Here is a 115343-nt window from a genome sequence, read left to right as displayed (position 1 = left end):
TTTAGTCATAGTCTGTACCTATCCATACTTTTTAGACAAAAGGAACCTATTCCTAAGTTTAATCATAACTAGGTATATATCAGTTCTTATTGGCTAAAATCTAAACGCAAAGCAATAACTAGCCATTCAAGCTAATGCTTGGCATACAATAAAATTTTAGAAAAATTAAAATTAGTTAAGTGTTAGATACAACTTGGTGGCTCTAAATGCTTGTCTGTAAGATATAATACTCTTAGAAGCACTTTAAGGGCGCAATGATGTTTAGAATTTGAGTGATAGCATGTAGAAAACTGCATATCGTTCACCGTTACCGTTTTTATCAATTTCGGCTCGTGAACTGAAAAAATAACTATTTAGACAGGTTCATTAACCGACAATGATGTGTTTGAATTTATCTCCCCACTGTTTGGGGTGACCCGATTGAGTGTCCATATTTCTCCTGTAAATTGAACTCTACCCTTTGGATTTCAACTTTTCTTCACCCTCATTTTTAAACCGCTTTAATAGTTAAAAAAGAAAGAAAAGCTCCAAGGCGGGCAAGTTATACGCTATTCACAAAAAGAAGTCAACCTGCTTTCAAAAAAATATGCCGAGTTCGCTTAAAAACAGCACGTAAAGCTGCTTGAAACTTAAATTTAGCATAAAACTAATACACGTTTTATCCGATATTAGATATAATTTTAATATGATTAATTATTACGGTTTATTGAAATGGAAATCTCAGAATTACTCCATGACAATTGGTTCAATTTGGTTATTATATTCACACTTTCTTGTGTTGCTTTTATATACAAAAGGCCAAAATCCAATAAATACTTCGACAATCTAATCAAATATGCCGATATTTTAGAAAAAACATCGCAACCAAAGTATCAACGTGACTACTTAAGTAATATAAAAAAGAAATTACTTTGGGATAAAATCTGTTTTTATAAATCAGGTGATATAGAAAAAGAGAATATTGCTATGTCACTTGTTAATGCCGACGTAAATAATATTATTGATTTGACACAACTAAATTTATTTACTCAATATTTTACTATCCAAAAAAATCGCCTAATACCACTAGCGTTTTATTCAATTAAAGAAGTTGTGCTTAGCGGCATCATATTAATTTTTGTACTTTTTTTATTACTATTTAATATTTATAGAATCTTTAGTTCACCTTGGATTGTAAATGCCATCATTTCGATTTTGACTATTTTTATTATTTTATTCATTACATGTCGTTTTGCACTCGATCCAATTAAACGATTGAAAACCTATTTGGTCATTCTAAAAAATCAGACTTTTTTACAAAGAGCGAATAATGAACTGGCTAAAATTATTGAAGAAAGACAAGCAAACAGCAATACGTTAGAATGATTGATAGAATAAACAATTGATCAACAAATCGATTGATAACCAAGCGATATAAATAAACAGGATGAACGCTATTTTTGTTAATGCAATTCATCCTATTAATTTAATATGAGGGTTAAGAACGAATATTCAATCGTGCATTTTTCATTTGATTAATTAAATTTGATAATGATGAATTAAGTTGATACATGAATTGTTGGTATGAAAACGATTTCTTACTAATTTCATCTAATTGTAATTCCCAATGCGCTGTCATATCTGGCATGGACATAATATCTGGTAGTGATAAAATCAGATCTTTCCCGATTTGTGTAGAACGAATTGATTTACCTTGTCGAATTAAAAATTGCCTTTTAAATAACAACTCAATAATACCTGCTCGCGTAGCTTCAGTACCTAAACCATCTGTTTCACGTAGGATCTTTTTAATTTCAGGATCTTTTACGAAGCGAGCTATCCCAGTCAATGCAGCTAATAACGTAGCGTCAGTAAATGGTCTTGGTGGCTGAGTTTCTTTACTAAGCAGTTCAGTATCGATGCATTGGACACATTCCCCTTTTTTAATGAGCTTAGTTAATAATCCATTGTTGTTATCATCTGCATCGCTATCGATTTGAATGTTTTTATTTCTGAATAAAATTTTCCAACCTTCATCAAGCATTTGATTGGTTTTTGATATAAATTTCCCTCCTTGAATCTCAACATCAATTTGTAATTCAGAATATTTATAGGCAGGATAAAATTGGGCTAAATATTGGGTTGCTACAACTTGATAGACAGCCTGCTCATTATTGGACAAATTGTCCATTTTGGCTTTACGTAAGGTAGGAATAATGGCATGATGTGCTTCAACTTTTTTATCATTCCAAGCTTTGGAACGTAATGAAAAATCAGCATTATCAATTGCTGTTTGCAGCGCTGGACAATTGTTTTCAATGGCTGATTTTATACCATTAATTTGTTTTAAATGCTCTTCAGGCAAAAAACGACAATCTGAACGAGGATAAGTAATTAACTTATGCTTTTCGTATAATGATTGGCAAATATCAAGTACTTCTTGCGCACTCAAACCATTTTTTTTCGCCATTTCAATTTGTAAAGAAGACAGGTTAAATGGCATTGGTGGAGCAAGCTCTTTCTTTTTATTGCTTACTTTATCAATTATACCGGGTTTATCTTTAATCCGTTGGCAAACATTTTCTGCTAATGCTTTAACAAGTACTCGACCCTCTTCATCTTGATAAGGTTCGCAAGCTTCACTCGGTTGCCATTTAGCTTTAAATGTTTCATTATTTTTGGTTTGCAAAATGGCAAACACTTCATAGAACGGTTTAGGTACAAATTGAGCTATCTCTAAATCGCGTCTTACCACTAATCCCAAAATAGGCGTTTGCACTCGACCAATTGACAGCACGCCTCGATAACCATTTTTTTGCCCTACCAACGTACAAACTCGACTCATATTCATCCCATAAAGCCAGTCAGCCCGAGCTCTAGCTAATGCAGAAGTTGATAAAGGAACATAATCTTGGTTACTTCGCAACTGTTCAAGAGATTTTTCAACTGCATTAGCATTTAAATCGCTAATTAAGCAACGTTGGATGGTTTTACGCTTTTCGGGTGCAAGCTGGCAATAATTTAACACTTCATCCACCAATAATTGCCCTTCTCTATCGGGGTCCCCCGCATGCACAATCTGATCGGCTGATTTAATCAAATCGACCAAGATATTAAATTGTTTTTCGGTACTTCCTTTAGGGACTAATATCCACTTTTCGGGAACAATAGGCAAATCATTTAAAGACCATTTTTTAAAACGTTCATCATAGACTTCAGGAGGCGCTTGTTCTAATAAATGCCCAATACACCAGCTAACCACATCACCATTATTAGCTCGGATAAAACCATTCCCTTTTTGGTGAGGTTTAGGCAATACATCAGCGATAGCCCTAGCTAAGCTGGGCTTTTCGGCAATAAATAAACGAAAAGATTGATTAGTTTGCATAATAATAAGTATTAATCATAAATCCAAACGACATAAGCATTATAGAGTTTATTTTAAGATATAGCCTAAATCAGTGACGATTTTTAAAGCTGCCTGATTATGTCCATCCCAATTTGGTGATATTTGACGATCCAAACAGGCTAAAAGTACATTTGCAGAACAAATCAGTGTAAGTTCCTTTTCTCTTTCTTTTACTATAATATTACTTCAATACTATCATTATATACTAAATAAGATAATGCTTTAGAAAAAAACAACATTATATTTTATAACAATGAATCATAAATCCGATTTTGCAAATTCAAAATATGAAATAAAATTTTTACATAAGTCTTTAGTCACTCAAGTTTGACAATTTGCTAATAAGTATTCTAATCAATAGTTTGTAATTGATAATCTTTGGGTAATTTTGAAACAATTAATTTCAGTTTGTTATGTCCAAATAATGGATTTGAATTGAAACTATAATGCGTTACTTTATCATAATTTTTTTGGTATAGATTTTTATTAAAATTTGCCATTCTTTATAAATGAGAACAGAATGGCACAATCATTACTATATTTTTGGAATATTGCAAAGGAAATTCTGATTAAGTTGGTCTACTAGAAAAATAAACAGATAATATTAATCATAACTGAACTTGATTACAATAGATTATCTGTATAAACAGATCCAATATATTTTTTCTAATAAACATGAATGAATGTTTGAGTCACACTTTCAAACAACGACTTAATGCAATTTTTATTAACAAATTTATAAAAATCCATTATGAACTTGATCGAACAAAAAAATAACTTCAGTTACCACCATTTTTTGAGCTTAAGCCATATTACTGAAATAATACTAATCGCAATAAGCAGTAAAATTAACCCCACAAATGACCATTTATTTTCATTAAAAGGAATACCGGTCAAATTAACACCCAGTAAGCTGGTTATAAAAGTAATTGGTGTAAATATAATGGTAAATAGTGACATTAAATAAATGCGTTTATTCGTCGATTCAGCCAAAATGCTATTAATTTGCTCCATAACTGAACCAATTCTAATTAAACAACTGTCAATTTCAGAAACATAGTGATTTTGCTGATTTGAAATATCATGCAATCGCTGGCGATCATTATCATCAATCCAAGATATTCGTTCTGTTGAAATTTTTACAAAAATGTCCCGTTGTGGTGAAAGTAAACGACGTAATACAAAAAGTTGTTTGCGGACTCTTCCTATTTCTTTATGCGAAAAAATTCGTTGATTTAACAGTAAGTCTTCTAATTTAATAATTTTATTATGAACTCCGTCGAATGATAAATTAACTTGATCACAAATTAATTCAGAAAGCTGAATCAACCAGTCGGCAACATCAACGGGACCAATTCCTTTTTCTAAATTTTCTTTTAATTTTATAATAGCATCTATTTTTTGATGCCTAGTTGAGATTATTAAATTATCGGTAATATAAAAACGAAAAGTGACGATAGGATCGGGCAGTTCATTTGGGGTAAAATTAACACCTTTCAGTACGACTAAAATCCCTGTATCACAACGAATTTCTTTTGGAAATTGATTAGGTTTTATCAATTCATTTTTGACAAGATCAGGAATCAAATTTGTTTGATTGATCCAATTTATGGTTTCGCTTTTAGCAAAATCAAGATGTATCCAGTAAGGTTGGGTCTTTGAAGCTTCTGTTTTGTCATTCAAAGAATTTGCTTTGCCCTTTCCATCCAATTGGCAACTAAAAACAGGTTGTGCTGCTAGTAGATCTGAAACCAGAATAGAACCATTACTATTTTCGTTAATCATCATCAGCCCCATTTATTAAGTTTGCTTAATTATATACTGATTTTGATTAAAAATGCAGTGGATGATTGGTTGTCGAGATTTAACCGTTAAGGGTTTAAATAAATTTGCGGTATTGATGAATAATTAGGATGATTAAAAATCCCTGATTCAACACCATACCATCGATGAATTTTTTCAACCGTTAGCACATCCGCTGGTGTGCCTTGCTCAACAATTCTACCTTGATGAATTAATATAATTTTATCAGCATATAAAGCAGCCAAATTAAGATCATGCAAAATACAACAAACTGCTAATTTTTCTTTGCTAACTAATTGTTTCAATAATCTTAACGTATGTTGTTGATGGTATAGATCAAGAGCGGAAGTCGGCTCATCTAAAAATAACAATTTTTCTGTAGGTTCAGGCTGCCATAATTGCGCTAATACTCGCGCTAATTGTACTCGTTGCTGTTCACCACCAGACAAACTGCGGTAATCGCGGTCTGCCAGTTCTAAACAATCAGTTTGTTGCATACTTTCTTGCACTGCTTGATCAAAATTGGTCTTACCATAAGGAGCGCGCCCCATTGCCACCACTTCTTTCACTTTGAATGGAAACGTTAATTGACTTTGTTGCAACATAACGGTTCTAATTTTAGATAATTGCATTTCAGACCATTGTGATAACGGTTTATTGAGTAAATAACATTCGCCTGAAGCTGGTTTTTGATAACCTGTTAATAAGCGTAAAAGTGTCGATTTACCTGCACCATTGGGACCAATGATAATTACAATTTCACTGGCTTTTATGTTCAAAGACACATCGTTAATTAAAGTGCGATTAGCATAACCAAAAGTTAAATGTTCAGCAGTTAACATCATTAAATACCATCTATTATTTATGTCTTAAAATCAGCCAAATAAAATAAGGACCACCAATCAAACTTGTGAAAAGTCCAACAGGAATTTCAGTAGGTGCAATTAAAGTACGTGCAAAGGTATCTGCTAGTAGCAATAAACAAGCACCACCTAGTGCTGAACCCGGCAATAACCAGCTATGATTAGCGCCGACTCGCAATCGAATCATATGGGGTACAACAAGACCGACAAAAGCAATCATCCCACTAACCGCCACTGATGTACCAATGAGTACAGCAGATAGTAATAATAAATACTGCTTAATTCGTCTCACTTTAATACCTAAATAATGAGCGTCTTCATCACCTAACTGAAGAATATTAAGTTGATGAGAAAGCTTAAATAAACAAATTAAAGCGGGAACAATAAGTGATAACGCAACCAGAACTAAATCCCAAGAGCCCTTACCTAAATGTCCCATGGACCATAAAGAAAGTTGTCGCAGTTGCGCTTCATCACTAATATAACTTAAACAACCCATAACTGCGCCAATAACAGCATTAATAGCAACACCCAGTAATACCATTTTAGCCAAATTACATTGCGAATTTATGCTATAAAGATAAATTAATAAACAGATAAAAAAGCTTCCTGCAAATGCTGCGACCATTTTGCCATACATGACCATAATAGGTGGAAAAATGGCAGGAAACAAAATAGATAACCCAACCATTAAAGCCGCACCACTACTAATGCCAAGTAAGCCCGGATCAGCTAAAGGATTACGAAATAACCCTTGCATCACCGCGCCAGAGGTGGCTAATGCCATTCCAACTATAATGGCTAACATTATTCGTGGCATACGTATATTTAACCAAATGTTCCACAAAGGATCATCCATCGACATATCCACTAGTTTATCAAGAGTTAGTTTTAATGCGCCTGAATTTGCAGAAAATAGAATTAGCACCAATAGAATGGCAAATAATCCCCATAACAAAGAACGATGACTATACTTGCGCACCCATTATCCTCTTATCTGTATTAATTTATTCATTCAACTTGAGCCAATTAATAAATTATTTTCAAGCTAGGATCGACAACACTGTAAGCATGATCATCAATCTGTTGATTGGCAATTTTATTAATAATTATTTTCGCCAAATCAGTACGATAAATAAAACCATGTACTTCTTGTTGATAATAACACTCAGCTTTTTGTGTCATTTCACCATCACGTAATCCACCTGGTCTTAAAATCAAGAAATTTAATTTGCTTGTTTGCAACCAAACCTCGGCTAATGACTTTTCACGAACAGCATGACCAAACGCTTGTTTAGCACGTTCTGATAACGTGGCCCATGAATCACCACAACCTAAAGAAGTGACCAGAATCATTTGTTTAATTCCGGTTTGTTCAGCACAGTCGATAATCACACGTTGAGCAGAATAATTACCTGTTTCGCCGCCTAAGGTTGATATAATAGTTGCTTCACAACCCGCTAATTCGCATAGTTTTTTAACTAATTCACAATCAGTTGCATCACCAACATGAGCTTCAATACCTTGATTAGCCAATTGTTTGGCAAAATTAGCATCACGAACTAATACAATACAACGCCATTGCGGGTGATATTGCTTGGTTAGATGTGCAATTTGATAACCTGTGCCTTGTTTAGGGCTTACACCAAAAATTAATAATGTCTGCATTTTGTTAATAACTTATAATGAATTAATTTTTTTTGCTAATGCACGAAATTTTTCTAATTGATCGGCTTTTAATTGATGCTTTTCGTCACGACCAACAAAGATTTTGAACATTGCTTGTCCTGTGTGATTTAGGAAAATTATTGAAGCCGTTGCCATTTTCATAAATTTACGTTCAATAAATGCAATATATTGACAATGTTCAGCTTTAATATGTCCACTTAACCCTTTTTGATGACGAAGATTAAAGTATCTTTGGCTGTGAGATCCTGTTGGTAATTCGCCAGAAATTTCAGCGATTACATCACCTGTATGAACTAAAAATAGCACATCTCCCCATGTTGTAACTTCTTCCCAGATCGCATCGAAATTACTACCATCAACAATTTTCGCATCAGGTAAAGCTTGAATAACTTGTGTTAATGTAACATGATGATCTTGAGCAATTTTTTCTAATAACTCTTCTGGATCTGTTTTCATATAAGCATTTAAATTATCTAAAAGTGTTGGTTTTTCTGTCATAATAGTATCCTTTAATTATGAAATTTGATGTGGATGTTTAGATTTTTCTGTATTTGATTTAGCCACTCTAGGATGACTATTCATAGATTGTCTCGCTTGAGCCATTTTTTTCTGTATTTCAATATATTCGGGATTATTAAGTTGTAACAATAACTGCTGGAGTGCTTGAACTATATTGCTTGACCAAAAACGCCCCGATAAAGTTAATCTCATACAATAATCTTCGTTTTCCAAAAGCCCTACTTGATGCCATTGTTTAATTAAAGGTGCAAAGAGATGATATTGCTCAGTCAGTTTAGTTAAATCAACACGCCCTTTTTCTATCCCTGCTTGTAATTGATAAAGCCATTCGCCTATCACTGGTTTACCAGTCAACATCATAATTGGTTTTTTACCTTCATCAAGCTGAGTATAATATTGATTTAAATCACGATGAATCATAAATGACTGACCACCTAATCGTCCACCAGCACAAGAACCAAATGCAAAAAAATGGGAACCTTGCTTGATCAGAAAATTATACAAATTTCGTTCACGACTATTTTTTGCCCAGTGCGCATTGGTCAAATGTACCCAACCTTGTTTAGCTAAAAATTCTGCGCCTTGATGATAAAAGTTGCTTTTATCTGTAATAGAGGGTATTTCAATACGCTTATTTTCAACCCCTTTAGCCAAAGGTGTGGTTGGTAAAAGATTAAGCGAATACAAATCTACGCCATCTAATGGCAATTCATTAACAATTTCTAAATCCCGTTGCCAAGTTTTTGTGGTTTGATTTGGTAAACCGAACATTAAATCACAAACTAACGCTACACTATCACGAGCGGCAATACGTTCAAAGCTACTGATAATTTGTTGCTCATTTGATTCACGACCTAATCGTTGACGAATTTCAGTATTAAATGTTTGGACACCGATTGAAAACCGATTCGCTCCCGCTTCAATATAACTATCAACGCGGTCATCATCAAAATCAGAAATACGCCCCTCAACAGTAATTTCGCAATCTGGCGCTAACGGAGCATGTTCTTTAAGATAGCGAATAACGCGTGCTATTTGCCCTGCTGCCAAAGCCGAAGGCGTCCCTCCTCCAAAATAAACGGCATGGATAGGTGCTGATTGCATTGCAGTATTATTAATTTCTAGCGATATCTCTTTTAATAAATAATTGATATAAGTTTCAGTATTAAATTTTCTTAATGGATTTTGATAAAAACCACAAAATTGGCAATGTATATCACAAAAAGGAATATGAATATAAATCAATCTTTTTTTCCCATTTAGAGAGGTTGATTGAATTATGTCCCATTGAGAAGTAACTTCATGAGGTGATAATGGAATACTTGCCTGCAAAGGCATAACAGCCCAACGATCTTTAAAAGGTAAAGTCGCGTTTTGAGCAAAAAAAGCGCTGACATCTAATGATTTCATAACAACCGATCTTAAATAAATAAACTGCAAAATTAAATAATAATTATTTTCATTTATCAATATCTTTTATTAACCATTTTTATAATATGTTGATATATATATTATTATTTTTTTACAAAAAAGTGTTTTTTAATTCATTTTCTTTATAATTCTTCAATTTTTCGAGCTATTTCTCAAATCTTTCCAGCTTGTTTTAACTGATTATTTATATTGAAATTGTTAAAAATCTAGTTAAGAAAAAATTTTTTGCCTGAAAAAATTGAGGAATAAAAAACAATTGTATTGATAATAGTTATCATTTTCACTATATTATCGCGGATACTAAAATTTATACATAGGAAGTAAATAATGAAAAATTTCATAACAAAATTAAATATATTTTTGTTAATTTTCACTTTTAACGCGTTCATAAATATCACTTCAGCTCAAGATAGAATTGTTATTGCAGGTGGTTCATTAACCGAAATTGTTTTTGCGTTGGGTGAAGGTGATAAAGTAGTTGGCGTTGATAAAACTAGCACTTATCCACAATCCGTTACCACTCTACCCCAAATTGGTTATTGGAAATTATTAAATATAGAAGGAATTTTATCTTTAAACCCAACGTTGTTTATTACTTTAAGCGATGCAGAGCCCGACAATATTATTAGTCAAGTTACTCAAGCTAAAGTTGATGTTTTATCATTAAAACGTGTTCCTGGAACTCTTGAATTACTTTATGAAAATATTGAAAAAATAGCTAATAAATTACAAAAACCAGATCAAGGACAACAGCTTATAAATCATATCAAGGACAATCTTTCACAAATCCAACAAAAAATCGATATGCAACCCAATAAAGCAAAAGTTCTATTTTTAATGAGCATGGGTGGAACCAATTCAGTAGCAGGGAAAAACACCACAGCGGATGCTTTAATTACTATCGCTGGCGGTGAAAATCTAGCAAAACATAACAGTTATAAAAGCTACACAGCCGAATCTATCATTGCAATGAATCCTGATGTTATTGTTTTAAATAGCCACTCAATTCAGCAACTTGGTGGGTCAGATAAAATCGACACTATACCAGGTATCACAGAAACAGCAGCGTTCAAAAATCACCGAATTATTACCATTGATGATGGATACCTATTTGGTATTGGGCCTCGCGTCGATGAAGTTGCAAAGATTCTTTATGATGGCTTTTATCTTCAATAACAATTAAGAAAAAAATTGAAGTAAAAAATTATTTAGCAGATTGATTAAATTAAAAAGATGATCAACTTAAATGTTAATTATCTTAATGATTTTATTTAGTTTATTATATTTGAAAGGATTAAAATGATTAATTTTACTAAATTAAAAAAAACCGGTACTTTAGCTTTAGGATTATCAGTTGTCATGCCAGCAATGGCTACCACCAAACTCGATGATGAAAATTATGACGTCATAACAGTGACCGCTCACGAAGCGACCAAGAAACCAGGTACAAATACTGAAATATCCGAACATGATATCCGCCGTGACGGTGGTACTAACTTTGGTACTCTCATGCGTTATCAACCACTGATTTCAGCTCCAGGTAATATTTCCGGTTCAGGTACCGGTAAAAGTAGTTGGGACCGAGGAGGTTTCAGTGGCTATAATATTCGTGGTTTAGATGCTAACCGCGTATCAATTGACGTTGACGGTATGCCATTACCTATAGCTCAAGGTCGAGTTAATTCGGTCGGTCGAGCAGGTTTCGGTTCTTATGGTATTGGGCGCGATTACATCGATACCTACATGTACAATAAAGTTGATATTCAATCAGGTGCTACATCTGTAAGTAATGCTAATAATGCCTTAGGCGGTTCGGTATCTTTCCAAACTAAAACGGCTAGTTACTATCTATATCCGGGTAAAACCAGTTATTTTGGATTCCAAAATAATTATGACAGCTCAGATAGAAGCTATCATCAAGGAATTACTATGGCTGGTGGTGATGATCACCTCAATGGTATTATTGTACTAAGTCGTCGAGATGGGCAACAAACAAGAAATCATGGTGATTCAATAAACAGTTATCCAGAAAATTGGCACTCTAACTCAATTTTAGCTGGCTTTGGTTGGCAAATGACAGAAGAACATTTACTCAATACGACTGTCGATTACAATAGTAAAACCAAAAATTCACATTATGATACTTGGGACAAAAACGGTAAATACATTGAATCATTCGACCATCAACGTAGTAAAAATAACCGCTTTAACTTAGCAATTAAAGATATATGGCAACCTACTAATATTAGCTGGATCGATACATTAACAACACAGTTAAATTATCAACGCACCAATGTCTTTGATGACACAAAATTGCAACATAAATCCAAAGGTAATTTTTATACTCAAACCAACTATAATACTAAAGCATATAATTTTATTACTACTTTAATAAAACAAATTGATAACCAAAAAATCAGTGCGGGTTTAAATGGTAAATGGAGTGAAGATGAATCGCCATTCTTTACATCAGCTAAATCACAACACGGCGTGATTTTCCCAGACGGAGATTATTCCAAACCACAAGCCGACAGTAAAAGTTATCAGTTAGGTGGATTTTTTGAAGATCGCATTAGCTTTAATACTAACAATAGTAATAACTTTTATTTAGTGCCTGGTGTCAGAGCAATCTATCAAAATACCAAGCCACGCAATCTTGAAAACATGTCAGTATCTAATGTGAATTCACACCAATTAGGTAGCCAATATAGTAGTAACAGTGATTTCAAAGTTTTACCATCAATGGCATTTATGTATGATATTAATCCTAATTTTACTGCTTATCTACAATATAAACGTAGTGCTCAAATGCCAAATCAAAACCAATTATATGGTTCTTATTTAGCACATAGCACTATGTATGTACTTGTTGGTAATTCTAATTTAAAAACTGAAACAGGCGATAATTTTGAACTTGGTGTAAAAGGTCAACCAATATCAGGAATTACGTTATCGTCATCTGCTTTTTATAACAAGTACAAAAACTTTATTGCTTTCACACGTTATAGAAAAAATTTTGTTGGTATAGGCAATCGTTTAGTTTACCAATCTGAAAACCGTGACAAAGCTTATACCTTTGGTGCAGAATTAAATAGTGAATTTAATATTGGTACTTGGGTAGAATCGCTCAATGGCTTAAGTGCACGTTTCGCAATTGGTTATAACAAAGGTAAATCAAAATCAAGTTATTTAGGTGATAAATATATTGAGATGGATACTATTGCACCATTAAAAAGTACTATTGGTTTATCATGGGATGACCCAAATAAATTCTATGGTGTTTCCCTAACAGCAACATTCCAAAAGGGTAAGAAAGCTGATGCAACCTCTCGCGAAACATATCTTAACGAAGGACAGCCGATTAAAGATTCATCTGAGGATTATTTTAGAATCGCCGGCCATGGTATTGTTGATTTAACAGGTTATATAAATATCACCAATAATATTAGATTGAGCGGAGGTATCTACAACCTTACTGATCAAAAGTACTGGGATTACCTAAGTAATAATAAATTATACAGCACTTCAGATCATAAATACCTAGAGATGTTTACCGCACCGGGTAGAACATTCCAGCTAGGTTTAAATATTGATTTCTAAAAAATATCTTAAAATACATTTATCATTTTCTAACCCGCTAATGCGGGTTATTTTTTTACCATAAAAAAATTACATGTAATATTTTTGTGGTAACATGTCTTACATAACTTTAACAAATTACCCAAAAGATATAATTACCGCATCAGTTAAAACATTTCAATTAATTTTATATATTGATTTATAAAGATATATTCATCATATTCTAACGCACAATTAAGGTTTATTTTTTATCAAAAAAAATATTACATGTGATATTTACATGTAATATTTTTATGGTAATATAATTTACATAAATTTAACAAATCACCAAACAGGCGTTATGAAAAAAACCAAAGAGACCAAAAATTCAGCTTTTTACCAGCAACAATACCGTCAACGATTGCGTGAACAAGGTTTGGTCAAAAAAGAAGTTTGGATTTTACCTGAAAATACAACTAAATTATTGGAAATTGAAAAACAATTTCGCCAGTCTTTAGTTAAAAACAAAAATATTAATCATAAACAGGAATTTAATGAAATGGAAAGAAACGAAATTTGGTCAATAGAAGCTCTTTATAATAAATTAGTGCAATCTGAATTAGTTAAACAAAGTCATGCAAGTATTGAAGTCATTGATGGCGTGGATGCCTGTTTACATATCATCATGCATGAATATGGTGATTTACCTTTATTTTTAAGTGTATCAAATCAACAAATTGTTGTTGAATGTTTACTTTGGCCTGTTGATATAGTTAAAAATAAAACTCAATTTAATGAAGAAATTTTATGCACTCGAAAACTTTTTCCATTATCAACAATAGCAATTGAAAAAGCTGGAGACGGCTCAGTCAACTACATTATGTATGGTGCGTTAAGTTCATCTTCACTCTTAAGTAATATTGTCTATGAATTAGAAACTTTATCTGACAATGTTATTAAAGCTACAGAAGCTTTTGAACATCACATCGCTCTTAACTAATTAAATCTAAATCAATAATAAGGAGATTAAACATGGCTATCTTCAAAAAACTTGTTACAGCTCTTCGAGGTGGTATTAATGAAGCCGGAGAAACAATCGTTGACACTCAAGCGCTAAGAATACTCGATCAAGAAATTCGCGATGCAGACAGTGAATTAAAACAAGCTAAAGAATCATTAGCAAATATACTTGCACAACAGAAATTAGCAGAAAAAATTGTTAAAGAAACTCAATCTAAAATTGATGAATATGAAAGTTATGCAATCAAAGCTCTTGAAAGTGGCAATGAAGAATTAGCACTTGAAGTAGCTGAAAAACTTGGCTTTCTTGAAAATGAACTTGAAAACAATAAGCAACAAGCCACTTACTTTGATGAAACTGTAAAAAGCTTACGTCAATCAATTTCACAAACGGAAATCAATATTCGAAATTTAAAACAACAAGTTGATATTGTGAAAGCAACTGAAAGCGTTCAAAAAGCACAATCAGCAGTTGCACAACGATATGGCGGTTCAACTGCAAAATTACAAACTGCTTTAGATTCTTTAGATCGAATAAAAAAACGTCAAGAGAAAAACAGTGCAGTTATCGAAGCTAAAAATGAATTAGCTAAGCTTGAAAATAAAAGTACACTTGATAGTAAGCTTGAAGCTGCAGGAATCAAATCAGGCAACCAAAATGCAGCTGCAATATTAGCAAAATTAAAAGAAAAGCAAATGATTCAATAAAAAAAACTTTTAGGTTAAAATAGTTAACGCAATTAATTATTTAACTAATTTAGACTAATTAATTATGAAAATTAATATAAGGAAAAATAATGGAGCTTTTCTGGGGAATATTTTTTTCTTTTCCAGTAATCATATTTAGTGGATTGTTAACACTTTGTGTATTATATTGGTTAGTAGCAGCGTTTGGTATTTTAAGCATTGATTGTTTAGATCTAGAACTGAATGTCGATATTAATGATATACCATTGGACATTTCGAATACTGCCTCAGGATTTACTGGTTTATTGATGAAGTTAGGTTTTAACAAAGTTCCGATGACACTTGTTATCACTTTGATTTCATTAATAGGTTGGTCAATCTGCTATTTCGCCTTTCGTTTCTTTATGTTACCTCTGTGTAATTTATTGCTAATTTATTACATAACTGGTTTTTTTATTTTCGTAATTGCCTTTATTGCTGCAGTATATTTTACTGCATTCATTATAAAACCTCTTCGACCACTGTTCAGTAAATTAGAAAGCCCCAATAATCATAAATCATTATTGGGACAAACTGTTGAAATTCGTTCAAGCTTTGTAAATGAAACGAAAGGAGAAGCTATTTATGAAGATGGTGGTGCTGGATTGATTCTACAAGTTAGATGTACTGACTCATACCAATTCAAACGTGGGGATAAAGCTGTCCTAATACGTTATGAAACAACAAATAACAGCTATGAAATTATTAGCGTTAAAGAATTTAATGGATAGTAAAGTTAATATTTTTTTGGAGAATAATAAATTATGTCAATCAATACTGATACCATCATGTTTTTTCTAGTAATTGTTGGAATAGCCTTTCTAGTAATCGTTGGTTTTTTCTTATTGTTTAAAGCGTTTTATATCAAAGTTCCGCAAGGTACAGCACTTATCGTTAATGACATGACGTCAAAACCTAAAGTGCATTTTACTGGTGCTTTGGTTTACCCTGTCATCTACAAAAAAGAGTTCATGAAAATATCTTTAATTACTTTTGATGTAGAACGTCGCGGTAAAGATGGTTTAATTTGTAAAGATAACTTACGCGCTGATATATGTGTTGCTTTTTATCTTCGTGTTAATGAGACAACTGAAGATGTTTTAAAAGTTGCTAAATCAATAGGTGTAGATAGAGCATCTGACCAAAAAGCGGTAAGCTCACTGTTTAGTGCGAAATTTTCAGAAGCTTTAAAAACAGTAGGAAAGCAATTTGAGCTAGCAAAACTATTTGAAGATCGTATGAATTTCCGTGAACGTATTATTGATGTAATAGGTAAAGATCTTAATGGTTATGCTCTCGAAGATGTTGCTATCGACTACTTAGAACAAACTCCAATAAAATCACTCGATCCTGATAATATTTTTGATGCCGAAGGTATTAACAAAATTACCTCTATCACTGCTGTTCATAAGGATGAAACTAATAAACGTGAAAGAGATCTTGAATTAGCGTTAAAGAAAAAAGATACCGAAACAATTGAAGCTAAATTAGAACTTGAACGTCAACAAGCGGATGCCGAAGCTCGTCAAAAACGCGAAATAGAAACCATTCGAGCTCGCGAACAAGCCGAAACATTAAAAGTACAAGAAGAAGAGCGTCTAAAATCAGAACAAGCAAGAATCCAAGCACAACAAGAAATTGAAGTGCGTGAAGAAAACCGCATGCGTGAGGTTGAAGTTGCTCAGCAAAATCGTCTTAGAGCAATTGCTATCGAAGAAGAACGCGTCGAACGAGCCCGTTCATTGGAAATTGTTGCTCGTGAGCGAGAAGTAGAATTACAACGCATTGAAAAAGACAAAGTTCTTGAAGAAGAAAAGAAACATATTGCCAATGTAATTCGTGAACGAGTTGCAGTTGAAAAAACGGTAGCTGTTGAAGAAGAAAATATCAAAGAAGTGCGAGAAGTTTCCAAAGCTGATCGTGAAAAACAAACAACCATCATTGAAGCAGAAGCTAGAGCTGAACAAGAGTTAGTTAAACAAGTTAAACAAGCTGAAGCTGATGAACAATCATCTAAACATCGTGCAATTGAAATTAGTACAATTGCACAAGCTGAACTTGAGGTTGCCGCTAAACAAGCTGAAGCGAAAAAACAACTAGCTCAAGGTATTGAAGCAGAAGAAGCAGCTATCGGTTTAGCTGAAGCCAAAGTTCGCAAAGCTCGTGCCGAAGCAGAAGAAAAAGAAGGTTTAGTAAAAGCTAATATTACTGCTGAGCTTTTACTTGCTGAAGCAAAAGGAAATCAAGAAAAAGGCTTATCAGAAGCAAAAGTTATTGAAGCGAAAGCATTAGCAACAGAAAAACAAGGTCTAACCGAAGCTAAAGTTCTTGAAGAAAAACTTTCAGCTCAAGCTCGCGGTGATGAACGCATTGGATTTGCTAAAGCTTCAGCAACTAAAGAACAAGGTTTAGCTGAGGCACTGGTTATTCGTGAACGCTTAACAGCCGAAGCTAATGGTCTTGTTGAGAAATTCCAAGCAATGGGTACGATGAATGAACAATCTAAAAATCATGAAGAGTTCCGCTTGGCGCTTGAAAAAGGCTTCGAACAAGCTATGGCTGCTATTGCTGCTAATAAAGAGATTGCCAGAGAACAAGCAGATGTTCTTGCTGCTGCATTTAGCAAAGCGAACATTGAAATTGTTGGAGGTAATGATAACTTCTTTAACAGCTTCTCTAAAGCTATCAGTGTCGGTAAAGCAATTGAAGGAACTGTAAACCAAAGCCCAGTACTACAATCTGCTTTACAATCAGTACTATCACGTTTGTCAGGTAATAAAAATATCGATTTAAACGAAACACTAAAAAACACTGATTTAAAAGCACTGGCTAAACAATTTTTACCATCAAATAGTGATGAAAAAAGCGAATAATGAAAGGAATGATGATTTATAGTATTAAACAATTCAATTATCGTTAAATCATTATTAAGTTTACATTATCACTATTATCTTCCTTCGGTAGAATATTCAGTTTTACCGAAGGTAATAGATTCTCTGTAAAAAGATCAAGAGTAAAAAATGGCAGAAATAGAACAAGAAAACGAGCAACAAAACACACTCGATAAAGCAGTCGCAGAAGGCGGAGCCTACGAAATTCTTCGTAAACGTTTAACATCATTGGGCCAAGAACTCAATCAAAAAACTGAAGCGTTAAATCAACAACGACTTTCTGAATTTGGTAAAAGTGATATGTCGATCATTGGTCGCATTCGCATAAGAACCGAAAACAATTGTATCGCTCGAGATATCGTTAGATTTGGTGATTGGTTATTATTTGGTTACAACGTCTTTTTAGGATTGAAAAAAGAAACCAAAATTGAAGATGTATTTTCACTTTATCAACTTGTTGAACGTGATGAAAATTACGAAGCGGATCCCGTTGATCTATCAAATACCTTTTTAAATATTGATCGTTTTGTTCAAGACTTCAATGAACTTTATACTTACTATAAAAATGCTCAACTATTGCAACTTGTTGAACGAGACGGCAAGCTCCTTGCCAGTTTCCAGATTGGTGAAAGAGTAAGTGACATTCGAGTGTTTCGCTGGTCAATATCCAGTGATAAAAAAACGATTAACTATATTGATAATCGGGGTGAACGTGATATTGCGTTACCTCCTGCTTATGATTTTGAATGGACTGAAACTACCCGTGAAAACATTGTTAACGGTCGATTCTCCCATGTAAATATTCTTGATACCGTTTTTGTTGAAACCATTGGTGGTGACCTTACCATAAAATGTGAAAACAATACTAACGATGGACTAGGTATTTATCGTGAAGAGGTATTAGATAAAAATCAATCGATAAACGATGCAAAAATTGAATATGCAAAAGTAGGTGCATTAATTCTTTTAAAAGTCCTACCCTACCGAGAAGATAATTGGCGATATCTAATCTATAATACACTTACCCAAAAAGTACAACGAATTGACTTTATTGGTCAAGCTTGTATTCAACTTCCAGAAGATCATGGGGTGATATTCCCAGGTGGTTACTACCTACAAAATGGGGAATATAAAACATTCGATCAATCTATGACAGGGATGCGTTTTAGACGAATTCGTCGTTCACCAAATGGGGAAGATGTTTTATACATTTTTTACGATCCAAATTCTGGCCGCTTAGCTTTATTCAATTACAACATGATAGAACGAAAATTGGATAACCCAATTCTAGGTCATGGTTATGCCGTATTTGAAGACGGTCGAATGGTGGTATTTGAAGGAGAAAACGATGAACCAACTCGCGTCCATCCTATGCAAATCTGGCAAACGCCGTTTTATAGTGACGAATTTGCAGCAACACAGCCAACAAACAATACCTTTTTAGGCAAAATCGGGAACGCAGAATTAGTACGTGGAATTTCTGATCTCTATTTTATTTCTCGCGAAATTGATAATCAATCCGCCTCTTCACAGCTCTATGGCAAACTAAGTGAAGATACTAAAAGATTATTCGATACTTATTTTTGGCTTGCTGATGAAAAAAATCTATCATTTTCACCAATACTTCGTAATATTACCCAAACCAGTGAATTAGTACTTGATGAATATGAAAAAGTAGAAAGCATACGCCGTCAATCCGAAAGTGCGATGCGTGAAGCCATTACCAATCAACAAGATTTATTAGCTAAACTATATCCTGATAGCTGGCAGGAAACCCAAGAATTTGTCGATGCGCTTAATGCAATAAAAATGCAATTAGGCCGCCTTGTAACATTGAGAACCTATCGTTATATCAATTTAGAACAAATTGATAAAATGGAAAATGAGCTAAAAGAACGCCAATCTTTAGTATCATTGGCAACAGCCGAATTTTTAGGTAGTGACAAAGCACTTGAACCATTTATTTTAAAAATAGATAAAATTGAAAAATATATGGAACAAGCTGACACTGTAGCAAAGCTTATTGAACCGATAAAAAATACTGATGAAATGTCCAATGACTTGGATATGCTCTCGCAACTAATGGCTTCATTAAAATTTGAAGACGTTACATTACAAACTAGAATTATTGAATCTATTGCCGAAGTATATGCCAAACTAAACCAAACCAAAGCAAGGATCAATCAAAAACGAAAAAATCTATCTAGTGTCGAAATGATTGCCCAATTTGGCGCCCAATTCAAACTATTTAGTCAAAGCATCGCAAGTGCTTTAAGTATCGCAACCACACCAGAAAAATGCGACGATGAACTATCAAGACTACTTGTTCAACTTGAAGAACTTGAAAATCAATTTAGTGAAAGTGAAGAGTTCCTTAATGACATACTGACGAAACGCGAAGAAATATTAGAATCTTTCGAAACCCACAAACAAGCATTACTTGAAGATCGGACAAGACGCACTGAAGCCCTTCTTACCGCAGCTGTTCGCATTTTAGATAGTATACCTAGACGTACAGCTAAATTTTCAGATCAAAATGAACTTAATGCTTTCTTTGTAGCAGATCCACTAGCATTAAAAATCCGAGAAATTGTAGAAAAATTAAGAGATCTGTTTGATAACGTCAAAGCGGATGATATTGAATCACGTTTTAAAAGTGCACGTGATCAGGCCATACGCGCATTACGAGATAAATCAGAAATATTCGAATCTGGTGGCAACGTTATAAAATTAGGTCCAAAACACAAATTCAGCGTAAACACACAAGAGCTTGACCTAACTATTGTTCCAAAAGAAACACATTTATATTTGCAATTAACGGGTACAGATTATCAAGAAAAAATAGAGAATAGTAAATTAGAGAGTTATAAACCGTTCTGGACTATATCACTTGAATCAGAGTCACCAACAGTCTATCGTGGTGAATATCTAGCCTATTCTATTATCAACGCCATATTAAAAAAAGATCTTGATATCAGTTATGAAGAATTAGTTACTCAATTAAGTCAACCTGAAAGTTTGGTTAAAACTGTTCGTGATTATGCAGCCATGCGATATCGAGAAGGTTATGAAAAAGGTATTCATGATCACGACGCGGTAAAAATCTTATCAAAACTTATTCCACTAGGTGAGGCAGCAGGCTTATTGCGTTACAATCCATTAGCTCGTAGTTTGGCTATGTTATTTTGGCAATATAATCAAAAAAGTGATGTTGCAAAATTATGGCCGGAAAGAGCCAAGACCTGCAAAGATATTCAAGCTCTATTTGGTCATGATGAAGGATTAATTAATCTACAAGCAGAAATGGCTACAGAGCTAAATCAATTCTTGCAAACGTATCCAATAAAACATGATAATTTTCATATCAAACAAGCGACTGAATATTTAAGCTATGCGCTGGCTGAAATACCGCAAGAGTTTAACTTAAGCAAATACAGCATTTACATGTATGAAGGACTAAAAGCCAAATTGGAAGAGCTTCATATGTGGGGCGACTTTAATCAATCGCAACTTAATTTAAAAACTCGCTTAGCTGATCGCTGGAATCTTATTGAAAGTTGGTATAAGGGGCTTTGTACTCTACCTCAATATCAGAAATTAGCTGACTACATACCTGAAGCAATCTTGCTATGCATGCTAGACAAAGAAAATAGTATAAGTATACAAATTAGTGAACTTGAACTAGATATCACGGTTAGCGACTTGTTAGGCGAACATCCGACAATCAAACAAGGGGTATTAAATATCAACCTTGATGATTTCTTCAGTCGTATGCGCAAACATGCACGAGTCATCATTCCTGAATTTCGACATTACCAGACATTGCGTCAAGAAGTTCTTGATGAACAGCGATACTTTTTGCACATTGATGAATTCAAAGCAAAACCGTTAAGTTCATTTGTTCGCAATAAACTTATCAATCAAGTTTATCTTCCTATTATTGGTGATAACCTAGCCAAACAAATGGGTACTGTTGGGGAAAGTCGACGAACCGATTTAATGGGATTATTATTACTTATCTCTCCGCCTGGTTATGGTAAAACAACATTAATGGAATATATCGCTAATCGTTTAGGCCTGATTTTTATGAAAATTAATGGACCGGCATTAGGACATAGTGTTTTATCTTTCGATCCTGAACAAGCACCAAATGCAACAGCACGTCAAGAACTTGAAAAGTTAAATTTAGCATTGGAAATGGGTAATAATGTTATGCTTTATGTGGATGATATCCAACATACTAATCCTGAATTTTTACAAAAATTTATATCACTATGTGATGGCTCACGTCGCATCGAAGGGGTTTGGAAAGGTAAAACAAAAACTTATGATTTAAGAGGTAAAAAATTCTGTGTGATAATGGCCGGTAACCCATATACCGAGTCAGGTGAGGTATTCAAAATACCCGATATGTTAGCTAACCGTGCTGACATATATAACCTAGGTGAAGTCCTTGGTGGAATGGATGAAGTTTTTGCTTCAAGTTATATTGAAAACTGTCTAACTTCTAATTCAATTCTCTCTCCTTTGGCGTTACGTGACCTTAATGATCTCTATCATCTTATTGATCATGCCCAAGGCAAACCACTTAATACCAATGAATTGAGCTATGATTATAGCCAAGCTGAAATTAGTGAAATTGTTGCAGTACTACGCCACTTATTAAAAATTCGTGAAGTAGTATTTAAAGTTAATCAACAATATATCATTAGTGCGGCACAATCAGATAAATACCGTACTGAACCTCCATTCAAGTTACAAGGTAGTTATCGAAATATGAATAAACTCACCGAAAAAATTTCATCAGTAATGAATGATGAAGAACTTAATCAAGTTATTGAAGATCATTACCTAGGTGAAGCACAATTGCTAACTAACGGCGCAGAAGAAAATCTACTCAAACTAGCTGAAATTCGAGGAGTACTTACAAAAGAACAAACGGAGCGTTGGCAACAAATTAAAAATGACTTTATTAGAAATAAAACACTGGGTGGCGATGAATCCAATACAGGTAATCAAATTGTCACTCAACTTGCTGATTTAGTACAAAGCGTACAAGCGTTAAAATTATAAGATATGCAGACTAAACTATCGCTAATCACGTTGTTTAGTCTGCTCATAAATCATATATCTATCAATAAAAATAAAAGCGGGACAACTCTCTTCCCGCTTTATAAAAAAACATTCTATAAAACAGCAAAATACAATTAATATTTAAGTATCTTAATGGTTCCTTTAACAATACGTCTTAATATATTTAAATTAACTTATATTAAATTTTGTAAAAAAGTATCAAACATTATGATTTTATTATAGAAAAATTGGCAGGCTTTGATATAAATCCTTATTAGTTTATTTGTATAATCTTAAAATATTGATATTAATATCCTATATCATAAAACTTTATCAAGTCTGATAGATAGTTCTTATGACAATTGATTACTGTTATCCATTCTATTACTAATTGAATTAACAAAAAAATTAAAGAAAAGGTTAAGAGAGGAGTACTCGAAATAGGCGCAGGCGAGCAAATTATTATTGATAAGCCTGAAAATATTTTAAGAATCGCGGGACTAATTAATGAAACATATGAATACACTAAAAATGATGAAAATTTTAAACGAAAATAATTAACATCCTTGCATTTCTTGCATTCAAAGCCGCTTATAGTAGCTTTTCAATGATAATTGTCATTAACATAACTTAATTTATTCACTTGTTTATTTATTTTTATATATTAACATGAAAAATAAGTTTAAATTTATTACATTAATAAAAGGAATTCAATCATGATAACAGGCAATTGTTTATGTGGAGAAGTTGTTTATCAGGTAAATAGTGATATTAAAACTATTGTGTTTTGTCATTGCTCAAGATGTCGTAAGCAAACTGGAACAGCATTTAATGCATCTGCAATAATAAAAAAAACAGATTTAACTTTTATTAAAGGTGAATCAAATATAAAAATTTATGCCAGTAATGGCGTTAATCGCCATTTTTGTTCAAATTGTGGATCGCATATTTTTTCAGTTCGAGAAAATGATAGTAATACTTACCGTTTACGTATCGGACTTATTAATGAACCAATTATGACAGAAGATCGTATACACGTTTATACCGATTCAAAAGCAAACTGGGATAATATTTGTGATGGATATACTCAATACCCTGACGCCATAAACTCGTCTGATTTTATCCCTAATAACAGTTAGGTATGGTTCAATTTTAACTTAGCATTTTGGTGAAATTAAAAAGTTAATTGGTTAAATTGATGATATTTTGACAATCCAATCGAAAAACAGTTAAAAATCATTGACGGATAGAAATAGATTTATATAATACATTGCGTTTATTCAAAAAAACGCATCAAAGTCTCCTTAGCTCAGCTGGATAGAGCAACGGCCTTCTAAGCCGTAGGTCACAGGTTCGAATCCTGTAGGGGACGCCATTTTACTATCTTCAAAGCACTTACCTAACAGTATCTATCCGGCTTAAACTTTTTACTATAAGAATTTAAAGCTTTTAACTGTCAACTTAATTCAATCCAATCAACGCCATCATAAAGTTAAAAAGTCATCGCATTTTGGTTCAGAAAAATCCTATATCTACTTTTTATCTTTCTTTTTTCAATGTTTTACAGAAATTATTGGGATTTTTCCTTAAATTAAATATAAAAAAACTAACTGCTTTAATCTAATCAAAATTTAAAATACTTTTAACTTCACTATTAACTCAAGGATTAAATCCATATATTAATACCAATGTGTCACCATCATGGTTAGAAATTTACTTTAATGAAAGATATGAATTATTCAAACCAATAAAGGTAAGATTCGGTTCTCTTATCGTGCGGCTAAGATGAAAACAGTGCGTATCGTGCCACTAAGTAATCAAGCAATAGCAATCTTAAAACATATTCATGCGATGAGAAATAAATACTAGATAGTATTTATAAAAGATTAAAACCTTTATAAATCTAAAAGTGAAAACACTTTAAACACAGCATTACGAATAATAAATATATGTTACAAATAACAAAATATATAGTTATAGGTTTAGAATAAGTAAACATGTGATACATTGGGATAGCCTAGATTACGGTATAAAGACGCTATAAAACACCAAATAAGCCACCAAGTACACAATGATGTAAGAGACAACCTATATCCACAAAGCCTTACATCTAGATGCTCGTACTCAAATGATTCAATGGTGGCTGACTATTTATGTTTATCCAAAAAGAGTTAGTAATAGCTTATCAGCTTAGGACTGATCAATAACCAAGAACCAATTTCGCTGGGTTCTTGGTTAATATCTATAATTTATAAAACAATTATATAGTTACTTTTTTCCATAAAGCATTTTATAATTAATATTACAATTTACTAAAATAAATACACATTATGAATACATATATTGAAGAATCTATTCGTAGAGGACGATTAGTTATACTATTAGGTGCAGGGGCTTGATGTTCTTCAAAGAATTTATCAGGAAAACAATTACCAACAAGTTCGGAATTAACCAAAATACTAGCTGAAAATGTAGGATTGACACTTGATGAAAATGATAGACTTTCAGATGTATATACTTCAGCTAATGAAATTGCAGGGAAAATTACTGTAATAAAGGTACTAGAAAAAGAATTCAAACATTGTATTCCATCTAAGGAATACTTAGAATTAGTAACTTATCCATTTCCTAGAATTTATACATTTAATATAGATGATGCATTAGAAAAAGCAGCTAACACACAAAATGTTTTTAAGTTTAATGTTAGACGACGTAACAGTTATATTGAGGACTTTGATCAACTTTATTCAACTATCGATTATATTAAACTCAATGGTGATATTTGTAATCCTGATGAAGGATTTATTTTTTCACCCACTGAATATGGTGAAGGTTCGGCAACAGAGCCTTTATGGTATCAAGAATTAGCGCGAGATTTTACTAGATTTGTTTTTTTGTTTATTGGAACTACTTTAAATGAACCATTATTTTATCATCAGATACAAAAATATAAAACTTTGACTAATCAACAAAACACTAAAAGTTATTTACTCGTTCCGAAACTATCAGTTTCACAAAAAACAAGTTTAAAAAGTTCAAATATTCAACATATTGAAGGAAATTTATCGGATTTTACTTCTTGGCTTAAGAAAACATTCCCTAATGGATTAAAATCAAATGATATATTGAAACTAACAAATTTACATCCTGCAATAGTAGAGTTTGATGAAACTAACAGTTCAGATAAATCTCTTTTAGAGGATGTATTGGTTATAAATAGAACAACTCTTGATTTAGCTACAAAAGAATCCGTTAAATCACAAATCCGAGATTTTTATAAGGGATTCAAGCCTACATGGCGAGATATTCTCGATTTTGTTCCTGCAGAATTACAAGCAACTAAAAAATTATATGCAAATATCGTTGATAGTAATAACAATAGATTATTTATTATTACAGGGCCCGCAGGCTCGGGTAAGACTACAGCTTTAAAACAAATAGCTTTAAAATTATCAGAATCAACAACTAATCAAGTGTATTATATAAATGAATTTAAGAATGATTTAGATAAATTAATTTCTTATTTAGACAGAAGAAATAATAGTAAATACTATCTTTGTATTGAGCGAATAGCCGAAAACGCAAACCTTATATCTCGAATTATTGAAAATAATTTATCAAAGTTTGTTATTTTTGTATGTGCAGAAAATGAAAGTATATGGAAAAGTAGGGGGATTGAGCATTTTCAAAATTGTTCTATTTTCACTCAAGATTACACACAAATTGATAATTCAGATGTTGATATTCTACTTGAAAAACTAAAACAATATGGTAATTGGACGAGATTAAGTAAAATGTCCCTAAAAAACCGACGTCTTGAGATATATAAAAGGGCAAAAAAACAATTGTTAATTGGATTAATTGAGGCTACTTCTGGAGAAGGCTATGATAAAATCATAGAAAAAGAGTACAATAATATAACAGAAACATCAGAAAAATATTTATTACTTTTAGTTTCATTAGCTGCTATCCAAAGAGTAGATGCGTCTGAAGCGACCCTAATTAGGGCTATGAAAGAACTCAATTGTTCAAAACATGTAAACGAAATATGCAAAAACATGTCTGGCATATTAAAAAATAGTAATGGTTTTATTTCTGCAAGGCATAGGGTTTTTGCTGAAAAAATACTATCAAATTGTGTTGGCTTGGATTTATTACAAAATATAATTATTGCTTATATAAAAGCTTTTTCTGATTATGAAAAACCAGTAATTAAACATATTTCATCTAAAGAAAGTGCTATATACAAAGGACTAGTTAATTTTAAAGTATTAAAAAAATATCTTAAAAATAATATAAAATTAATTCTTGACATATATTTGATGTTTGAAAAGAAATTTGAACTTGATGGATTATTTTTACTTCAATATGCATTAGCCTTAAGATCCTTTGATCAACAATTTGATGCTTTATCAAAACTACGTATAGCACGAGACGCATATCCAGAGTCACCTCACATAGAGCACGCTTTTGCACAACAATTATTAATTCTTGCTGAACAAATTGTCCATGAAAATTCAAACATGGCATTAGATTATCTAGAACAAGCAAAAAATATTTTAGAAGGTTTATCATTATTAGATAGAAGTAAAAGTGATAGATATCCACTATTAACATTATCTGTTGGTAATATCAGAATACTTCATAATCTAGGACGAAAAAAAGAAGCAAGAGACTTATCTAAAAAATATTATGATAAAATTGCCCGACAATTTAATTTTCAAAGACAATATAATAAGAAAATTGCAAGCACATTATCTTTTTTAATGAGTTATTCTGTAAGTGGAAATATCGGAAGTATTAGCTCTTTAGAATCTGAGTTTTATTAATTAATATTAAAGTGCTGACAAAAACGGCAATATATGATTGCCGTTTTTTTGCATATTAATAAATTCATTAATAAGTGATAATTTCTCATATAGGAGAGACCATTTCACTTTTATCAACACATTGATTAAACTGACTCACTTATACCTTAATATTTCTAAGTTTGATTTCGATTGACTCAAAATTACCCAATATGAAATTCACAACTAGCTTAGTTTGCTTAAATAAAGTCAAAAATCTACTTTAAAAAGAAATTTTTTTTACAAAGTAAAAACACGTATTATTCATTGAAACTATGTAAAGAAATTTATGATTTACTATTAACGATTGATCTTTGTATAAATCGTTGATGATATTTAAGAGTTTCACATGACAATATTGGTAACTTTTTAATTTTTTGTTCAATAATTCTACCAATATAATATTTAGCAATAACATAAGTTATTTGGCATTAGCTATTTGAGCCTTTAGCATGGCTAGCCGACTTTGGCCTTGTTGCATTTTCTTTTCTGGTGATAGTTGGTTTGGTACATCTTGCCAATCTAAATCATCTTGAGGTAATTCTAATAAGAATCGACTTGGCTCGACATATACCGTTTCACCAAACTGTTTACGTTGGCGGCTAAATGAGAATGTAAGCTCACGCTGGGCTCTTGTGATACCAACATATGCAAGACGACGCTCTTCTTCAATATTATCTTCATCAATACTGGTCTGATGAGGTAATAGCCCTTCTGACATGCCAATCAAATAAACATAAGGAAATTCTAGACCTTTTGAAGCATGTAATGTCATAAGCTGAACTTGATCTAAATCTTCTTCGCCTTCATTACGTTCAAGCATATCACGCAGAGTAAATCTTGCTACAGCCTGTTCTAAGGTCATACTTTCATCAATATCATCACCTTGTAACATCTCATTTAACCAACTAATTAGCTGTTCAACATTACGCATCCGCATTTGGCCTGCTGTTGGTGATGCTGATGTTTCATAGATCCAACTTTCGTAATGAATGCCATGTACTAGTTCATGAATGGCATCCATTGGCTCAGTGAGTGATTTTTCAATTAATGAATCAAACCAATGAATAAAGGTATGCAACGTTTCCATACGTTTACTTGAAAGTAACTCCGTCAACCCCATATCATGGCTCGCTTGATATAAGCTCACTCCACGATGATTTGCCCACTCACCCAGTTTTTGTATGGTTACTGGACCGATTTCCCGCTTTGGAGTATTAATAATACGGATAAAGGCATTATCGTCATCAGGATTGGTCAATAAACGCAAATATGCCATAAGATCTTTAATTTCAATACGGGCAAAAAATGAAGTACCGCCTGATATTCGATATGGGATGCGGTATTGCGTTAGCATTTTTTCAATTAAGCGTGATTGATGATTACCTCGATATAATATGGCATATTGACCATATTGGCTATTGTTAGCAAAACGATGCCCTATTAAGTCATTTACCACTTTTTCTGCTTCGGAATCTTCGTTATCTGCAGATATGATCCTTAATGTTTCTCCATAACCCAGTTCAGAAAAAAGTTTTTTTTCAAAAATGTGTGGATTATTTTCGATTAAAATATTAGCAACTTTTAATATTCGACCAGATGATCGGTAATTTTGTTCAAGTTTAATGACTTCTAAATTTGGGAAGTCTTTATTAAGTAATACTAAATTTTGTGGACGGGCACCACGCCAAGAGTAGATAGATTGATCATCATCTCCTACTACCGTAAATTTGGCTCTATCGCCAACCAGTAATTTAATAAATTCATATTGACTTGTGTTGGTGTCTTGGTATTCATCTACCAGCATATAGCGTATTCGATTTTGCCATTTTTCACGCACTTCTTCGTTATTTTTTAATAACAATGTAGGCAATAAAATAAGATCATCAAAATCCAATATGCTGCACGCTTTTAACTGTTTTTCGTATAATTGGTAGCAATGTGCAAAAAGCTTTTCTTTATTGGTTTGTGCGCGAGCCATAGCTATGGTTGAATCAACAATATCATTTTTCCAGTTTGATATCATAGCGCGAAGTTGATTGATTAGATCTTTATCCCCTTCAAGCCATTGCTGTGTTAATTCTTTCAGTAATGCTGTTTGATCATGGTCATCAAATAATGAAAAATTGGATTTAATACCCAAATGTTTATATTCTTTTCTAACAATATCAAGTCCTAAAGTATGGAACGTTGAAATTTTAAGTCCCCTAGCCTCTTGTTTAGTGATTGAATGAGCAATACGTTCTTTCATTTCACGTGCAGCTTTATTAGTAAAAGTAACAGCAACAATATGTCTTGGCAAATACTCTTTAACCCGAATTAAATAGGCAATTTTATTAATAATAACCCGAGTTTTGCCAGAGCCAGCACCTGCTAAAACAAGGCATGGACCTGAGACATATTCGACGGCTTGTTGTTGACTTGAATTTAAACGCACAGAGTATAAACCATTAAGAAAATTGGCGGCTAGTATATAACGATATACTAGCCACGTGCAATTGTAACAAATTAGAAGTAAATTTTATTGAATAAAGGCTAATGCTTGTTCTACAACCTCAATGCCAGCACCTTTTTTATGAGCATTTTCGCTAAGATATCGACGCCATTGCCTTGCACCCTTACAACCGTTAAAGATTCCCAGTGTATGGCGCATGATGTGGTTTAGCTGTGCACCTTGGGTTAATTGTTGTTCAAGATAAGGATAGAGTGCGCGAATAGCAGCTTTCGGTTCAATGATTGGCAAATCTGCTCCAAAAATCTGTGAATCAATATGGGTTAGTAATAATGGATTTTGATACGCTTCTCGGCCAACCATTACACCATCTACGTGACATAGGTGTTGTCTGATCTCGTCTATTGTTTTTATGCCACCATTAATGGCGATAGTTAAGTTTGGGTAATCGAGCTTAAGCTGATAAACACGCTCATAATTAAGTGGAGGTACTTCACGATTTTCTTTAGGACTTAAACCAGATAACCAAGCTTTGCGAGCATGCACAATGAAAGTATTAGTATAAGGCATTACTTTATCAATAAATCCACGCAAAAAATCATAACTATCGAAATCATCAATTCCAATTCGTGTTTTGACTGTGACAGGTATATCAACCTGATCTTGCATCTGCTCAATACAATCTGCTACTAAATCAGCTTTCCCCATTAAACAAGCACCAAACATACCATTTTGTACACGATCTGATGGACAACCTACATTAAGATTAATTTCGTCATATCCACGTTGTTGTACCAACTTTGCACATTGCGCAAGTGCTTTAGGGTCACTGCCACCTAATTGTAAACTAATTGGGTGTTCTTCTTGGTTGAAAGCTAAATAATCACCTTTGCCAAATAGTATTGCACCTGTTGTCACCATTTCGGTATACAAAAGCGTTTTTTTGGTTAAAATTCGATGAAAATAACGACAGTGTTTATCGGTTAGGTCCAGCATTGGCGCGATAGAGAATTGATTTAAGTTGATTTTTTTTTGCAAACTTACCTCGACATAATAAATAAGCGGTGTTCTATCCATCTTTTTTCAAGATAGAACATAATAATATAAGGAATTAACATGGATATCAATGAAACTAGCTTTATTTCAATTAACACTACAGAATTTTTAAGCATAACAGATGAACTTCATTGCAACTATACGACAAATTTCTGGCGTCATAGCTATTTTTGGAGGTTGCATTAGTTGATTATTTATCATTACTACTATTATGGGTATTTCATTAATTATCACGGATATAAAACTATTTAAATCAGAAAATTCATTTAGTTTAGCCACTAATCGATAAAGAGGAGAGGACATTGTTGAAGCCATTACCAATTTACATGATTATTGGAAATTTTATTTAATAACTTTCATATGTATAATTATATCTTATTTATATACATAAAGCTTATGGCTGTAATAGTAGTAGCTTTGTTTAATACTATTATTAAGTTTAGATTGTCTTTATAACAATCTATCATATATGTTTTACTGAATTAAATAAAAAAAGAAAAAACTCGCGACACATCTCCACGAGTTTTTTCTTGCTTGTACTTAAAAGATGATCAAAATGGCAATTAACGTGAAGTATTAGAACATTATTAATCACCAGAATCAGAGTCATCATCAGATTGTATGCCAATACGATCTGATATTTCTTGTTTATTCATTTCTTCCAAGGATTTTGAACCGTCCAAGGCTGAAACTTTAATATCCGTCACTATACCCATTTCATTAAAGTAAATAGCATACGTTCTTTGACTAATACTTTCATGTTGTGGTTGTTGACGGAAAACATAATACCAAACGTTATCACCAAAAATAGAAGTTAACATCGGTGCACCCAAAATAAAGACAACTTGATCTTTAGTTTGACCCACTTTCAATAAATCAATTGCTTCTGGTGTTACATAATTACCTTGATTGATGTCAGGTCGATACACCCAATGATCAACGGCTGAACAACCAGTTAATAAAATACTAGTTAAAATTGCAAGCGAGGTAAATTTACGAAACGGCATCTACACTTAACCTATTTTGAGAATATAATGGCGCATATTATCGCTGATATTTTAGCTGAGTGCTAGCCAAATTAATAAATTCTTTACCAATTGTGTAATAAAACAGTAATCACACGTTGACAATGTAAATTACTGCTTGACATTTATTTGCTTATCTACAAACTAATTAGCTTATTTATAAATTCGATCCATTAACCATTAAAGGTAAAAAATGAAATTAGAAACGATTGATCAAAAGGCAAGTTATGCTATAGGTTTACAAATTGGCCAACAATTAAAAGATTCTGGTCTAAGTAATCTAGATCTCAATGCATTAAAATTTGCAATGGAAGATGTATTATCAGGTAATCAACCTGCGCTCCCTCTGCAAGAATTACATGATGCCCTACGCCATGTACATGAACAAGCAACTAAAGAAAAGGCTAAACAAGCCGAAAAAATTGCTCAAGAAGGCAAAGATTTTCTTGCAGAAAATCTAAAAAAAGATGGCATTAAATCGACCGAATCTGGTTTACAGTATGAGATCATTACTGTTGGTGAAGGCGCGTTACCAAAAGCAACTGATCGTGTACAAGTTCATTATTCTGGCCAATTAATTGATGGCACTGTTTTTGACAGTTCTATTGAACGTGGTCAGCCTGCTGAATTTCCTGTTAATGGTGTGATACCTGGTTGGGTTGAAGCGTTACAACTTATGCCCGAAGGTTCTAAATGGCGTTTGTATATTCCGCAAGAACTCGCATATGGCGCACAAGGCGCAGGTGCTTCAATCCCTCCTTATAGTGCATTAATTTTTGATGTTGAATTATTGAAAGTTCTATAAAAATAATGGACGCTTTTGCGTCCATTTACTTTTTAGTTGTGATGAGTTTTTGGTAAGAAATAAGAGCTAAATGCAGCGATAAACAATAGTAAACTTGCTATACCAAAAGCAACAAGATGGGTATGTAAATTATCATAAGCCCAACCGCCTAACCATGAACCAATCATAGCCCCGATTTGGTGACCTAAATAAGTTAATCCAGAAAGTAATCCTACAATTTTTACACCATAAATATCTGCGGTAATCGCTCCTGAAGTGGACAAAGCACCAGCCCAAACTAATCCTCCTAACATTGCAATAGTAAATAGTTGCCATTCATTTGATGCTAAAACCAAAGCAATAAAACCGATGCCTCTAACTAAATAAACCATTACTAAAATATTTTTTCTTTGGACAATATCTGAAAGATACCCTAGCGCTAATGTACTAAATATAGCGACAAAACCAATCATACCAATTGCATTAGAACTCACCATTTCATTAAATCCATGGTCAATAAGCATTGGAACACCATGTGTTCCTAATAAATTCATACTAAAACCACAAGTAAAAAGACCAAAACTAAGCTGCCAAAATGGTATAGTTTTTAATACTTCGATAAGTTTTATACTGGATTGTGGCTCTTGTACATTAGCTTGATTAAAATCAATTATATCTGTATGTTGATCTTTCATTATAATTAGCGCAACTGGTACGGCTATAATCATAAAAAGAACAGAAAACCCAACTAAAGTGGTTTGCCAACCATATACAGGAATGAAAAAAGCAAACACAGGTAGCATCACAGCTATTCCAGCCATACTTCCTGATGATAGAATAAATAATGCTAATCCTCTATGTTTGTAAAACCATTTTGTCACAATAGGTGTAAAACTAACTGAACCAACAAACGATGTGCCAAATGATAATGCAATGCCAAATGAAAAAAGAAAATTCCAATAATCACGAGACACCGCCGACCAAATAGTTGAAAAAATGATTATCAGGGTACCAAGCAATAGAACAAAGCGAGTACCATATTTACCAACCAAATAACCAGCTATTGGCATAGCAATACCCGAAAAAAGCATACCAATAGCAATAACTCCAGAAAGGACACTGCGACTAAAACCAAGATCGTTAGCAATAGGTAGAAAAAAAACACCCATGCTCATTCTAAGTCCGCTGGAAAGCAATGTTAAAATTGATGCAGCAACAACAATATTCCAACCAAAATACCATGAAAAACGCATAATCATTCCTAACTATTTTTTATAGTTACCCCACCCACTTTAATCTCATTTTAGTTAAGCACTGTATATAAGTCATTTTATTTCCGTTATAATAAATAATAATTATAGACAATAGGCAAAAGTGTAAGGAAAGTTATATGTCTAAAAATATTATTCGTATCGCTATAGCTGGCGCTGGCGGTAAAATGGGACGACAACTTATTCAATCTGTTGCGCAAATTAATGGCGTGACATTAGGTGCAGCATTTGAACGTGAAGGCTCATCTCTCATTGGCTCTGACGCAGGCGAACTTGCTGGAATTGGCGTTTGTGGAATAAAAGTAACCGACAAACTGGAGCAAGCTAAAGATCAGTTTGACGTACTCATAGATTTTACCCGCCCCGAAGGTACATTGAAACACTTAGCTTTTTGTGTCGAAAATAAAAAAATGATGATCATTGGAACGACTGGCTTTGATGATGCAGGCAAACAAGCAATTATTGATGCTGCAAAGCAAATTAGTATTGTTTTTGCTGCTAATTTTAGCGTTGGTGTAAACTTAGTACTTAAGTTACTTGAAAAAGCGACTAAAATTATGGGCAGTTATAGTGATATCGAAATCATCGAAGCACATCATCGTCATAAAGTTGATGCACCGTCAGGCACCGCTTTAGCTATGGGCGAAGCAATTGCTGATGCCCTGAATTGTGATTTGAAAGATCGAGCTGTTTATTGTCGTGAAGGACATACTGGTGAACGTCCTGAAGGAGCCATTGGCTTTGCTACCATTCGTGCAGGTGATATTGTTGGCGAACACACCGCTATCTTTGCTGATATTGGTGAACGGGTTGAAATTAGTCATAAAGCATCTAGCCGTATGACCTTTGCTAATGGTGCAGTGCGCGCAGCATTGTGGCTTGCCAAACAACCTATTGGTTTATATGACATGCGCGATGTCCTTAATTTAAATAGCTTATAACATTTATAAAATGTTAGATGAAGTTTGGATGCGACATGCACTTATGTTAGCTAAAAAAGCTGAAGAAATTGGAGAAATTCCTGTTGGTGCAGTTATTGTTGACGAAAATAACAATATTATTGGTGAGGGATTTAATCAATCAATTCTGACGCACAACCCTACTGCTCATGCTGAAATGATAGCATTGGCCAGCGCAGGGGAGTATTTAAAAAACTATCGTTTAATTAATACCACCCTGTATGTCACATTGGAGCCCTGTATCATGTGTGCAGGTGCCATTATTCACAGTCGTGTTAAACGTGTTGTCTATGGTGCAAGTGATTATAAAACAGGTGCTGCGGGTTCGTTAATTGATGTTCTTGCACATCAGGGAATTAATCACTATGCTGAAGTAACTGGGGGCGTGTTAGCAAATGAATGTGGTAATATTTTAAGTGAATTTTTTAAAAAACGACGTTTACAAAAAAAAGCACTTAAAAAATGTTGCCAAGAAGTTTGAGGTTAACTATACGTTTCAGTAAAAAACAATTATTTTTATTAGGTTAATAAAAAATCACCTTCTTATTCTTTTTAGCCAGGAAAATTGCTAAAATCTAGTTCGATTTATTTAAAAAGTTATTTTGAGCACAATTAATGAAAAAACACACATTAGAAATGATGATATCTGAACAAGATATCAAAAAACGCGTAATTGATTTAGGTTTACAAATTAGTCAAGATTATAAAGATAGCCAAAACGAACTTGTTTTAGTTGGACTTTTGCGAGGTTCATTTATATTTATGGCCGATTTAAGTCGAGCAATCACCGTTGGTCATGAAGTCGATTTTATGACTGCATCAAGTTATGGTAATGCGGTTGTTAGTAATCGCGATGTCAAAATTTTAAAGGATTTGGATGAAGATATCCGCGATAAAGATGTATTAATTGTTGAAGATATTATTGATACGGGTAATACACTAAGTAAAGTGATGGCAATCTTAAAATTACGTCACCCACGTAGCATTGAAATTTGCACTTTACTTGACAAACCGTCACGTCGAGAAGTAAATGTACCAGTGAAATACATCGGCTTTTCTATTCCAGATGAGTTTGTAGTTGGCTATGGTATTGACTATGCTCAGCACTATCGTCACTTACCTTATATTGGTCATGTAACATTACTTGACTCTTAATTAAGGATTAGTTTTAAAATTTAAAAAAGCCAGTAAGGACGAATAAATGATCAAGTTAACAGATATTACAAATACAGTAAATTTACAATTTGGTATCGTCGGTTATGAGTTCCCTGACAGCAAAGATGATTGGTGTTTACTAAAAGTCATCGTCCAACAAAGCGGTAATCGGTTTGAAAAAACCGATCCTGCTTTAGAAATCGCTGATTTACACACACTATACAATTGGTTTAATGATTTATCAAAAAGCCGATTACCAAGTGATGCTATGTTAGATTTTACAGAGCCTTGCTTTTCGCTTGCATTCATTTCTTATAAAAATCAAATGGTAACAATTTCAATTACACTTAGTTGTGAGCTTAAACCAGATTTTTGCTTTGATGCTTCCTATGATTTACAAAATGATTGGACAATTGTTTTTGAATTATCTAAATATAACCTAGTAAGGATACTTGAAAACCTAAAACAATGGATCGAAAAATATCCTTCTCGAATATAATATTTGAAGAGAATTTACTTTATTTTACAAAGCGTATCATAGACGATGAAACAGCAAGTATGTTAAATTTATAGACAATAACAAACCCATAACAGATCCCAAAACAATTTCTAAAAAACATTGAGGTGTTTGTGCCACGATTTTCCCATTTATTATGTTTCGTTTTAATGATAGCTACAGCATATTCTTATGCTGATATGAAGTTATCAATTAAAGGTTTATCTGGGGAACTTGCTGATAATGTGGATGCCCGCATTTCATTAATTGAACCAAATAAAATCAATAATTCACCTAATTTTAAGCGTTATTTTGAAAGCGAAGCACAAAAGGCCCTTCGCGCGTTGGGATATTACTCCCCAAGTTTTGAATATTTTGAACAAGATCCTAAAGTATTAACTGTTAAAATTTCGCCTGGTGTACCAGTATTAGTTGAAGAACTTAACATAAATATTACTGGGGAAGGTGAACAAGACAAAGATTTTAATGAACTGTTAGAACATGACTTGCCTAAAAAAGGCGATATTTTAAATCATGGTAGTTACGAATCTTTCAAAAAAGCATTGCTTAATTTATCGTTAGAAAAAGGATATTTTGATGCTAATATGTCAAAACATCAGTTAGCTGTATCAAATTACGAACACCAAGCTTTTTGGAATATTGATTTCAATACTGGTCAACGTTACAAATTTGGTAAAGTTAGTTTTCCAAATGTGAAAATTCGTAAAGATTATTTGGCAAATTTAGTGCCATTTAAAGAAGGTGAAAAATATACGGCAGAACAGCTATCTATATTAAACAGACGTCTTAATTCAACTAACTGGTTTAATTCTGTTCTTGTTACACCAGACTTTCCTCATCTAAGTGACGATAAAACGCTCCCCATCGAAGTGACAACTTCACCACGTAAAAGAAATAGTATGGATTTAGGGTTAGGATATTCAACGGATAATGGCGTACATGGTAAGATTGGTTGGAGTAAACCTTGGATTAATAGTCGTGGGCAAAGTTTTCAAAGTGATTTATCCCTATCATCACCCGAACAAATGATAACCATGAGTTATAAAATACCATTAAAACAATCACCTTTAGAGCAATATTATACTATCCAAGGCGGTTATAAAAAAATTGACAATAATGACACATACTCGCGTTCTTATACTTTTGGTGCATTGCGCAATTGGGATCACTTTGAAGGATGGCAAACAGCCCTAGGAATAAATATGTTACGAGATGATTTTACCCAAGGTTATTCAAGTTATAAAACATTTCTATACTATCCTTCACTTAGTCTTTCACGTATTCGAAGTGACGGTAACTTATTAGCTATGTGGGGTGACTCCCAACGTTATTCAGTTGAAGCCGCTGCAGAATCGTTAGGGTCTGATATAAATTTAGTTCGTTTTCAAGCTCAACAAACTTGGATCCGTTCATTAAAAGAATCTCATCGATTTATTGTCAGAGGGAACTTTGGGATAATTAGAGCAAGTAATTTTGATAGAGTGCCACCTTCTTTCCGATTCTTTGCTGGTGGTGATCGAAGTATTCGTGGTTACAGTTACCAATCAATTTCGCCAGAGGATAAAAAAGGTAAGCTTAAAGGTGCTTCTAAACTCATTACCGGTTCGGCAGAATATCAATATAATTTATCTGGTTCATGGTGGGGAGCACTATTTGTTGATAGTGGTGAAGCCATAGATAAAGTTGATAAAGCAAAATTTTATACAGGTAGTGGATTTGGAATTAGATGGTCATCACCTGTAGGTCCTATAAAATTAGATCTGGCGACCCCATTAAACAGAAAAGATAAAGGCTCTATTCACCTATATATTGGTTTAGGAAGCGAATTATAAAATGTCTGAAAATGCTAATCATGACTCAGTTACTGAAAATTCAAAATCAAAAAGAAAAGGAAAATGGAGAAAACGCAGTATTATCATACTGTCTATTTTCATCTTTCTAATTACATTTATCACGCTGATAATTTACACCAGTTTAGGTGTAAAAATAACAATGTTCGCATTAAATAAATATCTGCCTGAACTCAAAATTCAACAAGTTGAGGGATCGTTTCATAATTTACATATACAAGGACTTTCTTTAGATTTAACTGGAGTCCATGTTGGCGTTGAGGATGCTTCTGTGAAGTTATCCGGTTTATGCTTAATACAGACCAAGATCTGTTTAAAAAAATTTGATGCAAAAGGGATTAATGTTCAGATTGATACTAAACAATTTGAATATTCAGAAAATGATGTTGCAGATACAATTGTTGATGAACAACGTTTTATTATCAAAACACCGTTACCGATTGAATTAAAAACTACACAGCTAAACAATGTCAAAGTGAATGTTGATGATATGCAATTCGGTATGTCAAGTTTTACAGGTAAAGCGATATGGGTTAATGAAAAAATTTACGTATATCCTTCGGTTGCTATGGATTTGAGTGCAGTTTTTTCTGATAACACATCACCTCAAGAACAAAAAGCAGAAAATAATTTACCAATTAATGAACAGATTAATCAATTATTTAATGAACCATTGATTCATTATTTACCTCAAGTAAGTATTCCATTAGACATTAATGTTAGTAGCTTAACTGGAGATAATTGGTTATTACATATCGGAGGGGAAGATTTTCGCTTTAATCAAGTTACCATTAAAACTGATATGGTAAACAACCATATTATGGTAAAACAAGTTGATACCAATATACAAACGCCTTATCTAAATGGACATGCATTGGTTAATGGTGAGATCACACTTGGTGATGATTGGCCTCTAGTTGCGTTTATTAAAGCTGATACAAAAGAAAACCATTTAGAGGGACAATTTACTGGTAACTTATTAGGTAAATTAACAACTCATACATCTGTTACAGGATTGAATGAACTTAATATCGATGGTCATATTAATTTCATCGAGAAATATTTACCAGTTATGACCAAATTAAGTGGTAAACATATTCAATGGCCTGTAGAGGGAACTGCTCAATATCAACTTAATAATTTTGACCTAGCGATTGATGGTAATGTGGAACAATATAATTTATCAGCTAAAGGCTCTGTAGCTGGTGAAAATTTACCTTCAACAACATTTGATATTGCAGGTAATGGTACTAACCAAGGAGCAACATTTAACCGAGGAATCATCAATTTACCACAAGGTCAGATTGCAGCATCAGGAAATGTGAATTGGCAAAATTCACTGCAATGGAATACTAATGTGAAACTTAATCAAGTTGATCTAACAAAAGAGTTACCTGAATATCCAATAAAATTAAATGGTAAACTTAATACAACGGGGAAATTAGCAGGTGAAACTTGGCAATTCAATGTTACCGACCTTGATCTAAAAGGTAAAATTAAACAAGCTGATTTTTCGGCTAACGGTAATTTACAAGTTGATTCTAAATATAATTTGTCAGCAAATAATCTGGTAGTAATTTGGGATAAAAATCAAATAAATGTAGAAGGATCAACGGAAAAGGCTAATTTAAATGCAAAACTTAATCTAACATCTTTAGCATTATTGGTTGATGAAATGCAAGGCTCAATTTTTGGTAACATTAAAATGGCTGGGACAAAATCAAATCCTGTCATTGATACAAATTTGACCATAGATGCATTAAAGATACCAAATATCTCAATATCTAAAGCAAATTTAGCCGGTAAAATACATTATCAAGACCAATTAAACTTACAGCTAAAACTCATTGGACACAATATTGAAGTTGCAAACCAAGTAATAAAAAAAGCAGATATTGATCTTGTGGGTAATGAAAGTAAACATACTTTAAATATTGATCTTGATGGTAATCCTGCATCATTTAAAACATCATTAACGGGAAAAATAGACAAAGACCATACAAAATGGAGCGGCAATATATCTAATGCACTATTAAATTTTGGTAATAATAACCATTGGTCATTAACTCAGCCTTTGATATTAACTTATGACTTAAATCAGCAAATACCTACTGTTAGTGCCCATTGTTGGCACAATAACTCATCAAACATTTGCTTAGATAAGCCATTAGCACCTGCACCTAATACTCAAACGACAATAACGTTGAAAAATATTGATTTGGCTAGGCTACCTATACCTAATGATGGAGAAACAAAACTTGCTGGTACAGTAAATGGTAAAGCAGAGATTAAATTCGGAAATAGCAATAAAACTCCTGCTATTAAAGCTTATATAACCAGTAATACAATTTTTGTTCAACAGATGGTAGCAAATCAAGCTTTACCTATTCCATTTGATTTATTCAATATTAATGCTGAATTTAATGAACAACAGGCCAAATTGGATTGGCATTTTAGTCTGAAACAATTAGGAAAAATTAATGGAGATCTGGTTATTACTGATCCGAATAATCAGAAAAAATTAAGCGGTCAATTGATTATTGATAATTTGGCCTTGGCAATACTTAACCCATTATTAGATAAAAATGAATATACTAAAGGTGCCATTAATGGAGCAGTCAAATTTTCTGGTTCGTTAATGGATCCTTATCTAACGGGTAATATCAATCTTAAACAAAGCGAAATAAAATCGAATCAATTACCTATCGACATTAAATCAGCAACGGTTGATATAAAATTGAATGGTAAATCATCAAGCTTACAAGGTGTTCTCAAGACTCAATCAGGTAATGTGGATATTAACGGTAATGCAAGCTGGCAAAATTTAGATAAATGGCAGGCTAATTTAACGGTTAATGGTGCAGCAATGCAGGTAACGGTTCCACCGATGATTGTTATGAGTATTGTTCCTGATATCAAAATTAACGCAACTCAAGATGAGTTAACCTTATTAGGTAAAGTAAATATACCAAAAGGTAAAATAACTGTTGATTCACTGCCTGCATCAAGTATAGATGTATCACCAGATGAAGTGATGCTAGATAGAAATGGTAATCAAATAGAACAACAAAAATTCGGTATGAAAATCAATAGTCATCTTGAAATTAACATCGGGGATGATGTTTCTGTTGATGCATTTGGTTTAAAAGCTAAACTAAAAGGACATTTAGTTGCTACTCAAACTAATAAAGGTTTAGACCTACATGGTGAAGTATTAATTCCTAGTGGACGGTTTCATGCTTATGGTCAAGATTTAATTATTCGTAAAGGTGTGATTACTTTTTCAGGACCTAGCGATCGCGCCCAACTTGATATTGAAGCAATTCGTAACCCAGATTCAATGGATAAAAATAATATTACAGCAGGAATTCGGGTAACTGGTTCATCGGAGGATCCAAGAATTGACATCTTCTCAGACCCGACAATGTCTCAGCAAGAAGCACTATCTTACTTAATCCGTGGACAAGGTCTTGATAACTCAGATCAGAGTGAAAACGACATGATGACAGCATTATTAGTCGGAATCGGTACATCCAAAACGGGCAAATACATTGGTGATATTGGTAATATATTTGGGATTAAAAATCTTACTTTAGATACTCAAGGCGCTGGTGATAGTTCTAAAGTGGTCGTAAGTGGCTATATTTTACCGCATCTGCAACTTAAATATGGAGTGGGTATTTTTGATTCTTTGGCAACTTTTACATTACGTTATAGACTTATGCCAAGTCTTTATTTAGAAGCAACATCGGGGTTGGCTCAAGCATTAGACGTAATTTATCAATTTGAATTTTAAATATATTAATCAAAGTTAAGGCAAACTATAAAATTTATGAATGTTGGCGGATTTGAAAATAATGCATCTAAATGTTAACAACATGATATAAAGATTAGATTAATTGGTTTTTATCTTTATTAAAATTGCTCTGAAAAGCTAATTTTAGCATTTATAATTAGTTAAACCCCATCTTAAAATGGGATTTAACTTTCTATTTATTCATAAATTTTTTATAAAAAATATATCCAATTTCATATCACTATGAGTATCTCTAGCTTGACTATAAGGATATTATTTAAGAATTGAACGTTCAAATTTAGATTTTTCACTTAATTTTATGTTTTGTGAAAGAAACAAGACTATATGATTTTATTACCGATTAACATTTCACGCTTTATACCAAATCCCTTACGTTTGGAAACATTAAATCCAGCATTAACTAAGTTACGACGTACAAATCCTGCAGCAGTAAAAGTCGCAAACGTACCATTAAGTGCTGTTAATAAATAACATTTTTTAAACAAAGATTCTGACCACATATCAGGGTTTTTAGCTGGCGAAAATCCGTCAAAAAACCAAGCATTAATCAATATATTCTGTTTTTTTAGGAAATCCGGAAAATAGCTAACATCATCATAAAAAATAGACAATGTAATGCTATCGAACTGGCAGATGTTTTTACCTTCACTTAAACTGGTTTGCAGTTGTAATGCTAACTTTTGTAGACATTTATCTGTCTTTAATACATTAAAATGTATTTGCAGTAATTCTTCTGGCAACAATGGAAATTTTTCAACACTAAAAAATTTAAGTTTTTTAAGAATATGATCTGGATATTGATTTCTAAAATTCAAAAATGATTGCCATAAAATCAAAAAACTAAGACCTGAACCGAAACCTGTTTCACCCACTATAAATGTATCTTGCTCATGGTGTAAAAAACGTTGATACAAATCATTACCTTCAATAAACACGTAACGGGTTTCGTCAATGGCTCCTTCCGTATTAAAATATACATCATCAAAATATGTTGAAATTGGAGTTTGATTTTCGTCCCAAATAATCGTTGATCTGTGCATAAACATCCCATAGACGGCGTTATTTTTACAAACTGTATATTAACATTGATTATGTATATAATACGCCAAGTTAACTTATGAGGTAAATTATGGTTTTTCTTTTTCGCTTAATTTTTGTCGTCATCACAGGAATTATTATTTGTGTTTTAGGGGTGATTTTTTGCTTATTCAATCCAAGAAATCCTAATAATGTAGCTAGATTTGCCCATTTATTCAGTTTTTTATTCCAACCTATATTTGGTGTAAAAGTTATTACACGCCCCTATTCAAAGATTAGTAATATGGGAAGCTGTGTTTATATTGCTAATCACCAAAATAATTATGATATGGTTGTTGCTGCTGAAATTGTACAACCGAAAACCGTTACTGTTGGCAAAAAAAGTTTAGCATTGATTCCATTTTTTGGACAACTCTATTACCTTACAGGTAATATACTCATTGACCGTAACAATAAATCAAAAGCACGCGATACCATTGAACAAGTGGTTAGAGAAATTCAAGATCGTGGTATTTCTATCTGGATGTTTCCTGAAGGAACGCGTAGCCGTGGTCGAGGATTGTTACCTTTTAAAACAGGTGCTTTTAAAGCAGCAATAGCTGCTGGGGTACCTATAGTGCCAATTTGTGTATCAGAGACAAATAATATTAAGTTAAATCGTATTAATAATGGGCATATGATTGTTGAAATGCTCGATCCAATTGAAACTAAAAATCTTCACAAAGAAGATGCCAAATCATTAATGGAACAGTGCTATGCGCAAATGTCTAATAAAATAGCGGAAATCAATGCTGAAGTACAACAACTTAATAGTCAAAAGTAATTTATGAGTAAACAAGATCGCAATTTTGATGATATAAGCAATAAATTCGCACAAAATATTTATGGCACAACCAAAGGGCGAATTCGTGAAGCGGTAGTTTGGCAAGAACTTGAAAATATCTTAGCAAACTATCCTTCACATAAACCGCTAAATATCCTTGATGCTGGCGGTGGACAAGGTCAAATTGCTTGTAGACTGGCTAAACTTGGCCATAATGTTACAATTTGTGATATTTCGCAACAAATGCTTGAACTAGCAAAACAAAAGGCTAGCGAAGAAAATATTGAAATCAATTGCCTTTGCTGCTCAATACAACAACTTCATACTTTATTTGAAGAACAGTTCGATATTGTTATTTGTCATGCCGTGTTAGAATGGGTTGCTGAACCAATTGAATTAATCCAATCATTAAAAAAACACTTAAAAGCAGATGGTTATTTATCATTAATGTTTTATAACTATCATGGACTGCTATTTAAAACAGTCACATTGGGTAATTTTGGCTATACACAAGCCGGTCTTGCAAAACGCAAAAAAAAGACTCTTTCTCCTGATTTTCCAAGAGAGCCTAAAGATGTCTATTATTGGCTTACCCAGTTAGATTTTATTATTTTACAAAAAATAGGAATTCGTATTTTCCACGATTATCTAGCGAATAAGTCTAAGGCTGAAACTCATTTTGAACAACTACTTGAACTTGAAAAACAATATTGCCGATCTGAACCTTATCTTAATTTAGCGAGATATATTTTAGTCACAGCGAAAAAAATTAATTGATAAACAAATTAACGATATCAAAATGGTTATAACTTATTTTATAGGTCATATCCTGATTATTTAAAATATTCGGTCGATTTAAAAATGTTAATTTAGGTAACATTCAAGACATGACCAAATCATTGTCGTAGCAAATAATATTTAACTAACTGAACTTATTCATATTTTATCAACCATCATACAAATGGTTGCGCAAATAGTTGTTATATTATGTTGAGAGTTTTCAACGCTTGCTAGCCTTGAAAATTAATCATCACTCGAAAAATTTGTCATAAATCGGTATTATAAGTAGATTCATTTTATTGGTTAAGGAATTAAATATGATCGTTGTAACTGGCGGTGCTGGATTTATTGGTAGTAATATTGTTAAAGGGTTAAATGAACAAGGACACAAAAATATTTTAGTGGTCGATGATTTAACCGATGGCACTAAATTTAGTAATTTAGTTGATTTAGATATCGCTGACTATATGGATAAAGACGAATTTATCTCATTAGTGATATCGGGAGAAGACATGGATATTGATGTTATTTTTCATCAAGGAGCTTGCTCATCTACCACAGAATGGGATGGCAAATTTATGATGGAAAACAACTATCAATATTCAAAAGATTTGTTAGATTGCTGTTTAGATCTTGATATTCCATTTTTATATGCATCTTCGGCTGCTACTTATGGTGGACGCAGTGATAATTTCATTGAAGATCGCGCTTATGAAAAACCATTGAATGTTTATGGTTATTCTAAATTTCTGTTTGACCAATATGTAAGACAAGTTCTACCTAAAGCTAAGTCACAAGTTTGTGGATTCCGTTATTTTAACGTCTATGGACCACGTGAATCACATAAAGGTAGCATGGCAAGCGTGGCATTCCATTTAAATGAACAAATTACCAAAGGTGAAAAACCGAAACTATTTGCAGGTAGTGATAACTTTAAACGCGATTTTATTTATGTAAGTGACGTTGTTGATGTAAATTTATGGTTCTGGGAAAATAAAGTTTCAGGTATTTTCAATTGTGGCACAGGTCGAGCTGAATCATTCCAAACCGTAGCTGATGCTGTAGTTAATTATCATAGAAAAGGGGAAATAGATTATATCCCGTTCCCAGATAACCTAAAAGGACGATACCAAAGCTTTACTCAAGCTGATCTCACTAAATTTAGAGAGACTGGATGCCCAATTGAATTTAAAACTGTCACTGAAGGTACAACTGAATATATGAAATGGCTTAACGAACAATAGAAAGGAATTGATAAGATGAAAACACTCATTATTGGTCCTTCATGGGTTGGTGATATGATGATGTCACAAAGCCTATATCGTACTTTAAAGCAGCTTGATCCTAATAATGAAATTGATGTTATGGCTCCAGCATGGAGCCGGGCTTTATTAAATAAAATGCCAGAAGTCAACCAAGCGCTTGAGATGCCAATAGGTCATGGTGAGTTTGCTTTCATTAAACGTCGTCAAATAGGTAGATCATTAATAGCTAATCATTACGATCATGCTATTGTTTTGCCAAACTCTTTTAAGTCTGCACTTATTCCTTTTTTTGCCAAAATTCCTAAACGAACGGGCTGGAAAGGTGAACTGCGTTATGGATTATTAAATGATATTCGCAAACTTGATAAATCCGCGTTTCCTTTGATGGTTGAGCGCTATGTTGCTCTTGCTTATCCAAGAGATCAAATTCATTCAGCAAAAAATCTACCACAACCACTATTGTGGCCAAAATTGAATGTTGAGCAAAAAGAAATCGATGAGGCATTAACCTCTTTTACGATACCACAAGATGAACCATTAATTGGTTTTTGTCCTGGTGCTGAATTTGGACCAGCTAAACGTTGGCCAGATTATCATTATGCTACACTTGCCGATATGTTGGTTAAACAAAATGCTAGAATTATAATTTTTGGTTCAGCCAAAGATCGAGAAGTTGGCGATCAGATTATTGCTCAAATGGTGCATAGTGATAAATGTATCAACTTAGCAGGTCAAACTAAGCTTGAACAAGCTGTTGGTATAATCGCGGCTTGTAAAGCCATAGTGACCAATGATTCAGGTTTAATGCATGTTGCAGCTGCACTAGATAGACCATTAGTCGCATTATATGGTCCAAGTAGTCCAGAGTTTACACCGCCATTATCAGATAAAGCTGAAGTTATTCGTTTAATTACAGGTTATCATCGTGTTCGTAAAGGCGATACAGAACAAGGTTATCATCAAAGTTTGATAGATATTAAACCTGATAGAGTATTTGAAACTTTGATGAATCTTATTATGCGTAGCAAAAAGAGTAATAGATAATGCGTGTATTAGTTGTTAAAACATCTTCAATGGGTGATGTACTGCATACCCTACCAGCATTAACTGATGCAGCGAATAACTTATCTGATATTACTTTTGATTGGGTAGTTGAGGAAAGTTTTGCTCAAATACCTAGTTGGCATTATGCCGTAAATAATGTAATACCTGTTGCTATTAGACGTTGGCGCAAAAGTTGGTTTGCAAAAAATACTCGCCAAGAACGCCAAGCGTTTATCCAAACCCTTAGGCAACAAGAATATGATTGTATTATTGACGCGCAAGGACTCATTAAAAGTGCATTTCTTATAACTCGTAAAGCACGAGGCATAAAGCATGGTTTGGATCGTCAAAGTATTAAAGAGCCCATTGCCAGTTGGTTTTATGATGTGAAGCATGCTATTCCCAAACAAATGCATGCCATTGAACGAGTTAGAATGTTGTTTGCCCAAAGCTTACAATATACATTACCAGATTCAATGGGCGATTATGCTATTGCCCGCCATTTTTTATCATCTTTACCTAGCGATAATCAGCAATATCTTGTTTTTTTACATGCTACAACTCGAGATGAAAAGCACTGGACGGAAGAAGCATGGAGAAAATTAATTAAGCTAACCGAATCAACGGGATTAAAAATAAAATTACCTTGGGGAGCCGAGCACGAACAGCAAAGAGCGATTCGCCTTGCACAAGGTTTTAAGCATGTCGAAGTATTACCTAAACTATCACTATCTGATGTTGCAACCGTTATTGCTGGAGCGAAAGCAGTAGTTTCTGTTGATACAGGTTTGAGTCACTTAACCGCTGCATTAGATCGCCCAAATATCACTCTATTTGGTCAAACCGATCCAAAATTAATCGGTGGTTATGGCAAAAATCAATTTAGTATAATTTCACCTGAAAAAAACATGCACACTATTCAAGCTGAGCAAGTACACCAACAGTTAGCTCAATTTTTATAATAGAAATAATGATTACGAAAAAATAGGAAACCTTTTAATGAATAAATATTGTGAACTCATTCGTGAAAAATATGCACAAATTGGAAGTAATGAACTAGGTTATATTGAAGATGCCTTAGGAGCAGTAATGTTGGTTCTAAATGAAGTAGTAGATTGCGAACAGGTTCCTCAAGAACTAAAAGATAAAGCCGCCTATGCAGCAGCTAATTTATTAATAAGTGATTATGAGGTTAAATAGCCGTCGGTAGATTGATAATAAAACGGGTTGATTTATCATCAGATTCAACAGAAATCGTCCCTTTATGGGTTTGGATAATTGATTTAACAATTGCCAACCCTATTCCTGCTCCCGAAGTATCATTACCATTACGATGACGAGATTCATCTACTCGATAAAAACGGTCAAAAAGATGGGGTAAATGCCGGCTAGCAATTTTTTTACCTGGATTAGCAATAACAATTTTTACTCTTTTTTCTGAAGTTTGACTTAAGGTAATTGTGATCACTTCATTTTGAGGGGTATAACGAATTGCATTGGATAAAATATTACTTATCGCTCTGCCTAACATCAGTTTATCACCTTGAATATGCGAACAATTACCTTCTAAATTTAACGTGATATTTTTCTCATCCGTAAGTGGTTCGAAATAATCACACATCATGGTAAGCATGTTAAACAAATCTATATCAATAAGGTTTGGCACTAATTGATGATTATCGGCTTGAGCTAAAAAAAGCATATCCGAGATCATTTGTGACATTTTTTCATACTCTTCTAAATTAGAGTATAAAATTTCTCGATACTCTTCAGTGGATCTAGCACTATTCAACACAATTTGTGTTTGAGTTGTTAGATTAGTAATTGGGGTTCTCATTTCATGAGCAATATCCGCCGTAAAGTTACGCTGTCGCTGAAAAACATCCTCCATACGAGTAAGCATTTTATTAAACGCTCTCACTAAGCTAATATATTTAGTTGGTACTGAAGAAGTCGGTATTCGATAATTTAAACTTTTAAGATTAATTCTTTCTATCTTCTTAATGAGTCGATTAATTGGTTTTTGAGTAAAATAAATTGAGATAAATGATCCAATCAATGCCAAAACACAAGAAATAGCGATAAGCAATCCTAAACCACTTCTTAATCGACTAATAAACTCAAGTTGTAAATCGCGACCAACTGCCACAATAGTGGTGTATTGTTTATTATTTTCGACTATCACTCTTGATGCTGCAATTCGATATGATGATTTATTCAAATTAGATATGGTTGTGCCGTGCTGAGCAATAATTTTTTCCAAATTTGCAGGTTTTAAAGCAACAGCAAGGTTAGGTCCACGTGTACGGTAAAGAATTTTACCTGATTCATCAATGATATAAACAAACAAGTGATGATGTCCGGTTAATATCAATAATATGTTTTGAAAAAGCTCATCACGATTATCATTAGGTGAGAAATAAATAAGTTCACGTTCAATTGATGAGATAACTGAATTCAATTCTGATACATTTTGCTGAATGGAAAATTTTTCAAAAGAACTTTCGATAAGATAACTAAAACAATAAAGTAGCCCACAAGTAAGTAGGCAAACAATTAGTGGCAAACGAAATGAAATAATTTTAGTCCGCTTCATCCAATACATCCAATTTATATCCCATTCCACGCACTGTATGAATTAATTTAGGTTCGAATCCGGCATCAATTTTATTGCGTAATCGCCTAATTGCTACATCAATAACATTAGTATCACTATCAAAATTCATGTCCCAAACTTGGGACGCAATTAGTGATCTTGGTAGAACTTCACCTGGATAACGTAAAAAATATTCTAATAACAGAAATTCTTTATTGGTTAAATCAATTCTTTTATCTGCTCGCGTTACAGTTCTTTTAGGTAAGTCCATTACCAAATCAGCAATACTTAATTGATAATTGTTGACTTGTGGGACATTGCGCCTGAGTAAAGATTTTACTCTTGCCAATAATTCAGCAAAAGAAAATGGCTTAACTAAATAATCATCCGCACCTAAGTTCAGCCCTTTAACTTTATCTTCTACACTGCCCATCGCTGTAAGTAACATAATTTGCGTGTCTTTTCCTGCTTCACGCAAAGATTGGACTATTTTCCAGCCAACAATATCTGGCAACATTACATCCAGAATAATTAAATCATAATCTTCTGTCATGGCTCTATGATAGCCATCTAAACCGTTATCAGTTAAATCAACAATAAAACCTGATTCAATTAAACCCTGACGAAGATACTCACCTGTTTTATGTTCATCTTCAACAACTAACAATTTCATTTTGAGTATTTCCTTTGTTATATTATGTGATTATCGAAAATGTATACTGCTGTAGTAGGATATATGAAAAAACCAAATGGTATCATGACATTTTAATGACTATATTGTAATTTTTTGGTCATTAATTCGTTTGTTTAACTTTGTTATAGTACTCACACAATGATTCATGAGGCTAGACATTATTGTTTCATTGTTTTATTTCCTTTCATCCATTCCTTGCAATTTAATGCAGCCCTAGTTTATCTAGGGTTTTTTTTTATCAAAATTAATATTGATGACGATAATTAAACAATAGAGTACTAATTATTTAGTATTAAGCCTAATTATTCTAACAAACTTAATCATTCTTGGGTATGACTATATCTATTTTTTATGCAACACAACACCACTTTCGACATGATCGGTATAAGGGAATTGGTCAAACATAGCAAAATGTTTGATATTATGAGTTTCAATCAATTGCTGTAAATTATCCCGTAAAGAAAGAGGATTGCAAGATATATAAATAATGGTATTGTAACTTTTAAGGATATTAATTGTATCACTATCTATTCCAGCACGAGGTGGATCAACCAACACAGTTTGGCACTGATAATCATCAAGATTGATACCCTGCAATCGATTAAATTCACGTTCTTTTTTAATAGCGCTGGTGAACTCAGCTGCCGATAAGCGAGCAATAATTAAATTATTAATCTCATTTACCGCAATATTATATTGTGCTGAATATACTGATGCCTTCGCTATTTCTGTCGCTAATACTTTACGAAAGTTCTGAGCCAAAGCGATAGAAAAATTACCATTACCACAATAAAATTCAAGTAGATCACCAGACAAACCTTTAGTAACTTCAATAGCCCACTCAAGCATTTTGATATTAACTGCGGCATTGGGTTGAGTAAAACTATTTTCAACTTGACGATAAATAAAAGTTTTATCAAATACTGGTAAGGCCTCATCAACATAATCGACATCAATGGCAATTTTTTGATTACTCGCCCGCCCAACAATATCGGCATTGATTCCTTGCTCGGCAAGTTGTTGCTTAAGTTTATTTGCCTCAGCAATCCAATCATCACCTAACTTTTTATGATATAAAAGCGTAATGAGTAATTGACCACTCAGTGTTGAAAAATAATCTATCTGAAATAGTAAATGACGTAATAATTGGTTGTTCTCAAGCAGTGGTAAAATGGCTTTCATTGCTTGATTAATCAATTTTGTTGCAATCGGAAAATCATCAATTCGTGTGCGCTTTTTCGTTTCTTTATCATACATAATATGATAGATATTTTCACCATCATGCCAAATTCTAAACTCAGCACGCATACGATAATGACTGATAGGAGAACTATAAACTTGTAATTCAGGAAGTGAGAACTCACTAAAAATTGTTTTTAAACGAGTTATTTTATTTTCAAGTTGAAGATTATATTTGTCGATCGAAAAAATTTCAGTCATATTCAGTAATGGGTGATTTTGTAAATTGTTAAAAGATATATTGTCTATTTATAAAGTAACAACACGATTATATTAAATTATTAAGTAAATAATGAGTTTTAATCCCTTATTTTTACCTAATCTTAATATCGTAAAATTCAATTTGATATTTTACCACAATGGCAAAGTGTAATATAAATAAGGATTATGTTACAAGCATTGATAAGATTTGATGCATCAATCAATTTCAAGTTTTATACTGAAACGTATGTTTAACCTCAAACTTTTTTACAAAGTATTTTATTATTTTGATTGATTTGTTGGAAAATAAACGAAAGTGAATATTAATGTTAATTAATCATTGCGTTTTATTGATTGTAGTTATAACGATTGCCGTTATAATGTGTCTCAAAATTTATGATAGAATGATCGATATGACTGCAAAAACTTTTTCAGATTTAGAATTAGATGAAATTTTAATTCAAAATCTACAAACACAAGACATCCACACGCCAACAGTAATCCAAGCTCAAACGATTCCAGTAGCATTAGACGGCAAAGATATTTTAGGTTCAGCGCCAACTGGTACAGGTAAGACACTTGCTTTCTTAATTCCTGCTGTGCAACATTTGTTGGATTTTCCTCGTCGTAAACCAGGACCGCCTCGTATTTTGATTTTAACACCTACGCGAGAACTAGCGATGCAAATAGCTGAGCAAGCTAAACTATTAACGCAATCCACTCATTTAAGCATAGCAACAATAACTGGAGGCGTTGCTTATATGAATCACGCAGAAGTATTCAGTAAAAATCAAGATATCGTGATTGCAACAACTGGACGGTTATTACAATACATTAAAGAAGAAAATTTTGACTGTCGAGCTGTAGAAATGCTAATTTTAGATGAGGCAGATCGTATGTTAGATATGGGATTTTCACAAGATGTTGAAACCATATCAGCAGAAACACGCTGGCGCAAACAGACTCTACTCTTTTCTGCTACTCTAGAAGGTGAAGGATTACATAGTTTTGCTAATCGCATCTTAAATGAACCGGTTGAAATTAATGCTGATCCTTCACGCAAAGAACGTAAAAAAATTTTACAATTCTATTATCGCGCCGACAATTTAGATCACAAAGTAGCCTTACTTATTCATTTATTAAGGCAAGAAGATTTGAAAAAAACGATAGTCTTTGTACGTAAACGTGAACGAGTACATGAATTAGTTACCTTATTACATCAAGCAGGTATCCATAGCTGCTATTTAGAAGGTGAAATGGTACAAGTTAAACGTAACGAAGCAATTAAAAGAATGAGCAACAATACCGTTAATGTGCTGGTTGCTACCGACGTCGCGGCTCGAGGCATTGATATTGATGATATTACACATGTTATTAATTTTGATGCACCAAAAACAGCCGATGTCTATTTACATCGTATCGGTCGTACTGCGCGTGCTGGAAAAAAAGGTACCGCTATTATGCTGGTAGAGGCTCACGATAACGAATTGTTACAAAAAATTGAGCGCTACATCAAAGAACCAATAAAATTACGAACTATTGATGAGTTACGACCAAAAACAAAAGCACCAAAACCGGCAACCAAGAAAAAGCCTTCACAAAAAGCGAAATTGAAAAGTGCCGCAAAAAAAGAAGATAACAAAAAGAAAAAAGTCAAACTGCGCCATCGCGATACCAAAAATAAAGGTAAACCGAAAAAATCAATAAATACTACCGAATGATAATTCATCAGTTAATAGTTTAAACTTATGGTATCAATTGTTTATAACATCTTGGATCGTAAGTTTAAATTGTTATAATGTCCCACATATTAAAGAGCATTAAATAGTTAGGAGACCCATAATGACGTTAGTCACTCGTAAAGCCCCAGATTTTACATCAGCAGCAGTGTTAGGCTCAGGTGAAATCGTTGAAGATTTTAATTTAGCTAAACACATTAATGGTAAATATGCTGTTGTATTCTTTTGGCCAATGGATTTTACTTTTGTATGTCCATCAGAAATCATTGCTTTCGATCATCGTTTAGAAGAATTTAAAAAACGTGGCGTTGAGGTTATTGGGGTTTCTATGGATTCACAATATGTGCATAATGCTTGGCGTAATACTCCACAAGATAAAGGCGGTATTGGTGAAGTTAAATTCCCAATCGTTGCAGATATAAAACATTCTATTATGCAAGCCTATGGTGTTGAACATCCTGAAGCTGGTGTTGCACTTCGTGCATCATTCTTCATTGATAAATCTGGTGTTGTACGTCATGAAACTATCAATGATTTACCAATTGGTCGTAATATTGACGAAATGATCCGTATTGTTGATGCTTTCCAATTCCATGAAGAACACGGTGAAGTTTGTCCTGCTCAATGGACTAAAGGTAAACAAGGTATGCAAGCTAATCCAAATGGTGTTGCTAGCTACTTAAAACAACACGGTAACGAAATTTAGTACATTGCTTTTTCCTTTTTATTCATACATCCTTTTTAGCTTATACTTTGCTTAACCGGAGTTTATCTCCGGTATTTTTATTTAAACAATTAAATAAGTTAACACAGTGACGCTTTTTTTACTATATCTTTCACTATATCGCAGCGTGTAATCCCACAATACCAATAATAATAAAAGTAAGCCCAAATAAACGAGGAAGGTTTCTCGGTTCATTAAAAATAAACATATTAGCCAATACTGCACCTGACGTACCAAGCCCAACCCATACAGGATAAACTATGCTCAAATCCAGATATTGAAGTGAAAAATAAAATAATGTAAACGAAACAAAAAAACCACCCCAATACAGTGTTAATCGAAACACGCTTTTTTGTTGCGAATAAAGCTTAAGTCCAATAGCGCCAATAACTTCAAAAATTGCAGCCGTTAAAATAAATAACCATCCCATATTGTAATCCAAATTTCAGTTGATCAACTATCTGCTCGTTTAAGTTGCACTACGCCAATAATTATTAATGCAACGAAAAGTATTTCAATAAGTTTGATTTCTTTACCAAACACAACCATATCAATTACTAATGAACCAATCGCTCCGACACCAGAAAATATTGCATACACAGTACCTGTAGGAATTGTCTTGCATGCATTTGTTAAAAACGTAAAATCAATAATAATTATGAGTATAACAATAACCCAATGCCACCACTGACTGGCAGTAGTAAAACCAAATACCCAACACAATTCAAAAAAGCAGGTTAGTATCACAAATGCCCACTCTTTATTCGCGCTAAACATAGTTACCCCGTTTTTGTTACTATCTATTTTGTTACAATTTAGTTTTTTTAATGCAATCTATATGTTAGATATGCTGATTCTGCTATTTTGCCAATGAACATCGACAAAACAAAAGATGGTTCGCAAACAAAGCATTTGCCACCAAAAGAACTTAAATATTATTTGCAAAGAAACAATTTGATTGAATGCTAATTAGATTTTCAAAATCAGTATAATATTAAAACATCTATCGTTTCTGAAAAAAACTTAAAAAATTTTATCCTTATTTATCAAATGTATAAGATATTCTATAATGAGGCATAAAAAAAAGCAAGAATAAAGTTGTTATTATTCAATGTTTCATATTTTTATAGCTCTCATTATAGTATAAAATAAAAACAAAAATTCAGATAATTCAGCGAAATAATCGCCAAACATTATAGGCCTAATAGTATGTTTGACGATTAGTAAACTGATAAAACTAGAATGAAAGTTTAGTGCTTACAAAAAATGTCCGCCCGGGTTCATTATAAGTTGCTGCTCCAGCTCCTTTAACGCTTACGATACCATTTACTGGATTTTTTAAGGTTGTGGAATTTCCTTCGCGGAACAAACGTTTATTAAATACATTATCTATTCCAGCCGTTAAAGTAAAGTTTTTATTAAATTGATATTGCCCACTAAAATTTAAAATAGCATAAGGACTAAGTTGGTGAGTTGAACTATCTGTAGCCTTATCGCCAAGATAATCATATTTTTTCGGTTTTTGTTTACCAAACCAAGTGACCGCAGTTAGCAACGACAATTTATCGGTTGTTTGCCAATCTATTGATGAATTCAAAGTATATTTTGGTATTATTGATAAATAATCGCCTGTTTTTTTATTTTTTGACTGCAACATCCAAGTTAGGTTATTTCGAAAATTGACTGTTGAAGTAACAGGAATTATTAAACTGCCTTCCAAGCCTTCTACAACAGATTTAGGCACATTGTACCATTGAAAGATATTTGAATTAGCAAATTTATTTTTTCCACCTTGCGCATGACCAACCACTTTTGTGCCAGAATCAATTTTATCATGATAATCATTACGGAAATAAGTCATGCCAGCAATTAATCCTTCATTATTATGAAACTCAAGACCAATTTCTTTATTTACACTTGTTTCCGCCTTTAAATTTTTGTTACCAATTAAATAACAACTGCCACCAGCACCATGACAACCTTGTCCACGACTATAAAGGAGATAATTAGGATTAGTTTGATATAAGTTAGGAGCTTTATAAGCTCTAGCAATACCAAGTTTTAAACTAAAATATCTTTTCAATAATAAACTACCACTGCCGAATTATTAATTCGACAGTTTTCGTCCATATTGCTTTATAACTATATTTTTAAACTGAAAAAGTGTTACGATAAGCAACGATATCTTCAATTGTGACAACGGGTAAATGATGCTGTTTTGCAAATTCGACAACTTGAGGTGCCCTTGCCATCGAACCATCATCATTAGTTAACTCACAAATTACAGCGGCTGGTTTAAAACCTGCTAATGAAACTAAATCAACCGATGCCTCAGTATGTCCGCGGCGGTTTAACACTCCACCCTCTTTAGAGACTAATGGAAATACATGACCAGGATGGTTTAAATCACTGGGCTTAGCATTATCCGCAACAGCTGCTTTTACCGTCGTCACTCTGTCCGCGGCTGATACACCAGTAGTAACGCCTTTTGCAGCTTCAATTGTAATAGTAAAAGCGGTATGATTTTTACTGGTGTTATTGGCGACCATCATAGGTAAATCTAATTTGTCACAATAAGATTGTGGCATACATAGACAAACGATGCCGCTTCCATATCGAATGGTTAGTGCCATTTGTTGAGTTGTAATTGTTTCTGCCGCCCAAATGATATCACCTTCATTTTCGCGGTCTTCATCATCTAAAACTAACACTCCAGATCCAGCTTTGATTGAAGCAATAGCATTTTTTACTCGATCGATTGGTGTTCCAAATTCATTTAAATTAAACTGATTCATGGTAGATACCTATCCTGTTTTATTAAGTTAATTATATTTATTCTTAATTAAAATAAATTTAATCCGCACTAATATTTCATGTAAACAATTGAAATATATTTACATCTAAAAATTAGCCAAATCAAAGTTAAGTTAGTTAAGTTATAAATATATTAAATACCAGAATCAGGGCAAGCGCTTGACCATAATGATTTTGCTATAAAGCAAATATAGAAAAGATAAGCCACTCTCTTTCATCCAGACTTTAACTGTCGGCTTTGGAATCTCACCAAATCTGCTTGTCCTTAATAAAATTGAATTTTATTAAGCGCTCGTGGGCTATAACCACCGGTGGGGAATTGCGCCCCGCCCTGAGAATATTGTCAGCGAACTGACCGCAGACACTATAATATAAAATAGAAGAAAAAACACGGATATTTTATTTAGCAAAAAAGATTGCCGCATTATGCGGCAATCATTGATATAGTTAATTGTATTACTTCATACGGATTTCACGTAAATGCCTTTTTTCAGCTTGTCGCATCCAAAGCCATGAAATGAAACCAATAATACCCACAATCAATAATATGATCGTTGCTAACGCATTAACTTGTGGATCGACACCTAAACGTACTTTAGAAAATATAAGTTTCGGTAATGTCATTGCACCTGGTCCAGTCACGAAATTGGCGATAACCACATCATCAAGTGATAAGGTAAAAGCCAACAACCAACCTGAAACAAGAGCTGGAGCAATCATAGGTAAAGTAATAATGAAAAATACCTTTAATGGATTTGCACCCAAATCTAATGCTGCTTCTTCAATTGATTTATCCAATTCTCGTAATCTGGCACTAATAACAACGGTCACATATGCAGTACAAAAAGTTGCATGGGCCATCCAAATGGTCATCGCTCCTCGCTCTTTAGGCCATCCAAGTACTTGCCCCATTCCAACAAATAGTAATAATAAAGCCAGACCTGTTATTACATCAGGCATAACAAGTGGTGCAGTTGTCATAAAAGAAAATAAATTAGAGCCACGGAATTGTTTAAATCGAATAATGGCAAAAGCAGCTAAAGTACCAAGTACAATTGCTAACGAAGCAGCTCCAGCAGCAATACTCAAGCTTAATCCTACAGCTTTAAGTAAAGCTTCATTATGAACTAATTCAAAATACCATTTGGTCGAAAATTCAGCCCAAACCGTAACAAGTCTTGAACTGTTGAACGAATAAACAATTAGAATAATCATAGGGATATATAAAAAGGATAAACACAATAAGATAATTAATCCTTTTAAACATCGTCCTAATAGCGATATTGTTACAAGACCGGTCAATATAAGGCTAAATACCAAACATCCCACATATAAGCTAATACTACCCAATAATGCAAATCCTGATGCTGAAATTAAAATCGATAGCACCAATGAACCTAATAATGAGGAGATAAAAACAATCAATGCAGATCGCATAATTAATGGTAAATTGTTCATTTATTTACCTCCCATTTGTCGATTCTGAAATTTATTAAAGTAGTAAATAGGGACGATTAATATCAATAACATCACTGTTGCAACAGCGGAAGCTGCTGGCCAATCATGGTTATTAAAGAATTCAGTCCATAGTTGAGTACCAATCATTAAACTATCAGAAGGACCTAATAGTTCTGGTATTACATATTCCCCTACCGCAGGAATAAAGACCAACATTCCACCAGCAATAACCCCATTTTTGGTTAATGGTACAATAATCTTAAAGAAGGTTTTAATTGGCTTACAGCCCAAATCTAAGGCAGCTTCAATAAGTGTTGTGTCAACTTTGCTTAACGATGTATATATTGGTAATACAACAAATGGTAAATAAGAATATACAATGCCAATATAAACCGCTAAATAGGTTTTCATAATTATCAATGGTTGATCAATAACACCTAACCACATTAAGAAACCATTTAAAAGACCATTAGGATTTAAGATACCTATCCAAGCATAAACACGAATTAAAAATGAAGTCCAAGAAGGCAAAATAATCAATAATAATAAAATATTTCGACTCGATGGTTTACATTGCGATATAGCCCAAGCTAACGGATAACCAATTAAAATGCATAACAATGTTGAGATAGCCGCAACTTTTAATGATTGTAAATAAGAATCTATGTAGATGGTGTCTTCAAATAAATTGAAATAATTACCAAAATTCAAAACAATATTAAGTAGACCATCTTCATAACTCAACAGTTCGGTATAAGGAGGCACCGCTATAGCCGCTTCCGAAAAACTGATGCGGAAAACAATCAAAAACGGCAATAAAAATAGTAATAGCATCCATAAATAAGGGATCGCTATAACTAATAGACGCCCATACAATGTCATCAAGTCTGAATCATCTCGTTGCTGACGCATTTTTTTAAATGCAAAATAAATGGCAACTAAACCCACCCCAGCAGGTATATATAAAATACTGCCAGCTATAATTAAACGGTAAGCAAATTTAGAGGGCTTATAATGCACCAAATATGCACCTAAACAAGATAATAGTAGACTTAATACCATAGAGGTAAATAAAGCATCTAAAAACAAATTATCAAATGCATTTGTCGTTACAAAACGTAAATAAACATTGAGTAACACCAATGCATTTAAAAACAAACCACAATAAATGGATCGCATTAATATATCCTCTTGTGTTTATTCAGTGAGTACAACGCAACTATCAATTTCCCAACTGAGATTGATGATATCCCCCCAAGTAGGCATACCTTTACGATAACGATGTTCGTTTTGTAGTTGAGCAATAATAATTTGTCCACTTTGCAATTTAACGTGATAAATAGAGAGATCACCTAAATAGGCTATTTCAACCACTTCACCCGTTGCAATGTTGTATCCTTCTTTTGTGATTTCATCACAGAGTTTAATTTTTTCTGGGCGTAAAGCAACCTGAATAGGAACACCTTCAACTGCCGGCGAATCGTAATCCACTTTTAAAGGATGCTTAATCATAGGGCAACTAATGATTAATCCGTCTTCTAAGGTCTCTTGCAAAATACCGTCAAACACATTGACAGAACCAATAAATTCAGCACTATAACGACTATTAGGATGTTCATAGATTTCTTCAGGCTCTCCAATTTGAACAAATTGTCCTTTATTCATAATTGCAATACGCCCTGCCATTGTCATGGCTTCTTCTTGATCATGAGTAACCATTACACAAGTAGCGCCAACCTGCTCTAAAATACTAACTACTTCAAGCTGCATTCGATCACGCAGTTGTTTATCTAATGCACCCATTGGTTCGTCTAACAGTAGTAATTTAGGTCTTTTTGCTAAACTTCTTGCCAAAGCAACACGTTGTCTTTGACCACCTGATAATTGGTGTGGTTTGCGCTTACCAAATTGTTCCATATGCACAAGTGCTAACATTTCTGCAACACGATGCTTAATTTCGCTCTTGTCTAGTTTGTCTTGTTTTAGACCAAAAGCGATATTTTGCTCAACCGTCATGTGAGGAAAAAGAGCATACGATTGAAACATCATATTAATAGGACGATTATAAGGAGGAACTTGTGATAAATCCTTACCATCGAGAATAATTTGTCCTGACGTTGGTTGTTCAAAACCAGCAAGCATCCGTAATAATGTTGATTTACCACTACCCGAAGCACCTAATAAAGCAAAAATTTCTCCGGTATAAATTGTTAAATTTACATCATCAACAGCATAATAATCATCATTGAAAACTTTGGTTAAATTTTTGATCTCCAATAGTGGAGTTATCATCTTTTTTTTAGGCTGTACCTGATTTGTTGTTTTATCGTTCACGCTTTTTTCCTCATAACAACAAGCCATAAAAAACGAGACGGAAAGATTATCAAATCTCCCCGTCTAGAATAAATAGTTCAATTATCTGACATTTTCAAACGGTTATTTACCCGTTTTGAGTTTTGTCCATGTGCGAGTAATCACACGTTCAAGTTTTGGTTCTTTCACTGTTAAAGTAAATAATTTTTCCATCACTTCTGGTTTTGGATAAACCGCTGGATCATTTCTCACTTCAGGTTTCACAAACTCATCATTAGCAACTTTATTTGGACTAGCAAAGTTAACATCATTAGTCACCTGAGCTGCAATTTCTGGTTTCAAAATAAAGTTTAAAAACTCGTGTGCTTCATCAGGATTAGCTGCATCTTTTGGAATAGCAAGGGTATCAAAGAAAACCAATGCACCTTCTTTCGGGATGTTGTAATTAATATGAACACCATTATTAGCTTCGTTAGCTCTGTCGCGAGCTTGTAAAATATCGCCTGCCCAACCTAAAATTACACAAATATCGCCATTTGCTAAGTCAGTAATATATTGAGATGAATGGAAATAACGAATATATGGTCTGACGTTTGCCAACACACCATAAGCAGCTTCTGTATAATCTTTAGCATCAGTGCTGTTTGGATCTTTACCTAAATATTGAAGAGCACTAGCAAAGATTTCAGTTGGAGCATCTAAGAATGCCACACCACAATCTTTAAGTTTTTCCATATTTTCAGGTTTGAAAACTAAATCCCAACTGTCAACAGGAGCATTATCTCCGAGACGTTCTTTAACTTTATCAATGTTATAACCGATACCTGTAGTCATCCATACATAAGGGATCGCATACTTGTTATCTGGATCATGGTTAGCCATTAGTTTCATTAAATTTGGATCAAGGTTTTTCCAATTTGGCAATTTACTTTTATCTAATGGTAGATAAATATCAGCTTTAATCTGTCTTGCTAAAAAGCTGTCTGATGGTGAAACAACATCGAAACCAGAATGGCCAGCCATTAGCTTACCTTCAAGTGCTTCGTTAGAGTCATACACATCATAAACAAGTTTAATTCCAGTCGATTTTTCGAAATCACTGATAGTACTATTACCAATTTGACCTGCCCAATTATAAAAATGCACAACGCGATCTTTAGCTATAGCAGATTGAGATAATGCTAGTGAAACACCAGCTATGATTGAAAGAATTGTTTTACGTTGAGTAAACATGCTCACCACTTCTCCTCTAGTTAGGGATATTACATGTTAAACACAAGCCCATTATGAAACACAACGGACCCCCAAATTTTGCCATTATTCATTATTAAATGATATGGCGAAACCGAGATAATCAGGCAATCACAAATCATTAATAAAGCTAATGAACATGTGGAACTAACCTTACATTACGAGGGATAAAATACATTTTTTTTTTGAGATGTCTACTTAAAAAATCAAATATCTTAAGTTTAAGGATTGAGTGATTACATTTTAATCAAACAATCCTTATTTCACCAAAAATTAACAGTTAATTTTCTTATTTATTCAGCACTCGCTTGGAGTATTTTTGAGCTTGGTTGCCATACACGATATTTAATAGTTAAATCATTTGGCACATAAAATACAATTGGCAAACGACTATTATAATCTAATAATCCTAAATTATGATTCATAGTAACAAATTGATTTTTACTAGTACCTTCAGGACAAGCCATAAGCGTTGAAATATTATTATCAGCTTTGTCAACAACGTAGTAGTTGTAACCCCATCCCTTCAATTCTTCTTGCTTAACAATTCCACCTAAACTTCGCGTATTACAATCGGCATTCATCTCTTTGCCAATTAAAACTTCAACTCGTGCTTTATTTTCATCAGATATAGAAGGAAGATGAATGGCATAGCGAGTGTAGCCAACCATTGCATCCGGATAAGGTGCGGTATCATTGGCATTTTGAACTGAATTGTTTAGTTTTGGTGTTGTTGAACAAGCTGGTAATACTACACTCATTAACACCAATAACAGTAGTTTTTTCATTTTTGTATCTCCATCAAAGATTTATCATTTACACTAACATATGATTTTTTAATGATAGTGCGTATAATAACACTATTTAGATTAATAAAAATGGTGAATAAATGCCAGCAGAAAAAAATACTTATGATTTATTGAAGTTGATTTTAAATTTATTAATAATTGGTTTATTAATCATTATTACCTATCGTGTTGTTGAAGCTTTCTTGTTTGGTTTTTTTTGGGCTGTTATGGTGGTGATTGCTACATGGCCATTGATGATAAAAATCCAGAAAAAGATGTTTAACAAACGATGGTTGTCATTAACAATAATGGCATTAATTTTAGCGATTGTCTGTATTATTCCATTTCTTCTAATAATCAGTAGTGTTGCCCAAAATGGCCACCATTTAATTGAATGGGCAAAATCTTTATCACATCATGAATTGCCTACATTTGATTGGTTGGAAAGTATCCCGACTTTTGGACCTGAGCTTCATCAAAGTTGGCTAAACATAATTAAAACCGATGGTTCTGAGCTGGTCTCCAGTATTCAACCTTACGTTGGAACACTTATAGGCTGGTTATTATCACAAGTAACCAACATCAGTATATTCATCTTTCATGCTGGTGTCATGATCATTTTCAGTTTATTACTTTACCTTAAAGGTGAAATTATTACCAAAAACGTTTATTTATTTGCTAATCGTTTATCTAAACAATATGGCGCAATTACAGTGACATTAACGGGACAATCAATTCGTGCGGTAGCTCTTGGCGTGGTAGTAACGGCAATAACTTTAGCATTAATTGGAGGATTCAGTTTTATTATAACTAAAATGCCATTAGCTGGAGTTTTAACACTGGTATTATTTATTTGCTGTGTTGCACAAATCGGTCCTGTGATAGTCATGCTTGGTTGTATAACTTGGCAATTTTGGAATGGTCATACTATCTCAGGTATTATTTTAATTGTTGTAGCAATCATTTTAACCACTCTAGATAGTGTAATGCGTGCATATTTAATAAAAAAAGGCGCTGATTTACCATTTTTATTGATTTTATTTGGGGTAATCGGCGGTCTACTCGGTTTTGGTTTGATGGGATTATTTATTGGCCCAGTAGTATTGGCATTAACGTATAAAATCGTTCAAACATGGATTGATGAACAATCTTAAAAAATAATGTTTATTAACTATGTTGAATAAGAAAAATTACATAAACAACATTGGCTCATGCCTATGAAATAAGGAGTGTTATTTTCTGGCTTAAGTGTGTTATTCTACAATTTGAACTAGTTAAATAATATATGAATTATGAAAATACCTTTTATTAAATATAATCATCAAAAGCATCTTAATGAACTTGCAAAAATCCAGCAAAATGCAGATCAATATAATATTTTGTACGATCCTAAAGCATATAGACAAGCTCTACTTGAAAAAATCAAAAATGCTAAATTTCGAATTTATATTGCAGCACTCTATTTAGAACAAGACGAAGCTGGACAAGAAATACTTAATGCTCTTTATCAAACAAAAACAATCAATCCTAACATAGATATTAAAATCTTTGTAGATTGGCATCGTGCACAGCGCGGTCGGATTGGAGAAGATAAAACGCATACCAATGCACGTTTTTATCATCAAATGAAATTAAAACATCCTGGTATTGATGTTCCGGTATATGGTGTTCCAATTAATCGCCGTGAAGTGCTTGGGGTTTTACATCTTAAAGGATTTATTATTGATGATACGGTCATATATAGTGGCGCCAGTCTGAATAATGTTTATCTACATAAACTCGATCATTATCGTTATGATAGATATCATTTTATTACCAATAAATTACTTGCCCAAAGCATGATTGATTACATTGATAATAACTTTTTGCCTTTTGATGCTTTGCAACGTTTGGATGTTGCAGAACACAAATCACGCAAGCAAATTAAAGGCGATGTTAAAGTTTTACGTCAACATCTTTCAGAAACCAATTATCGTTATGCCAATAATGCAGATAATAGTGAGTTATCGGTTTCACCGATTTCAGGTTTGGGTCGAAATAATTCATTGAATAAGATCATTCACCATTTAATTAATTCAACACAACAAAAAGTGATTTTATGTACGCCCTATTTTAATCTGCCGAATATTTTAGTTCGTGACATTATTCGTTTACTTAGAAAAGGCAAACAAGTTGAAATTATTATTGGTGATAAAGAAGCAAACGACTTCTATATTCCTGAAGATAAGCCGTTTAATATCTCCGGCGGATTACCTTATTTATATGAAATCAATTTAAGGAACTTTATTGAACGTTTGCAGTCTTATGTTGATAAAGAACAGCTAATTATTAGATTATGGAAAGATAATAATCAGACCTATCATTTAAAAGGGGTTTGGATTGATAATGAATGGATGTTGATTACTGGAAACAATCTTAATCCAAGAGCATGGCGTTTGGACCTTGAAAATGGGATTTTGGTTCATGACCCTAAACAAGAATTACAGGTACAAATCACACATGAGCTTGATACAATACGCAAAAAAACTACATTAATTACACATTTCCAGCAGATTCAAGCGAGCCAATTTTATCCGAAGCGTATACATAAATTAATAAAAAGGTTGAGCCGAATTCGTGTGGATAGAGTAATTAAGCGTTTATTATAAGTGTGTATTGAATAAACAAGTTAGATATAATTGATTTATACTAGTTAGACTTTAAATCATTATATTAGCATTAAAATAAAATGCTCTAGTACATTTATCCATGTATTAGAGCTGTATTTTATTCAACTCCCATAAAAAATAAATACGCCAATCTATTCTACTTAACTTAGACAGAAAATTTACAAAATTGTTATTTGCAACATGAATATTTATTAACTATTTTTCTTTGTTAATAATTTAAATAATGTTAATTGTCTTAATCATCAATTTGTCATTAAATGTTCAGGATATCTACGCTATTTTTATACTAAAACGTATAGTTAACCTCAAACTTTTTTACAACCTATTATTTAAGCTTATTTTGTTGTAAATTGAGCACCGTTCGAGCATTTGATGCACTTGTTGCAATGATGTCAATAACACCTGAACGAAGCGCGCCTAAAATCGCAGTTGCTTTTGTATTTTCTGAAGCAATAGCAATTACACATGGAATATTACGCAATTCGTCTATACTAAGACCAATTACACGATTATTCATGGCAGTATCAACGTGATCTCCATTAATATTAAAAAAACCATAACCTGCAATATCACCAACCACACCTTGTTTCAAAGTTGCATGAGTTATTTCTTGTGGAGTAAACCAACCCAGTTGCACCATGTAACTATTTTCGTTCATATCACCAATACCGACTAATGCAATATCTGCTTTGGCTGCTCGTTCTAATGTGTCTTTGATGACCCTATTTTGCATAAAAGCTTCTTTTAGTTCACGATTTTCTACATAGGCTGGTGCATATAGTGTTTCGCTGGTCGCATTAAATTTTCGAGCTAAACTTCGACTAATATGGTCAGCATCAATAATTTCACCAACCCTTTGAGTACCACCAATTCCGCAAATAAATTTACACTGTTTTTCAGGAAATACGCCTACATGACTAGCAATAGCGGCAACATTACGGCCCTGTCCAACAGCCACCGTTACACCTTTTTTTAAAACACTTGATAAATAGTTAGTCACAAGTGCGGCTACTTGTCTACGTTGTTCACCCTCATCTTGATGATCTAAAGCGATTAAAGCACGTTTTATACCAAAACTATTAATAAATTGCTGTTCTATTTTTGAACTAAATATTGGATGATATTTAACATTGATTTCTACAATTCCTTCCAATCTCGCTTTTTTGAGTAACCGACCGACTTTAATACGGGAAATACCAAATCGCTTAGCAATCTCTTCTTGAGTCTGTTCATACTCATAGTAAGCAACAGCAATTTCGGTAAGTAACTCTGTTTCTTGCTTATCTTCAAATATATCCATTATTTTAGCCTTTTGTCATAACATTAATTTTGCTGATTAATCACGAATAATATATTACAAAAACCCGTCGCTTGCTATTCACTACGCCAATAAATAAACCAACAATATCTGCTGAGCAATTAACGAAATTGAATTACGAAAATTTACACTGCCTCTATATAACAGTATCATTGGTTTGGCGATCTCTGTTGACCATAGAGTTTTACCAAGCTAATTGCAGTTATTGATAAATATATAGTTCTTATTCTGGCATCGCTACAATACCATTTTTACCTATAGTCCATATAGGTTCATAAGTTATAATCACTTGCGTTGCATGCAGTTATTTATATCAAATGAGCAAATTTTCATCTACCTAATAATGGTTTCGGCTAACACACCTAAAGACTTTTCTTCATAATAATCACCAATCTTTTATTTAATTATATAAAGTTAAAAATAGAGAGAATTTTTTAATAAATTTGTGACTAAGATCTAACTATTAAAATTATAAGAATTTATGGTTGGATAAAGACATGATTCGTAATTGTTAATTTTAAGATAAGATAAATAACTTAAATTTCTTAATAACAGGTACTAAGAGCTGAAAAATCAGTCATAAAATGGCATGATCATAATTTAAAGCTTAAAACGAAAGTAAAGAATTAAATCAAATTTTAATAATAATTTGTTACTCGCTACTAAAAGAAATAGCCATAATTAAATAACGTCATAAATATTGGCATAATTAAGGTTAATAAAAATCCTTGCACAATTGCAGAGGGAACTATCATTATCCCTGCGCCTTTTTGTAGCATTGGTAAGGTAAAATCCATAGAGGTGGCACCACACAAACCAAGTGCAGTAAGTTTATAACGTTTTATTAAACTCGGAATTAAAATGATGGCACATAATTCGCGCAAAATGTCGTTTAAAAAGGTGGCACTACCAATAATTGCACCATGCGCGTCTGTCATTAAGAGTCCAGAAAGTGAATACCAGCCAAACCCAGATGACATGGCTAATCCAACACGAATTGGTTGATTGAATATCAATGCAGCAATAATACCACCTAAAAAAGTACTTATTATTACAATTATTGTGGTAGCAATACCGACTTTACTAAGTAAGATTTGCTTTAATGAGATATTATTACTCCGTAACTGAATTCCTACCAATAAAAGTAAAAAAAACAAAACAATTTTAGTAATATCTTCATTGTAATGCCAGATAAAGAGAGGAATTAGGCCAGCAATAAAACCTAGAATCAAAGCGATACAAACCCGTAATGATTCTAAAATCATTTTAAAGCGTGAGCCAATATCATGTTTAGTATGAGTGGTTTGCCAAGGTAGGAAAATATCAAATAACATTAAAAAGATAAAATTACCACCAAAAGTACATATAAATAAGACGCCCGCATAAAATAGGATAGTCTGTAAATTATCTTGGAGATTATCAAGGTGCGCTAATTCGGATCCCATTAGAAACAGAATAAAATAAACCATCCAGCTAAGGGTTTTGTTAATTTTGGTTATCCATTGTTGGTTTTTAAAAGTAATTAAATATCCCAAACACAATGGCACAAATGCAATAAGAAGACCAAAATACATTTTTTATTCCCTGACTATTTAGTTTTAATTATTATCTTACTTATATGAAGCTCTCGATAAATCGACAATTGAGTTAAGTAGACAAGCATAGTTATGCAGAATAAGTCGATTTTATATGTCGCTTGTAGACAACCTATCCAAGCGACAATTTTGTCTATTTTAATATAGCGATATTGTGATTAACAATAAAGCTAGTTTATTATTTTAATAAAGCCAAATTCTCAGTAATACTATTTTCGAGTTGATCCAATAAAGCATAACGATTACGATATTCTGATCGTTTTTTACTAGCGATTTCATCCAGTGATTTTCGATAGATTTGATTAGGTAATATAAATAAACCATTGCTGTCTTGTTTGCCATCAATGGTTAACCAGAAATCATCATAATCCGATAAAATACGTTCTTGTCGGGTATTGTAACGCCAATTATTGTAAATATGCGTTTTATTACCCACCGCCACTATTTGTTCTAAATTAAAATAGCGCGCAATAACTAAGGCCGCCTCTAGCGCAACACGTTTAGGAAACAGTCCATAACACTGTTTTGTTGCTTGTTGCACTCGAATGCGAGCCTCACGATGACCTGTACCTTGTAGTCCAGCAATAAAAAGTGTTGTTTTTTGTTGATATTGCATTATTGTAAAAGTTACCGTAGCCAGATCAATGCCATCGTTATCATAAAAATATAGACTGATTTCGCCTTCACGAGCAAACTTATTGCGTGCTTGAATAGCGATTTTGATATTAGCATCATTTTTTACCTTAACATCAGCCAATACAAAAGCAATATTCGGATTATAAAAAGCTTTAGTCATACTGTCAGGATGTTTAGCTAAAAAGTCATAATGGTAGGCTAATGCCTCAAAACGTTCTTGTTGACTTAAACAAGAGGCTAAATAAGGTCGTTGTAATTTACATGGTAAATTGGTTTGGCATGATAAATAATAGCCCAGTAATGGATATAATCTCAATTTATCCAATAATTTAAATGTTATCGGACTTAAAAATAAGGTTCGAAAAAAAAATTTGAAACGATAAGTCGATTTTAGCCACAGTTCATTGAGCGGAAGTTTACCGGTACAAAGCCAGTTAAACAGTTGCCATTTACTTTTTGGCTGAGACATATTCGTAATATTATTCATAAGCAAAAAAATTAAATCAATAAGTTATTTTATTAAATAGTTATATGATGACTAAACTAATAAATAATAATGAAATATTAGTAAAAAGCCATAAAAATCGATCAATAAGGTTACAACACAATCTGAGTTGGCGCAACTGTTCCGAATAAAAGACTGAATTATGTGAAAATAAAAAACGGTGAACTGGTCACCGTTTTTCTATTAAAGTAAATAATCAGTTTAATAACAATAATTATTGTCCTTTTACTTCTTTCAAACCGTTGAAAGGTGCTTTAGAACCTAATGCTTCTTCAATACGAATTAATTGATTATATTTAGCAACACGGTCAGAACGGCTCATAGAACCAGTTTTGATTTGACCAGCAGCTAAACCAACAGCTAAATCAGCAATAGTTGAATCTTCAGTTTCACCAGAACGATGAGAAATAACAGCGGTATAACCAGCATCTTTCGCCATTTTAACTGCAGCGATAGATTCAGTTAATGTACCAATTTGGTTCACTTTAACTAATATAGAGTTTGCGATACCTTTTTCAATACCTTGTTTGAAGATTTTAGTATTAGTAACAAATAGATCATCACCAACTAATTGGATTTTGTTACCAAGAGCTTTAGTTTGGTATGCCCAACCTTCCCAATCACTTTCATCTAAACCGTCTTCGATAGATACGATTGGATACTCATTAGTTAAACCTTCTAAATAGTGAGTAAATTCTTCTGCAGTGAATTCTTTGTTACCTTCACCTTTTAGTACATATTTACCTGTTTCTTTGTTATAGAATTCAGAAGCGGCACAGTCCATCGCTAAAGTAATGTCTTTACCTAGTACATAACCTGCTTTTTCTACAGCTTCTTTAATGCATGCTAATGCTTCTGCATTTGAACCTAAGTTAGGCGCAAAACCACCTTCATCGCCAACAGCAGTATTCATACCTTTAGCATGTAAAACTTTTGCTAAGTTATGGAATACTTCAGAACCCATACGGATTGCTTCACGAACTGTTTTAGCACCAACTGGTTGAATCATGAATTCTTGTAAGTCGATGTTGTTATCAGCGTGTTCACCACCATTGATGATGTTCATCATTGGTAATGGCATAGAGTATTGACCTGGTGTGCCGTTAAGATCTGCGATATGTTGAAAAAGTGGAACACCTTTAGCAGCAGCAGCAGCTTTAGCAGTTGCTAAAGAAACAGCAAGGATTGAGTTAGCACCTAAGTTAGATTTGAAGTCAGTTCCATCTAAGTCAAGCATGATTTGGTCGATAGCTGCTTGATCTAGTGCATCCTTACCAACAACAGCTTTAGCGATTGGGCCATTTACATTTTCAACAGCTTTTAATACGCCTTTACCTAAAAAGCGAGATTTATCACCATCACGAAGTTCTAATGCCTCACGTGAACCTGTTGATGCTCCTGATGGAACGATTGCTAGACCAACAAAGCCACCTTCTAAATGAACTTCTGCTTCAACAGTTGGGTTACCACGAGAGTCGATTACTTCACGACCATGTACTTTAACGATTTTTGCCATGTTATTTTCCTCTATATGACAGATATATTACTAATGTTAATCCAAAAACTATTTTTGTTGCTGCTCTTGATAAGTTTTGGCAGCTTTCACAAAACTCCCAAATAGTGGGTGTCCATCTCGTGGTGTCGAGGTAAATTCCGGGTGGAATTGACAAGCAACAAACCAAGGATGATCTGGGATTTCAATGATCTCAACAAGTTTTCTATCTGTTGAAAGACCTGTTACTTTTAACCCAGCTTCAACCACTTTTGGTAATAAATTATTATTTACTTCGTAACGATGACGATGACGCTCCGTGATCGACTCATTTTTATACATGCTATATACTAATGAATTCGGTTCTAAATGGCAAATCTGAGATCCTAAACGCATAGTACCACCTAAATCACTGTTTTCATTACGTTGTACTACATTACCTGATTCATCGCTCCACTCAGTAATTAAAGCGATAATAGGGTTAGCACAGTCTTTAACGAACTCAGTAGAATTGGCATCTTTAATCCCAGCTACATTACGTGCATATTCAATCATTGCAACTTGTAAACCAAGACAAATACCTAAATAAGGGATTTTATTTTCACGGGCATAACGAGCTGCCATGATTTTACCTTCAACGCCACGATAACCAAATCCACCAGGAATGAGAATCGCATCTAAACCTTTTAACAGATCCGTACCGCGTGATTCAAGATCTTCTGAATCAATATAACGGATATGCACAGTTAAACGATTTTTTAATCCACCATGTTTTAATGCTTCATTCACTGATTTATAAGCATCAGGTAGAGCAATATATTTACCCACCATACCAATTGTAACTTCACCAACTGGATTGGCTTCTTCATAAATTACTTGTTCCCACTCAGAAAGATCCGCTTCTTTGCATTCAAGATGGAAACGATTGCAAACAAAGGTATCTAAATTTTGTGATTTTAATAATGCCGGAATTTTATAAATAGAATCGACATCTTTAAGTGAAATAACTGCACGCTCAGGCACATTACAAAATAGTGCAATTTTAGATCTTTCATTTGCAGGAATAATGCGATCAGAACGACAAATAAGAACATCTGGTTGAATACCAATTGAAAGAAGTTCTTTCACTGAATGTTGCGTTGGTTTGGTTTTAACTTCACCAGATGATGCTAAATATGGCACCAATGTTAGATGCATAAATAGAGTGTGCTCACGACCAACATCAACGGCTAATTGACGGATCGCTTCTAAAAATGGTAACGATTCAATATCCCCTACCGTGCCACCAATTTCAACAATCGCGACATCGAAACCTTTTGCACCTTCAATTACACGTGATTTAATTTCGTTAGTAATATGAGGAATAACTTGAATAGTTGCCCCTAAATAGTCTCCACGACGCTCTTTACGTAATACGTCAGAGTAGATACGTCCAGTTGTGAAGTTATTTTTACGTGTCATTTTGGTACGAATAAAACGCTCATAATGACCTAAGTCCAGATCTGTTTCAGCACCGTCCTCAGTCACAAAAACTTCACCATGTTGAATAGGGCTCATAGTACCCGGATCAACATTAATGTAGGGATCAAGTTTTAGCATGGTGACTTTTAAATTGCGGGCTTCTAAAATTGCAGCAAGAGACGCTGCGGCAATGCCTTTACCTAAAGAAGAAACGACACCGCCTGTAACAAAAATATAATTCGTGACCATTAATACCAGACCATTATTTATTTAATTGAATAATATTGCATCGATTTTAAACTATAAAAATCACTGCAATATATGATGAATCAGACGGGAAATTAGTATAACAGAATCTGCCTTAGCTCACAATTGAATAATTAAGCATAGCAAATAAGTTACTCACTTCGCTCAATTAAATAATATTGATTATTCAGTTAATCCGTCTAAATTCAATTCAAATAATTAATCAGTAAATTTAACTATTTTATTTTTATAGTTATACATAATTATTTGAAGTCGCTGTTGATTGGCTATTTTTTTCCAGATAATCAAAATACTATTTATTAAAGTAATTAAAATAACTAATAGAAATACAAAATTGTTGATCAAAATAGGCGACGAAAATGAGAATAACTGGTTTTTATCAAAATTATAATTAGGATCTGTTGAAATTGTTAATTTTGAAACTGCACCATTATGATAACTTACATTGGTTACTATACCGCTAATTTTTAAATTAGCATTATTTCCTAATAAAATACCATTATAGTAATCGAGTTGTTCTTTGAGCATTTCATTATCATATATATTTTTATAATTTTTATCATAAAGTTGGATTGAATTGGTAAATTGTATGCTTAGATTGTTTTCATCATTTTGTAGCATCACTATTTTTTCTTTTGCATCAAAGATAAATTGCTCAAGAACATTTTTTCGATATTGAGCAACTAATCGTTCAATATTTTCAGCCGAGGTTAATTTTTCGATTTTTTGAATATCATGATGCGATTTTGCATAATCCACCACAGCAGGCCAATTATATGAACCAATACTGCTATCCTCTGGCAGTAAAATGGCTAGCCAGTTTTTAATTCTGTCACAGGGTTCAAGGTTTAGATGATTACAACTGTCATCAAAGGTTAGAATAGCCTTATCGATATCATATATTTTTATCAATTGAAACAGTTTTTCGTTTTTAAAATCTTGGTTTAATTTTGGATAATCTTTAAATATTGGTTTATTATCTATACGAGCATCTAAAATCTTTTTCTTTAACCTAGTCATCACAAAAACCTCTAAATCCTTTTTCATTTTGAAGATATTGCTATGATAAATTTCTTGTATAGATTGAGGTAATAAAGGAAAAAGATTAAGCTTAGAACTGTCTATTGGATTGATATTAAAAAATATTTTATTACATTGAAGGTAATCATCTTTTTTGCTTGGCATATTGTTAATATCACACCAGACACTCGATAAATCGAGATTAATCCGATCCATAGATTGAATGGACAAATTCTTTAAGTTTTTTTCATCATCAATCTGCCAAGTAGTGACAGGTGCAGTTAATTGACGATAAGTAAAATCAAATTTTTCAATGGCATTGGTAAAAAAGAACATTAACACGGTAAGTATTAACCCCGTAATAGCCAATAAGACATTATGGTAGATAAATTTTGGTGCACCATAATTTTTCACTTCTTCGCTTATTGATAAATAGTCACCACAGCTGAGCAATTGTCGAGAGTAAATCCCGATCTGCATATCAATCGGTATGTCACTTTTTTTTGGAAGAAACGGTTTCCAGTATTCGGGATAATAAACATCAAACTTAGTATCAATACGCAATTTCTGATAGCTAGGCCAGTTACATTTAATTTGGGCTTTTATATGATTGACATGTTCGGTATGTATTTCTCGTTTTATAACAGACGCTATTATAGATAATATAAAACATATGATTGAACAAACAACCAATACCAGCGATTGAAAATGTTCGAAAAAAAGCAACCCCATCACACCTAAGACATACGATGCAATCATTAATATACCAGAGTTGCTCCGGTCTTCAATTGCGGTTTCAAATTGATTATTTTCTCTTTTGTTAAGAATTTCAAAAGTGGGTACTTTTTCTGATTCTTCTGTTATTAGTTGGGTAAAGGTTTCATTTGCGCTTTCAGCGCTACTTAAAGGAATAGGTTTTAATTTTCCTGTCTGCCAAAAATCTCCAATTTGCCTCTCTTTACGATCATATAGATTTAGACCAGCTTCCAATAACCCATAATGATTTATTTTAACAACAATTGCATAGCTTTTAGTCAAAACAACTTCTGCAGTATTAATATAGTCTGACTTAATTCTAGGATCTTCATCATGGAAACCTTTATTAAACCCTTTAATACGACCTGCCATACGGTAAGGAAAGAATATCCGTAGATTCCCCATCTTGTAATAGTAATCATAATGACTTACACTGGGATAATCTTTTTCAATATAACCCGTGATTCTCATGACATCCAAACTGATTAATGAACTTTCCCATTGATAAGGATGAGAAATAAGATCTTCATTATCAAGATAAGGCTTAAGCAAAATAACTTCTTCTTCCGTTAACTGTCGGATGGCATTTTCACGGATAACGACATCACCTTCGGGTGGCTTTTCTTTATACAGATCATTCAGTATTTTTGGTTTCGGGATAATCTCCTTTACCAAAGATGGCAAGTAAACAACAAAAAATATAATCGCTAAAATATATAACATACTATTTATTTCTTATAAAAATGAATAAACAACGATATTACCTTACTTAATAATATTTAATGATTTCAGCTGCATTAGATTAATTAATTTTGAAACCAGAAATACTATGGCTATAGTAATAACAACTATCACACACCAATAAGACAATATTGATTGTCAAACTGAAACCCTATAAGCTAAAATAGCATAATGGTTGATAAATTTTTTTGACTATTCATCTAATATTAAAATTCCTTATGTTAAAAATTATTTATATTTTATTTAAACACTGCTCATTTATAAAATAATAAAAAATTATTAATCTGTTTGCTGTGATGTGTTAACTGTTTTTTAATTATTTGGCGATTTTCTCCTGACATTCAATAAAAGCTTTGAGCTTATTGATATCTTTAATTTCCAATTTCCCAGCAACTTTATGTACGATATCTAAATTTATTAATTCATTAACAGCACGGCGATAGACACGATCTGTTGTGCCAAAACGTTCAGCTTCTAAATATTTTTTTTGGAAATTATTTACAGGATGCACATTTAGATGATACTGATAAATATCAAAAGCAATATTAAAACAAATTGAATATAATGATCTTTTTAATAAGATATCTAATGTTTCTTGATAATCAAAAGCGATAGCACTGGCAAAAAACAGTGCTAATTTAGGGTGTTCAAGTAATGATAGATATAATTTATCGATACTAACTACAGCAATAGTTAACACATCTTCGGCGATAATATCAAATTGACATAAATAGTCGGTGAAAAACTCCATTTCACCAAAAATATGATCATCACAATCTACGGTACCAAGATGAAAACAGCGCCCATTATTTGCCTGATAACGTATCGAAATCGTACCATTATAAACAACAATTAACTTATCGACTTTACATCCCTGCCGGAAAAGAATCGTTTTTTCATCAACAATTTTTTTATCAACAATACACTGCTCTATAATTGTTTCAAATAATTGATTATTATCTTGCCAATACTGGTTAAAACGACCTTTATTTAATGATTTCAATTGCATAAAATTATCACAACTAGCCAACTTTTAATAACAAAAATACTCTGTATTTTTAATAGTTAGATATTCAATTATTCATATCGTTATCTTGTTCTAATATGACTTAATTATAATCAACTGTGATAATAATAGCGATATACAATTTTATTTTAACTTTCTGTAATTGAAAATTTTTTGTTAAATTTTATTGATGCTACATGTTCTCTTTTTCATGAACATTGAAATAGCTAACATTATAATAATAATTACATAAAAAACTGGGATTGCATTCATAATAATTTGCAGACCAAAATACTCATTCAATACAGAACTAATTGCCGGACTAAACATGGCTCCAGCACTACCACTGATTAAAATATATGAAACATTTTTACTTGATGCATTTTTTACAAATGTCACGCCATAAGCAACAAAGGCATTATATAACGCAGCGCAAACAAAACCATATCCATAGGTAAAGTAACCAATATAATCAATATGTTGAACATTAACAATCAACAAAGTCATAACAAAGGCTAATATAATAATAGTTACAAAAAAATACTCAATTTTAATCCGCGTAACAATTGCTGTCGAAACAAGAGCCCCAATCAAGGCTGCGCCCCAATATTGAGTGATAATGTTGCCTGCATCTTCAAAAGAAATAGAAAATTTATGACTCACAAATAATGGCGCCCAAGTTAAAAAAGTATATAACGCAAGCATGGCCAAAAATAATCCAAAACCAGCAGATAAAATACCAAAGTTCCATTCAGATTTTTGATGACTTTGTTGTTTTTGATCAGCATGAGGCTCGCTGATTGAATTAAAATTGGTAAATAAAATTATGACTAACATCACTATAGCGACAATGCCAACAGCTAAATAGCTCGTAGCCCAAGACAGGTCATGAGTTAAAGCGTAGGTTGTAATAAGTGGAAAAATCACACCAGCAATATTGAAAGTCGCATCTTGTACAACTAATATTGTACTTTGTATTTTATCTTGCCAAGTAGATACCACAATTGTACCGGCAATGCACAAACCTATTCCACCACATAAACCTACCAAAATCATAGAAACTTGAAGTATTATTAACGAGTTAGTGAGATATAAAATAAATGAACTTATTACGATAATACTATAACTTAGTAAGGTAATTCGTTTAATACCAATAATATCAATTAAAAAAAATGCTAAAATTGTTCCCAGTAATGCCCCTCCATTTAATAAAGAAAAAATGAATGCAACATTATTAACATCAGCACTAAAGCTTTGTGCGATTGGTTCAATTAGCATACCAAATTGACTGGCAAAACCAGCCATAATGAAATTCGCTAAAAAACTGATAAATGTAAGAGATAATTTATTTTTCATATTATTATCCAAAGATATGCATTGCATAACTAATTAGGGTTAAGTAGCAACATTTAAAGCCAGCTTTATCATATTATTAAATGTTAGTTGCCTCTCTTCTGCGGTCGTTTCTTCGCCAGTTAAACAGTGATCAGAAACCGTTAAAATGGCTAATGACTCAATATTAAACTGCTGTGCAATACCATATAGACCTGCGACCTCCATGTCTATACCTAAAACACCCGATCTTTCGAGCGTACCAATTAACGTTTCATCTGGGTCATAATAAAGATCACCACTAAAAACATTACCAACTTTTACAGGTAAACCCATTTCATTAGCTATTTCATATGCTCGATGCAATAATGAAAAGGTCGCGGATGTTGCGATGTTATAACCATTAGCTCTTTTTTGATTGGTCATAGAATCAGTTCCAGCAGCCATCGCCAAAATAACATCTCGCATTTTAATGCCTAGTTGGGTTGCGCCTATACTACCAACTCGAATAATGCGTTTTACGTTATAGTTATTAATTAGTTCATGCGCATAAAGTGTCATTGATGGGATACCCATTCCATGCCCCATCACAGAAACAGCAACACCATCATAAAGGCCTGTATATCCAAGCATATTACGTACATTACAAACTTCTTTTGCGTCAGTTAAATAATTTTCTGCAATAAATTTGGCTCGTAAAGGATCGCCAGGCATGATAACGGTTTGTGCAAAATCGTTAGGATTAGCATTGATATGTGCGGTCATAATATTTCCTGATTAATTAGTAAGTTATTTCCAAATTATAATCAGGATATATTTCATTCAACTAGGACATAAGTCCGAAATCGTTGTTCTATGCCACATTTTTGGAATTTTTTAGGTAATTTAATAATTAAATTATAATTGATTTTTAGAGAGGCGCTTGATGCGCCTTTCATTTTATTTTGAAGATAACTATTTGACTGTTTTTTCACTGCGTGATAAGCCGATAACACCAGATCGAACCATTTCAGCTATATTGCAGGTCACTCGAATTGAAGAAAGACATAACTTAAGTTTGTACTCGTTCCTATTATAAAAAAGGCGCTTGATGCGCCCTTCGTTTTATTTTGAAGATAACTATTTGACTGTTCTTTCACTGCGTGATAAGCCAATAATACCAGATCGAACCATTTCAACTATATTGCAGGTCTCTCGAATTGAAGATAGAAATGACTCTAATTTTTCACTGGTGCCTGACATTTGAACAATATAGTGAGTTGCTGTCACATCGACAATCGAACCTCTAAAGATATCGGCACAACGTTTAACTTCATCACGGGCATCTGACGTTTTAGCCGCTATTTTCACTAACATAATTTCACGCTCTACATGTGGGCCTTCGGTTAAATCATTAACACGATACACATTAACTAGTTTATGAAGTTGTTTTTGGACCTGTTCAAGCACATGTTCATCTCCTGAGGTTTGAATCGTCATTCGACTCATTGTCGGATCTTCAGTTTGTGCGGTCGTAATGGATTCAATATTAAACCCACGTTGTGAAAACAAACCAATGATACGTGACAATGCGCCCGGCTCGTTTTCTGTTAAAATTGATAAAATATAACGCATTAGGTTCTCTCCGTTTTACTTAACCACATTTCATTCATTGCCCCACCGCGAACTTGCATTGGATAAACATGTTCTGTGGCGTCTGTCATGACATCAATAAAAACCAAACGATCTTTTATCGAAAGCGCTTTTTTAAGCATAGGTTCAAGATCTTCCCGCTTGTTAATCATCATACCCACATGACCATAAGCTTCAGCAATTTTTGCAAAATCAGGTAATGACTCCATATAAGATGAAGAGTGACGACCAGCATAAATCATGTCTTGCCACTGTTTAACCATTCCTAAAAAACGGTTATTAAGATTTAAGACAATAACAGGTAGGCCATATTGCAATGCCGTTGAAAGTTCTTGTATATTCATTTGAATACTGCCATCACCTGTAACGCAAACAACCGTTTTATCAGGAAACGCTAATTTAACGCCAAGTGAAGCAGGCAAACCAAATCCCATGGTACCTAACCCGCCCGATGTAATAAAGTGACGTGGTTTATCAAATGGATAATAAAGCGCGGCGAACATTTGATGTTGCCCCACATCAGTTGCCACATATGCATCACCTTTAGTTAATTTGTATAACACTTCAATGGCTTCTTGAGGTTTGATACTTTGACCTTCATGACTATAGGCTAAGCAGTGTCGTGCACGCCAATGTTCAATTTGTTTCCACCAATCAACTAATGCATCAAAATCACGTTCGATATTTAACTCATCCAACATGGATAACATGATTTCAAGAACGACTTTGGCATCACCAACAACAGGAATTGTCGCCTGAATTGTTTTGGATATTGAGGTAGGATCGATATCAATATGGATAATTTTGGCTTTTGGGCAATATTTTTCAACGTTATTAGTCGTTCGATCATCAAAACGTGCACCAATAGCAAGAATCACATCCGCATTATGCATCGCCATATTGGCTTCATAAACACCATGCATACCAATCATCCCTAAGAAATGTTTGTCTGTCCCAGGGAAAGCACTAATACCCATTAGTGTTGAAGTAACTGGTAAATTTAACTTTTCACTAAGGGATTTAATTTCACTACTTGCATCTGCGCTAATTACACCACCACCAATAAATAACACTGGCTTTTTAGCAGACAATAAAGTAGTTAATGCTTTTTTGATCTGTTTTTTATGACCTTGAATGGTTGGATTATAAGATCGCATAAATACTGTTTCTGGATAATGATAATTATATTTATTAGCAGGATTTACAATATCTTTTGGTAAATCAATTACGACAGGTCCTGGTCTGCCTGTTGAGGCTATATAAAATGCTTTTTTTATTGTTTCAGGAATATCTTTACTATCTTTAATTAGAAAGCTATGTTTAACAATTGGACGAGAAATACCAACCATATCACATTCTTGGAAAGCATCATTACCGATTAGATTACTGGCAACTTGACCAGACAAAATAACTAGCGGTACTGAATCCATATAGGCGGTGGCAATGCCTGTTATTGTATTGGTTGCACCAGGACCTGAGGTTACCAAAACCACACCAACATCCCCAGTTGCTCTGGCATAACCATCCGCCATATGCACGGCGGCTTGTTCATGACGTACTAAAATATGCTCTATACCACCGAGTGTGTGAATTGCATCATAGATATCTAGAACACTACCACCAGGATAACCAAATATCTGTTTTACTCCTTGATCAATCAAAGATTGAATGATCATCTCCGCACCTGACAATTTTGCCATGCTTATAGCCTCCAATATAACTAATTTGTCATCTAATAATTCATTTTGCATTAACTTATATATAAAATCAATAAACTCAATAATATAAGTAATACAAATTTTTATAATAGTAAAATATATTAAATTGTTATAAATAAAATTAATTAAAACAATATTTAATAATTTTCATCGCAATATTATTTATTGATTTTATTGTTATTTTTATCGTATTTATATAAACTCTTAATAAGTTAATCTCTGGCGATACTGATTCTAGATTCCATTACTATAATATAGGCGTTATTATGAGCATTCTCTCAATTAAACCCATCTCACTTGCTGATTGGCAATTAGTCAAAGTTTCTGGTACTGATAATCATAAATATTTGCAAGGACAAGTAACAATAGATACTGACAATCTTACAGAACAAACAGCATTATTTGCTGCGCACTGTGATTCGCAGGGGAAAATGTGGAGCAATTTATTAATATTCCAACGAGGTCAAGATATCTATTATATTGTTCGAAAAAGTGTAGTAGAAAAACAAATGGCTGCTTTAAAAAAATATGCAGTCTTTTCAAAAGTAAGTATTGAACCTGTTACTGACTTAAATATTGTTGGATTAGATTCACAAGCAATACCGAGCGAAATACTTGCAAAATTTACGGATAATAATTGTTTTACTGAAAATAATATTACCTATATAAAATTAACCTCTCCTCATGTTCGAGTAATTAAGATAACACCAGAGGCAATCGATAATGATTTAGAGCCTTGTAGCCGTTGGTTACAACTCGATTTAGAGGCTGGTTATCCCATCATTGATGCCGAAAATACTGAAAGCTTATTACCTCAAGCCTGTAATTTGCAATATCTTAATGCTATTAGTTTTGATAAGGGATGTTATTGTGGGCAAGAAATGGTCGCTCGAGCACAATATCGGGGAGCCAATAAACGCGGACTTTATTTATTAGCCGGCAAAAGTGCTGTTTTACCTGTTATTGGTGGCACCATAGAATACCAAATTGATGGTAATTGGCGAGAAAGCGGTCAAGTTTTGGCGGCTTTGAAACTTAATCAGGATAATGATATTTATGTTCAAGTTGTACTGGCTAATGGCATTGATTTTAATACCCCATTTAGAGTAAAAGGGGAAATTGACAGTGTACTTAGTTTTCACTAGTTAAACATCATTTTCATAGATGTTCTATCAAACAGTTAACCATAAAATATTATTAATTGGTTAACTGTTTAATCATTTTAGTATTTATATAAATTATAAATTAACTAATCTTAACTTTTATTTGTCCAATTCTTGTAGTTTCCATCAAGTTAAACATTATTTTCATGGATATTTATCAAATAGTTAACCATAAAATATTGTTAATTGGTTAATCATTTTAGTATTTATATAAATTATAGATTAACTAATATTAATTTTTATTTTCCCAATTCTTGTTTAACTATTTCAATAAAATATTCAACACCCGTTGTTAAAACTTCATCATTGAAGTTATAAGCTGGATTATGTAAATTAGCACCTTGACCAGCTCCTAACCAAACATAAGCACCAGGAATTTTTTTTAGCATAAAAGCGAAATCCTCTGCACCCATTGATGGAGTTGGATCAATAATAACATCGGTTTCCCCTACTACATTTTTGGCTGCTTTAATGGCGATTTCAGCTTGCTTTGCATGATTGATAGTGGCTGGGTAACGCCTTTGATAGTCAACTTCAGCTTTAGCTTCAAATGTAGATGCTATTCCTGTAGCAATTTGTTTAATGCGATTTTCAGTCATATCTTGAACTTGTGCATCGAAAGTCCTAACTGTTCCTCGAATAACTGCTTGTTGAGGTATTACATTCCAAGTATCGCCACTATGTATTTGAGTTACACTGACCACTAATGAACTAAGTGGATCTGCATTACGACTTACAATGCTCTGTAAACCATTAACAATTTGAGTCGCAGTCAAAATAGTATCTTTACTTAAATGAGGAGCCGCGGCATGGGCGCCAACACCCGTAATTTTAATTTCAAAAACATCATAGGATGCCATCATTGGGCCATGGGTTACATAGAAATGGTTAAGTTGCATATTAGGTTGATTATGGATACCATACACAGCTTCAATTGGAAAACGTTCAAATAATCCGTTTTCAACCATAACACGTGCACCACCTTCGTTTTCTTCTGCAGGTTGGAAAATGACAACTACTGTTCCAGCAAAATCTCGATGTTCACTTAAATATTTGGCTGTTCCTAATAATGTAGCAGTATGACCATCATGGCCACAAGCATGCATTTTACCCGGTATTGTTGAGCAATAAGAAATTTTATTTTCTTCAATAATATCTAATGCATCAATATCAGCTCGTAAAGCAATCCATCGTCCATCTTTATTACCTTTAATAATACCAACTACACCAGTTGGTGCAAACTCAGTATACAGTTCATTAATACCAAAAGACTTTAGTTTTTCGATTATAAATTTTGTCGTGTTTGTTTCTTCAAAAGCGGTTTCTGGATGCGCATGGATATGATGACGCCAAGTGATCATATCTAATTTCAACTGATTGATAATACTCATTATGAATTCCTTATTGATTCTCTTTTTTAACTGAGCCAGTGTATATGCATAACTATACGACTATTTCATCTTTTATGAAAATAACTATTTTTACTAAGATTATTGGTTTTAGTTATATAGTGAAACTGAAACAGTTATTTGTCTATAAATTATTGACTAAAACGTATAGTTTATCTGAAACTTCTTGACAGAAATAACATAGGTAATAACCAGAAATTAATAAAAATGGACCAAATGGAATAATTGTCAAAGACTGCTTTTTCAAAATATTCTTCTGAAAAATATAATAGAACATACCCAATAGCGAAGCAATTATCAATAATAGTGGAAGTAATTGATATGGAACCCAAGTACCTAGAGCTGCAAGTAGTTTTATATCACCTCCACCTAATCCCTGCTTATTAGAAATCAGATAAAACAAAATAGCAGGTAATTTAAGTAAAAGATAACCACATAAAATACCAATTAATGCTTCATCTAACCTAATGTTTGTTATATTGAAATAGGCTGCAATTAATCCTGCCCACATCAAGGGTTGAGTAAAAAAATCAGGCAGTAAAAAGTATTTAAAATCAATGGATGCCAACAATAAAAAGTAACAACTCAGAAACATTAAAATAAAACTCTGATAACTAAGATCTTTATCCAGATAAATCACTAAAAATAAAGTAGCGACCAACAATTCCCAAGCAACATATCTGAATAAAATGAAGTTTTGACAATAATAACAACGCCTTTTTAAGATGATCCAAGAGACAATCGGAATTAATTGCCAAAATTCTAATTTCGTTCGGCAACAAGGGCAGATTGAACGTTGAAAGCTTATTTCTTTCAGATAAACTGATAATGTTTGTGACGGAGAAAAACGGCAATATGCAACATTAATAAAACTTCCCACACAAAGACCTAGACAAATAACTATAAACATTATCATCAATGAATGACTTCTCCGAGTTGAAATATCGGTAAATATATAGCAATAATTAAACCACCAATGATCACGGACAAGACTAACATCAATAAAGGTTCAAAAGCTTGGGATAGATTTTCTATTAATGTTTGATTTTGTACTTCATAATAAAGAGCTAAACGGCTTAACATTAGATCTAAAGTACCCGATTGCTCACCAACATGAATTAACTGACGACACAAGTTTGGAAAACAAGGTTGTAGATGTAAAACATGACTGAATGAGTGTCCTTGCTCAATACCTGAAATGATTTGTAAAACACTATTGCGATAAACACAATGGTAAGAAGCATTAGCCGCAGCAGTTAAACCCGCCAATAACGGAATTCCTGCTTTTTGGGTGATCGCAATTGTTTGGAAAATTTGAGTTAAACAACTTGTTTGGATGATTTTATTAACAAAAGGTAATTTCATTAAGGCAATTTCAATTTTGTTACGATATCGCTTGCTAATATAACGTTGAAAAACAAAAAAACTTCCTACGAGAATCATACATACTATATGCCAGCTATGTTGCAGACTGTCAGCAATATCAATAATACATTGGGTAAAAAAAGGAAGCTCTGCATCAAAATCACGATAGATATCAGCAAATTTGGGTAAAACAAATAATAACATGACTAAGCTTACAATTATGGCTACCGATAATAAAAATAGAGGATATCGCATTGCTTTTTTAAGGTTTTTTTGTAATTTAATGGATTTTTCGAGCAATGATGCTAATTGCTCAAAACTCTCATCAAGTTTACCCGTCATTTCACCTGTGGCAATAATTTCACAATATAGTGGAGAGAACACATAATTATATATAGATAATGCACTTGATAGGGACTCACCTTTTACAATTTGCGCCTCAATTTCAGTCATTAAATATTGCCAGTGAGGTTTAGATTGTTCTTCGACTAGTAAATTTAGACTGTCAATGATAGATAATCCAGCCTTTAACATAGTTGCCAATTGCATCGTTATATTTAATAATTCCGAATGGTTAAAGCTACGTGCCGTTATAAAATTCCTCGCTTTTACTTTTATGGCTATTTTACCTTGTAACAATAACTGTTTTTTGGCATCGCTCTGTGAAGTTGCAATTATATGATATTGACGAAAATCTAAGTCATACCAAATATAGAGCCTCTTCATATAAAATCACCTAAAACACGATGTAATTCAGCTACAGAAGTAATGCCATCTTTGACCATTTTCTGACCAGCTTTTTTTAAAGAGATCATATCTGATGGAGCACGAAGCTGATGAGTTAAAATTTGATGTTGAATCTCTGGAGTGATCACCAGAAATTCATATAATCCAATTCGTCCTTTATAACCACCTACACAATGCGAACATCCACTTGCGACATAATGAGGGATAGTTTCATCACCTAAAAAAATTAACTGATTGGCCACTACTTTACAGCAATTGCAAAGTTTACGTACTAATCGCTGTGCAACAATCAATTTCAAACTTGATGAGAGCAGATAATTTTCAATTCCCATTTGATTTAAACGAGTCAACGCTTCGATGCTTGAATTAGTATGTAATGTAGATAAAACCAAATGACCTGTTTGTGCTGCTTGGATAGCGATTTGAGCCGTTTCTTGATCGCGAATTTCACCGATCATTATAACATCAGGATCTTGCCTTAACAGCGCACGTAGTATTATAGAAAAAGTCAAACCCGCTTTAACATTAACAGAAGTTTGATTGATACCTTCAATTGGTACTTCTATCGGATCTTCAACACTGCAAATATTTCGATCACTGCTGTTTAATTTTTTTAATCCACTATACAGTGTCACGGTTTTACCACTTCCAGTCGGTCCAGTTACTAAAATTAAACCTTGTGGATAATCAAGTATCTGTTGAAAATCGTGTAAATTATTAGTACTCAGACCTAAATCATTGATAGTTAACTCTGAGTCATGATTATCCATAACACGTAATACGATTTTTTCACCATTTATGACTGGTAAAGTCGCTATTCGCATAGCATAGCGATCAATCATCAATTGTCCATCTTGTGGTAATCGCTGCTCAGCAATATTAAGATTGGCCATAATTTTTAATCTAGCCGATATTTGTTTAGCTAACGATAATGGTGGTGTAAGCATATCTTGTAACACACCATCAATTCGCATTCGGATACGATAATAATTTTGATAAGGTTCAAAATGGATATCCGAAGCACGATTATCTAACGCTGATAGAAGTAATTTATCAAGACTGGCAACCAACTGTTCTTCTTGCATAAAAAATTTCCTTATTCTTAATTGCTGTTAAATTAAAATTTGAAAATATCTTCACAAGCAGTCGTCAAACTGTCATCTAGTGGTGAAGTTAAGCAAGTTCGAGTCCAATCTAACCCTCCATGAGCCGTATTTTCAGTAGGTGTTAAAGTCGTCGTTAACCCAGTCAAAGCACTTGCACCCACTAATGTGATAACACCATTTGTCACAGTAACGGATGTTACATAATTCGTACTTTTAGTTAATGGCACACCATTGCTACCACTTTTGCAATGAGTTAAATTTCCTTGCTCAATTGCACAAATTTCAACGGCGGTTTTGTAAGCTGTCATCGTTTGCAACATATCAGTTAAAGCCGCTTTTTTCACATATCCTTGATAAGCAGGCAAACCAATAGCAGTTAAAATAGCGATTACAACAATTGCAATCATTAATTCAAATAAAGTAAATCCTGATTGATTGGACATAAATTCCTCAGTAAAAAAGTAAATGGTTTAAGTTGTACCTTTATAGCAAAACAAAAAAATGAAATAATAAGAAGATCGCTATTTTGGAAATTTAAATACACTATTTTGGAAGCGGACTGAATTTAATTAACTTTGTTTGTGAAATATATCGCAAAGACAAGTCTATAAATGAAATGACTTTAAAAATGAGTTGGAGTTTACTATGTCACTAAAAATTGTTAATGGTTGGTTACAAGGTGTCAAACAGATCATTTCACCATTTTATGATGAACGCCCAACTGGCGTATCTATTTCATTATTAGTGATCCATAACATCAGCTTACCACCGAATCAATATGGTGGACCTTATGTGGAACAGTTATTTACCGGTAAACTTGATCCAAATATGCATCCCTACTTTGCAACAATTCATAAACTAAAAGTATCAAGTCATCTATTCATTCGTCGAGATGGAGAAATTATTCAATTTGTACCGTTCGATAAACGAGCTTGGCATGCAGGTAAGTCAATTTTTGAAGGGCAAGAAAACTGTAATGACTTTTCAATTGGTATTGAAATGGAGGGATGTGATACTGATAATTTTACGGATATACAGTATCAACAACTTGCAGCAGTAACCTTATTACTACAACAAACTTATGCTATAAAAAATATTATCGGTCATAGTGATATTGCGCCCGACCGTAAGACGGATCCTGGTCCATGTTTTGATTGGCAATTTTATCGAGGATTGCTTGCTCAAAAATCACAAGTAAAGCTATTTGAAAAACAACTTGAGTTAATTATTGAAGAGTTACAAAAAACCGCATTATGGCAAACATCGCCACCTAACCCTGATGCTTTTTTAAGTGAACAACCCTTTGCGCTTGATACTATGCAAGCTCAAGAATGGTTACAATGGATTTTTATTCCACGCATGCGTGCTCTTATTGAAGCTAATGCCAACTTACCACAATTTGCTTTACATCCGTACTTTGAAGAAGCACTAAAAGATGAAGAAGCAAACATTCATAATTTATTAAATTTAATTAAACAGCTGGATAAATTATCAACATCATAAAAAAACAATAAAAAAATTACCGCATAAAATTTGTGGTAATTTTTTTGTTAATATTGGTGTTGAGTCAATCAAAACAGTTGAAAATACCGTTAATTTACTCTAGGTAACTTTAAAGTTAATCACCTATTTTATCTGTCTACGATACTCATTGACCGCCTGTTGATGATTTCCATAATTATCAGAAAACGTATGCCCACCTGTCCCATTGGCAACAAAGAATAAATAATTTGTTTTAGCTGGGTGTGCCGCAGCTTCTAATGAAGCTAAGCTTGGCATAGCAATAGGTGTTGGCGGTAATCCATCAATAACATAGGTATTATAAGGATTTTCGGTATCGGTTAAGTCGATACGCCGAATCACTCCAGTATAATTATCACCTAAACCATAAATTATAGTAGGATCGGTTTGCAACTTCATTTTGGCTTTTAAGCGATTAACAAACACAGAAGCGACATTGGCACGCTCAGAACTAAGACCTGTTTCTTTCTCTATGATTGAAGCAATAATCAACATTTCATAAGGTGATTGATAAGGTAAATCACTATCTCGGTTATCCCAGATTTTTTGTAAATTGCTTTTCATGGTCATATGCGCACGTTTCAAAATATTAATATCTAAGGTATCTGCCGTGTAAAGATAAGTGTCAGGGGTTAACCAACCTTCAATTGATCCTTCAATTCCTAGTAATTTTGCGATTTCTTCGTCAGTTTTTTCAGTTAATGTTTGCTGTATATAAGGCGTGTTTTGAATCACTTTTAACCAATCTTTAGCACGTTTACCTTCAACAAATTGAATAGAGAAATTACTCTCTTTACCTGATACTAATAATCGCAAAAATTCTTCGACTGTCATATGAGGATGTAATTGATACGTTCCAGCTTTGATAGAGCTTAAGGAGGGATCTAACTTATATAAATAAGGTAGTAGAAAGGCTCTATCCAACAATTTTGCCTCTTTGAGTTGAGTAATTAATTGATGTATTGATGTGCCTTTTTTCAATACAAACATCTGATTATTAGGTGTTACATTAATTTGCTGCTTAGAAAATTGCTGTAAAGAGTAGTAACAAATACCGAAAGAACCTACAACAATTACAATAAGGGTCAGTAAAGTATATAAAAATATTTTTTTAATCATAACTCATCTATCTACATAATGGATTTTTGCTCGTTCAGTTAAGCGTGTAATCAATTCATAAGGACTAATGCCCGTATATTTAGCTATCTCTTCAACAGGTAAATTTTGTCCCCAAAATATCACTTCATCACCAGGTTTTTCCTGACTATCAATACCTAAATCGACCACAATCATGTCCATTGATACATGGCCAACAATCGGCACTCTGCGACCATTCACTAAAACCGGCGTATTTTCAGGAATATTTCTTGGATAACCATCCCCATATCCCATTGCTACAACGCCTAGTTTTGTATCTTGTTGACTGCACCAGATCTGACTATAACCGACAGATTCACCTTTTTTATGGCTACGTACCGCGATAAGTTCTGATTTAAATGTCATGGCTGGTCTTAATTCAGCAATCGGTTCATTAAAGGGTGAAATGCCGTATAAACTAATGCCAGGACGCACTATTTCACGCTGTGATTGCGACCAAGCAAGCGTACCACTTGATGCGGCGATAGAACATTTACCAATCAGTGACTTATCTTCAATTGAGGCAATGAATTGATCGAACAATTCGAGCTGTTTTGAAGTTTGTTCGGAAGTTAATTCATCGGCAGAACTAAAATGACTTATAATATTTATAGGTTTACGCACCACCGAACAACTGGCTAAGCGATAAAATTCCGTCTTTGCCTCATCAAGATTAAAACCTAAGCGATGCATTCCTGTATCAAGTTTAAACCATGCAGTAATTTCGTTTTCAAGTGGAGATGATTGTAATGCATCAATTTGCCACTTACTGTGAATAGCTGATTGAATATTGAAATCAACTAAATCAACGATATCATCATGTGGAAAAAAACCTTCTAAACATATGATAGGAGTGTTGATCCCTTTTTGACGTAATAGCATTGCTTCACAAATCCGCGCTACACCAAAATAATCCACCTTGTTTTGTAACAGTTCAGCTACACCGACAATACCATGTGAATAAGCGTTTGCTTTAATGGTTGCCACCAATTGACTATTTGGTGCGATTTTTCGAATATACTCGACATTATGAACAATTGCTTGACGATTAACTTCTATTACTGCGATAGACATTTTTATCAACCTAACTTTTTATTAAGCCATCATTGTAAATACTGTTAATGATAATGACAAATTTTTCTTTTCATAAAAAAACCTACTTTTACTATTAAAATTTTCACAATCCTAATTAATTTAATTATTTACACACTTAATAATAATGATTATCATTTGCATTATATTTACTTAGATAATTTAACGCTGTACAGGATAAAATAAATAATGAGAACGTTTAGTACCAAAAATTTCGTTAAACCAAGCTGTTATATTGCAATATTAAACTTATGCATTTATGCAGATGCTTTTGCAGAAGAGCGAAAAAATAATCCACAAGATACCATTGTTGTTACAGCCGATCGTAATGAAAAAACTGTTTGGGATAGCTCTGTATCAGTAAGTGCAGTCAATCGTGATGACATCGAAAAACAAAATGGTGATTCTGTTGTTGAATCATTACGTGATATTCCTGGAGTAGAAATTACCGATAATGCTCTTGCTGGGCGCAAACAGATAATGATCCGCGGTGAAGCCCCTTCACGTATTTTGATGTTAATCGATGGGCAAGAAGTAACTTACCATCGTTCTGGACACGGTTCGAGTGCCGGGGTGTTAATTGATATGGAATCCGTTGAACGCATAGAGGTGATTAAAGGACCTCATTCAGTATTATACGGTTCACAAGCCATTGGTGGTGTGGTTAATTTTATAACCCGTAAAGGTAGCAAAAATGGTTCTCCCATCAATGGGGATATGAAATTTATTTATAATCAATCAACAGATGGTTTTACCGAAATGGGCACTGTAAATGGTTCAATTGACGGCATTTTTGATTACCGTATTAGTGGAACTTATGCTGAAAATAATGATCGTAAAGCCTATCAAGGCAAACTACATAATACCGATTTTGGTAATAACAGTTTAAGTTCATGGTTTGGACTTAATCTAGATAAACATAAATTTGGTGTATCATTAGATCGTTATAAACTTGATACTAAAACCTATACTGACAAAGATGATACCTCACCAGAAGTTAAGGAATTCTGGGTTAAACTACCTAAATTACAACGTGAAAAAGTTGGATTATTCTATGATTATGAAGCTAATGGTGATTTTTTAAAAAGACTTCATTATGATGCTTACACACAAAAATTAAATCGTCAATTTAGAAACCATGTTGTGGTATCCCCGGCACCTATTATGAATGTAACAACCAATACCGCAACTGATGATGAACAAAAAACATATGGGATGACATTACAATCAGATTTTGAGTTACGTAAGAATATAAATCTCATTACAGGTATGCAATATCAACAAGATAATGTCGATCAAGATTCGCATAACGTAGTCGTATCAAAAATGCCTTCACCAAGAGCAAGTTACACACAACACAAATATCTAACCAATAAATGGCAGCAATCAAGTATTTCACTATTCGGACAAAATGATTGGGCAATTACCAATGATATTTCTTGGAATATTGGTGCTCGTCAATATTGGGTACAATCCAAACTAAAAAAAGGTCATACAACAATCAACAAAGTTCCAGTTATAGGTGCGGCTTCAGCCAATTATAAAATTGATAACAAAAAGAAAGATCATGATAATAACTTTGTCGTGTCATCAGGTTTAACCTATTCTGGTATTGAAAATACACAATTAAGAGCCTCTTTTGCACAAGGATATGTTTATCCAACACTTTCACATCTTTATGCAGTCACCTCTGCGGCTTCGCAAACAATCTATGGTAACTCTAATCTAAAAGCTGAAAAATCCAATAACTACGAACTTGGTTTACGTTATAATAATAACCAATGGTTAATTGATGGGGCGATTTATTTTTCAGATGCAAAAGATTACATTACGCAAATGAATTGTAATGGTTCTGCGATTTGTGATGGCATATCTGGGCGAAATTACACTTATTACGGTAATGCCAATAAAGCCAAAACTCATGGTCTTGAATTGAGTATTGAATATTTAGAACTACCCGTTAACCCTTATTTAAAAGGCAATTATTTACGTCGTAAAATTGAAACAGAAACCTATAATACTTATGATACTGGTAACCCTCGCTTTACAGGAAATGCAGGGATAAAACATACAGCTTACTTCGATAAATTTGATATTGATTCCGATCTGTTTATACGATTTGCGACCAAAGCCACACAGCGTAGTGATTCATCGGTATATCATTACAGCGGATGGTCAACACTGAATTTATCGGCAACCACCTCGTTTGGTACAGATCGTCAATACCATATTGGGATAGATCTCAATAATATTTTAAATAAGAATTATAGAACTGCTTATGAATCGATTCCTGCTGCCAAATTCCATGCCATAATTAGCGCAAGTATGAAATTCTAGATTTAAAGATTAACCTTGCTCACTCATTAGCGATTATGATCAATATTGCATCGTCGCTAACGAGTAAAGTAGATTAGTTACACTACTTTCGGGTTAAATTTTTATATAAATGTTTAAATGCCATAATCGGATGATGGATAATCATTCTTGGTCCTGAAAAACGCATAACTTGTTTGATTTTCTGTTTATAATCCTTACGATAACAATGTTTAGGGCAGCGCTCGCAAGTCGTTTTCTGCTCTCCAAAACGGCACATAGTTAAGCGTTGCATCGCATATTGCAATAGGTCGTTACATTCTTCACATAACTGATTAGATTTAGAATGATGATGTTTGTTGCAATATAGATAAATCATTGCACTAACAGTTTTCTTTTCTTCTTGAATTTTTGGTCCGGTATTATTGGCAACCATAATCTTACATGTTAAATAAATAAAGTGATAAAATAAATATGAATTTAACTATGATCACAAGGATTCGTTATAATGGCAAGAATTATTAATAAAGATACAATCGTTTGCATGTCCCTTTCAGCAAGACCTAGCAATTTTGGTACCCGGTTTCATAATTATTTATATGAACAACTTGATTTAAATTACCTCTATAAAGCCTTTACCACTAATAACTTAAAAGATGCGATTTATGGTATCAAAGCGTTAGCCATTCGTGGTTGTGCCATTTCAATGCCTTATAAAGAAGCTTGTATTGAGTTTATTGATGAATTGGATGATTCAGTAAAATCGATTCAATCGGTCAACACGATTGTTAATACTGATCACTATTTAAAAGCTTACAATACTGATTATATTGCTGTTGCTAGACTAATTGAAGAAAACCACATTGATAATAGTACTCCTTTTGTCTTAAAAGGAAGTGGCGGAATGGCTAATGCTGTAATTGGTGCCTTTTATGACGCAGGTTTTAAAAATGGCATAATTGCTGCACGCAACCAAACAAAAGGTGAAGCTTTAGCCAAGCGCTATGGTTATGCTTGGGTTAAAAACGAGCAAGACATCGCGCCTGAACAGGCAAAACTCATTATTAATGTAACGCCAATTGGAATGCTTGGCGGTGCTGAAGCCAACGATTTGGCGTTTCCGCAATCAATGATTGAAAATGCCGATATTGTATTTGATGTAGTTGCTCTGCCCGTTGAAACTCCTATGATAAAATTTGCCAAATCACTTAATAAAACCATTATTTCCGGTGCTGATGTAGCAGTATTACAAGCACTTGAGCAATTTGTGTTATATACAGGCGTTACGCCAAGTAAAGAGTTAGTGAAGCAAGCTGGAGATTTTGCTAGGCAGGGTTAAACAATAGTCTATTCCACCCGCTTTATGGGTGGAATAATATCAAAAGTAGATGAACCACTTTAACAATTGGAAATTTATAACATAGCTTGATGTAACTTCTGATACACTGCCAATAACTTTTGATGCATCGCGAATTGTTGCAAATTATTATTGAATGATTTATCCGTCATGGTTAAATCAGCTAAGCCGAAAAACATTTTTTCACCATTGGCATATTGCCACATCTCATCAACACACTCTTTACCATACATTTTATTGAATGCATCTTGATAATTGCTAAACTGTTTTTTATCTCGCTCAAGAATAAAATTAACTAATGTTTGTAAGCAACGATAAGCATGATTGCGTTCCGTGGTAAAAATTGACTCATTCATTTCAACCGTCCAGTCAATCCAAGCTTGCGCTTGATCTATATCTTTTGCTGCCAATGCTAGCATCGCTTTAAGTTCACCAATGCGTAACGTTAACCAAGCATTATCTTTTCCAGTTGCAATGCCGAGCAATTCTCGAACTCGGGCAAAATCATCCAAGCCCTCTTCATCTAATTGTTCAATAATAGTCAGATACTGTTTAGCCGTCATTTTTTTATAAGGCAACGATAAAATCAGATCTCGCAGATGAATCGCCATATTATTATTGGCATACAACAAATCTTCTGGTGGATAGATTTCTGACATACCAACAGCTAAAATTCGACAAGCATAGACGCCTAAATGCTCATAATCCATAATTAATACTTCGGTTTCATAGCGGTTAAAAATCGCCATTAAGTTTGCAAATTCCTGTTCTGTGGTTCCAGAAAAATCCCAATCCACAAATTCATAATCAGATTGTTGATTAAACAGATCCCAAGAAATTAAACCACTTGAATCGATAAAATGTGTTTCTAAATTACTCAAATCTGCGACATCATCGTTATCAAAGCTTGGTGGCGAAAATACATCAAGATCTTTCAAGCTACGACCTTGTAATAGTTCAGTAACGGTTCTTTCAAGGGCAACGCCAAAATTAGGATGCGCTCCAAACGACGCATAACTGGTACCATTTTGAGGATTAAATAACACGACACAAATTACTGGAAACTCGCCACCAAGAGACGCATCAAAGCAGTAAAGTGGAAAACCTTCATTTTCAAGTGTCTCTATCGCCGCTAATACCTCTGGGTAGCGATTAATTACATCAGTTGGAATAATTGGTAAACTAATGGCTTCAGCGATAATTTTATTTTTGGCAAAACGTTCAAAAATTTCTGATAAACCCTGCACTCGAGCTTCATTACGTGTATTACCCGCAGACATACCATTAGAAGCGTATAAATTAGCAATCAAATTTACAGGCACATAAACCGTTTTATGATCTGACTGTTGAACAAAAGGTAAAGTACATATTCCTCGTTCTGGATGACTTGATTGCAAATCAATTAAATCCATTGCGGTTAACTCACCATTGGGATTATAAAACTTAAGCAGTTTTTCAGATAATAATCCTTCTGGCAAAAGACCACTTTCAGGAATTGGAAACCATTTTTCTGTTGGATAGTGTACAAAGTCTGCATTGGCAGCATCTTCACCCAAATAAAAATCAGAAAAGAAATAATTGGTCGATAATCGCTCAAAATATTCTCCTAATGCTGACGCTAGCGCAGCTTTTTTACTTGCACCTTTACCATTGGCAAAGCAAAGTGGGCATTGGGTGTTTTGAATATGGACAGACCAAACATTAGGCACAGGATTAAGCCAAGAAGCTTCTTTCACTTCTAAATCATAGCTAGCTAATTGTTGGTGAAAATAGTTAATAGAATCTTCAAGGGCGGCGTCTTTGCCGGGGATAAAAGTTTTCATATAGTTTCTCAAACGTTTTATAAAATAAAAATATTGCTTTATTGATGGATTTATTTTTAAATGTATACGCTATTGTTCTAAATTAAAAGTATTTATCATCAATAATTTTTATTTAAGGAATTAAAATGAATAAAATAGTAAATTCTGAGAAATTTTCACTAGGCGACTTTTTCTTTTTAAAAAAAATGATCACTCCAATATTCATGACTGTTATTTATTGGATAACATTAGTTTTGATCGCTATAGGCGGACTAGGTATGATTTTTGCTAGTTTTGCAAGTTTTAATTACAGCTTTTTTGGTGGAATGTTTGCACTTATCGGCAGTATTATTACTCTTGTAGTTGGAGTTATTTCAGCCAGAATTGGTTTTGAATTAATATGTGTTTTATTTAATATTAATCGTAACATCGAAAAATTAGCATTAAATAAAGATGATAATACCAATGATAGTTCAAATGAACAAACTATAATTAGCCAAGACAAATTTTAGTTTTCTTGTCACAATAAAAGTGGGATAGATTCCCACTTTTATAAAACCACTCCCTAAAATAAAACTTAAACCAAATAACAGATCAATAATTAATAAATAATACGTTACGACACATTTAGTTCGCTTAACGGCCATCTTGGTCGGACATTAATCGCTAAATCACTATACTGTTGTTGTTTAAGATGAATCATACCTGCATAGGCAATCATCGCACCATTATCTGTACAAAACTCTATGCGAGGGTAATAAACCTGACCTTTACGTTGTGCCATCAGCTCAGCTAATTTATTACGTAACGGTTTATTGGCACTTACCCCACCAGCAATTACCAAGCGGTTAAAACCCGTTTGCTCAAGTGCTCGGCGAGATTTTATTAATAATGTATCAACTAACGCATCTTCAAACGCGCGTGCAATATCGGCTTTAGTCTGTTCATCAAGTTCAACACCTTGGTTATATTGATGGATAGTATTAGCCGCGGCCGTTTTTAATCCTGAAAAACTAAAATCCAGTCCAGGACGATCCGTCATCGGTCTAGGAAAATGAAATCGAGAAGAATCGCCTTGCTCAGCTAATTTCGAAAGTTTAGCTCCACCCGGATAGTCTAAACCAAGTAATTTAGCTGTTTTATCAAATGCTTCACCAGCCGCATCATCGATAGATTCACCCATTAAATGATATTGACCAATACCGGTCACACTAATAAGCTGTGTATGCCCTCCAGAGACAAGTAACGCCACAAACGGATACTGCGGAGGATTATCTTCCAACATTGGCGCAAGTAAATGCCCTTCCATATGATGCACTGCAACAGCGGGAACATTCCAAGCATAAGCAAGAGAACGACCTATTGATGCACCAACCATTAAAGCCCCCACTAAACCAGGCCCTGCCGTATAAGCGACGCCATCGATATCCGCCGATGTCAAGTTAGCTTCTTTTAATGCAGCTTGAATTAAGGGGACAGTTTTGCGAATATGATCACGGGAAGCCAATTCAGGTACAACCCCACCATAATCAGCATGTAATTTAATTTGCGAATAAAGTTGGTTAGCGATCAAGCCTTGCTCGTCATCATAGATAGCAATACCAGTCTCATCACATGAAGTTTCGATTCCAAGTACTTTCATCAATGTTTACCTACATAATTGGAAAGGTCATCTTCACTCCAAAGATCTTGTTCGGATATCTCATTATCTGCAATGCGATGTTCTTCATTAGCCCACTCACCAAGATCGATAAGTTGACAACGCTTGCTACAAAATGGTCGATATATATTTTTGTCTGACCACTCAACATCCTTTTGACAAGTTGGACATTTGACAAACTGGATAGTTTCTTTATTCATTTAAACTCTTTAAAAATATTTACTAATGTTAACAACAGGCTAATTCAAATTCTAATGCTTCAGTAATAGTATTTTCACTAGCTTCAAGTGGTATAAATCGAATACTATAACGAGACATATGTCCTGAAACTTGAGGATAAACATTTTTATCCAATGAGACTCGAATTCGAATTAAATTAAACTCGCCACTGGTTTCTTGAAAAAAATTACTATTATAAACAAATGGTTTAAATTCACCCATTTGCCGAATCATTTGCATACAACATGACAAAGCTTCATCAAGAACTGTCAAATGTTGTAACCAGTTTTGCACTTGCCTATCGCGCTTTTCTTGTAACTGTTCTAACCATAAATAAAAAGATGGAAGATCGAAACTACAGCATCCGCCTGGGATCATTAAACGTTGACGGATCGCAGTAATAAAACGGTCATCTTTTAGAGCTTGTCCTAGGCGCATAACCGAATTGAATTTAACTAAGTACTCATCAAATTGACTAATTAAATTATTTAATAGTACTTGATCGACACCGTCGATATTTGCCCAAGATAAAAGTTTATTTTTTTGAGTCTCGATTTCCTTGATTAGTTCACTTTTTACATCATTACGTTCAATGATTTCTAATAATTCGGATAGAGAATGAAAAAATAAAAGCGCATTATTTTGATCAAAATGACTGTGCAAATTTAATTGCTTTAACAAAAATTCAATACGTAACCATGTGCGCATCTTTTCATTTAGTGGATGTTCAAAAATAATCTTATCCATACTTAACCATTTTTAATATTAAAGTTATTTAAATATTGTTGATGCAATTTATTCACTTGCGCGGTTAATGAAGTCAAATCACCATTATTTACAATGATATCATCAGCATAAGTTAATCGTTTTTTAGAAGAAATTTGTGATGATATCATTTTCTGTGCTAGCGATTTATCGATATTATCTCTCTGGATAAGTCGCTCTAATTGTAACTGTTCTGGTGTATCAACCATTAAGACTCTATCAGCAAAATTATGTAAATTATTCTCAACTAATAGGGGAACAACCCAAATTACATAAGCGACTGTTTGCTGAGCAATTTGGATTTGTGTTTGTTCTTGAATGATTGGATGTAGCAAATTATTTAGCCAAAGTCTTTCATGATCATTATTAAAAATAATTTCTCTTAATTGACTACGATCTAATTCATTATTGGGTAATAAAATTTCTTGGCTAAAATGTTTAACAATCAGCTTATATGCTTCGGTTCCTATTTGAACAACTTGCCTAGCAATCACATCAGCATCAATAATAGGCACACCTAACTGAGCAAAAAGGTTAGCAATGGTACTTTTACCGCTAGCAATTCCACCACTCAGAGCAACAATATAAGGCATGAAATAGATTCCAAATCCAATCAGATAAAATTCTTGAAATATTATATCATACACTCATTTTCATTACACACGCCAAATTATCTAAAAAGTAAAGAAAAACAGGGAATTTTGTTTAGATATTATAAGGAACATTTTTTTCAAAATAACCTCTTAATTTATCAACCAACTGATTTTTTGAAAAATAGTAAAAAAGTATTCTTTTTTATTGCTCAATTAATTCAAATAAGCATGCGTATTAAACCGATAGTTTTCACATAGTTAAAATAATAGTAATGATATTGCAGAAAAAACCGGCTATTACTTTTACTTATCATTATAGTAAAAATAAATTTAATAAAATTGTTGGTTTTATATTTATAGCTGTATATAATTACATGCATCTGTATAAAAAAACAGGAATTGATGATGAGACCATTAACGGAACGCCAAAGACAGATTTATGATTTAATCAAAGATAATATTCAAACAACCGGAATGCCACCTACTCGAGCAGAAATCGCCCAAAAATTAGGATTTCGCTCAGCAAATGCAGCAGAAGAGCACCTAAAAGCGCTCGCCAAAAAAGGGGCAATTGAAATGATTGCTGGATCATCTCGAGGAATTCGCTTATTACTGGAAAGCCAAGAAGAACAGAATGATTTTCCAGGAATTCCGCTAATTGGACAAGTTGCAGCTGGTTCGCCGATTTTGGCTCAAGAACATATTGAAAGTCACTACCAAGTTGATCCATCTCTATTTAAACCTCATGCCGATTTTTTACTTAGAGTTCATGGCATGTCAATGAAAGACATAGGAATTATTGATGGTGACCTACTTGCTGTACATAAAACGCAAGATGTAAAAAATGGGCAAGTTGTGGTTGCTCGTATTGATGATGAAGTAACAGTTAAAAGACTTTCACGCAAAGGTAAACATGTACAATTAATTGCCGAAAACGAAGAGTTCTCACCTATCGAAGTTGATCTTGAAAAACAAAGTTTTGCAATTGAGGGAATTGCTGTTGGAATAATTCGTAATGGATCATGGATGTAAGAACAAAGTTGGTATAAAATGGCTAATAATTGTTAATTAGGAGATAACAATATGTGGCTATTTTGGTTATATGAATTTTTAGGATTTGTTGCAGTTATTTCACTTATCGTTGCTTACTGTCGTATTCGTAAACAAAGATTTTGGTCTTTTACATGGAAATATTTAAAGTGGATATTATTGTCAATTGTTGGCGTTTTATTGGTAATAGCCATACTTTGTCGACATGATCTCTACAATGCCACCCATTGTTATTTTCGCGGAGTGAGTATGCATGCCCAAACAAAATATTCTATCTATTTGGGCGAATGTCAGGTAGAAACGCCAAGTGGCAGTTATATACCGATCGATCGAACAGAAGCGTTACTTGGTTCTAATGACCATGGTAATGGCTCAAGTGACCATGGTAATAATGATGGCGGAAATGATCTATCCAAGTAATTAATTAAATCTTAAAAATCAGACTATCACAACTATGATAGCCTGATTTTTTTATTACGATAAAATCTTAATCTACTAATTCAAAACGCTGTTTTTCATATTTATGTTTAGAATAATGATACTAACAATGCTGATATGCTAAACAATACTTCTCTAACTTTTTAAAACCAAAAATTAATACAAAACTAACACAAAGATAAATAACTGCAGCGATACCAAATGCATGAAAAGGTCGATACGTTTCAGCATAAATATATCGAGCAATTTTCATCACATTTATTAAATTAATTCCATAAAAACATTAATATAGTTGTTTTCAAATAACTTGGTTATATCATTTTAATAAACTGCTATTCTGTAGGTTCAAACCAAAATAAATAATCCATCTCATATAAAAAAATATTAAAAAACAAATCTTATAAAAACAACAATGATAGCTTTGTAAAAATTATTCAGGAGTCTATGTCATTTCATTTTCTTTTCTTAAAATAATCATTTAAAAGACGACTTATAGATTATTGTTATTTATGTAATGAAATCATTGAATAGATATTCTTTAACATCTCATCAGCATTAATCATTAAGTATCAATCAATTTTTCTTAATTATCTCCATTTCAACAATCTGAAAATTATTAAACTATCAAATTAATTCTATAAAACATTAATATAGTTGTTTTCAAATAACTTGGTTATATCATTTTAATAAACTGCTATTCTGTAGGTTCAAACCAAAATAAATAATCCATCTCATATAAAAAAATATTAAAAAACAAATCTTATTAATAACAACAATTACAATTTTGTAAAAATTATTCAGGAGTCTATATCATTTCATTTTCTTTTCTTAAAATAATCATTTAAAAGACGACTTATAGATTATTGTTATTTATGTAATGAAATCATTGAATAGATATTCTTTAACATCTCATCAGCATTAATCATTAAGTATCAATCAATTTTTCTTAATTATCTCCATTGCAACAATCTGAAAATTATTAAACTATCAAATTAATTCTATAAAACATTAATATAGTTGTTTTCAAATAACTTGGTTATATCATTTTAATAAACTGCTATTCTGTAGGTTCAAACCAAAACAAATAATTCATCTCATAAAAAAATATTAAAAATCGAATCTTATTAAAAACAACAATTATAATTTTGTAAAAATTATTCAGGAGTCTATGTCATTTCATTTTCTTAAAATGAAATGATGATTTAATTGCTTGTTAAGATAATAGATCATGAAATTAACAGGTTGGTAGCTTTAATAATTTTTTAAATCATAAGTTTTGTTATGGAAATAGCCATTAAATCATTAAAAGCAATTTTATTATTCTAAAAAAAGCCTTCAAAAACTAATCCTACAGTGACAATTTATCACTTTGTCGGTATCATATTCGGCATTTTATTATAATCGATTAGGTTTAGTGTGAATATTCAACAATTATTAACGCAACGCGTTTCGCAAGCAATGATTCTAGCTGGCGCCGATAACAACTGTGATGCTTTGATTAAGCAGTCGGCTAAAGTTCAATTTGGTGATTATCAAGCTAATGGTATTATGGCAACCGCCAAAAAACTGGGTATGCCACCAAGAGCATTGGCAGAAAAAGTTTTACAACATTTAGATATTGATGATATTGCCGATAAAGTTGAAATTGCTGGTCCAGGTTTTATTAATATTTTTCTAAAAAACAGTTGGATTGCCGAGCAAAACGAAATCGCATTAAACAGTGATAAACTCAATATTACTTTACCTGCTAAGCCACAAACAATTGTGGTTGACTATTCAGCGCCAAACGTCGCCAAAGAGATGCATGTTGGGCATTTGCGTTCAACCATCATTGGTGATGCCAGTGTGCGGGTATTATCTTTCTTAGGTCATAATGTTATTCGCGCTAATCATGTCGGTGACTGGGGCACACAATTTGGTATGTTGATTGCTTATCTTGAAAAGATGCAAAACGAACATGCCAATGATATGGAACTGTCAGATTTAGAATCTTTCTATCGTGCGGCCAAAAAACATTATGATGAAGATGAAGCCTTTGCCGAAAAAGCACGTAATTATGTGGTTAAATTACAAGGTGGTGATGAGTACTGTCGTGATATGTGGCGTAAGCTTGTTGATATTACCATGACACAAAACATCGCAACTTATAAACGATTAAATGTGACATTGACAGTTGAAGATACCATGGGTGAAAGCATTTATAACAGCATGCTACCGGGTATTGTTGCCGATCTTAAACAGAAAAAATTAGCGGTTGAGAGTGAAGGCGCCATTGTTGTATTTTTAGATGAGTATAAAAATAAAGAAGGCGAACCAATGGGCGTTATCATCCAAAAACGTGATGGTGGCTATCTGTATGCAACAACCGATATCGCTTGTGCCAAATACCGTTATGAAACGCTACACGCTGATCGCATTCTTTATTACACTGATTCTCGTCAACATCAACATTTAGAACAAGTTTGGACGATTGTACATAAAGCTAAATATGTTCCAGAATCATTAAAATTAGAACATCATATGTTTGGTATGATGCTGGGTAAAGATGGCAAACCATTTAAAACACGTTCGGGTGATACCGTAAAATTAAATGACTTGCTTGATGAAGCTTGTGAACGTGCAAGCTCACTTATACGTAGCAAAAATCCCGAACTGTCAGAAGCCGAGCTTAGCCAAATCGTTGATGCCGTTGCCATCGGTGCCGTTAAATATGCGGATCTTTCCAAAAATCGTACCACCGATTATGTATTTGATTGGGATAATATGTTGTCGTTCGAAGGAAATACTGCACCTTATTTACAATATGCTTATACTCGTGTGCTGTCTGTTTTTAGAAAGTCTGATATTTCTGAAGACAGCCTTACAGGCGATATAAGTTTGGGCAGCGACAAAGAACGTGCTTTAGCGACTCGTTTAATCCAATTTGATGAAGCGATCACTACTGTAGCAAACGAAGGCACGCCACATGTGCTTTGTGCTTATCTTTACGAAATTGCAACGCTATTTTCAAGCTTCTATGAAAACTGCCCTATCTTGACGGCTGAAAATGAAAACTTGAAACAAAGCCGCTTAAAATTGGCTTCGTTAACGGCTAAAACACTTAAAGTTGGTCTTGATATGTTAGGTATTAAAACCGTCGATAAGATGTAATTAAAAAGATAGCTAGTAGTAATTAAGTAAATAAAATTATCTTGCAAAAAATCCATTTAAAAGCCACCGATAAAATTGTATCGGTGGCTTTTTTATATTTAAATATATTGTTAACCTGAAAAAATTTTAGAAATTAACAGGTTTTGCTATACAAATATCTAAACCGTCTACGTGATCTTTGGCAAAGGTAGCAAATTCAACAAAATGTGGCGTTGCGTTATGACTGTCTATGGCTGCTTGAGAAGCCCAAGTTTCAATCACTACATAAACATTAGGGTTACTAATACTCTGATTAAGTTCATAATGGATGCAACCTGCTTCTTTTCGACTCTCTTCGACAAGTTTTTTTAAAATAGGTTGAAATGCTGCATAGTACTCTGGTTTAACTGTAATTGTGGCAATAATATTTAAATGGTTCATATAAACCTCTTGATGCTTAATATAGAAAATCTGGTAAAGAGTATAGCTGAAATTACAGATTAATAAAAAGAGGTAACCAATATTATGTCTATTTTTAATTATTGCTATGCATCATTGATTAACCTTATAAATTGTTTAAATAACCATGAATGATGGTAACGAATCAATAAAATTTCTATATTCATTTAAAGGTTGAAAGATTAACTCTACATAAAAATATCTCGATTTTTGGACGAATAAATCTTTATATAAAATATAGAGTTATATACTAAAAATTTCCTAGTCATAAAACAATCCTATAAAAAACGTGTGTTTAGGTTTAAAAAAATCTAAAAAATAATACTTTAACTATTTCATTTATTTAGATATTTTTTAAAATTTTAAGCTTGCTATTAACCCTAATTTAGTTAGAATTTCAATAGTTTTATAAACCAATCTAGGTTAGCTTGATATGTTAAATTTGAATCAACAATATTTTCGTCCACAATTGTTGATTTTTTTAATCCTCCTTCATGGAGGATTTTTTTATCCACCATTTTTATTAAATCCCAAAAGAAATTGAATTATAGAGGCAGATTATGACCGATAATAAAAAAATGTTATCCACCAGTCGAGATCAAAGTTTAAAAGCATATTTGATGAATAAAATAAAGCAAAATGGCGGTTGGGTTAACTCACATATGCATGCCGATCGTGCTTTTACCATAACGGTAGATAGTTTTGATGTGTACCAAAAACAGACCTTAATTGAAAAATGGGATACTTTAGATAAAGTTAAGGCATCAATGAGTGAAGATGATTACTATCGCCACTTTAGTATGGCGGTGGAGCGTATGATTGAACAAGGCGTGACGGCAATGGGTTCATTTGTGGATATCGACCCAATTGCTGAAGAACGCGCTATTAGAGGCGCACTTCGAGCTCGTGAAACATACAAAGATGACATTATCATTAAATTAGTCAATCAAACACTTAAAGGTGTCATCGATAAAGAAGCTCGCTATTGGTTTGATAAAGGTGCTGATTTAGTTGATATTATCGGTGGATTACCTCGCCGTGATGAACGTGATCATGGCAAAGGAATGGGATTAAAACATCTTGATGTGTTAATGCAAACGGGTAAATCATTGGGTAAAATGGTGCATGTTCACGTTGACCAATTTAACTCATCAGACGAAATTGAAACCGAACAACTTACCGATAAAACTTTAGAGCATGGTATGCATGGTCGTGTCGTTGCTATTCACAGTATTTCAATCACAGCGCACAGCTTGGAATATCGTCAAAAACTTTATCAAAAAATGAAAGAAGCAAAAATGATGGTCATTGCTTGCCCATTTGCTTGGATTGATAGCCCACGCCGTGAAGAACAAGGCCCTACTCGTAACTCACTCACACCCGTTGACGAACTTGCCTCAGCAGGGATCCCTGTTGCCATTGGTACCGATAATATTAGTGATTATATGCTGCCATTTTCAACCGGCAATATGTGGGAAGAACTAAAACTACTTGTTACTGGCTGCCGTTATACCGATTTGGATAATGTGGTAAATGTTGCAACCAAAAATGGACGAATGGTATTAGGACTGGAAAAATAAATCGTCTTTTATAAATAAAAATCTCACCAAAAAGTAATAAAATTATGGTGAGATTTTTCTGAATATTATCTCATTTGCAAAAGCATCTTTCTCTACTTTCAAGCAATAAGTATGCGCATTATCCAACGATTGAATTTTTCACTATTAATTGTTCGATAAAACATAGATTAATATGCCCGTTTTTTAATAGATATAATAGCTATAAATCTCTCCGCACTTTATAAAATCCATACTCATTTTATCGACTTTTTATTTTGGTTAAATATTGGGCGTTACAACAATAATTACCCTAAATTTAAATTAATTCTACATCTCAATAAATTAAAAAAATAAACATTTATAAATCAGATTTTTTTTAACAATGTGATCTGTAGCTATTTCTTTAATGATATGGATTAGAATATGGATAATAAAAAAACTAAGTCGTATCAATTATTAGCCTCTTTAATTACAAAAAACAATCAAATTTATTCAGTCAACTCATTGACAACAGCCTATTTTTACGTATCTTATTTATACAAGTTCACACGATTTGATATACAAAGTAAAAATAAGTATAAGAGGCAAGAATGGATAGGATAAATTCCTTAATAAATGGAATTGGTTCATTAGCAAATAGTAGCCAACTTAATCAATATAGCCTGTCAATTGATCAACTTAATGATCTCACAATGCTCTCAATCTATTCTATTGATGGGCATGAGTCATTGAATGAACCTTGGTATTACAAAATAACATTTACCAGCACCAATAAACAAATTGATATTAATTCGATATTAAATCAGCCTGCTTCCCTTACCTTTCATGCACCAGATCCTTTAAAACAACTTATTCAACTCAGTTCGCTAACCGCTCCAGCACAAAATAGGACAATATATGGTGTTATTACTGAATTTAGCTTGATATCAGTAAGTAAAGATGAAGCTCGTTATCAAGTTATATTAAATTCACGCTTAGCACTACTAGCCAATGAACATCGGTGTGCTATCTATCAAAATAAAAGCGTGATTGATGTTGTTGAAGATGTTTTACGTTGCCATGGATTTACGGGTATTGAATACCGCTTGGATCTAAAAAATTCTTATCCTGCTCGTGAATTTATTACTCAATGGCAAGAAAGTGACCTTGCTTTTATTCAGCGTATTCTAGCCGATATTGGAATATGGTTTCGTTTTGAAACACATTCACAGCATCCTTGTGATGTCATGGTTATCAGTGATTATGAACAAGGATTTGATAATAAAGGACACCTACCCTTTAAACCACTTAGTGGTATGAATGATGTTCAACAAAACAGCATTTGGAATTTACAATTTAGAAGTAAAACCAAACAACAACAAGTATCGGTTAATGATTATAATTATCGCACCGCCGAAAGTAATCTAAAATCTAACGTTAATACCCAAATTAAGGACACCACTACTTATGGCAATGATTACCGCTATGGTGAACACTATAAGCAAAAAGGTAGTTTAACCTCTGTAGAAAGTGGACATTGGTATGCGCAAATTCGTCATGAATATTACATCAGTGATAAAATCATTATCCGTGGTGAGTGTAATGATTATCAATTAATGCCAGGACAAATAATTACCGTTGATGAAAGTCCAATTAACCATATTCAAAAAGGAATTATAATCCTATCAACGCAATGTTATGCAGACCGAAGCACATCTTACAAAACCCATTTTACAGCTATTCCATTCGAAGAATTAAAACCTTATCGCCCTGCTCCAATTGCTTGGCCAAAGGTGAGTGGCACCTTACCAGCCAGAGTCACCAGCCCAGATAATGATATCTACGGTTACATTGATACTCAAGGTCGTTATCGTGTTAAATTCGATTTTGATTTAACCGAATGGAAGAAAGGTGAAGAAAGCTTATGGGTTAGACTCGCTAAACCTTATGCGGGTGATACTTATGGGTTCCACTTCCCGCTTATAGACGGCACAGAAGTGGCGATCGGTTTTACTTCGGGCAATCCAGATAGACCGTATATTGCTCATGCAATGCATGACAGTAGCAATCCTGATCACGTTTCGACCAGTAACAAACACCGTAATGTGATTCGAACACCTGCCAATAATAAGCTACGCATGGATGATAAGCGTGAGCAAGAACACATCAAATTAGCCACCGAATACGGTAAAACTCAGCTTAACCTTGGGCATTTAGTAAATAATAAAAAGCAACAGCGTGGCGAAGGGTTTGAACTTAGGACCGATGAGTTTGGAGCAATAAGAGCCAGTAAAGGTGTTTATCTTACGACCATAAGCCAAGAAAAAGCGACTGGTGAACAGCTTGATATGAAAGGTACTATTAAACAGATTGAAAAGTCTCTTGATATATCTCAAGCGTTGATCGGTTGCGGCAAAGTGAGTGGCGCTGAACTAGCCGAAATAACCGAACAGCAAGCATTATTCGATGCCAGTAATCAATTACAGGAATCAACCGTTGTTATTCATGGTGAACAAGGGATCACACAAATTTCGCCCAGAAGCATTCAACATGCTGCCAATGAAAATATTATTGCTACCGCAGGTAACAATGCAAGCATCAATATTTTTAAAAAGCTCTCTATGGCAGCAGGTGAAATGATATCTATTTTTGCCCATAAGTTAGGAATAAAACTTATTGCTGCTTCAGGACGAGTTCAAATTCAAGCCCAATCCGATGAAATGGAATTAACGGCCCAAAAAAATATGTTTATCACTAGCTGTGCAGGTAAAATTACCATTAATGCCCAAAATGAACTGCTACTGCTTAGTGGTGGTGGCGGAATTCGTATTAAAAATGGCACTATCGAAATGATAGCACCAACCAGCATATTACAAAAAACAGCAGTATTATCTTACAGTGGTCCTGAAAGTATAAAAGAAGCGGTACCTTCATTTGAAAAAGGCAGTCTTGCACGTAAATTCAAATTGCACTTTAATGATTCACCCTCACAGGTGCTAAAAAATCAACCATATCGTATCCACTTCAATGACGGAAGTACACAAGATGGTATAACCGATGAGAATGGAGAAACAGAAATCATTCCAATGACAGAATTAGAACAAATAAAAATAGAAATATTAAAAAAGGAATAAGTTATGCCTGATTTTGATAACTTAAAAGGAAACAATATCTCGGATAGTACTACAGGACTTCCTCCTGAATCGGGAGCCATGTTAACAAGTAATATAGAAGCATCACGCCCATTACCCTGTGTTGTAATATTAATTCATGGCGTAAATGATGTTGGAGAAGCGTTTGAAAATCAAGATAAAATGATTTGCGAAGGTTTAAACCGTCGCTTAGGTCGTAAAGATTTAAAACCTAACAAGTGGCAATGGGCGCAAACAAGCGCTGATGATTTTTCGCCACGAATCCAAATGTTGCCAGAATGGCAAGAAAACGTTGGTCAAATAAAACCGCCGTTAAAACCGAAAACGGTAAAACATAAAAGTTATTCACCTATTATTCCCTTTACCTGGGGATACAGACCAGTTGACGAAGAAACCTATAAACAAGAACAGATCGCCTATTACAAAAGATTACAGGATAGCAATGTTAAAGATCCTGAATTACCCTACGATAGCTATTGGGTTGAACGCAACTGCCATTTCAAAACCGAAAATATAGAGGTCAATAAACTTAATTGCGACAAATTTGGTAACTGGATCGATTACCTTTATCGACGTAATGGTGGGCCTTTCGCCAATGCAACCACTTGTATACCCGATATGTATGGTCCGGGAATGGCTGGCTTTTTAGGACATGCTGGCGAGGCAGCTACACCAAAAGGTGCAAGAAGCTACCAAAATCCACATCGTATCTATTATGTTTTTGCCGCTTATCGTCTAGCGAATTTAATCAAAACCATTAGACAGCAAACAAAAAAGCAAGATATTCCAATTAATATTGTTGCCCACAGTCAAGGCACCATTATTACCATGTTAGCCAATCTGATTTTAGCCAATGATAATGACGAGCCACTTCCTGCTGATTGCGTAATTTTGGCAAATTCACCCTATGCTTTTGAACCAACCTATGCGGAAATACTTACCAAAGATCTATGTATGGGTGTCCAATCACAATACGGGCGAGAGCAGACATTTATTAATTTTGTTGATCAACTTCATAAACTACAAAAAGATCGAAGATCAAAAAAGTTCAAACCAGAAGATTTGATTGAAAAAGGGATAATTAATACTACGGTCGATCCCAATGAAATTTATACCCAAGCGGATGGAACTAAAAAACAGTATGATAGACTCGGCAATGATAAAGAACTGTTTTATCGAGATAACTTTGGCAAAGTGTATCAATACTTTAGTCCTAATGATCATGTAGTATCATTATTGAATGTTCAAGGGATGGGTTGGCAAGGTATTCCGGATAATATTTTTAAACAGTGTAAACATCAAAACCTTAAACAACGAATTTTTAGTCATGGTCATATTGTCGGTAATGATCCTAAAAATAAAAAAGTAAAAATTCCTAGGATTTTTATTAAAATACTTGAAAAAGATTACCCAAGTTATATTAGTGTGACGGATTATCAACAACGGATTAAAACTAAAGAGTATGATGGCGAAAAAATTCAATTAGCGGTTGTGTTACTTTCAGAACAGTTAACAAAATTAATACAGGAACCCTTATTTAAAGGGCATGATGGATCTTTTAATCATGGCTTTTATGCTGATGAAGGCCATTCAATCTTTGTTATCTATATACCCTCAAACGAAGAAATTAAACGTGATTATCCCGAACTATTTTATCAAAACATTAGTTCTGGTCAATTAGAGTCAGATTGTGAAAATTATGAAATGGATGAATATTCAAAGAGCAATCCACATGTATCACCAACTGTTTTTTATGATGCGTCAAAGAGCAGGTGTAATACAGTATCAACAGGTGGTTTAGCTATACAAACTGCACCTTATATATTAACCACCCGATTGATTAATGGTGAACCCGTTCCGGAAACCATGATCTATACAGTAGATAAACCAAGTGGCAAAACAAAGTTAAGCAGAGCTATCCACTATAATGATATTTATAATAGTGATAACCAATTTGTTGAAGATTTAGAAAAAAAATTAAATTATGAAATCATTGACCGACCTGATTATATACCTGTAAAAAAAATAGATAAAAAGGATATTTTATCGCATTTTATTACTGATGAACTCCAATTAAAAAAATTGCTCGACGATCATCCTGAATGGGATAGAGGAATAGAGTCCGCAAGTTATATGGTTAAGCAGGAAAATAAAATATTAGTGATTTACCGTAACCCACAAAAACAAATTGAGTCCGAAATAGGTAAAGAAGTAGACGATGAAAAGGATACCAGTTCTCACCATTCGGGCATAACCAACAGTTTGGAAGCGCCTGCTAAAATCATGGCTTATGATTTAGCAATTGGGGTGGTTGAAAACATCAGTGCCACAGATCAAAAATTATTAAATAACTGGCGGGTACTGGCTGACTGGCGCCACCCTGAAAATACCGATCCTGAAACCTTTCAATATGCTCATAAGGGTATACTACCTGATAAATTAAAAAAAGCCATGAACTACCCTAGCAAACATATGCCAAAAGATGATGGTATGGTAGTGAATGATTATTATCATGACGCACTTACCAATGAAGGAACTCAATGGGCCAAAGAAGTAGAGATGGCCCAAGAAAAATACAAAAAATTAACCGAACCACCACAATGGGTGTTGCCCGATCCTGACTTAAAAGGAGTTACAGATGTTGATTAGTTATTTACTACTGAGTTTAGCATTATTTCTATTTTGTTTTTTTAAACGTTGGCATCTTTTTTGTTGGTTAAGTTACAGCGTTTTTTTGGTCTGTTTTTTGGCAATCATCCCTTTACCGGGTGAAGATAAAGTTAAATATAGAGCCCCTACTCAAGTTGTGTTTCGGTTTGATGAGCACCGGTTTATTCAACTTACTGGCTATGGTTGCCAAGGGCGAATGTACTATGTTGATGATCAAAAGCAGATCTATTACGAATTAGCTCGGCACTCGGCAAAGGTTTTAACCGAGCCTTTTGCCCATATGCCTGAAGATTATATTTTCATTCCAAGTACTGACTATTCTGACATAGATTTTTCCCAGGATGGCGGGCGGTCTTTTACCTCTATACATCTTCCAACAATGGATCTTACGGGTAATTATCGCCCAGATTATAATACGGTAGAAAACATTGTGGTAGTGAATAATCAACTGTTTTTTAAGGATAAAAACAAAGGAATTTACCGTTCACCCAAACCTATCGGTTCGGGATTTGCGGTATTATCACCCGCTCACGAGGAATATTTAGAAGGTCTTATTCAATTTACTGGATACCGTTGGACGGATCAACCTCAAACTATGCCAATTATGCCTGCCAATTATACTGGTTGGCAGCGATGGCAGTGTGATCCTAGCTTAAAAATACCAATTACCGTCTATAACCGTTATGCGCCGCTCATTAAATTACAAACTCAATTACGCCATCTATTAGGCGTCGCAGAGGAGGTAACGCATGAAAAAGAAACTAATTAAATTGTTAATCTGTTGCATTGTCATTCCTGGTGGTTTATGGGCATTTATCATTAACTTTGGTTCAAATTTACCGCAAAGATATGAAGAAACAACGGGACTCGATATTCCAATGCCTGAGCCAAGAGAAGGTTACGAAATTATTTACCCTGATATGATTCGAACTAATGACCGCCACGAGACTGCCTCGTTTTACTATTTAAGTGAAAAACGTCAGGTTATTTACCGTTATGATGCAGATCGTTATTTAGAGCTACAGGGTGAAAACTGTGAAGGATTAATTTGGTACCACGATCAGGCCAAAAATATTCATACGCGCATCAATAAAGTCTTTTTTACTCATGATAGATTACCAAAATTTAACTATTACAACCCTGGCAAGGATTATATTGGCATTCCAACCGATGATATGTCTGCAGTGCCGTTTTCAATTGATGGCGGTCAGACTTTTTATGTTGGCAAGGTGACCAGCTTTGCAGCTAAACCCAGTGAGCAAGTAGAGCGTTTTATTGGGGTAGATGATAGCCCACTTACTCTTGAGTTTTCAGATTCAGACATTAAAAAAGGATTAGGTTATTTTAAAAATAAAATTACTATTTCTGGTAACACAGGCTATTTTATTCTAAAAAATGATGTACTGTTTGGCGATACTGTCTTTTTGCAAATGTTTAAATACCCTCAACAAACTTTTCATTCATTAAGTGGTGTTATAGACACCCAAACAAATATCAATTTATATCTTAAAGGTAAAAACATGTCAGAAATCCAACGATTTGGTTCATATTGGGAAATTTATTATAAACCCGCTTATATAGAGCGCATAACTGGCGCGCGTAATATTAAACTTGAACCCTATCAAGGTTGGGACAAAATTCGCTGTGAAATTGGGGCAGAAAAATAATTCTAATATTGACACACAAGCCGATAAAAGTGTCAGGTTAACTATTGTTGATATATTAGCAAGATAAACCGTATTGGAATGCAACAAAATGACAATATTAAGTCATTTGCTATAGAAGGAATATTAGTTGTTGATTATAAGTTATTTACTACTGAGTTTAGCATTATTTCTATTTTGTTTTTTTAAACGTTGGCATCTTTTTTGTTGGTTAAGTTACAGCGTTTTTTTGGTCTGTTTTTTGGCAATCATCCCTTTACCGGGTGAAGATAAAGTTAAATATAGAGCCCCTACTCAAGTTGTGTTTCGGTTTGATGATCACCGATTTATTCAACTTACTGGCTATGGTTGCCAAGGGCGAATGTACTATGTTGATGATCAAAAGCAGATCTATTACGAATTAGCTCGGCACTCGGCAGAAGTTTTAACCGAACCCTTTGCCCATATGCCTGAAGATTATATCTTTGTACCTTTAAGTGATTATTCTGCTATAGACTTTTCTCTGGATGGCGGGCGTTCTTTCAGTACCTTTCATATTGAAACGATTGAGAATATGGGAAGTTATCATCCTAATTATAATACAGTAGAAAACATTGTGGTTATGAACAATCAATTTTTCTTAAAAGATAAAAATAGAGACATTTACCGTTCACCTAAACCTTACGGTACACGTCCTGCCATAATTTCAGCTACTAGTGAAAAATTTTTTGAAGACAGCATACAATATATGGGACTTCGCTGGGCGGATCGACCTCAAACCATGCCTACCATACCAGCCAATTATACTGGTTGGCGGCGATGGCAGTGTGATCCTAGCTTAAAAATACCAATTACCGTCTATAACCGTTATGCGCCGCTTATTAAATTACAAACTCAATTACGCCATCTATTAGGCGTCACAGACGAGGTAACGCATGAAAAAGAGACTGATTAAACTGTTGATCTGTTGCATTGTCATTCCTGGTGGTTTATGGGCATTTATCATTAACTTTGGTTCAAATTTACCGCAAAGATATGAAGAAACAACGGGGCTCGATATTCCAATGCCTGAGCCAAGAGAAGGTTACGAAATTATTTACCCTGATGTGATTCGGACTAATGACCGCCACGATACTGCCTCGTTTTACTATTTAAGTGAAAAACGTCAGGTTATCTATCGTTATGATGCAGATCGTTATTTAGAGCTGCAAGGTGAAAACTGTGAAGGATTAATTTGGTACCACGATCAGGCCAAAAATATTCATACGCGCATCAATAAAGTCTTTTTTACCTACGATAGGTTACCAAAATTTAACTATTACAACCCTGGCAAGGATTATATTGGCATTCCAACCGATGATATGTCTGCAGTGCCGTTTTCAATTGATGGCGGTAAGACTTTTTAT

92 protein-coding genes, 1 tRNA gene, 4 pseudogenes and 1 riboswitch (2 of these 98 running past the window's edge) are annotated in these 115343 nt (G+C 33.5%); of the genes and pseudogenes, 45 read left to right on the top strand and 52 right to left on the bottom strand.

Annotation, left to right across the window (positions count from 1 at the left end):
• Window positions 1-9 carry the start of a magnesium-translocating P-type ATPase gene (gene mgtA, locus GAPWK_RS05435; RefSeq protein WP_025315254.1) on the bottom strand. The gene continues 2700 nt to the left of window position 1, outside the view, so the window shows 9 of its 2709 coding nt (coding positions 1-9); its start codon is at window positions 7-9; its stop codon lies off the left edge, out of view.
• A gap of 702 nt (window positions 10-711) precedes the next feature.
• Here mgtA and GAPWK_RS05430 point away from each other — a divergent pair.
• Window positions 712-1365 (top strand): hypothetical protein, encoded by a 654-nt coding sequence (locus tag GAPWK_RS05430; RefSeq protein ID WP_025315253.1) that lies wholly within the window; start codon window positions 712-714, stop codon window positions 1363-1365.
• Between the two features lie 112 nt (window positions 1366-1477).
• Here the strand turns inward: GAPWK_RS05430 and GAPWK_RS05425 are convergent, their stop codons facing one another.
• The 8 genes and pseudogenes from GAPWK_RS05425 to hutW all read right to left on the bottom strand — a co-directional run.
• Window positions 1478-3367 carry a DNA topoisomerase III gene (locus GAPWK_RS05425; protein ID WP_025315252.1) on the bottom strand — a complete coding sequence of 630 codons (1890 nt, stop codon included), beginning with the start codon at window positions 3365-3367 and terminating at the stop codon, window positions 1478-1480.
• A 48-nt stretch (window positions 3368-3415) separates the two neighbouring features.
• Complete coding sequence (locus tag GAPWK_RS15505) at window positions 3416-3565, bottom strand: GNAT family N-acetyltransferase (protein WP_407919854.1); 150 nt, start codon at window positions 3563-3565, stop codon at window positions 3416-3418.
• Between the two features lie 606 nt (window positions 3566-4171).
• Window positions 4172-5173 carry a zinc transporter ZntB gene (gene zntB / locus GAPWK_RS05420; protein WP_038517249.1) on the bottom strand — a complete coding sequence of 334 codons (1002 nt, stop codon included), beginning with the start codon at window positions 5171-5173 and terminating at the stop codon, window positions 4172-4174.
• An 86-nt stretch (window positions 5174-5259) separates the two neighbouring features.
• The gene (locus tag GAPWK_RS05415; protein WP_202961692.1) at window positions 5260-6033 is read right to left on the bottom strand and encodes a heme ABC transporter ATP-binding protein; all 774 of its coding nucleotides are present in this window, start codon (window positions 6031-6033) and stop codon (window positions 5260-5262) included.
• A gap of 16 nt (window positions 6034-6049) precedes the next feature.
• Window positions 6050-7036, bottom strand: a complete 987-nt coding sequence (locus tag GAPWK_RS05410) for a FecCD family ABC transporter permease (protein WP_038517246.1) — start codon at window positions 7034-7036, stop codon at window positions 6050-6052.
• Between the two features lie 47 nt (window positions 7037-7083).
• Window positions 7084-7722 (bottom strand): NAD(P)H-binding protein, encoded by a 639-nt coding sequence (locus GAPWK_RS05405; protein ID WP_025315248.1) that lies wholly within the window; start codon window positions 7720-7722, stop codon window positions 7084-7086.
• 12 nt (window positions 7723-7734) lie between these two features.
• The gene (gene hutX / locus GAPWK_RS05400) at window positions 7735-8241 is read right to left on the bottom strand and encodes a heme utilization cystosolic carrier protein HutX (RefSeq protein WP_025315247.1); all 507 of its coding nucleotides are present in this window, start codon (window positions 8239-8241) and stop codon (window positions 7735-7737) included.
• 126 nt (window positions 8242-8367) lie between these two features.
• Window positions 8368-9672, bottom strand: a pseudogene (gene hutW, locus GAPWK_RS05395) (heme anaerobic degradation radical SAM methyltransferase ChuW/HutW); the annotation flags it as partial.
• Between the two features lie 348 nt (window positions 9673-10020).
• Here hutW and GAPWK_RS05390 point away from each other — a divergent pair.
• From GAPWK_RS05390 to GAPWK_RS14120, 10 genes are all read left to right on the top strand, one after another.
• A complete protein-coding gene (locus tag GAPWK_RS05390; protein ID WP_025315245.1) occupies window positions 10021-10869 on the top strand; it encodes a heme/hemin ABC transporter substrate-binding protein in 849 nt (282 codons plus the stop codon).
• A gap of 123 nt (window positions 10870-10992) precedes the next feature.
• On the top strand, window positions 10993-13293 hold the full coding sequence (locus GAPWK_RS05385; RefSeq protein WP_025315244.1) for a TonB-dependent receptor domain-containing protein: 2301 nt from the start codon (window positions 10993-10995) through the stop codon (window positions 13291-13293).
• Window positions 13294-13612: 319 nt separating this feature from the next.
• Window positions 13613-14251, top strand: a complete 639-nt coding sequence (locus tag GAPWK_RS05380; RefSeq protein ID WP_025315243.1) for a YjfI family protein — start codon at window positions 13613-13615, stop codon at window positions 14249-14251.
• 32 nt (window positions 14252-14283) lie between these two features.
• Window positions 14284-14979, top strand: a complete 696-nt coding sequence (locus GAPWK_RS05375) for a PspA/IM30 family protein (protein WP_025315242.1) — start codon at window positions 14284-14286, stop codon at window positions 14977-14979.
• A gap of 89 nt (window positions 14980-15068) precedes the next feature.
• The gene (locus GAPWK_RS05370) at window positions 15069-15728 is read left to right on the top strand and encodes an OB-fold-containig protein (protein WP_025315241.1); all 660 of its coding nucleotides are present in this window, start codon (window positions 15069-15071) and stop codon (window positions 15726-15728) included.
• Window positions 15729-15761: 33 nt separating this feature from the next.
• On the top strand, window positions 15762-17870 hold the full coding sequence (locus GAPWK_RS05365; RefSeq protein WP_051516240.1) for a flotillin family protein: 2109 nt from the start codon (window positions 15762-15764) through the stop codon (window positions 17868-17870).
• Between the two features lie 147 nt (window positions 17871-18017).
• Complete coding sequence (locus GAPWK_RS05360) at window positions 18018-22961, top strand: DNA repair ATPase (RefSeq protein WP_025315239.1); 4944 nt, start codon at window positions 18018-18020, stop codon at window positions 22959-22961.
• A 716-nt stretch (window positions 22962-23677) separates the two neighbouring features.
• Window positions 23678-24100: a GFA family protein gene (locus tag GAPWK_RS05355; RefSeq protein ID WP_025315238.1), complete on the top strand. Its 423-nt coding sequence runs from the start codon at window positions 23678-23680 to the stop codon at window positions 24098-24100.
• 159 nt (window positions 24101-24259) lie between these two features.
• A tRNA-Arg gene (locus GAPWK_RS05350) sits at window positions 24260-24336 on the top strand.
• A 1102-nt stretch (window positions 24337-25438) separates the two neighbouring features.
• Window positions 25439-27790, top strand: a complete 2352-nt coding sequence (locus GAPWK_RS14120) for a P-loop NTPase (protein ID WP_025315237.1) — start codon at window positions 25439-25441, stop codon at window positions 27788-27790.
• A 439-nt stretch (window positions 27791-28229) separates the two neighbouring features.
• On the opposite strand, the gene rep is transcribed toward GAPWK_RS14120, so the two are convergent.
• The 4 genes from rep to bamE form a co-directional block, all read right to left on the bottom strand.
• Window positions 28230-30245 carry a DNA helicase Rep gene (gene rep / locus GAPWK_RS05340; RefSeq protein WP_025316845.1) on the bottom strand — a complete coding sequence of 672 codons (2016 nt, stop codon included), beginning with the start codon at window positions 30243-30245 and terminating at the stop codon, window positions 28230-28232.
• An 84-nt stretch (window positions 30246-30329) separates the two neighbouring features.
• Complete coding sequence (dusA, locus tag GAPWK_RS05335) at window positions 30330-31337, bottom strand: tRNA dihydrouridine(20/20a) synthase DusA (RefSeq protein ID WP_051516239.1); 1008 nt, start codon at window positions 31335-31337, stop codon at window positions 30330-30332.
• Between the two features lie 87 nt (window positions 31338-31424).
• On the bottom strand, window positions 31425-31631 hold the full coding sequence (locus GAPWK_RS05330; RefSeq protein WP_146206946.1) for a hypothetical protein: 207 nt from the start codon (window positions 31629-31631) through the stop codon (window positions 31425-31427).
• A 272-nt stretch (window positions 31632-31903) separates the two neighbouring features.
• Complete coding sequence (bamE, locus tag GAPWK_RS05325; RefSeq protein WP_025315235.1) at window positions 31904-32323, bottom strand: outer membrane protein assembly factor BamE; 420 nt, start codon at window positions 32321-32323, stop codon at window positions 31904-31906.
• A gap of 211 nt (window positions 32324-32534) precedes the next feature.
• On the opposite strand from bamE, the gene GAPWK_RS05320 reads away from it, so the two are divergent.
• On the top strand, window positions 32535-33146 hold the full coding sequence (locus GAPWK_RS05320) for an FKBP-type peptidyl-prolyl cis-trans isomerase (RefSeq protein WP_025315234.1): 612 nt from the start codon (window positions 32535-32537) through the stop codon (window positions 33144-33146).
• A gap of 32 nt (window positions 33147-33178) precedes the next feature.
• Here the strand turns inward: GAPWK_RS05320 and GAPWK_RS05315 are convergent, their stop codons facing one another.
• Complete coding sequence (locus GAPWK_RS05315; RefSeq protein ID WP_202961691.1) at window positions 33179-34378, bottom strand: MFS transporter; 1200 nt, start codon at window positions 34376-34378, stop codon at window positions 33179-33181.
• A gap of 137 nt (window positions 34379-34515) precedes the next feature.
• Between GAPWK_RS05315 and dapB the strand changes: the two genes are divergently transcribed.
• From dapB to tamB, 6 genes are all read left to right on the top strand, one after another.
• Complete coding sequence (gene dapB, locus GAPWK_RS05310; protein WP_025315232.1) at window positions 34516-35337, top strand: 4-hydroxy-tetrahydrodipicolinate reductase; 822 nt, start codon at window positions 34516-34518, stop codon at window positions 35335-35337.
• A gap of 10 nt (window positions 35338-35347) precedes the next feature.
• On the top strand, window positions 35348-35836 hold the full coding sequence (gene tadA, locus GAPWK_RS05305; protein ID WP_051516238.1) for a tRNA adenosine(34) deaminase TadA: 489 nt from the start codon (window positions 35348-35350) through the stop codon (window positions 35834-35836).
• A gap of 134 nt (window positions 35837-35970) precedes the next feature.
• On the top strand, window positions 35971-36510 hold the full coding sequence (gene hpt / locus GAPWK_RS05300; protein ID WP_025315230.1) for a hypoxanthine phosphoribosyltransferase: 540 nt from the start codon (window positions 35971-35973) through the stop codon (window positions 36508-36510).
• A 46-nt stretch (window positions 36511-36556) separates the two neighbouring features.
• The gene (locus GAPWK_RS05295; protein ID WP_025315229.1) at window positions 36557-37009 is read left to right on the top strand and encodes a WapI family immunity protein; all 453 of its coding nucleotides are present in this window, start codon (window positions 36557-36559) and stop codon (window positions 37007-37009) included.
• 167 nt (window positions 37010-37176) lie between these two features.
• Window positions 37177-38859, top strand: a complete 1683-nt coding sequence (gene tamA / locus GAPWK_RS05290) for an autotransporter assembly complex protein TamA (protein ID WP_080692434.1) — start codon at window positions 37177-37179, stop codon at window positions 38857-38859.
• A gap of 1 nt (window position 38860) precedes the next feature.
• Window positions 38861-42673, top strand: a complete 3813-nt coding sequence (tamB, locus tag GAPWK_RS05285) for an autotransporter assembly complex protein TamB (protein WP_025315227.1) — start codon at window positions 38861-38863, stop codon at window positions 42671-42673.
• A 341-nt stretch (window positions 42674-43014) separates the two neighbouring features.
• Here the strand turns inward: tamB and mnmD are convergent, their stop codons facing one another.
• Window positions 43015-43734 (bottom strand): tRNA (5-methylaminomethyl-2-thiouridine)(34)-methyltransferase MnmD, encoded by a 720-nt coding sequence (mnmD, locus tag GAPWK_RS05280; RefSeq protein WP_025315226.1) that lies wholly within the window; start codon window positions 43732-43734, stop codon window positions 43015-43017.
• 89 nt (window positions 43735-43823) lie between these two features.
• On the opposite strand from mnmD, the gene GAPWK_RS05275 reads away from it, so the two are divergent.
• The 6 genes from GAPWK_RS05275 to GAPWK_RS05250 all read left to right on the top strand — a co-directional run bounded on the left by GAPWK_RS05275 (window position 43824) and on the right by GAPWK_RS05250 (window position 48844).
• Entirely contained in the window at window positions 43824-44555 is a 732-nt protein-coding gene (locus GAPWK_RS05275; protein ID WP_025315225.1) for a 1-acylglycerol-3-phosphate O-acyltransferase, read from the top strand.
• Between the two features lie 3 nt (window positions 44556-44558).
• Window positions 44559-45332, top strand: coding sequence for a methyltransferase domain-containing protein (locus GAPWK_RS05270; RefSeq protein WP_038517242.1), 774 nt, complete (start codon window positions 44559-44561; stop codon window positions 45330-45332).
• Between the two features lie 320 nt (window positions 45333-45652).
• Entirely contained in the window at window positions 45653-46579 is a 927-nt protein-coding gene (gene rfaD, locus GAPWK_RS05265) for an ADP-glyceromanno-heptose 6-epimerase (protein WP_025315224.1), read from the top strand.
• A 15-nt stretch (window positions 46580-46594) separates the two neighbouring features.
• Window positions 46595-47644: an ADP-heptose--LPS heptosyltransferase RfaF gene (gene rfaF, locus GAPWK_RS05260; protein ID WP_025315223.1), complete on the top strand. Its 1050-nt coding sequence runs from the start codon at window positions 46595-46597 to the stop codon at window positions 47642-47644.
• Window positions 47644-48606, top strand: coding sequence for a lipopolysaccharide heptosyltransferase RfaC (gene rfaC / locus GAPWK_RS05255; protein ID WP_025315222.1), 963 nt, complete (start codon window positions 47644-47646; stop codon window positions 48604-48606). Before rfaF ends, rfaC begins: the two co-directional genes overlap by 1 nt.
• Before the next feature lie 37 nt (window positions 48607-48643).
• The gene (locus GAPWK_RS05250; RefSeq protein ID WP_025315221.1) at window positions 48644-48844 is read left to right on the top strand and encodes a YaeP family protein; all 201 of its coding nucleotides are present in this window, start codon (window positions 48644-48646) and stop codon (window positions 48842-48844) included.
• Here GAPWK_RS05250 and GAPWK_RS05245 read toward each other — a convergent pair.
• The 3 genes from GAPWK_RS05245 to trmA all read right to left on the bottom strand — a co-directional run bounded on the left by GAPWK_RS05245 (window position 48837) and on the right by trmA (window position 52374).
• Entirely contained in the window at window positions 48837-50240 is a 1404-nt protein-coding gene (locus GAPWK_RS05245; RefSeq protein ID WP_025315220.1) for a heavy metal sensor histidine kinase, read from the bottom strand. The two genes, GAPWK_RS05250 and GAPWK_RS05245, sit on opposite strands and share 8 nt — an antisense overlap.
• Window positions 50227-50913, bottom strand: coding sequence for a heavy metal response regulator transcription factor (locus GAPWK_RS05240; RefSeq protein ID WP_025315219.1), 687 nt, complete (start codon window positions 50911-50913; stop codon window positions 50227-50229). Before GAPWK_RS05240 ends, GAPWK_RS05245 begins: the two co-directional genes overlap by 14 nt.
• A 363-nt stretch (window positions 50914-51276) precedes the next feature.
• On the bottom strand, window positions 51277-52374 hold the full coding sequence (gene trmA, locus GAPWK_RS05235) for a tRNA (uridine(54)-C5)-methyltransferase TrmA (protein WP_025315218.1): 1098 nt from the start codon (window positions 52372-52374) through the stop codon (window positions 51277-51279).
• A 413-nt stretch (window positions 52375-52787) separates the two neighbouring features.
• On the opposite strand from trmA, the gene srmB reads away from it, so the two are divergent.
• Together srmB and GAPWK_RS05225 are read left to right on the top strand one after the other, a co-directional pair.
• Entirely contained in the window at window positions 52788-54095 is a 1308-nt protein-coding gene (gene srmB, locus GAPWK_RS05230) for an ATP-dependent RNA helicase SrmB (protein ID WP_025315217.1), read from the top strand.
• A gap of 121 nt (window positions 54096-54216) precedes the next feature.
• Complete coding sequence (locus GAPWK_RS05225; protein ID WP_025315216.1) at window positions 54217-54819, top strand: peroxiredoxin C; 603 nt, start codon at window positions 54217-54219, stop codon at window positions 54817-54819.
• A 133-nt stretch (window positions 54820-54952) separates the two neighbouring features.
• Here the strand turns inward: GAPWK_RS05225 and GAPWK_RS05220 are convergent, their stop codons facing one another.
• From GAPWK_RS05220 to eco, 9 genes and pseudogenes are all read right to left on the bottom strand, one after another.
• Complete coding sequence (locus GAPWK_RS05220) at window positions 54953-55267, bottom strand: DMT family transporter (protein ID WP_025315215.1); 315 nt, start codon at window positions 55265-55267, stop codon at window positions 54953-54955.
• Between the two features lie 23 nt (window positions 55268-55290).
• Complete coding sequence (locus tag GAPWK_RS05215; protein ID WP_038517237.1) at window positions 55291-55614, bottom strand: DMT family transporter; 324 nt, start codon at window positions 55612-55614, stop codon at window positions 55291-55293.
• A gap of 460 nt (window positions 55615-56074) precedes the next feature.
• Window positions 56075-56911: pseudogene (locus tag GAPWK_RS05210) on the bottom strand (TonB-dependent receptor domain-containing protein); the annotation flags it as partial.
• 76 nt (window positions 56912-56987) lie between these two features.
• Window positions 56988-57632, bottom strand: coding sequence for a 3,4-dihydroxy-2-butanone-4-phosphate synthase (gene ribB / locus GAPWK_RS05205; protein WP_025315213.1), 645 nt, complete (start codon window positions 57630-57632; stop codon window positions 56988-56990).
• Between the two features lie 221 nt (window positions 57633-57853).
• Window positions 57854-57994, bottom strand: a riboswitch (FMN riboswitch).
• A gap of 113 nt (window positions 57995-58107) precedes the next feature.
• Entirely contained in the window at window positions 58108-58866 is a 759-nt protein-coding gene (locus tag GAPWK_RS05200; protein ID WP_080692526.1) for an ABC transporter permease subunit, read from the bottom strand.
• Between the two features lie 243 nt (window positions 58867-59109).
• Window positions 59110-59982: pseudogene (gene potH, locus GAPWK_RS05195) on the bottom strand (putrescine ABC transporter permease PotH); the annotation flags it as partial.
• 324 nt (window positions 59983-60306) lie between these two features.
• A complete protein-coding gene (gene potG / locus GAPWK_RS05190) occupies window positions 60307-61443 on the bottom strand; it encodes a putrescine ABC transporter ATP-binding subunit PotG (protein WP_025315210.1) in 1137 nt (378 codons plus the stop codon).
• 102 nt (window positions 61444-61545) lie between these two features.
• The gene (locus GAPWK_RS05185) at window positions 61546-62655 is read right to left on the bottom strand and encodes an extracellular solute-binding protein (RefSeq protein WP_025315209.1); all 1110 of its coding nucleotides are present in this window, start codon (window positions 62653-62655) and stop codon (window positions 61546-61548) included.
• A 311-nt stretch (window positions 62656-62966) separates the two neighbouring features.
• A complete protein-coding gene (gene eco, locus GAPWK_RS05180; RefSeq protein WP_025315208.1) occupies window positions 62967-63461 on the bottom strand; it encodes a serine protease inhibitor ecotin in 495 nt (164 codons plus the stop codon).
• Window positions 63462-63562: 101 nt separating this feature from the next.
• Between eco and ydiK the strand changes: the two genes are divergently transcribed.
• Both ydiK and pssA read left to right on the top strand, forming a co-directional pair.
• A complete protein-coding gene (gene ydiK, locus GAPWK_RS05175) occupies window positions 63563-64615 on the top strand; it encodes an AI-2E family transporter YdiK (RefSeq protein ID WP_080692431.1) in 1053 nt (350 codons plus the stop codon).
• A 138-nt stretch (window positions 64616-64753) separates the two neighbouring features.
• A complete protein-coding gene (gene pssA, locus GAPWK_RS05170; RefSeq protein WP_025315207.1) occupies window positions 64754-66109 on the top strand; it encodes a CDP-diacylglycerol--serine O-phosphatidyltransferase in 1356 nt (451 codons plus the stop codon).
• A 346-nt stretch (window positions 66110-66455) separates the two neighbouring features.
• Here the strand turns inward: pssA and GAPWK_RS05165 are convergent, their stop codons facing one another.
• From GAPWK_RS05165 to deoD, 9 genes are all read right to left on the bottom strand, one after another.
• Window positions 66456-67430 carry a sugar-binding transcriptional regulator gene (locus GAPWK_RS05165; RefSeq protein WP_038517234.1) on the bottom strand — a complete coding sequence of 325 codons (975 nt, stop codon included), beginning with the start codon at window positions 67428-67430 and terminating at the stop codon, window positions 66456-66458.
• 680 nt (window positions 67431-68110) lie between these two features.
• Window positions 68111-69022, bottom strand: a complete 912-nt coding sequence (locus GAPWK_RS05160; protein WP_025315205.1) for a lysine exporter LysO family protein — start codon at window positions 69020-69022, stop codon at window positions 68111-68113.
• Between the two features lie 199 nt (window positions 69023-69221).
• On the bottom strand, window positions 69222-70166 hold the full coding sequence (locus GAPWK_RS05155) for a VirK/YbjX family protein (protein WP_025315204.1): 945 nt from the start codon (window positions 70164-70166) through the stop codon (window positions 69222-69224).
• Between the two features lie 232 nt (window positions 70167-70398).
• Window positions 70399-71700, bottom strand: a complete 1302-nt coding sequence (eno, locus tag GAPWK_RS05150; RefSeq protein WP_025315203.1) for a phosphopyruvate hydratase — start codon at window positions 71698-71700, stop codon at window positions 70399-70401.
• Window positions 71701-71748: 48 nt separating this feature from the next.
• Window positions 71749-73386: a glutamine hydrolyzing CTP synthase gene (gene pyrG / locus GAPWK_RS05145; RefSeq protein WP_025315202.1), complete on the bottom strand. Its 1638-nt coding sequence runs from the start codon at window positions 73384-73386 to the stop codon at window positions 71749-71751.
• Window positions 73387-73602: 216 nt separating this feature from the next.
• Window positions 73603-75903: an IgaA/UmoB family intracellular growth attenuator gene (locus GAPWK_RS05140; RefSeq protein WP_025315201.1), complete on the bottom strand. Its 2301-nt coding sequence runs from the start codon at window positions 75901-75903 to the stop codon at window positions 73603-73605.
• A gap of 334 nt (window positions 75904-76237) precedes the next feature.
• Window positions 76238-76930 carry a Crp/Fnr family transcriptional regulator gene (locus tag GAPWK_RS05135; RefSeq protein WP_025315200.1) on the bottom strand — a complete coding sequence of 231 codons (693 nt, stop codon included), beginning with the start codon at window positions 76928-76930 and terminating at the stop codon, window positions 76238-76240.
• A gap of 174 nt (window positions 76931-77104) precedes the next feature.
• Window positions 77105-78283: an MFS transporter TsgA gene (gene tsgA / locus GAPWK_RS05130; RefSeq protein WP_025315199.1), complete on the bottom strand. Its 1179-nt coding sequence runs from the start codon at window positions 78281-78283 to the stop codon at window positions 77105-77107.
• 39 nt (window positions 78284-78322) lie between these two features.
• Window positions 78323-79024, bottom strand: a complete 702-nt coding sequence (gene deoD / locus GAPWK_RS05125; protein ID WP_025315198.1) for a purine-nucleoside phosphorylase — start codon at window positions 79022-79024, stop codon at window positions 78323-78325.
• A gap of 160 nt (window positions 79025-79184) precedes the next feature.
• Between deoD and GAPWK_RS14850 the strand changes: the two genes are divergently transcribed.
• The gene (locus GAPWK_RS14850) at window positions 79185-79337 is read left to right on the top strand and encodes a hypothetical protein (RefSeq protein ID WP_158413576.1); all 153 of its coding nucleotides are present in this window, start codon (window positions 79185-79187) and stop codon (window positions 79335-79337) included.
• Window positions 79338-79378: 41 nt separating this feature from the next.
• Here the strand turns inward: GAPWK_RS14850 and ilvN are convergent, their stop codons facing one another.
• Window positions 79379-79873 (bottom strand): acetolactate synthase small subunit, encoded by a 495-nt coding sequence (ilvN, locus tag GAPWK_RS05120; protein WP_025315197.1) that lies wholly within the window; start codon window positions 79871-79873, stop codon window positions 79379-79381.
• Entirely contained in the window at window positions 79873-81591 is a 1719-nt protein-coding gene (locus GAPWK_RS05115; protein ID WP_025315196.1) for an acetolactate synthase 3 large subunit, read from the bottom strand. The genes ilvN and GAPWK_RS05115 overlap by 1 nt, the downstream gene beginning before the upstream one ends.
• Window positions 81592-81875: 284 nt before the next feature.
• Here GAPWK_RS05115 and ygfZ point away from each other — a divergent pair, with 284 nt between their 5' ends.
• A complete protein-coding gene (ygfZ, locus tag GAPWK_RS05110; protein ID WP_025315195.1) occupies window positions 81876-82754 on the top strand; it encodes a tRNA-modifying protein YgfZ in 879 nt (292 codons plus the stop codon).
• 257 nt (window positions 82755-83011) lie between these two features.
• On the opposite strand, the gene GAPWK_RS05105 is transcribed toward ygfZ, so the two are convergent.
• From GAPWK_RS05105 to ppdD, 5 genes are all read right to left on the bottom strand, one after another.
• Window positions 83012-84163 carry a M20 aminoacylase family protein gene (locus GAPWK_RS05105; protein WP_025315194.1) on the bottom strand — a complete coding sequence of 384 codons (1152 nt, stop codon included), beginning with the start codon at window positions 84161-84163 and terminating at the stop codon, window positions 83012-83014.
• A 142-nt stretch (window positions 84164-84305) separates the two neighbouring features.
• A complete protein-coding gene (locus GAPWK_RS05100) occupies window positions 84306-85061 on the bottom strand; it encodes a prepilin peptidase (RefSeq protein ID WP_158413575.1) in 756 nt (251 codons plus the stop codon).
• A 35-nt stretch (window positions 85062-85096) separates the two neighbouring features.
• Window positions 85097-86272 (bottom strand): type II secretion system F family protein, encoded by a 1176-nt coding sequence (locus tag GAPWK_RS05095; protein ID WP_025315192.1) that lies wholly within the window; start codon window positions 86270-86272, stop codon window positions 85097-85099.
• Complete coding sequence (locus GAPWK_RS05090; protein WP_025315191.1) at window positions 86269-87378, bottom strand: GspE/PulE family protein; 1110 nt, start codon at window positions 87376-87378, stop codon at window positions 86269-86271. Before GAPWK_RS05090 ends, GAPWK_RS05095 begins: the two co-directional genes overlap by 4 nt.
• 32 nt (window positions 87379-87410) lie before the next feature.
• Window positions 87411-87842: a prepilin peptidase-dependent pilin gene (gene ppdD, locus GAPWK_RS05085; RefSeq protein WP_025315190.1), complete on the bottom strand. Its 432-nt coding sequence runs from the start codon at window positions 87840-87842 to the stop codon at window positions 87411-87413.
• Window positions 87843-88044: 202 nt separating this feature from the next.
• Between ppdD and ampD the strand changes: the two are divergent.
• Both ampD and GAPWK_RS15495 read left to right on the top strand, forming a co-directional pair.
• Window positions 88045-88593, top strand: a pseudogene (gene ampD, locus GAPWK_RS15500) (1,6-anhydro-N-acetylmuramyl-L-alanine amidase AmpD); the annotation flags it as partial.
• Window positions 88573-88902: a YqcC family protein gene (locus GAPWK_RS15495; RefSeq protein ID WP_407919853.1), complete on the top strand. Its 330-nt coding sequence runs from the start codon at window positions 88573-88575 to the stop codon at window positions 88900-88902. The pseudogene ampD and the gene GAPWK_RS15495, both read left to right, overlap by 21 nt.
• Window positions 88903-89025: 123 nt before the next feature.
• Here the strand turns inward: GAPWK_RS15495 and mltG are convergent, their stop codons facing one another.
• Together mltG and alr are read right to left on the bottom strand one after the other, a co-directional pair.
• Window positions 89026-90039, bottom strand: coding sequence for an endolytic transglycosylase MltG (gene mltG / locus GAPWK_RS05075; protein WP_025315188.1), 1014 nt, complete (start codon window positions 90037-90039; stop codon window positions 89026-89028).
• A gap of 3 nt (window positions 90040-90042) precedes the next feature.
• Window positions 90043-91131, bottom strand: coding sequence for an alanine racemase (gene alr / locus GAPWK_RS05070; RefSeq protein WP_025315187.1), 1089 nt, complete (start codon window positions 91129-91131; stop codon window positions 90043-90045).
• A gap of 207 nt (window positions 91132-91338) precedes the next feature.
• Between alr and GAPWK_RS05065 the strand changes: the two genes are divergently transcribed.
• A complete protein-coding gene (locus tag GAPWK_RS05065) occupies window positions 91339-93486 on the top strand; it encodes a TonB-dependent receptor plug domain-containing protein (protein WP_025315186.1) in 2148 nt (715 codons plus the stop codon).
• 82 nt (window positions 93487-93568) lie between these two features.
• Here GAPWK_RS05065 and GAPWK_RS05060 read toward each other — a convergent pair whose 3' ends face one another.
• A complete protein-coding gene (locus tag GAPWK_RS05060) occupies window positions 93569-93898 on the bottom strand; it encodes a nitrous oxide-stimulated promoter family protein (RefSeq protein WP_025315185.1) in 330 nt (109 codons plus the stop codon).
• A gap of 72 nt (window positions 93899-93970) precedes the next feature.
• Between GAPWK_RS05060 and GAPWK_RS05055 the strand changes: the two genes are divergently transcribed.
• Window positions 93971-94801, top strand: a complete 831-nt coding sequence (locus tag GAPWK_RS05055) for a shikimate 5-dehydrogenase (RefSeq protein WP_025315184.1) — start codon at window positions 93971-93973, stop codon at window positions 94799-94801.
• Window positions 94802-94875: 74 nt separating this feature from the next.
• On the opposite strand, the gene ycaO is transcribed toward GAPWK_RS05055, so the two are convergent.
• Window positions 94876-96642 carry a 30S ribosomal protein S12 methylthiotransferase accessory factor YcaO gene (ycaO, locus tag GAPWK_RS05050; protein ID WP_025315183.1) on the bottom strand — a complete coding sequence of 589 codons (1767 nt, stop codon included), beginning with the start codon at window positions 96640-96642 and terminating at the stop codon, window positions 94876-94878.
• Window positions 96643-96767: 125 nt separating this feature from the next.
• On the opposite strand from ycaO, the gene GAPWK_RS14115 reads away from it, so the two are divergent.
• A complete protein-coding gene (locus tag GAPWK_RS14115) occupies window positions 96768-97133 on the top strand; it encodes a DUF4282 domain-containing protein (RefSeq protein WP_025315182.1) in 366 nt (121 codons plus the stop codon).
• A gap of 104 nt (window positions 97134-97237) precedes the next feature.
• Here GAPWK_RS14115 and tsaD read toward each other — a convergent pair whose 3' ends face one another.
• From tsaD to coaE, 4 genes are read right to left on the bottom strand one after another with little or no spacing between them, the layout of a single operon-like run.
• Window positions 97238-98263 (bottom strand): tRNA (adenosine(37)-N6)-threonylcarbamoyltransferase complex transferase subunit TsaD, encoded by a 1026-nt coding sequence (tsaD, locus tag GAPWK_RS05040; RefSeq protein ID WP_025315181.1) that lies wholly within the window; start codon window positions 98261-98263, stop codon window positions 97238-97240.
• On the bottom strand, window positions 98263-98481 hold the full coding sequence (gene yacG / locus GAPWK_RS05035) for a DNA gyrase inhibitor YacG (protein ID WP_025315180.1): 219 nt from the start codon (window positions 98479-98481) through the stop codon (window positions 98263-98265). The genes tsaD and yacG overlap by 1 nt, the downstream gene beginning before the upstream one ends.
• 28 nt (window positions 98482-98509) lie before the next feature.
• Window positions 98510-99247 carry a cell division protein ZapD gene (gene zapD / locus GAPWK_RS05030; protein WP_025315179.1) on the bottom strand — a complete coding sequence of 246 codons (738 nt, stop codon included), beginning with the start codon at window positions 99245-99247 and terminating at the stop codon, window positions 98510-98512.
• Window positions 99248-99249: 2 nt separating this feature from the next.
• The gene (gene coaE, locus GAPWK_RS05025) at window positions 99250-99858 is read right to left on the bottom strand and encodes a dephospho-CoA kinase (protein ID WP_025315178.1); all 609 of its coding nucleotides are present in this window, start codon (window positions 99856-99858) and stop codon (window positions 99250-99252) included.
• Window positions 99859-100263: 405 nt separating this feature from the next.
• Here coaE and lexA point away from each other — a divergent pair, with 405 nt between their 5' ends.
• The 3 genes from lexA to argS all read left to right on the top strand — a co-directional run bounded on the left by lexA (window position 100264) and on the right by argS (window position 104496).
• Complete coding sequence (lexA, locus tag GAPWK_RS05020; RefSeq protein WP_025315177.1) at window positions 100264-100890, top strand: transcriptional repressor LexA; 627 nt, start codon at window positions 100264-100266, stop codon at window positions 100888-100890.
• 51 nt (window positions 100891-100941) lie between these two features.
• Window positions 100942-101328, top strand: coding sequence for a hypothetical protein (locus tag GAPWK_RS05015; RefSeq protein WP_025315176.1), 387 nt, complete (start codon window positions 100942-100944; stop codon window positions 101326-101328).
• A 1434-nt stretch (window positions 101329-102762) separates the two neighbouring features.
• Window positions 102763-104496, top strand: coding sequence for an arginine--tRNA ligase (gene argS / locus GAPWK_RS05010; RefSeq protein ID WP_025315175.1), 1734 nt, complete (start codon window positions 102763-102765; stop codon window positions 104494-104496).
• A 126-nt stretch (window positions 104497-104622) separates the two neighbouring features.
• Here argS and GAPWK_RS05005 read toward each other — a convergent pair whose 3' ends face one another.
• A complete protein-coding gene (locus GAPWK_RS05005) occupies window positions 104623-104916 on the bottom strand; it encodes a putative quinol monooxygenase (RefSeq protein ID WP_025315174.1) in 294 nt (97 codons plus the stop codon).
• Between the two features lie 578 nt (window positions 104917-105494).
• Here GAPWK_RS05005 and GAPWK_RS05000 point away from each other — a divergent pair.
• The 7 genes from GAPWK_RS05000 to GAPWK_RS14100 form a co-directional block, all read left to right on the top strand.
• Window positions 105495-106514, top strand: a complete 1020-nt coding sequence (locus tag GAPWK_RS05000) for an amidohydrolase family protein (protein ID WP_025315173.1) — start codon at window positions 105495-105497, stop codon at window positions 106512-106514.
• 569 nt (window positions 106515-107083) lie between these two features.
• Window positions 107084-109606 carry a type VI secretion system Vgr family protein gene (locus tag GAPWK_RS04990; RefSeq protein ID WP_025315172.1) on the top strand — a complete coding sequence of 841 codons (2523 nt, stop codon included), beginning with the start codon at window positions 107084-107086 and terminating at the stop codon, window positions 109604-109606.
• Window positions 109607-109609: 3 nt separating this feature from the next.
• Window positions 109610-112273: a T6SS effector phospholipase Tle3 domain-containing protein gene (locus GAPWK_RS14110; RefSeq protein ID WP_025315171.1), complete on the top strand. Its 2664-nt coding sequence runs from the start codon at window positions 109610-109612 to the stop codon at window positions 112271-112273.
• The gene (locus tag GAPWK_RS04980; RefSeq protein ID WP_025315170.1) at window positions 112263-113063 is read left to right on the top strand and encodes a T6SS immunity protein Tli3 family protein; all 801 of its coding nucleotides are present in this window, start codon (window positions 112263-112265) and stop codon (window positions 113061-113063) included. The genes GAPWK_RS14110 and GAPWK_RS04980 overlap by 11 nt, the downstream gene beginning before the upstream one ends.
• A complete protein-coding gene (locus GAPWK_RS14105) occupies window positions 113044-113961 on the top strand; it encodes a T6SS immunity protein Tli3 family protein (protein ID WP_025315169.1) in 918 nt (305 codons plus the stop codon). The genes GAPWK_RS04980 and GAPWK_RS14105 overlap by 20 nt, the downstream gene beginning before the upstream one ends.
• A gap of 127 nt (window positions 113962-114088) precedes the next feature.
• A complete protein-coding gene (locus GAPWK_RS04970) occupies window positions 114089-114892 on the top strand; it encodes a T6SS immunity protein Tli3 family protein (RefSeq protein ID WP_025315168.1) in 804 nt (267 codons plus the stop codon).
• A protein-coding gene (locus GAPWK_RS14100) for a T6SS immunity protein Tli3 family protein (protein ID WP_025315167.1) crosses the window boundary here: on the top strand, window positions 114873-115343 show its 5' portion. The gene runs 441 nt beyond the window's last position; 471 of the gene's 912 nt are visible here — the first part of the coding sequence; the start codon lies at window positions 114873-114875; its stop codon lies beyond the right edge, outside the window. Before GAPWK_RS04970 ends, GAPWK_RS14100 begins: the two co-directional genes overlap by 20 nt.

Origin of the sequence: Gilliamella apicola (assembly GCF_000599985.1) — a bacterium.
Lineage (GTDB): Bacteria > Pseudomonadota > Gammaproteobacteria > Enterobacterales > Orbaceae > Gilliamella > Gilliamella apicola.
The sequence above is the reverse complement of the archived record's forward strand: the minus strand, read 5'-3'. Positions and strand labels throughout refer to the sequence as shown.

Bases quoted from the DNA above. Each gene is read 5' to 3' on its own strand.
- tamA (WP_080692434.1), top strand. From the start codon at position 37,177: ATGATAGCTACAGCATATTCTTATGCTGATATGAAGTTATCAATTAAA.
- GAPWK_RS05240 (WP_025315219.1), bottom strand. From the start codon at position 50,913: ATGAAATTGTTAGTTGTTGAAGATGAACATAAAACAGGTGAGTATCTT.
- eco (WP_025315208.1), bottom strand. From the start codon at position 63,461: ATGAAAAAACTACTGTTATTGGTGTTAATGAGTGTAGTATTACCAGCT.
- GAPWK_RS14110 (WP_025315171.1), top strand. From the start codon at position 109,610: ATGCCTGATTTTGATAACTTAAAAGGAAACAATATCTCGGATAGTACT.
- GAPWK_RS05185 (WP_025315209.1), bottom strand. From the start codon at position 62,655: ATGTTTACTCAACGTAAAACAATTCTTTCAATCATAGCTGGTGTTTCA.
- GAPWK_RS05200 (WP_080692526.1), bottom strand. From the start codon at position 58,866: ATGATTATTCTAATTGTTTATTCGTTCAACAGTTCAAGACTTGTTACG.
- dapB (WP_025315232.1), top strand. From the start codon at position 34,516: ATGTCTAAAAATATTATTCGTATCGCTATAGCTGGCGCTGGCGGTAAA.
- GAPWK_RS05225 (WP_025315216.1), top strand. From the start codon at position 54,217: ATGACGTTAGTCACTCGTAAAGCCCCAGATTTTACATCAGCAGCAGTG.
- GAPWK_RS05355 (WP_025315238.1), top strand. From the start codon at position 23,678: ATGATAACAGGCAATTGTTTATGTGGAGAAGTTGTTTATCAGGTAAAT.
- zntB (WP_038517249.1), bottom strand. From the start codon at position 5,173: ATGATTAACGAAAATAGTAATGGTTCTATTCTGGTTTCAGATCTACTA.
- srmB (WP_025315217.1), top strand. From the start codon at position 52,788: ATGACTGCAAAAACTTTTTCAGATTTAGAATTAGATGAAATTTTAATT.
- GAPWK_RS05155 (WP_025315204.1), bottom strand. From the start codon at position 70,166: ATGAATAATATTACGAATATGTCTCAGCCAAAAAGTAAATGGCAACTG.
- alr (WP_025315187.1), bottom strand. From the start codon at position 91,131: ATGTCTATCGCAGTAATAGAAGTTAATCGTCAAGCAATTGTTCATAAT.
- eno (WP_025315203.1), bottom strand. From the start codon at position 71,700: ATGGCAAAAATCGTTAAAGTACATGGTCGTGAAGTAATCGACTCTCGT.
- GAPWK_RS05360 (WP_025315239.1), top strand. From the start codon at position 18,018: ATGGCAGAAATAGAACAAGAAAACGAGCAACAAAACACACTCGATAAA.
- ilvN (WP_025315197.1), bottom strand. From the start codon at position 79,873: ATGCGTTATATTTTATCAATTTTAACAGAAAACGAGCCGGGCGCATTG.
- rfaD (WP_025315224.1), top strand. From the start codon at position 45,653: ATGATCGTTGTAACTGGCGGTGCTGGATTTATTGGTAGTAATATTGTT.
- rfaF (WP_025315223.1), top strand. From the start codon at position 46,595: ATGAAAACACTCATTATTGGTCCTTCATGGGTTGGTGATATGATGATG.
- GAPWK_RS05215 (WP_038517237.1), bottom strand. From the start codon at position 55,614: ATGTTTAGCGCGAATAAAGAGTGGGCATTTGTGATACTAACCTGCTTT.
- dusA (WP_051516239.1), bottom strand. From the start codon at position 31,337: ATGGATAGAACACCGCTTATTTATTATGTCGAGGTAAGTTTGCAAAAA.
- mltG (WP_025315188.1), bottom strand. From the start codon at position 90,039: ATGATTAAAAAAATATTTTTATATACTTTACTGACCCTTATTGTAATT.
- ppdD (WP_025315190.1), bottom strand. From the start codon at position 87,842: ATGTCCAATCAATCAGGATTTACTTTATTTGAATTAATGATTGCAATT.
- GAPWK_RS04990 (WP_025315172.1), top strand. From the start codon at position 107,084: ATGGATAGGATAAATTCCTTAATAAATGGAATTGGTTCATTAGCAAAT.
- trmA (WP_025315218.1), bottom strand. From the start codon at position 52,374: ATGACTGAAATTTTTTCGATCGACAAATATAATCTTCAACTTGAAAAT.
- GAPWK_RS05015 (WP_025315176.1), top strand. From the start codon at position 100,942: ATGTGGCTATTTTGGTTATATGAATTTTTAGGATTTGTTGCAGTTATT.
- pyrG (WP_025315202.1), bottom strand. From the start codon at position 73,386: ATGGTCACGAATTATATTTTTGTTACAGGCGGTGTCGTTTCTTCTTTA.
- GAPWK_RS05055 (WP_025315184.1), top strand. From the start codon at position 93,971: ATGGCAAGAATTATTAATAAAGATACAATCGTTTGCATGTCCCTTTCA.
- GAPWK_RS05375 (WP_025315242.1), top strand. From the start codon at position 14,284: ATGGCTATCTTCAAAAAACTTGTTACAGCTCTTCGAGGTGGTATTAAT.
- tsaD (WP_025315181.1), bottom strand. From the start codon at position 98,263: ATGAAAGTACTTGGAATCGAAACTTCATGTGATGAGACTGGTATTGCT.
- GAPWK_RS04980 (WP_025315170.1), top strand. From the start codon at position 112,263: ATGTTGATTAGTTATTTACTACTGAGTTTAGCATTATTTCTATTTTGT.
- GAPWK_RS05270 (WP_038517242.1), top strand. From the start codon at position 44,559: ATGAGTAAACAAGATCGCAATTTTGATGATATAAGCAATAAATTCGCA.
- GAPWK_RS14105 (WP_025315169.1), top strand. From the start codon at position 113,044: ATGAAAAAGAAACTAATTAAATTGTTAATCTGTTGCATTGTCATTCCT.
- GAPWK_RS05220 (WP_025315215.1), bottom strand. From the start codon at position 55,267: ATGGGATGGTTATTTATTTTAACGGCTGCAATTTTTGAAGTTATTGGC.
- hpt (WP_025315230.1), top strand. From the start codon at position 35,971: ATGAAAAAACACACATTAGAAATGATGATATCTGAACAAGATATCAAA.
- GAPWK_RS14850 (WP_158413576.1), top strand. From the start codon at position 79,185: ATGCGCCTTTCATTTTATTTTGAAGATAACTATTTGACTGTTTTTTCA.
- tamB (WP_025315227.1), top strand. From the start codon at position 38,861: ATGTCTGAAAATGCTAATCATGACTCAGTTACTGAAAATTCAAAATCA.
- lexA (WP_025315177.1), top strand. From the start codon at position 100,264: ATGAGACCATTAACGGAACGCCAAAGACAGATTTATGATTTAATCAAA.
- GAPWK_RS05105 (WP_025315194.1), bottom strand. From the start codon at position 84,163: ATGAGTATTATCAATCAGTTGAAATTAGATATGATCACTTGGCGTCAT.
- pssA (WP_025315207.1), top strand. From the start codon at position 64,754: ATGAAAATACCTTTTATTAAATATAATCATCAAAAGCATCTTAATGAA.
- GAPWK_RS14115 (WP_025315182.1), top strand. From the start codon at position 96,768: ATGAATAAAATAGTAAATTCTGAGAAATTTTCACTAGGCGACTTTTTC.
- ribB (WP_025315213.1), bottom strand. From the start codon at position 57,632: ATGAATCAGTTTAATTTAAATGAATTTGGAACACCAATCGATCGAGTA.
- GAPWK_RS05140 (WP_025315201.1), bottom strand. From the start codon at position 75,903: ATGTTATATATTTTAGCGATTATATTTTTTGTTGTTTACTTGCCATCT.
- coaE (WP_025315178.1), bottom strand. From the start codon at position 99,858: ATGCCTTATATTGTTGCTCTGAGTGGTGGAATTGCTAGCGGTAAAAGT.
- hutX (WP_025315247.1), bottom strand. From the start codon at position 8,241: ATGACAGAAAAACCAACACTTTTAGATAATTTAAATGCTTATATGAAA.
- ydiK (WP_080692431.1), top strand. From the start codon at position 63,563: ATGCCAGCAGAAAAAAATACTTATGATTTATTGAAGTTGATTTTAAAT.
- tadA (WP_051516238.1), top strand. From the start codon at position 35,348: ATGTTAGATGAAGTTTGGATGCGACATGCACTTATGTTAGCTAAAAAA.
- GAPWK_RS05245 (WP_025315220.1), bottom strand. From the start codon at position 50,240: ATGAAGCGGACTAAAATTATTTCATTTCGTTTGCCACTAATTGTTTGC.
- GAPWK_RS05250 (WP_025315221.1), top strand. From the start codon at position 48,644: ATGAATAAATATTGTGAACTCATTCGTGAAAAATATGCACAAATTGGA.
- GAPWK_RS05390 (WP_025315245.1), top strand. From the start codon at position 10,021: ATGAAAAATTTCATAACAAAATTAAATATATTTTTGTTAATTTTCACT.
- GAPWK_RS05425 (WP_025315252.1), bottom strand. From the start codon at position 3,367: ATGCAAACTAATCAATCTTTTCGTTTATTTATTGCCGAAAAGCCCAGC.
- GAPWK_RS05380 (WP_025315243.1), top strand. From the start codon at position 13,613: ATGAAAAAAACCAAAGAGACCAAAAATTCAGCTTTTTACCAGCAACAA.
- ycaO (WP_025315183.1), bottom strand. From the start codon at position 96,642: ATGAAAACTTTTATCCCCGGCAAAGACGCCGCCCTTGAAGATTCTATT.
- GAPWK_RS05370 (WP_025315241.1), top strand. From the start codon at position 15,069: ATGGAGCTTTTCTGGGGAATATTTTTTTCTTTTCCAGTAATCATATTT.
- GAPWK_RS05295 (WP_025315229.1), top strand. From the start codon at position 36,557: ATGATCAAGTTAACAGATATTACAAATACAGTAAATTTACAATTTGGT.
- GAPWK_RS05115 (WP_025315196.1), bottom strand. From the start codon at position 81,591: ATGGCAAAATTGTCAGGTGCGGAGATGATCATTCAATCTTTGATTGAT.
- GAPWK_RS05365 (WP_051516240.1), top strand. From the start codon at position 15,762: ATGTCAATCAATACTGATACCATCATGTTTTTTCTAGTAATTGTTGGA.
- GAPWK_RS05315 (WP_202961691.1), bottom strand. From the start codon at position 34,378: ATGCGTTTTTCATGGTATTTTGGTTGGAATATTGTTGTTGCTGCATCA.
- ygfZ (WP_025315195.1), top strand. From the start codon at position 81,876: ATGAGCATTCTCTCAATTAAACCCATCTCACTTGCTGATTGGCAATTA.
- rfaC (WP_025315222.1), top strand. From the start codon at position 47,644: ATGCGTGTATTAGTTGTTAAAACATCTTCAATGGGTGATGTACTGCAT.
- zapD (WP_025315179.1), bottom strand. From the start codon at position 99,247: ATGGATAAGATTATTTTTGAACATCCACTAAATGAAAAGATGCGCACA.
- GAPWK_RS05165 (WP_038517234.1), bottom strand. From the start codon at position 67,430: ATGGATATATTTGAAGATAAGCAAGAAACAGAGTTACTTACCGAAATT.
- GAPWK_RS05430 (WP_025315253.1), top strand. From the start codon at position 712: ATGGAAATCTCAGAATTACTCCATGACAATTGGTTCAATTTGGTTATT.
- GAPWK_RS05005 (WP_025315174.1), bottom strand. From the start codon at position 104,916: ATGAACCATTTAAATATTATTGCCACAATTACAGTTAAACCAGAGTAC.
- GAPWK_RS05060 (WP_025315185.1), bottom strand. From the start codon at position 93,898: ATGGTTGCCAATAATACCGGACCAAAAATTCAAGAAGAAAAGAAAACT.
- yacG (WP_025315180.1), bottom strand. From the start codon at position 98,481: ATGAATAAAGAAACTATCCAGTTTGTCAAATGTCCAACTTGTCAAAAG.
- GAPWK_RS05095 (WP_025315192.1), bottom strand. From the start codon at position 86,272: ATGAAGAGGCTCTATATTTGGTATGACTTAGATTTTCGTCAATATCAT.
- mnmD (WP_025315226.1), bottom strand. From the start codon at position 43,734: ATGCACAGATCAACGATTATTTGGGACGAAAATCAAACTCCAATTTCA.
- bamE (WP_025315235.1), bottom strand. From the start codon at position 32,323: ATGCCGTTTCGTAAATTTACCTCGCTTGCAATTTTAACTAGTATTTTA.
- GAPWK_RS05000 (WP_025315173.1), top strand. From the start codon at position 105,495: ATGACCGATAATAAAAAAATGTTATCCACCAGTCGAGATCAAAGTTTA.
- GAPWK_RS05135 (WP_025315200.1), bottom strand. From the start codon at position 76,930: ATGCAATTGAAATCATTAAATAAAGGTCGTTTTAACCAGTATTGGCAA.
- GAPWK_RS05415 (WP_202961692.1), bottom strand. From the start codon at position 6,033: ATGTTAACTGCTGAACATTTAACTTTTGGTTATGCTAATCGCACTTTA.
- deoD (WP_025315198.1), bottom strand. From the start codon at position 79,024: ATGACCGCACATATCAATGCTAATCCTAACGATTTTGCACAAACCGTT.
- GAPWK_RS05385 (WP_025315244.1), top strand. From the start codon at position 10,993: ATGATTAATTTTACTAAATTAAAAAAAACCGGTACTTTAGCTTTAGGA.
- GAPWK_RS05090 (WP_025315191.1), bottom strand. From the start codon at position 87,378: ATGCAAGAAGAACAGTTGGTTGCCAGTCTTGATAAATTACTTCTATCA.
- GAPWK_RS05320 (WP_025315234.1), top strand. From the start codon at position 32,535: ATGAAATTAGAAACGATTGATCAAAAGGCAAGTTATGCTATAGGTTTA.
- GAPWK_RS05405 (WP_025315248.1), bottom strand. From the start codon at position 7,722: ATGCAGACATTATTAATTTTTGGTGTAAGCCCTAAACAAGGCACAGGT.
- GAPWK_RS05275 (WP_025315225.1), top strand. From the start codon at position 43,824: ATGGTTTTTCTTTTTCGCTTAATTTTTGTCGTCATCACAGGAATTATT.
- GAPWK_RS05065 (WP_025315186.1), top strand. From the start codon at position 91,339: ATGAGAACGTTTAGTACCAAAAATTTCGTTAAACCAAGCTGTTATATT.
- GAPWK_RS05330 (WP_146206946.1), bottom strand. From the start codon at position 31,631: ATGGCTTCAACAATGTCCTCTCCTCTTTATCGATTAGTGGCTAAACTA.
- tsgA (WP_025315199.1), bottom strand. From the start codon at position 78,283: ATGAAAAATAAATTATCTCTTACATTTATCAGTTTTTTAGCGAATTTC.
- GAPWK_RS05160 (WP_025315205.1), bottom strand. From the start codon at position 69,022: ATGTATTTTGGTCTTCTTATTGCATTTGTGCCATTGTGTTTGGGATAT.